Below are 102,316 nucleotides of genomic sequence, written 5' to 3' on the forward strand. Positions count from 1 at the left end.
GAGAAGCGCTTTTAAAACTCAGCCGTGTAGAAGGCGAAAGCAGATTAAGCGAGGTTGATGTATCTTGGAACACTTGCATACTCACCTTATCTCCTTTGCTCAAAGAAAGCTCAACGGTTAAGCCAAGATAAGTATTATTCCCACCTCCGGTGGCATTCTTGGAGTCATTCATCACCTCTACTCCATTCACATTGACCCGCAGCAACCTAGTACCTATTGAATTAGCAGTAAAGTTGGCATTGGCAGTAACCGTGTATCTATTGGTAACAGGAGCAAGGATGTAAGTTGCGCGAACCGGGTCGAATAGGGCACTAGGATCAAAAATTTCCGAGGTAAAAGCAACGTCCGTCAGTATGCCTGGAGTCACTAATTGATTTGCGCTCAAGCCAACGACACAACTGAAGTACTCTTGCTGCGGAATGGCCTCGACATCATCTTGGAAGATATTTCCCTCAGCATGAAAATTGTAGGCGTTCATTTTATCAATGCCAAATTTAATATAAGGACGATTGATTGATGCGGCATACTCCCCATAGCCTTTAAAGCCAGACGAACGCACATTTAACTTTTGCTTACCAGCGACAGATGAGTCGAACGTAGCATAAATATTAGTGATAGTGAGGTAATCCTTACTCACTCGATTGAATGAGCAGGCTTCGATATTATGCACACAATGGTTAGGATTCAAAGTAGCATCAGGCGCATTACTTGCACTAACCCAAACATCAGCAATTCCACTGTTTTGCTCAAAGTAGACGCCGTTAAGGTTGGCGCCTACGCCACCTTGAACACCACAGTCTTGAAATAGAAGACCGAAGGAATTAGCGTCTCCGTTAATTCCGTTGCCTTCAATATCTCCACCATAGAAATTAATACATGAGCCTTTGACAAAGGCGGCACCGTACTTTCTATTGCCCGCAATTTGGCAGCCAATGAAGTCAAGTCCATTAGGCGCTGTGCTATTGATAAGTCTAGGGCTGCGTTGTTCAGCAATGACCCCTATATTGTTCCAGTGAATAATTATTTTCTGGAATGAAGAGAAATCCGCATCCAGAAGCTTCAAACCCACGTCCATTAAGGTAAGTTCAATATCTTGCATCAAAATATGCTGACAAGTATCTTGGTAGAACCCAATAGTCCCAGGCACGTCTTGGCCCGTAATAGCGAAACCAGAAAATACTTGAAACATCTGTGATGGTATAGTTGCTTTGCTTGTTCCACCAGTAACTTTAATGCAAGCATCAGTGCCAGTAAATTTAAATCTGCACGTTTGAATGCCGCCTCCGCGCATATCAATCTTGCGCCTGTCGGAGTAACTAGTAGAATCACTCAAATCAAAGTTTAGCGTTGACGTAATATGGTAGATACCAGAAGGGATACGAATTTCGACCCCTGCGGCTATCGCAGCATTAATGCAGTTTTGAAACGCGACTGTATCATCCGTTACACCGTCCCCAGTGCAACCAAACTGGCGTGGGTTATAGTAAGGAAGGCTAGACGCTTTCCAACGCCCGCCGTCAACTGGATTCACCAGGATTGTTCCACCATTATCAACAGAAACAGTATCGGCAGGATCCAATTGGTAATCTACGCCACCGCCACCCGTGAAGGAGGTTATGCCGTAGTCAAATGTACGAGCATACGGTGCGCCAGTCTTAGGCAATTGGCGAACAGCCGCTGCGCTTTTTCTAGGCAGAATTACATCAAGCGACTCTGGCGTTACAGAGGTATCAAGCGCCTCAAGTCGACCTTGTTGTTCTTTTGGGGCAAGAATAGATGAATCCGTCATAGTAAATCTCCTGTAAAAATGCGATTGCTATAGCTGAGTGAAACACGACTGTTGAATTGAAGTAAAAGTATTGTGCCGTATCACGATAGTCTTTTGCATCACCTAACTCACCACTTCGATCGAACATTTGAAATCGAAGGGCTTGCGCGCGTGCATATTCAGCTGCAAGGCAATGGTTTCCAAATGTTCTTGGCGGTGCACCGACAATTTCGTCCCTCTGGGTACGTGCTGGCGGATCGGCCCGTAGATATTCTTATTACTACTGCGCCGCCAACGGCCACGCGCGGTGCAGAAGTAAATCGCCCCTCGTAACCCCCAACCCCCTACATGCCTGCCGGTGAGCGGCGGGCGAGGACGATTTCGCCTATGAAAAGGCGAGAACTGACACACGCTCGCCTGCTAGAAAAGCTGCATTACAACCCTGAGACAGGCGCTTTCACTCGCACACCACCCAACCACAAGCGGCGAATTGGGCGTTTCGACAAGAACGGCTACATCACAATCGCCGTAGACCGCGTCAAGCACCAGGCGCACCGGCTTGCGTGGCTCTACATGACTGGCAGTCACCCCGCCGCCGACCTACTGATTGACCACATGAACCGAACCAAGGACGACAACAGATGGGAAAACCTCAGAGAGGCTACGCCCTCTCAGAACTGCCGCAACCGGGAGTACGGCGCAAGGAACAGCCAGGGGCGCGGCGCGAGCGGAACACATGGCGTTTATCGGGACGGGCGAAAGAATCGATGGCACGTCCAGATGGTGTGCCGAGGGAAATTCTTCTACGGCGGATACCACGAAATATTGGAGGCGGCACAGGCAGATGCCGAGGTCGTAAGAGCAAGGCTCACTGAATACGCCGCGACTTCTGAAGCGGCAGCATAAACCTAACCCACCTTCTGCCGCACAGCGCGGCAAGGACACCACTATGGAAATTCAAAGCGAAACCCTTGCCGAGGAAGAGATCGCGGCAATCACTGGCTACATGATCCCGTCAGGCCAGATCGCCTGGCTCAATCGAAACGGCTGGAAATATGTGCTGACCCGCTCGCGTCGACCGGTAGTGGGCCGCGTCTACGCCCGCATGAAACTAGCAGGTGTGAAACCGTCAGCAGAAAACGTCGCGGCCGAAGCCTGGGCGCTGGATCTATCAAAAGTAGGATAAAACGATGCGAGCAAAAAAGGCGGCAAACAGGGACCTGCCGCCACGGATGATTCGGCGGGTGCGTACGCTGAAAGGCGGTAAAGAGTGGGTTGGTTACTACTACGACGGAAGGAATGAAGACGGGAAGCGGGTGGAAATCCCGCTCGGGGGTGACTTGGATATCGCCAAGGCTGAATGGGCAAAGCTCGATTGCAAGCCGGTGCCGAAGAAGAATGCCCTTCTGGGCCAGGTGTTCGACCGATACGAGCGAGAGATCATCCCCGGCAAAGCGCCGAAGACGCAAAGCGATAATCTGCTGAGCCTGAAGCAGCTGCGTAAAGCCTTCACCGATGCTCCCATCGACGCGGTGACACCGCAGATCATCGCGCAGTACCGAGACGGCCGCACAGCGAAGGTACGCGCCAACCGGGAAATATCGTTGCTGTCACACATTTACAACATCGCGCGCGAGTGGGGTCTCACCGAAAACAACCCTGCCGCCGGCGTGCGCAAGAACAAAGAAGCGCCTCGCGACTTTTATGCAACCGAAGAAATTTGGAGCGCTGTCTACGCGGTCGCGGCATCGGAGCTACGTGATGCAATGGACCTGGCCTATTTAACCGGCCAGCGCCCAGCGGACGTGCTATCGATGAGAGAGGCTGATGCAGTGAACGAGTTCCTGCAGGTTGCCCAAGGCAAGACATCCAAAAAACTGCGCATACGCCTGACCGCAGCGGGTGTCATGAATGATCTTGGCGCACTGGTCAAACGGCTCATCGAGCAGCGCCGAACACGTAGCGTTCGAAACCCATACCTGATCATCACTGAGGATGGCCGACAGGTTACCAAGCACATGCTTCGCCTTCGATTCGACGACGCGCGCGACAAGGCTATCGCTAAGGCCAGAGAGAAAGGCGACGGGGTATTGGCAGCCAGCATTCGCCAGTTCCAGTTCCGTGATATTCGCCCGAAAGCAGCAAGCGAGATCCTTGATCTGGCGGATGCAAGTCGACTGCTGGGGCACACGGACAAGCGGATAACCGAGACGGTTTACCGCCGTGTCGGGGAGATCGTGAAGCCGACCCGCTGACCCCGCCTTGCAGCGAGTTGCGGAAACCGCCTGAATTGATGCGGAAATGATCAGCTTCTAAGCTTATGGCTATACCAAACCCCAGAAACGCAAAAGCCCCGCATTCGCGGGGCTTTCGTGTAAATCTTGGCGGGAAACCAGGGATTCGAACCCTGGAGACGCTATTAACGTCCGCCGGTTTTCAAGACCGGTGCATTCAACCACTCTGCCAATTTCCCTTTTGCATCACAGGATTATAGTAGCCCATCCCGTGTCAGCGGGCGCCATAATACCCGAATGAAACACACTGTCAAACTCTTGCCATGGCTTGTTACAGAGCGTCTGTTATGATCCTTGCGACTGAATGTTTCAAAACTGAAGGAGTGTCGCCATGCGCGAACAGAATTACGCAGTGAATGGTAACGCGCAGGCTGAGCAGCTTGAAGTCAGCCGCGTGTTGCGCAACACCTACGGCTTGCTCGCCCTTACCCTCGCATTCAGCGGCTTAATGGCGTATGTAGCGCAGCAAATGCACGTTGGCTACCCGAATATCTTTGTCGTGTTGATCGGCTTCTACGGCCTGTTCTTCCTGACCAACAAGCTGCGCGATTCGGCCTGGGGCCTGGTGTCGGCATTTGCCTTGACCGGTTTCATGGGCTTTATCCTCGGCCCGATCCTTAACCGTTACCTCGGCATGGCCGGCGGTGCGGAAGTGGTCAGCTCGGCGTTTGCCATGACAGCCCTGGTGTTTGGTGGCCTGTCGGCCTACGTGCTGATCAGCCGCAAGGACATGAGCTTCCTGGGTGGCTTCATTACTGCAGGCTTCTTCGTGTTGCTGGCAGCAGTGGTCGCCGGGATGTTCTTCCAGATCAGCGGTCTGCAGTTGGCGATCAGCGCCGGTTTCGTGCTGTTCTCCTCCGTGTGCATCCTGTTCCAGACCAGCGCCATCATCCACGGCGGCGAGCGTAACTACATCATGGCGACCGTCAGCCTGTATGTGTCGATCTACAACCTGTTCATCAGCCTGTTGCAGATCTTCGGCATCATGAGCCGTGATGACTGATTGCTAGCGGCATAAAAAAAGGCCCCGCATCGAAAGATGCGGGGCCTTTTTGTTTTTAACGCTTCAGTACCGGTTAGGTTCCATTTCCAGGTCAACCTTGAAGCGTTCAGCAATGTCCTGCTGGATACGCAGCGCCAGGCTGGCAATGTCGTGCCCTGTGGCGGCACCATAGTTGACCAACACCAGCGCCTGCATCTTATGCACGCCCGCATCGCCGTCACGAAAGCCTTTCCAGCCAGCCTTGTCGATCAGCCAGCCGGCAGCGAGCTTCATCTGCCCATCGGCCTGCGGGTACGCCACCAGGTCCGGATACAGCGCCTGCAACTCTGTGGCCAGCGTTTGGGATACCAACGGGTTCTTGAAGAAGCTGCCCGCATTGCCCAGCTCTGCCGGGTCCGGCAGTTTTTCGCGGCGGATGCTGCAGATGGCGCGACTCACGTCACTGGGCGTTGCCTCGGTGATGCCCAGCCCTGCCAGGCGCTGCTGCACCGGGCCGTAGTCGAGTTTCAAGTGGCTGGCACGGCTCAAGGCAAAGCGCACACGCAGGATCAGCCAGCGCCCTGTCTCGTGTTTGAACAGGCTGTCGCGGTAGGCAAAGTTGCACTCTTGCAGGCTGAAATCCCGCAACTCGCCGGTTTGGCGATCCAAAGCGGTCAGGCCGGCAAAAACGTCTTTGATCTCCACTCCGTAGGCGCCGATGTTCTGCATCGGCGCGGCACCGACGGTGCCCGGGATCAGGCTGAGGTTTTCCAGGCCGCAGAAACCGTGTTCCAGGGTCCACAGAACAAACGGATGCCAGGCTTCGCCCGCTTCGGCCTCGACCACCACGTGCACACCATCATCTTGCAGCACGCGAATGCCCTGGCTTGCCATGCGCAGCACCAACGCCGGGATATCCTGGGTCAACAACAAGTTGCTGCCACCACCAATCACCAACAGCGGCAACGCCTGTGCGGCAGCATAGGCCAAGGCTTCACGCACATCGGCGTCGCTGTGGGCCTCGGCGAACAAATGCGCGCGCACGTCAATGCCGAAACTGTTGAATGGCTTGAGCGATACCTGCGCAAGCACTTGCAAGGTCATAACCGCCCCTTCAATTCGATCACCAATAAATCACAGGCTCGCTCGATCAGGTCCAGAACCCGCTCAAAGCCTTGTTCGCCTTCGTAGTAAGGGTCTGGCACTTCGTCCACCTCGGCGTCATACCGGCGCAGGAACAAATCCAGCTCCGCCTTGCCTGGCCCGGGGTGCAGCGCCTTGAGATTGCGCAGGTTGCTGTGGTCCATGGCCAGGATCAGGTCATAGCGCGCAAAGTCAGCGCGGGAAACCTGCTGGGCACGCTGAGCGGACAAGTCGTAGCCCCGCTCCAGTGCCGCGCGCTGGCTACGCTTGTCCGGCGGGTTACCGACATGCCATTCACCCGTTCCGGCCGACGCCACCTCAACCTGGTCTGCCAACCCCGCCTCGCGCAATTTGTGGCGCAGGACGCCCTCAGCGGTGGGCGAACGGCAGATATTGCCCAGGCAGACGAACAAGACCTCCATCAGGCCCCCAGCAGGCGACGAACGCGCTCAAGGTCTTCCGGGGTGTCGACACCGGCAGGTGGCGCTTCGAGGGCGTCTCCCACATGAATGCGCACGCCATGCCACAGGGCACGCAGCTGTTCCAGGGACTCGGTGTTTTCCAGCCAGCACGGGCCCCAGCTGACGAAGTCATGCAGGAAACCGGCGCGATAGGCATAGATGCCGATATGGCGGCGATACGGCACGCCTTCCGGCAATACGTCAGGGTTCCTGGCGAAGGCGTCTCGCGCCCAAGGCAGTATCGAGCGGCTGAACGTCAGCGCAAGGCCGTTGATGTCGCTGACCACCTTCACCACGTTCGGGTTGAACAGGGTGTCAATGTCTTCGATGGGTTCGGCCAGGGTCGCCATGCGCGCCTCGCCATGGGCAGCCAGGTTCGCGGCGACCTGATCGATCACGCTCGGCGGGATCAAGGGCTCGTCACCTTGCACATTGACCACGATCGCATCGGCGGCCAGACCGAGTTGCGTGGCGACTTCGGCCAGACGGTCAGTGCCGGAGTTATGGTCTTCGCGGGTTAATACCGCTTCGGCGCCGAAACCTTTGCAGGCCTCAATGATGCGCGGGTCATCGGTGGCGACCACTACCCGTTCGGCGCTGCTTTTACAGGCCTGTTCCCATACCAGCTGGATCATCGGCTTGTTGCCGATCAATTGCAGGGGTTTGCCCGGCAGGCGCGTCGATGCGTAGCGTGAAGGAATGACGACGGTAAAGGCTGTGGTCATTTATCCAGGCGCTCATCGGTGGTCAGGGTGCGGGCTTCGCTTTCGAGCATTACCGGGATGCCATCACGGATCGGGTAAGCCAGGCCAGCACCCTTGCTGATCAGCTCGGTTTTGTCGGCGCTGAGCTTGAGCGGGCCTTTGCAGATCGGGCAAGCGAGGATGTCGAGCAGTTTGGTGTCCATGAGTATTTCCTGGAAGAAGCGATTTAAGGCAAGAGTCGGGCGGGCAGCAGGCGCATCAATTGCGTGTCGAACCAGGCCACAAACGCAGCTGACGGCACCGCATCCACCGCAAGGTACCACCAGTCGGGCTGGGCGAAGGCGCGGCACTTCACCGCGTCCTTTTCGGTCATGACCAGCGGTAATGACGGCGTAAAATTCAGGACCTCAGCGCTGTAGGGCGCATGGTCGGCAAACGCATGGGGTATCGGCTGCCAGTGTAGCGTTTCGAGGGTATTGAAGAAACGTTGCGGGTTACCAATACCGGCAACCGCATGAACCTGCTGGCCAACCGGAAAATGATCGACCGGGCGGCGCTCGCCGGTGTTCAAATTGATCAACGCCGTCGGTAACAGACGAAAGGCAAAACCATCCTGACGGTCGGAGCCTGCACCGTTGTACAGCAGCGCATCGACGCTGTGCAGACGCTCCACTGGTTCACGCAACGGCCCGGCAGGCAGGCAACGGCGGTTACCCAGGCCACGGGCGGCGTCGATCAGCACCAATTCCAGGTCGCGAGCCAGGCGGTAGTGCTGCAGGCCGTCGTCGGAGAGAATCAGGTCAAGCTGCTCGCTGGCCAGCAGCGCTTTCACCGCGCGACTTCGGTCAGGATCGATCATCAGCGGTACACCGCAGCGCTGCACGATCAGCAGCGGCTCATCGCCGGCCACCGCTGCGCTATGGCTGGCCTCGACCCGCCAGGGCAACTGTGGCGGCTTTGCACCGTAACCGCGACTGACCACGCCTACACGCAAGCCACTGCGCTGACAGTGCTCGATCAGCCACAGGATCAACGGCGTCTTGCCCGTGCCACCTACGGTGATATTACCCACCACTACCACGGGCACCGGTGATTGATAGATCTCACCCTCACCCGCCAGGAAGCGCGCGCGCTTGCGCTGCACCACGCGGCGATACAACGACTCCAGCGGCCGCAGCAGCGTGAGTGCCGGATGCCCTTCGTACCAGGCCTTGAGCAAACGATCGGAAATGGCCATCAGGGTTGGGTCGCCGCCTCGACGGTGGTCATGCGCAGATGGCTGAAACCCAGCTTGCCCGCAGCGTCCATCGCCGTGATAACGGCTTGGTGCTGGGTTTTACCGTCCGCACTGATCGAGAGCGGCATTTTAGTGTCGCCCCCGGACTCTTTCTGCAGGGCGTCCATCAGGCTGGCGAGGTCGTTTTTCTCGAGCAATTGGTTATTCACCGAAAACACGCCGTCGGCACTGATGGCGATGTCCAGTTGCTTGGTTTCCTGGTCTTCGGCCGGGGAGCCGCTCACGGCTTCCGGCAAGTCGACACGCAGCTGGGTTTCCCGGGTGAACGTGGTGGTGACAACAAAAAACAGCAGCAGGATAAAAACGACGTCAATCAGCGACGCCAGGTTGATATCAACATTCTCCCGTTGCTTGCGGCGAAATTTCACGCTCGGCCCTCGACGAAATCGACATCACGATCGCCCTGCACCACTTCGACCAGCTTAATGGCTTCCTGCTCCATACCGACCACCAGCTCATCGATGCGACGTTGCAGGAAACGGTGGAAAAATACCGAAGGAATGCCGACCATCAGGCCCGCAGCCGTGGTAATCAAGGCCTTGGAGATACCGCCCGCCAGCACGGCGGCGTTAGTGGTCATGCCCGACCCCATGAACGAGCTGAAAATATCGATCATGCCCAGCACCGTACCCAACAGGCCGAGCAACGGTGCCATGGCCGCAATGGTGCCAAGCGCATTGATATAGCGCTCCATTTCATGGATGACCCGGGCAGCGGCCTCCTCGATGCACTCTTTCATGATCTCTCGACCATGCTTGGAGTTGGCGAGGCCGGCCGCAAGTATTTCACCTAAAGGCGAGTTGGCCCGTAACTCCTTGAGCTTTTCTTTATCCAGCTGCTTGTTCTTGATCCAGCCCCAGACTTGTCCCAGCAGATGCTCAGGCGTTATTCGGCTGGCGCGCAGGGTCCACAGGCGTTCGGCAACGATGCCAAGTGCGGCGATGGAGCTCATGATAATCGGCAACATCATCCAGCCGCCGGATTTGACCAATTCCCACACAGTGAATGTCCCCTCGAAAAAGTGCGCCACTTTACCATATAGGTTCACCAGCGTGGTTCGCCAGCCAAAGGCCCGCCTTTCGCGGCCCGCGGTATTTGGTAAGCCTGGATTACGGTAATGCCTCGCGCCAGAATCGGCGTTGACTACGAGCAACATCCGGTGGTTGGAAGGTACCCAGTTGCAAACGTACGGCACCTTGTTCCGCGCTGTCGTAGACTCGGCTGCCCAACGCTTGATAACGCTCCATTACCTGTGGGTGGGGATGACCAAATGCGTTGCCACGCCCGCGTGAAATCAGCACTGACCTGGGCGCAAGCCGTTGCAGGAACCGCCAGGATGAGGAGCTGCGACTGCCATGGTGCGGCGCTTGCAGCCAATCCGTCTGCACCGCCAAGGGCGAAGTGAGAAAGGCCTTTTCAGCCGCTTGATCGATATCCCCCGTCAGCAACAGGCGTTCGCCCTGGGCGTGTACACGCAATACGCAGGATTTAGGATTGCTGCTCGTGGCGCCAGGCCATTGCCACAGTTCAAACGACACGCCATCCCACTCCCATTGCTCACCACTGATACATGGCTGCGTATCGAGAAATGCCGGCAGCCCTGCGGACTCTCCGCCGACGACCCGCCCGACCGCAAGCGCACGGGCGACAGCGGTTGCACCGCCGGCATGGTCTGCGTGGGCGTGGCTGATCACCATCAGGTCCAGCGCCCCTACCCCGAGCTTTTGCAGCGAAGGCAAGACCACCCGCGCACCGAGATCCGCCGCCCCCGAGCGCGGCCCTGCGTCGTAGAGCATTGCGTGATTGCGCGTGCGCAGGATCACCGCTTGCCCCTGGCCAACATCCAGTTGCAGCACCTCCACCTGCCCATGTGGCACCAGCGCCCGGGGCGGAAAGATTGCCACCATCAGCAACGGCCAGCCCAGCAGCCGAAACGGTACGCCTTTGGGCAAGAGCAATAACACCGCGCCCACAGCGCTTAATAACCAATACCCCACAGGCACCTCGGCAGGCACCCAGGCCGAGCGCAGCACCGCTAAAAGCGTCAACCCCCTGAAAAGGCCATCAAGCGCTCCACCGGCCAACCACAACAAGCCCTCTCCCACCAACGGCACCGCCAGAAGCAAGGTCCCCAGCAGTGCCAATGGCAACACCACCAGGCTGATCCACGGCACGGCAAAGAGATTGGCAACCGGCGCACTGAGGCTGATGGGCAAACCCAGCACCAGCAATACCGGAAACAAACCGATGGCTATCAACCATTGGGGGCGAGTCCAGGCCTGCCAGATGCGCCACGGGCCCAAGCGCCCGCTGAACGCCAGAACCAGCACCGCCACGGCTGCAAACGACAACCAGAACCCCGGCTGCAAACTGGCCAACGGCTCGAGCACCAGCACGCCATCGAGGGCGAGCAATAACGGCCACCAGACGCCTAAATGCCGAAAACGCAGACGCCAAAGCAATACCAGCCCGACCATCACGCAGGCCCGCTGCACCGGTACACCGAACCCCGCCAGCAGGCCATAACCGAGCGCGGCGGCAAACCCCAGGCTGCACGCCCACGGCAGCCACGGCAAGGCTCGGGGCCAGCAACCGTAGCGTGCCAGACCGGCCACCAGGCCGTAGATCAAACCCGCCAGCAAGCCGATGTGCTGACCGGAAATCACCAGCAGATGCACGGTTCCGGTGTCTTGCAACACCCGCCAATCCTCGGTCGCCAGCCCCGAGCCATCGCCCAGCACCAACGCCGCCAAGCCCGCCTCGCGACCTTGAGCATCGACTGTTTTCAAGCGCTGCCGGACGCTGTCGCGCCAAGCATTGCGGGCCGGCGCCAGGCGCTGGCCATCTTTCACCGAGCCGGTGGCACCAATACGCTGGGCCAGCAACCAGGCCTCATAGTCAAAGCCATGAAAATTAAGCAGCCCCGAGGGCCGCTTCAACGTGAGCGCCAGCCGCCAGCGCTCGCCGCTGTTTACCGGCGGGCCACCCTGCCAGGACACCCGGATGCGCTTGGGTAACCGAGCGCTACGCGACCGGCCGTCGGCCAATTCGAAGCGTACGCCGCTGCTCGTTTGCTGTGGCAACCCAATCACACGGCCCTCTACCCAGCGCGTCTGCCCGTCCAGCGCCGGCTTGAGGCGATCATTCAACGCCCATTGCGCGCTGATGCAGGCCCAGCTCAGGCCCAGCAGGAAGAACGCCAGTGGGTAGGTGCGAAACGGCAACAGCATCAACGCAAGCACCAAAATGGCCAGCAGCCATGCAGTCGGCGGCAGTGCCGGTAGAAATCGCAGCGCAAGTAATCCAAGCCCGAGTGCGAACATGCCTGTTCTCATGAATCATCCTTTTCAAGTGATCCACTCAGTCTTAGTCGGGCGCCCAGCATGGCCTATGATGTTTTGTCACAAAGTCTGAATTTTCTGTTTATAGAATGCGGGCATACTTGCCCCTCGCACTGACCTGGACCCCTTATGCCCCGGCGCTTATTCAAACGGTACATGCCCGACCCCACGAGTATCCGGGAACACAAGTCCTTACGATTTCTCGGCACGTTGCTGCATGACCCCAACCTCTGGCACCTGAACCGGCACTCCGTCGCGCGCGCCATGGCGGTGGGCCTGTTCGCGGCGTTTATCCCGATTCCGCTGCAGATGTTATTGGCGGCGATCCTGGCGATCGCCGTGCGCGGCAATATGCCGATTGCTGTCAGCCTGGTGTGGCTGACCAACCCGATCACCATGCCGGTGGTGTTCTTCTGTACGTACCTGACCGGCGCGTGGCTGATGAACACGCCACCACGCAGCTTGCCCGATGACTTGACCTGGGAATGGATCAGCAGTCAGCTGAGCACCCTGTGGCAACCGTTCCTGTTGGGTTCCGTGGTGTGCGGCCTGGTGCTGGCCGCGCTGGCGTACTGCCTGACGATGGGGTACTGGCGTTGGTGGGTCGCGCACCAGTGGAAGAAGCGCAAGCAGCGTCGCGCTGAAAGCTAACCTGCCCGCAGTCGCAGATGCACGCGCAAGCCTTGCTCGGTATTTTCCGCCCACAAACACCCGCCCTGGCGCCGTAAGGCGTTGCGGGCGATGCTCAAGCCAAGGCCGAAACCGCCATCACCGGGCCGTGAGCCCTCCAATCGGGTAAACGGCGCAAAAATACGTTCCAAGTCCTGCTCAGCAATGCCGCCGCCCTGATCTTCCAGCCAGATATGCCATTCATCATCTTCGCGACACCCGTCCAGCGTCACCACCCCGTGGGCGGGAGAATGCCTGATGGCATTGCGCAGGATGTTTTCCAGGGCCTGGGCCAGCGCATTCAGGTTGCCACGCACCCAGCAATCCGCTGGCAACAGGCAGGGCAAACGCGACGCCGGCCAGTGACTTTCATAACAGGCGTTTTCCCGCAGCATGTCCCACAAGGCCTGAAGCTGGATATCTTCGTTGGGCAGCGGCGCTGTTTCGCTATCCAGCCACGCCAGTTGCAGACTGTCTTCCACCAGGCATTGCATGGCGTCGATTTCCCGGCTCAATCGCTCACGCAACTGCGCCAGATCCTGCTCACTGTCACAGGCCACCCGCAAACGACTTAAAGGGGTGCGCAGTTCGTGGGACATATCCCGCAGCATTTGTTGCTGCAACAGCACGGTGCCCTGCAAACGCTCGGACATGTGGTCGAAGGCACGGCCCAACTCACCCAATTCATCCTGGCGGCTGGTGGCCTCGCTGGACAGACGCGTATTCAATTGATCGGCACGCCACGCATTGGCCTGCTCGCGTAATTGGTTGAGGGGCATGATCAGCAGCCGATAGAGGCCCACGCACAGCAGCAAGGTAAACAGGCCGGGAATCACGCCATTGGTCACCACGCGCCAGAACAATTGGTAACGCCCCGGCTTAAAGCGCTGGGGTAACTCAATCACCAGCGAGCCAACCCCAGCGTCCACAGGGAATGGGATTTTCACCCACGGCAGGCCTTTGACATGCCGACTGACCGGCCACTCCAGCCCGCGCAGAAAGGTCAGGCGCTGGCTCTCTTTGTCACTCAGGGGTGTACTGCTCAGCGACTGCAAGTCGTGGCCGATTACCCCCATCCACGTGGATTCGCGCTTGGCCATCAACTGTAACCAGGCGTCCACGCCTGCGCGGCCCTGTGTACTCCATGCCAATTCCGCCCCCGCCGCATACCCCCGCAGAATTTCGCGCGACTCCTCGGCCACATAGGCACTGCGCTGTTCCATGTACCGGCCCCAGGACCAACTGAGCCAAATCATCAGCAAACAGAAGGCGATCAGCAGGCACGCGAGCTTCCAGAATAACGAATGCTTGCCGGGCAGTTGCTCAAAGCCCTTCATCATGAACGCTCAGCACATAGCCCTTGCCCCACACCGTGCGCACTTCGCGCTCGTTGTAGCCGATTGCCTTGAGCTTGCGGCGAATCTGGCTGATATGCATGTCCAGGCTACGGTCGTGGGGCGCATAACCGCGCTGCAACACATGCTGATAAAGGAACGCTTTGCTGAGCACTTCATCGGCATTGCGGTGCAGGGTTTCCAGCAGGCGAAATTCGCTGCGGGTCAACCCTGCCCAGAGTGTCTGGTAGCAGACGTCATTCCGTTCATCGTCAAAGCGCAGGGGGAAAATATCGTCGCGCGCCGGTAAAAGCGTGGGCGACGGGCGACGGTCCAGGGCCACGCGACGCAGGATGGCCTCAATGCGTACCCGCAATTCGATCATGCTGAACGGCTTGGGCAAGTAGTCGTCCGCACCGAGACGAAAGCCGCTGACGCGATCCGCTTCGGCGCCCAGCGCCGACATAAGGATCACTGGGGTTGTATGGCTCTGGCGCAGATGCGTGAGGATCGATAGGCCGTCCATGCCGGGCAGCAGGATATCCATCAACACCACGTCGAACACCTGGTCACGCGCCATTTGCAGGCCCCGTTCGCCGTTACGGCACAAGGTGACCTGAAAACCGCAGCGGCCCAGGTGTTCATGGACATAGGCGCCCAGCACAGGGTCATCTTCGATTGTCAGGATACTGGGTAGGCCAACCACTGCGGGATTCATTAGCGTCTGCAAGTCATTCTCAATCACTGATTATTCAAGATTAAACTGTCGCAGGCAATCGCCAGCCAGTGCCCAACGGCCCGAAGATTGCGCTATGTCATTAATTTGCGAGATTCCGAACCGCGCAAATGGCTACACTGCGCAAGTCGCGTGGGCCGGATGCCCGCGTGGATAATTGAAAACAATGTGGCAACAGGAGAGTGGCGTGCTTACAAAAATGGGAATAAAAGGCCGCGTACTGTTGCTGACCTTATTACCGACCAGCCTGATGGCCCTGTTGTTGGGGGGCTATTTCACCTGGATGCAGCTGTCGGAATTGCAGTCCCAATTACTGCAACGCGGCGAAATGATCGCTGAGCAATTGGCACCGCTGGTGGCCCCGGCGTTGAGCGCCAAGAACACCGACCTGCTGGAGCGCATCGCCACCCAGTCCCTGGAGCAACCGGACGTACGCGCCGTGTCGTTCCTTGCGCCGGACCGTTCGCCCCTGGCCCACGCTGGCCCGACCATGCTGAACCAGCCGCCCGTCGGCAACAGCTCCCACCTGCTGCAGCGCACCGGCAATGACGCCACGCGCTACCTGCAGCCGGTATTCGGCCGCCATCGCAACCTCGCCGGCGAGTTGATCCCCGACGAAGCCGACCGCCTGCTCGGCTGGGTCGAAGTGGAGTTGTCGCACAATGGCATGTTGCTGCGCGGCTATCGCAGCCTGTTTGCCAGCCTGCTGCTGATCGCCATTGGCCTGATTTGCACCGCCGCCCTGGCCCTGCGGATCAGCCGCACGATCAACTCACCGATCGGCCAGATCAAGCAAGCCGTGGCCCAACTCAAGGACGGCAACCTGGAAACCCGCTTGCCGCCCTTGGGCAGCCAGGAATTGGACCAGTTGGCCTCGGGCATCAACCGCATGGCCGAAACCCTGCAAAATGCCCAGGAAGAACTGCAACACAGCATTGACCAGGCCACCGAAGACGTGCGCCAGAACCTGGAAACCATCGAGATCCAGAACATCGAGCTGGACCTGGCACGCAAGGAGGCCCTGGAAGCCAGCCGTATCAAGTCGGAGTTCCTGGCCAACATGAGCCATGAAATCCGCACGCCACTCAACGGCATCCTCGGCTTTACCCACCTGCTGCAGAAAAGCGAGCTGTCGCCGCGCCAGTTGGATTACCTGGGCACCATCGAGAAATCTGCCGACAATCTGTTGGGCATCATCAACGAAATCCTCGACTTCTCGAAAATTGAAGCGGGCAAGCTGGTGCTCGACAGCGTGCCTTTCAACCTGCGCGACTTGCTGCAAGACACGTTGACCATCCTCGCCCCCGCCGCCCATGCCAAACAGCTGGAACTGGTCAGCCTGGTGTACCGCGATACCCCGCTGGCGCTGGTGGGCGACCCGCTGCGCCTCAAGCAGATCCTCACCAACCTGATCAGTAATGCGATCAAGTTCACCCGCGAGGGCACCATCGTCGCCAGGGCGATGGTCGAGGACGAACAGGAAGACAGCGTCCAACTGCGCATCAGCGTGCAAGACACTGGCATCGGCCTGTCCAACCAGGATGTACGCGCGCTGTTCCAAGCCTTCAGCCAGGCCGACAACTCGCTGTCGCGTCAACCGGGCGGCACCGGCCTGGGCCTGGTGATCTCCAAGCGACTGATCGAGCAGATGGGTGGTGAAATCGGTGTCGACAGCACGCCGGGCGAAGGCTCGGAGTTCTGGATCAGCCTCAACCTGCCCAAAACCCGCGACGACGCCGAAGACCTGCCCTCCCCGCCGCTGCTCGGCCGCCGTGTGGCGGTGCTGGAAAAGGCCCTGCAACATCAACTGGAAGACTGCGGCCTGGAAGTCACGCCGTTCAATACTCTGGAAAGCCTGACCAACGGCATCACCAGCGCCCATCAGACCGAACAGGCGATTGACCTGGCCGTGCTCGGCGTCACCGCCAATGACATTCCGCCAGAACGCCTCAACCAGCATCTATGGGACCTTGAACACCTCGGTTGCAAGGTGCTGGTGCTGTGCCCGACCACCGAACAGATGCTGTTCAACCAGTCGGTGCCCAACCCCAACAGCCAGTTGCAGGCCAAGCCGGCCTGTACACGCAAGCTGCGCCGCGCCCTTGCCGACCTGATCAGCCCGCGCCCGTTGCGCAATGAGCCCGGCGAGCCATTGTCCAGCCGCGCACCCCGTGTGCTTTGCGTGGACGACAACCCGGCAAACCTGCTGTTGGTGCAAACCCTGCTCGAAGACATGGGGGCCAAGGTCCAGGCCGTGGAAAGTGGTTACGCCGCCATCGACGCCGTGAAGCAGGAAACCTTCGACCTGGTGCTGATGGACGTGCAAATGCCCGGCATGGATGGCCGCCAAAGCACCGAGGCAATCCGCCAATGGGAAAGCGAGCGCCACGGCACGCCTTTGCCGGTGGTCGCCCTCACCGCCCACGCGATGGCTAACGAAAAACGCGCCCTGCTGCAAAGCGGCATGGACGACTACCTGACCAAACCCATCAGCGAACGGCAATTGGCCCAAGTGGTGTTGAAATGGACCGGCCTGGCGCTGCGCAATCAAGGGCCGGAACGTACGACTGACAGCTTTGGCCCAGGCGTACAACTGCTGGTACTGGATCATGACGAAGGCCTGCGCCTGGCGGCCAACAAAGCCGACCTCGCGGCCGATATGCTCGCCATGTTGCTGGCCTCCCTAGAAGCTGATCGCCTGGCCATTACCGCTGCCCGCGAAGCCAAAGACAACAATGCCCTGATCGAGCGCGTCCACCGCTTGCATGGCGCCACCCGCTACTGCGGCGTGCCGCAATTGCGCGCCGCCTGCCAACGCGCGGAAACCCTGCTCAAGCAAGACGACGCCAAAGCCATTACCGCACTGGACGAACTGGACATGGCCATTGCACGGCTGGCCAGCGAGGCACGCGTCAGCGCTTGAGACTTCTCTGTGGGGTGATGTATTTTTTCAGCGAGTGCAGGGAGCTTTTTAATGCGCGTGATTCTTTTCAGCAGCCAGACCTACGACCGCGACAGTTTTCTCGGCGAGCCACTGCCAACAGACCTTGAACTGCAATTTCAACCTGCCCGGCTCAACCTCGACACCGTGGCCCTGGCCGAACACCACGAAGTGGTCTGCGCCTTTATCAACGACGACCTCAGCGCCCCGGTGCTGGAGCAGTTGGCCGCAGGCGGTACGCGCCTGATTGCCCTGCGCTCCGCCGGTTACAACCATGTCGACTTGCCCGCCGCCAAGCGCCTGGGCCTGAGCATCGTGCGCGTCCCCGCCTACTCGCCTCACGCGGTGGCCGAGCACGCCGTGGCCCTGATCCTCGCGCTGAACCGCCGCCTGCACCGCGCCTACAACCGCACCCGCGACGGTGATTTCAGCTTGCATGGGCTCACCGGCTTCGACCTGGTAGGCAAGACCGTCGGCGTGGTTGGCACCGGGCAGATCGGTGCCACGTTCGCCAGGATCATGGCCGGGTTCGGCTGCCAATTACTCGCCTACGACCCCTTCCCCAACCCGCAGGTCCAGGCCCTCGGCGCCCATTACGTAAGCCTGCCTGAATTGCTGGCCCAAGCGCAGATCATCAGCCTGCACTGCCCGCTGACCGCCGACAGCAAACACCTGATCAACGCCCGCTCCTTGGCGCAGATGCAACCTGGCGCGATGCTGATCAATACCGGTCGCGGTGGTTTGGTAGACACGCCAGCGCTGATCGAAGCACTCAAGAACGGCCAACTCGGCTACCTGGGGCTGGACGTGTACGAAGAAGAGGCCCAACTGTTTTTTGAGGACCGCTCCGACCTGCCCCTGCAAGACGATGTGCTCGCGCGCCTGCTGACCTTTCCCAACGTGATCATCACCGCACACCAGGCATTTCTTACCCGTGAAGCCCTGGCGGCAATCGCCGGCACCACGTTGGCCAACATTGCCGCCTGGGCCAATGGCCAGCCGCAGAACCTCGTCGAAGGTTGATCAGCGGTCACATACCAGGCTCATGATAGGCCGGCACCCGTGATAGGATGCCGCGCCTATTTGGAGGATCCATGGCCGAACACGATTTCCGCTTCAGCTTGCTGAGCCCGCAACACACCCTGATCGAATGCCGCGCCCTGGTGCCGGGCCGTTACCAAGTCACTGGCAACGGTGGTTCGATCAAGCATGGCGACATTCTGATTGTCACCCTGCGCGGCAGTAAAACCCTGTCGATGCGCCTGAACGTCGAAGGTGACGCGCGCTATTCCATCCGCCCGGCGGGCCAATGGGTCGCCATGGCCCAGGGGCCGAAATTCGGCGAGCTGGAGATTCACACCTGGAAGGTCAATTGCGACAGCTGCGACAGCGTGCTGGAGTTTGAATTCGCGGTGGAAACCAAGCTGACCAAAGAGCCGCTGCAACCGGCCGCCAACGCGCGCATCAAGGAGTTGGGCTGGGCCAGCGAAGGCGACAAGCACCGCTGCCCAAAATGCCAGCAGGCCGCGCAATGAAAGGCGCGCTTGTGCTTGCCGCCATCGGGGCTGGCCTGACGGGCTGCGCCGGGGATGCAGTGAAGCTTGAGCAGGATCACAGCTACGTAGTGGAATGGATTGGTGAGCGCCCGCTGATGGACTACGCGAACCTGACCGTCACCCTCGGTGCCGATGGCCGCGCCTATGGCAATGGCGGCTGCAACCACTGGTTTGCGCCGTACACCGTCGAGGGCGACAAGCTCAGCTTCGGCAAGATCGGCAGCACCCGCAAACTGTGCGCCGAGGCCTTGATGGAGCAGGAACACCGCTTCTTCCAGGCCCTGCAAGGCGTTGAGCGCTGGGACATCTCGCCGATCGAGCAGACGCGCTTCTGGCCTGTCGAAGGCAAGCCCATTCGCCTGTGGCTTGAAGAAGGCTGATAGCCCCCATCCAGATACGGGTGAGGTCTAAATGTGGGAGGGGGCTTGCTCCCGATAGCAGTGGGTCAGTCAACTAATAAGTCGCTGACAGACTGCCATCGGGAGCAAGCCCCCTCCCACATTGGTTTTCTGTTGTTGCTTTAGCCGCGTAAGGCTTTAAGTTTGGCCAGCACCCCTTGCGCCGTCTGCTCACCCATCAACTGCTCACGCACCTTGCCCTTGTCATCAATGATGTAGGTCACTGGCAACGCCTCACTGCGCGGAATATCAAAAATCTCCTCCGGGTTCTGCGCCAGGACGGTGAACTTGATCCCCAGCTTCTCGCTGGCGGCCTTGAGTTCTTCACCCTGTACGTTGTCGAAATTGACCCCGAACACGCCCACGTTCTGCCCTTTCAATTGCTCGGCCAAGGCATTGAGTTCCGGGATTTCCGTGCGACACGGGCCACACCATTCGGCCCAGTAATTGACCACCACCCACTGCTTGTCCAGGCGTTCGGCCGCCACTTTCTTGCCATATTGGTCAACGCCGTAATCGTTACCGCAGCCGCTGAGCAGCAGGGTTGTGATGATCGCCAATGCACCGATCAGTCGCCTAGTCATGGGGTAATCCTTCGCAAAAATGAACGTTGGCTGCGACCTATCGCCTCTTACGGTTTAAGGACGGGCCGCAGCGCAGGTAGAATACCCGCCACCTTACGCAAGATGCGACCCGCACATGACCGATCTGACGCTTTATCACAACCCGCGCTGCTCGAAATCCCGCGGAGCGCTCGAACTGCTGGAAGCTCGCGGCCTGAATCCGAGCGTGGTTCGCTACCTTGAAACCCCGCTGAACGCTGCGCAATTAAAGGCCTTGCTCGGTAAGCTGGGGATCAGCGCGCGCCAACTGCTGCGCACCGGCGAAGAGGAATACAAAACCCTCAACCTGGCCGACGCCAGCCTCAGCGAAACCCAGTTGATCACAGCCATCGCCGAGCACCCGAAGCTGATGGAGCGCCCGATTCTGGAAACCCGCGATAAAGCCGTCATTGGCCGTCCGCCGGAAAACGTGCTGGAGATCCTGCCGTGACTGCGCCGTATGTGCTGGTGTTGTATTACAGCCGCAATGGCTCGGTGAGCGAAATGGCCCGTCAGATTGCCCGGGGCATCGAGCAAGGTGGCCTGGAAGCGCGATTACGCACCGTGCCGGCGATCTCCGCCGAATGCGAAGCCGTGGCGCCGAGTATCCCGGACGAAGGCGCGCTGTATGCAAGCCTCGATGATTTGAAAAACTGCTCGGCCCTGGCCCTCGGCAGCCCGACGCGCTTCGGCAACATGGCCGCACCGCTCAAATACTTTCTTGATGGCACCAGCAACCTGTGGCTCACCGGCGCGCTCGTCGGCAAGCCTGCGGGTGTGTTCACTTCCACCGCCAGCCTGCACGGTGGCCAGGAAACCACGCTGATGTCGATGCTGTTGCCGCTGTTGCACCACGGCATGCTGATCACCGGCCTGCCTTATAGCGAACAGGCGCTGCTCGATACCCAGGGCGGCGGCACGCCGTATGGCGCCAGCCATCACGCCGGGCCCGACGGCAAGCGCATGCTCGATCAACACGAAACCACCCTGTGCCGCGCCTTGGGCTTGCGCCTGGCCAACACCGCGATGCTGCTGGAGAACGGCCGTGGCCAGAAAGCCTAAGGTCCTCCCGCCCCAGGCCTGGCTGGAACCACGGGTCAAGGTCGCACGGGCGCTGAGCCTGCTGGCGTTTTTTGGCCTGGTGGGTTTGCTGTGCGGGTATTACCTGTTCGTCGCCGACCTGCACGGCGCACGCCCATGGGTAATCCTGCTGATCGAGCTGGTGCCATTGGTGTTATTGGCGCCGGGGATGCTGCTCGGCAGCGCGCGCGGGCATTCGTGGATGTGCTTTGTGGTGAACCTGTATTTCATCAAGGGCGCGCTGGCGGCGTATGACCCGAATCGGCAGTGGTTCGGGGTGCTGGAGATGCTCGCGAGCCTGGCGGTGTTTTGTACGGCGCTGTTGTATGTGCGCTGGCGGCACCAACTGAATCGGCGGTTGGCGCTAGCCCAGGGTGCCTGACAGTCAGTCATCGCAGGCAAGCCAGCTCCCACATTTGGAATGCATTTTCCTGCGGGAGCTGGCTTGCCTGCGATAGCCGCACGTCAGTCTCAATGATTAACGGTGTAAGCCAGCATCATCGACAACTGGCACATCGGCCGACCACTCTCGGCATGCCATTGGTTGAACGCGCCCTGCACCGTCGCCAGATCACGCAGGCTGGTCGGGGCCTTGTCGACGATCTTCTGCGCGTTCAAGGCTGCTACCACGTCATCACTCGGCACAAATGTGTCCTTGCCTACCATGCGCAGGAAGCGCGGCGCCGACAGCCCGCCCAACTGATGGCCGTGCTTGCTCAGGTACTTCCATAAACCGACGATGTCGGTGACCGGCCAGTCGGCGATAAACGCGCCGAAACTGCCCTTTTCCTGCTCGATATCCAGAATCATCTGCGCATTGCGCGGCACACTTTTGAGCTTGCCCAGGTGACGGATGATGCGGGTGTCCTGCATCAAGCGCTCCAGGTGCTCAGCGCCCATCAGCACGACTTTTTCCGGGTCGAAACCGAAGAATACCTGCTCGAACGCCGGCCATTTACCGTCCACCACACTGTGCTTGAGCCCGGCGCGAAACACCCGCAACGCGAGGGTCGACAGGTAACGGTCATCACTGATCTTGCGCAATTGCGCCGGGGTCTTGGGTACAGGCAGATGGGCTTCCAACTCGGCCGCCGAACCGAAGCGGTTCAGACAATATTCGTGCAGCCACTTGTAATCGCGCATGCCCTCTCCTGGCAATTGAATTGAAAACGGCGCCCGCAAGCGCCGTCTTTCAGAGCGTTGAAACGTGTCAGAGGTTCACAACATTGACGAAGCGCGAAGCGGCGGTCTCATCAATTTTCAGGCTGGTGAAGTCGAACAGGTTGCGGTCGGCCAATTGCGACGGCTGCACATTCTGCAGGCTGCGGAAGATGCTTTCGGTGCGCCCGGGAGTCTTGCGCTCCCAGTCCATGAGCATTTCCTTGACCACCTGGCGTTGCAGGTTTTCCTGGGAGCCACACAGGTTGCACGGGATGATCGGGAATTGCTTGAAGTCGGAGTAAGCCTGGATGTCCTTCTCGTTGCAATACGCCAGCGGGCGGATCACCACGTTGCGCCCATCATCGGCGCGCAGCTTGGGCGGCATGGCCTTGAGGGAGCCGTTGAAGAACATATTGAGGAAGAATGTCTCGACGATGTCATCGCGGTGATGACCGAGGGCCATCTTGGTCGCGCCGATTTCATCGGCAAAGGTGTAGAGCGTGCCACGGCGCAGGCGCGAGCACAGCGAACAGGTGGTTTTGCCTTCCGGGATCAGTTCCTTGACCACCGAATAGGTGTCTTTCTCGACGATGTGGTACTCGACGCCCAGCGCTTTCAAGTAGGCCGGCAATACGTGTTCGGGGAAGCCCGGCTGTTTCTGGTCCATGTTGACGGCGACGATCTCGAACTTGATCGGTGCGACCTTCTGCAGGTGCAGCAGCACGTCAAGCAGGGTGTAGCTGTCTTTGCCGCCGGAGAGGCAGACCATGACCTTGTCGCCCTCCTCGATCATGTTGAAATCGGCAACCGCTTCACCGGCCAGGCGACGCAGGCGTTTTTGCAGTTTGTTCTGGTTGACCGTAAGAGTGCCCATGGCGCTTGGATCCGCGAGAGGTGTGTGACGAAAAGCGCGGTATTTTAGCGGTAAGGACGCCCAAGATCCATTTCTGATCGAGGGGGTTTGACAGACCTCGCCGCGATTAGGGCTAGTGTTTACAGCGCAATTTACTCTAAAGCCCTACAGTTTTTCCGGTCATGACTTCCTATACTGCGACTTGAGGTCGCACAACTATCCAGGACCTTTGAGGCCATTTGGCCCGTGGGCGCTCCGATGGGGGGCGATGGTAACAACGACAGGAGTGACTGGCATGATCCATCACGTCGTGGGGCTGTTTACCCATCCCGACCAGGAATGGCGGGAAATTCGTGGCGATAAGGAAGAAAGTATCGGCCACATGTACCTCACTCATACCTTGATTCTCGCGGCGATCCCCGCCGTTTCCGCCTTCATCGGCACCACCCGCGTCGGCTGGGTGATTGGCAGCCGGTCCCCGGTCATGCTGACTCAGGAAAGCGCGCTGTGGATGACCATCATGTCGTATGCGGCCATGCTCGGCGGCGTGGCGGTGATGGGCGCGTTCATTCACTGGATGGCCCGTACCTATGACGCCAGCCCCAGCATGGCGCGGTGTGTAGCATTTGCCACGTACACTGCGACACCGCTGTTTATCGGCGGGCTGGCGGCGCTTTACCCGCACATGTGGCTGGGAATGGTCGTGGGTACGGCGGCGATTTGCTACACGGTGTACCTGCTGTATGTCGGGCTGCCGACCTTTATGAGCATCGACCCGGACGAGGGCTTCCTGTTTTCCAGCTCGGTGCTGGCCGTGGGCCTGGTGGTGCTGGTGGCGATCATGGCGTTTACCGTGATCGTCTGGGGCTTGGGCGTGGGCCCGATCTATACCAATTAGGCTGATAAAAACCTGGGCAAGGCCACCGCAAGGTGGCTTTGTGCGTTATGCATGACCATTCGGCGCCTGACAGATTCGGAAACACCTGCTTTTGCGGCATACTGGACGTCTCTGGAGATATGTACAGCATGCCCGAGCAACTCAATACCCGCGTCGAAGATTGTTTCCTGCAAGCCGAATCCTTTTTCAAACGAAGCTTCAAACGCCCCCAGGTCAGCCTCAAGCTGCGGGGCCAGAAAGCCGGTGTCGCGCATTTGCACGAGAACCTGCTGCGCTTCAACCCACAGTTGTACCGCGAAAACAGCCAGCACTTCCTTAAACAGACCGTGGCCCATGAAGTGGCGCACCTGATTGCCCATCAATTGTTTGGCGAGCGCATCCAGCCCCATGGCGAGGAATGGCAATTGATCATGCGCGGGGTTTACGAGCTGCCGCCGGATCGCTGCCACACCTATGCAATCAAGCGTCGACAAGTGACCCGCTATATCTACCGCTGCCCGTGTGCCGACAGCGACTTCCCGTTCTCGGCCCAGCGGCATGGGTTGGTGAATCAGGGGCGGCGTTATTTGTGCCGGCGGTGCCGGCATACCTTGGTGTACACCGGGGAAACGCGGGTGGAGTGAGGGGTGGTGTCAGTGATTGCCCCGTCGCAGGCAAGCCAGCGCCCACACTTTGACCGCGCCGCCTATCAAATGTGGGAGCTGGCTTGCCTGCGATAGCATCCGTGCAGGCACTACCCAACCACCTTGGCCCGCCGCAAGGCGTCTATCCTCTGAGCACTGAAGCCTAACTCGGCGAGCACTTCATCACTGTGCGCCCCCACAGCCGCCCCAATATGCCGAGGCTGCGGCAACCCCTCGGAAAACTTCAACGGACAGGCGATTTGCGCCTGGGTCGAGCCATCACCGCGTGGCACCTGGCTGACCAATTGCCGCGCCTTCAACTGCGGATGCTCCAAGGCCTCGCTCAACGTCAGTACCGGCTCCACACACGCATCCACCCCGGCAAACAGCTCGCACAGCTCGTCAAAGCTGCGTTTCTCAAACTCGACCTGCAATGCCCGCTTCAGTGCTTTTTGCTGTTCCGGCTGGGGAGACAGGCCTTGTGCCGCCAACTCGGGGCGCCCCAATGCCGCGCACAATGCCTGCATAAACGCGGGCTCCAGGCTGCCGACCGACATCCAGCGCCCATCGCGGGACCGGTAATAATCGTAGAAACTGCCGCCGTTCAGCACATGCGTCTCCCAACCCGGCTCCACGCCACAGGCCAGATACCCAGCGCCGGCCATCGCGTTCAAGCTGAACGAGCAATCGGTCATGCTCACATCCAGGTATTGGCCGACACCGCTCTGTTGCCGGGCAATCACCGCTGCGAGTAAACCGACCACCGCATGCAGCGAACCACCGCCCACATCCGCCAATTGCACACCCAGCGGCAGCGGCCCGCTGTCTTGGCGACCGGTGTAACTGGCGACGCCGGCCAGCGCCAGGTAGTTGATATCGTGCCCGGCACGGTCTTTGTAAGGGCCGGTCTGGCCATAGCCGGTGATGGACACATAAATCAGCTTGGGGTTGATCGCCTTCAACGCCTCATAACCCAGGCCCAGACGCTCCATCACCCCAGGCCGGAATTGCTCAAGGACGATGTCGTAGTCTTTGACCAGTTCGCGCACGATCTCCAGCGCCTCGACCTGCTTGAGATCCAGCGCCAGACTGCGCTTATTGCGATTGAGGTAGGCATGGCTCGCCGAGGTGCCGTGGTCATGGGGTGGCAAGACCCGCAACAGGTCCATGCGCGTGGGCGATTCGATGCGCAATACCTCAGCGCCCATGTCCGCCAGCATCAAGGACGCGAACGGGCCCGGCAGCAAGGTGGAAAAATCCAGCACTTTGAGCGATGCCAAGGGACCTGACATGGAGACTCCATTTGGGGTTTCGAATGCCCACAGCGTAGGCAGCCTTGAGCCTGGCGGCAATCGTCAGAACAATCACCGCGAGTGACCGTTTTGATCACGGCGGGCTTTTTCGCGGCGGCGGCTTTATGATTGGCTTACGTTTGCTTGCAGAGTGTTCCATGAAGTTTGCGATTGCTTTGTTTTCCGCCGCCCATGCGCCCTCCTCGCGCCGCGCCTTGCTGTTCGCACAGGCAGCGCTTGCCGGCGGGCACGAAATTGTGCGGCTGTTTTTTTATCAGGATGGGGTGTACAGCGCCTCCACTAACATCGTTGCGCCCCAGGATGAGCAAGATATCGCCCGGCAATGGCGCGAGTTCGTCAGCGCGCACCAGCTCGACGGCGTGGTGTGCATCGCCGCTGCCTTGCGCCGTGGCGTGTTGAATAAGGAAGAAGCCACGCGCTATCAACGCAGCGCAGTGAACCTCGACGCGCCGTGGGTGCTGTCGGGCCTTGGGCAGCTGCATGACGCCGCCCAGGCCGCTGACCGCCTGATCTGCTTTGGAGGGCCATGACATGTCAAAATCCTTATTGGTGATCAGCCGCCAGCCACCGTGGTCGGGGCCGAGCGCGCGCGAAGCCCTGGATATCGTGCTGGCCGGCGGTGCATTTGATCTGCCGATCGGCCTGCTGTTTATGGATGACGGGGTGTTTCAGCTGGCGCCACACCAGGACGCCAAGGCCGTGCAGCAAAAAGACCTCGGCGCCAACTTGCAGGCGTTGGGCCTGTTCGGTATCGATGACGTGTTCGCCTGCAGCCACAGCCTGGCCGAGCGCGGGCTCGCGCCCCCCGCCAGTGCTCAAGCGCTGGGCAGCGAACAGATTTCCCAACTGATTGACCGTTACGACCAGGTGATTACCCTCTGATGTCGACTTTACATGTGGTGTCCCACTCCCCGTTTACCGATAGCCGCCTCGCCAGTTGCCTGCGCGTTTGCGGCCCCGAGGACGCGATCCTGCTGTGCGGCGATGGCGCCTACGGGCTGCACAATCCGGCCCTGCAGACCAAGGGTGTGAAGGTCTTTGTGCTGGCCGAAGACATGCAGGCGCGCAACCTGCCCCTGCCAGACTGGGCCGACAGCGTGGACTATCCAGGTTTCGTGCAGTTGTCGATCGACTACGACAAGGTCAACACCTGGCTATGAACACCCTGACCGTAGGTTCGCGCACCCTCGAACTGGACAAGGACGGCTATCTCGTCGACCTGAATCAATGGTCCACCGACGTGGCCAACGCCCTTGCCGCCGCCGAACCCCTGGAGTTGACCGCGGACCATTGGGAAATCCTCGAACTGCTGCGTGGCTTCTACGCCGAGTTCCAGTTGTCCCCCGCCACGCGCCCGCTGATCAAGTACACCGCCTTGAAGCTGGGCCCGGAAAAGGGCAACAGCCTGCACCTCAACAAACTGTTCAACGGCACTCCCGCCAAACTCGCCGCCAAGCTGGCGGGCCTGCCCAGGCCGACGAATTGCTTATGACCGACTTTGCCCCGCTGACCCTTGAAACCCCTGCCGAACACCCGTTTGCGCAGTTCGTGCGCATCCTGGGCAAAGGCAAGCGCGGCGCGCGCAACCTCACCCGCGAAGAAGCCCGTGAGGCCATGGGCATGCTGCTCGACGAAAAAGTCGAAGACACCCAGCTCGGCGCCTTCCTGATGTTGCTACGGCACAAGGAAGAAAGCCCGGAAGAACTCGCCGGATTCACCGAAGCGGTACGCGAACGCCTGAATGCGCCAGCGCTGAACGTGGATATCGATTGGCCCACCTACGCCGGGAAAAAACGCCACCTGCCGTGGTATTTGCTGGCGGCCAAATGCCTGGCGCAGAACGGCGTGCGCATCCTGATGCACGGCGGCGGCGCTCACACCGCTGGCCGGTTGTACACCGAGCAATTGCTGGAAGGCCTGCACATCCCGTTGTGCCGCAATTGGCAGCAGGTTGAAAGCGCGTTCGAACACGGCAACCTGGCGTTTATCCCACTGGGTGACTGGGCGCCGCAACTGCAACGCATGATTGATCTGCGTAACACCCTGGGCCTGCGCTCGCCGATCCATTCCCTGGCGCGCCTGCTCAACCCGCTGAATGCACGCTGCGGCCTGCAAAGTATTTTCCACCCCGGTTACCAGGGCGTGCACCGTGACGCCAGCGGCCTGCTCGGCGACAACGTGATTGTGGTCAAGGGTGACGGCGGCGAGGTCGAGATCAACCCCGACACCCTGAGCCACCTGTACGGCACCACCGGCGGCGAAAGCTGGGACGAAGAGTGGCCCGCCCTCTCCGCTCAGCGCCACGTCAAACCCGCGACCCTGGAACCCGAGCAGTTGAAAGCGCTGTGGCGCGGCGATGTCGAGGACAGCTATCCGCAACTGGCCCTGATCGCCACCATGGCCCTGGCCTTGCGCGGCCTCGGCCACCCACGGGTGCAAGCCTTCGAACTGGCCCAGCAATACTGGGACGCACGGGATAAATCGATTTAATCGATCATTTGCCCGCAGTCTTTGCGCTTTTAGTTCGAACTCATCCCTTTAGACTGGGCTCCAACGCTTATTAGCCAAGGAGCCAGTCATGGGTTTGCTGATCGAAGGACATTGGAAAGACCAGTGGTACGAAAGTAGTGCAGACGGCGCTTTCCAGCGCGAGCAGGCGCAACAGCGTAACTGGGTAACAGCCGACGGCGAGCCTGGCCCCAGTGGCGAAGGCGGCTTCCAGGCGCAGGCCGGTCGCTATCATCTGTATGTTTCGCTCGCCTGCCCGTGGGCCCACCGCACCTTGATCCTGCGCAAGCTCAAGGGCCTGGAAAGCTTGATCGACGTTTCCGTCGTCAGTTGGCTGATGCTGGAAAACGGCTGGACCTTCGACAAGGCCCATGGCTCCAGCGGCGACAAACTCGATGACTTCCAATTCATGCACCAGCGCTACACCGCTGACACCGCCAACTACACCGGCCGCGTCACCGTACCGGTGCTGTGGGACAAAAAGCTCAAGCGCATCGTGAGCAATGAATCCGCGGAGATCATCCGCATGTTTAACAGCGCCTTCAACGAACTGACCGGCAACACGCTGGACTTCTACCCCAAGGCGCTACGCCCGAGCATCGACGCGCTGAACGAACGCATCTACCCCGCCGTGAACAATGGCGTATACCGCGCAGGCTTCGCCACCTCGCAAAAGGCCTATGAAAGCGCGTTTGATGATGTGTTTGCCGAGCTGGATCACCTGGAGCGGCACTTGGACGCGCACCGTTACCTGGCCGGTGAATACCTGACCGAAGCCGATGTGCGGCTGTTCACCACGCTGATTCGTTTTGATGCGGTGTATTACAGCCACTTCAAATGCAACCTGCGGCGGATTGCCGATTATCCGAACTTGTCGAACTGGCTGAGGGAGATGTATCAGTGGCCAGGCGTGGCCGAGACGGTGGATTTTTCGCACATCAAGGGGCATTACTATGCGAGCCACCGGACGATCAATCCGACGGGGATTGTGCCGAAGGGGCCGTTGCAAACCTTTGATGCCGGGCATGACAGGAAGCGGCTAAGTGGCAAAGGCGTCCAGGGCTGATCCGAATCATTGGCTGTGTTTGAAGGCCTCATCGGGGGCAAGCCCCCTCCCACATTTGGATCTGTGCACACAGGCCAATGTGGGAGGGGGCTTGCCCGCAATGCGGTTAAGGCTCAAACCTGGGATTGCGCCCCTTCAAACCACTTCAGTTTCTCGCGCAACACCACCACTTCACCGACGATGACCAAGGTCGGCGCATGCACTTCATGCTCCGCCACCATGCGCGGCAAGTCCGCCAGGGTGCCGGTAAACACGCGCTGATTGGACGTGGTGCCCTGCTGGATCAACGCCGCCGGGGTATCCGCTGCGCGACCGTGCTTGATCAGTTGTTCGCAGATGATCGGCAAGCCAATCAAACCCATGTAGAACACCAAGGTCTGCGACGGCCCCACCAGATCCCGCCAAGGCAGGTCTGACGTCCCGTTCTTCAAATGCCCGGTGATAAAACGTACCGACTGGGCATAGTCTCGGTGCGTCAGCGGAATCCCGGCATAGGCCGCGCAACCACTGGCGGCAGTGATTCCCGGCACTACCTGGAACGGAATGCCATGGGCCGCCAATTCCTCGATCTCTTCGCCACCACGGCCAAAGATGAACGGATCGCCACCTTTTAGACGCAGCACACGCTTGCCTTGCTTGGCCAGATCCACCAATTGCTGGTTGATCTGGTCTTGCGGCACGGCATGGTCGGCGCGACGCTTGCCGACGTAAATACGCTCGGCATCCCGGCGGCACAGCTCAAGAATCGCCGGAGCAACCAAACGGTCATACAGCACCACGTCGGCTTGCTGCATCAAGCGCAGCGCGCGGAAGGTCAGCAGGTCCGGATCACCCGGGCCTGCGCCCACCAAATAGACTTCACCTGGCGCGTACGGTGGCGCGCCGTTAACCTTCTCGATCAACAAGCGCTCAGCTTCAGCGCCCTGCCCGGCCAACTGACGGTCGGCGATCGGGCCTTGGAAAACCTCTTCCCAAAACGCACGACGCTGCTGAACGTCCGGGTACAAGCCTTTGACCTGGGCACGAAAACGCGCCGCCAACCCGGCCAACTGGCCGTAAGTGGAAGGAATCCAGGTTTCCAGCTTGGCCCGGATCAAGCGCGCCAGCACCGGCGCATCGCCGCCGCTGGACACGGCAATCACCAGGGGCGAACGGTCGACAATTGCCGGGAAGATCACGCTGCACAAGGCTGGCGCGTCCACCACATTGACCGGCACGCAGCGACGCTTGGCATCACTGGACACTTGCGCGTTCAGCGGCTCGTCGTCGGTCGCGGCGATAATCAGGGTGCAACCCTCAAGGTCGGGCTCCTGATAACCGCGTAAAATCAGTTCCCCGCCACTGCCCAGTACCAGTTCACGCAACTGGTCTTCGATCTGGGGAGCAACCACCCGCAGCAACGCACCGGCGTCGGCCAGCAGCCGGGATTTGCGCAACGCAATCTCCCCGCCACCGACGACCAACACACGACTGCCGCGCAGGTTATGAAACAGCGGCAGAAATTCCATTTAGCCGATGACCTCAACGCCTGCCATGTAAGGCTTGAGCACCTCAGGTACACGGATCGAACCGTCAGCCTGCTGGTAGTTTTCCAGCACGGCTACCAGCGTGCGGCCTACCGCCAGGCCCGAACCGTTGAGGGTGTGCACCAGTTCCGGCTTGCCGGTTTCCGGGTTACGGAAACGCGCTTGCATGCGACGGGCCTGGAAATCACCGCAGTTGGAGCACGACGAAATTTCGCGGTATTTGTCCTGGCTCGGCACCCACACTTCGAGATCGTAGGTCTTCACGGCGCTGAAGCCCATGTCGCCGGTGCACAGCGCCAACACGCGGTAAGGCAGCTCAAGCAGTTGCAGGACGCGCTCGGCGTTGGCGGTCAGGCCTTCCAGGGCTTCCATGGAGGTCGATGGCTCAACCACTTGCACCATCTCGACCTTGTCGAACTGATGCTGGCGGATCATGCCGCGGGTGTCGCGCCCCGACGCGCCGGCTTCACTGCGGAAGCATGGGCTGTGAGCAACAAACTTGATCGGCAGCTGCTTGGCGTCGAGGATCTCGCCGGCCACGATGTTGGTCAGCGACACTTCGGCCGTCGGGATCAGGTACAGATCGGCTTCGCCATCACGGCTGATCTTGAAAAGGTCTTCTTCGAATTTCGGCAACTGGCTGGTGCCCATCAGGGCCGGAGCCTGCACCAGGTACGGGGTGTAGGCTTCTTCGTAGCCGTGTTCGCCGGTGTGCAGGTTGATCATGAACTGCGCCAGGGCACGGTGCATGCGTGCAATCGGACCGCGCAGCAAGGCAAAGCGCGCGCCGGACATCTTGGCGGCGGTTTCGAAATCCAGGCCACCGGTCAATTCGCCCAGGGCGACGTGATCCTTGATCTCGAAATCAAACGTTTTTGGCGTGCCCCAGCGGCGCACTTCGACGTTGCCGTCTTCGTCTTCGCCAACCGGTACCGACTCGTGCGGCAGGTTGGGAATGCCCAGCAGGATCGAGTCCAGCTCGCTCTGAATGCCTTCCAGCTCGACTTTGCCGTCGGACAGCTCGGTGCCCATGCGCTCGACGTCCGCCATCAACGGCGCGATGTCTTCGCCGCGCTGCTTGGCCTGACCGATGGATTTGGAACGCGCATTACGCTCAGCCTGCAGTGCTTCGGTGCGGGTCTGGACGGTCTTGCGCTGTTCTTCCAGCGCTTCGATGCGCGCAACATCCAAGGCAAAGCCACGGGATGCCAGGCGGTCCGCTACGTCCTGAAGGTTGCTACGTAACAGTTTGGAATCGAGCATGTCGGTCTCTCGTTTATCAAAGTTTGGTCAAGGACAGGCCAGCCCAGGTGGCGAGCAGCCCGCCGAACACGCTGATGCCCAGGTAACCGAAGGCTACCAGGGCCTGCCCGCTTTCCAGCAGGCGCAGCGTATCCAGTGAAAAGGATGAAAAGGTCGTCAGACCGCCTACAAAGCCGACAATCAAGCCGGCCCGAATTTCAATCGGCACTTCCGGGCGCAACAGGAACCACCCGTACAACAGCCCGATGATCAAGCAGCCCACCAGGTTGACCGCCAGGGTCGCCGCATAAAAATGCTTCGGCCAGTTGGCGTTGACCCAAGTACCGGTGGCGAAACGCAATAATGTACCAGCGATGCCGGCTACGGACACGGCAAGAATCGTCTTGAGCACTACTTTCTCCGCTGTTTGGGGCTGAGGCGATCGAGTTGGGCGAGGTGATTGAGCTTTTCACCGATCTTCAGCTCCAGGCCACGAGGCACCGGCTGGTAGAACGGCTGCGGCTCAAGCTCATCGGGGAAGTAATCTTCGCCGGCGGCATAGGCGTCCGGCTCATCATGGGCATAACGGTATTCGTCGCCGTAGCCCAGCTGTTTCATCAGTTTGGTCGGGGCGTTGCGCAGGTGCAGCGGTACTTCGAGCGAGCCGTGTTCGGCGGCAGCGCGCAGGGCTGATTTGAAGCCCATGTACACCGCGTTGCTTTTTGGCGCGCAGGCCAGATACGTAATGGCCTGTGCAACGGCCAACTCGCCTTCCGGGCTGCCAAGGCGCTCCTGCACCTCCCAGGCCGCCAGGCACAGGCTCAGCGCGCGCGGGTCGGCGTTGCCAATGTCTTCGCTGGCCATGCGCACCACGCGGCGCGCCAGGTACAGCGGATCGCAGCCACCGTCGATCATCCGCGCAAACCAGTACAGCGCGCCGTCGGGGTTGGAACCGCGCACAGACTTGTGCAGCGCCGAGATCTGATCGTAAAAGGCTTCGCCGCCCTTGTCGAAGCGGCGGCGAGTATCGCCGAGCAAACTTTGCAGAAGATCGACGCCGATCTCGCTGCCGTCCTCGGCCAGGTCGGAGGCATTCTCCAACAGGTTCAGAAAACGGCGGCCGTCGCCATCGGCGGCGCTCAGCAGAATCTTGAAGCCTTCGTCACTGAGACTGAGCTGGCGCTTGCCCAAGCCCTTGTCTTCGGCCAAGGCGCGGTGCAACAGCTTTTGCATCGCCGCTTCGTCCAGGCTCTTGAGCACATAGACGCGCGCCCGTGAGAGCAAGGCGTTATTGAGTTCAAACGAAGGGTTTTCGGTGGTCGCGCCAATAAAGATCAGCGTGCCGTCTTCGACATACGGCAAAAACGCATCCTGCTGGGACTTGTTGAAGCGGTGCACTTCATCAACGAACAGGATGGTGCGCTTGCCATATTGCCCGGCCTGCTGCTTGGCGACTTCCACCGCCTGGCGGATCTCCTTGACCCCGGCCAGTACCGCGGAAACCGTTTCGAAGTGTGCGTCCGAGACTTTCGCCAGCAGCCGTGCCAGGGTGGTTTTACCCACACCCGGCGGCCCCCAGAAAATCATCGAGTGCAGCGCCCCCTGCTCCAGGGCTTCGCGCAAAGGCTTGCCGCGAGCGAGCAGGTGTTCTTGCCCGACGTACTCATCCAGGTTGGTCGAACGCAAGCGTGCGGCCAGGGGCTGAGCAATCGGGTCACTTCGAAACAGGTCCATGGGCAGCGTTTGAAACCTCTGGGCAGGTTATTCCTGGATCACATCGGCACCCTTGGGGATGTCGAACTTGAACTTGGATGCCGGCACCGGCTGGTTGGCCTTGACCCCGGAGAACAGGATATCGGTGCGTTGGCCGACACTGTCGATCAGGCGCATGTTGTTGATCACGCCGTTGCCGAACGACAGGTTCAGGCTGTCAAACAGCGTGTCCTTGGATTTCGGCTTGAGGGTGAACTCGATAACGTTGCTGGTTTGCTTGGAGGTGATCTCGAAGCTGTCGTTGATTTTCGACACGTCGCCCGAGAGCAGCAACGCCGGGGTCTGGTTCAGGCGCGGGTCCAGCTTCTTGATGGTCGCCTGCTCCAGGTCCGGGTCCCACAGCGTGACTTTCTGGCCGTCGGAAACGATGGTCTGCTCGGACTTCCCTTCGGTATGCCAATAGAACAGCCCTGGGCGCTGCACGGCCATTTCACCTTCGGTTTGCTGCAGCTGGGTGCCACCGGCATCCAGGGTCAACTGAGAGAAGCGCGCGGTGAGGGTTTGGGATTTGTCCAACAGGTTCTTCAGGCTGGCCACGGAGGCCGGATCGGCGTGGGCCGAAACAGCAGTCAGGGCCAGTGCCGGCAACAACAGCATGCGGATAAGACGCATGGGAGTCCTCATTGAGTCGTTAGGGCGAGCCGCGTGCTGCCACGCGGCATGTGATCAGTCGCGCATCTGCCCTGGGGCGATGACTTCACGCGAGCCGTTGGTGTTCATAGCAGTCACGACGCCGGCATTTTCCATGGATTCGATCATGCGGGCGGCGCGGTTGTAGCCGATTTTCAGTTTGCGCTGCACTGCGGAGATAGAAGCACGACGACTTTCGAGCACGAACGCCACGGCTTCGTCGTACAGCGCGTCGGTTTCGGCATCATCGTCGCCACCGCTGCCGCCGTCGAAGCCGCTGCCAGCTTCTTCAACGCCCGCGAGGATCTCGTCGTTGTATTCCGGTGCGCCGCGCAGCTTCCAGGCTTCCACCACGCGGTGCACTTCGTCATCGGACACAAAGGCGCCATGGACACGAATCGGCAGGCTGGTGCCCGGCGGCATGTAAAGCATGTCACCGTGACCGAGCAATTGCTCGGCGCCGCCCTGGTCGATGATGGTACGCGAGTCGATCTTGCTGGAGACCTGGAACGCCATCCGCGTCGGGATGTTGGCCTTGATCAGACCCGTGATGACATCCACCGACGGACGCTGGGTAGCGAGAATCAAGTGAATACCGGCGGCGCGCGCCTTCTGGGCGATACGTGCAATCAGTTCTTCAACCTTCTTGCCGACGATCATCATCATGTCGGCAAACTCATCGACCACCACCACGATGGTTGGCAGCTTGGTCAGCAGCGGCGCTTCGTCGTGAATGCTTTCGCGCTTGTACAAAGGGTCAGTCAGCGGTGTGCCGGCGTCCTGGGCTTCCTTGACCTTGGCGTTGAAGCCCGACAGGTTACGCACGCCCATCTTCGCCATGAGCTTGTAGCGGCGCTCCATCTCGGCGACGCTCCAGCGCAGTGCGTTGGCGGCGTCCTTCATGTCGGTCACGACCGGGCACAACAGGTGCGGAATGCCTTCGTAGATCGACAATTCCAACATCTTCGGGTCGATCATGATCAGCTTGGCGTCATCGGGGCCGGACTTGAACAGGATCGACAGGATCATCGCGTTCACACCCACCGACTTACCGGAACCCGTCGTACCGGCAACCAGCAAGTGCGGCATTTTCGCCAGGTCAGTAATCACCGGCTTGCCGCCGATGTCATGGCCCAGGGCCAAGGTGACCGGCGATTTGAAGTTGTCGTATTCCGGAGTCGACAGCACCTCGGAGAAGCGCACGATCTGGCGGTCTTCGTTGGGAATCTCGATACCGACGGTGGTCTTGCCGGGAATCACTTCCACCACCCGCACACTGGTTACGGCCAGGGAGCGCGCCAAGTCTTTCGCCAGGTTGGAAATACGGCTGACCTTGACGCCAGCGGCCGGCTGGATCTCGTAACGGGTAATGACCGGGCCTGGGTGGATCGAATCCACGGTGACTTCGACGCCGAATTCCTTGAGTTTGATTTCCAGCAGGTGGCCTACGGCCGCCAGCGACTCCGGGGAATAGTTGAGCTGTTTCTTTTCGGCCGGGTCGAGAATCGAGATCGGCGGCAAGGTGCCTTCGACGGCGCTGTCGACAAACAACGGCGCCTGCTTCTCTTTCTGCACGCGTGCACTGGGCTCGGGCGCCTTGGCCGGCGCTGGCGTAATCACTGGCGGCACCTGCTTTTCGCGGTCCGACATGTGCTTGCTCAGGGCCTGTTCGCGTTCGATCAGGCGCTCCTTGACCTTGGCTTGCTCACGTCGGTCCGGTGTGCTCGGGGCCACCACTTCGTTGACACGGGTATCGACCTCGCGCAGTTGCGCAACCATGCGTTTGCGATCAACCCGGGCCGACCACCAGCGGTTGGCGGCGCCCTGAAACAGCTCGAGCAGGTCGAGCGTGATCTTGCCGGTCACGTCCATCACCTTGAACCACGACAAGTCGGTGAACACGGTAAGACCAAACAGGAACAGCGCGATAAACATCAAGGTGCTGCCCTGGATATTCAGGGTCTTGCGCGCCAGGTCGCCAAGGCTTTCGCCCAGCGCCCCGCCCGCGCCCGCCGGCAGGCCGGTGGGTGCGTGGAAATGAATATGCGCCAGCGCCGCGCCGGAGAGCACCAGGAACACCAGGCCGATCAGGCGCCAGGAGAACAGCCAGCCGCTCCACTGCCACGGCTCGTGACGCTGGCGGAAGATCTGCCAGGTCTTGATCGCCAGCAGCAGCGGGAAGATGTAGGCAAAGTAGCCCAGCACCATAAACAGAATATCGGCGCTGTAGGAACCGGCGGGGCCGCCGAAGTTCTGCACGTCTTCGATCTTGCTGTTGTGGCTCCAGCCCGGATCGTCCTTGCCATAGGTGAGCAAGGCCATCATCAGGAACAGGCACAGGGCGCCAATGGCGATCAGCGCACCTTCCTTGAGTCGGTAGTGCAGGTGCTGACGCCAGGCCGGCACGACTGCTGCTTTAGGTGTTGCGGCGGATTTCTTCAAAACGGGTCTTTTCCTGCGCCTTTAGCGCGTCCATCTGTTGAATGACTGCAAATACTGCCCAATCCGAGCAGCTGAAAAATGAACGAGCGTCGTTGAATCTACTTTTTAACACCGGATGATGGATCGATGAAATGACGATCACGCCATAATGGCCACATTGTACGGGTTTGCGTCGGCGATGCCACGTACTTGCCCTTCACCCGGCAGCCTAGACAATTGAAGCGTCACAGCCTGTTCAATTTGAGCATGCATTGCCTTTGCTGACAAAGGCTTATGAGCTGTATTTAGCAAACCAGGCAAGCTTGGCCATTGGCCTCCACGGCACAGACCCGATTACGACCGCGCCTCAGGCGTAGAGTTGCAGAAACACCCGCTCACGCTAATCCCGTTCAATGCCCTATTCGGGCTGGCCCCACAGCGCTGTGTCGACAATAATCAGCACTCTTGCGGCAGGCGACTCACCTGCCACTCCCCTCCCCTTCCGTAAGCCTGGATGCCATGCTGACCTGGTTGCAACGCGACTCCCTGACTTTTCCGCCACTGGCCAAGGCCATGCGCGAACCCAATGGCTTACTGGCCGCCGGTGGCGACCTGTCGGCCGAACGACTGGTCCAGGCCTATCGCCATGGCTGCTTTCCGTGGTTCTCTGAAGGCCAGCCCATTCTCTGGTGGTCTCCAGACCCGCGCACGGTGATATTCCCCGACGAATTGCATGTTTCACGCAGCCTCGGCAAATTATTGCGCCAGCAGCGGTATACCGTGACATTCGACCAGGACTTCGCCGCCGTCATCCAGGCGTGCGCCGCGCCGCGCAGCTATGCGGACGGCACGTGGATCACCGAGGGCATCCAGAACGCCTACCTGGAGCTGCACCAGCGCGGCTACGCGCACTCGGTGGAAGTTTGGGATGAAGGGCAGTTGGTCGGCGGTCTTTACGGCCTGGCGATGGGCCAATTATTTTTTGGCGAATCCATGTTCAGCCGCGCCGCCAATGCCTCCAAGTTCGGCTTTGCCACACTGACCCGTCAGCTACAGGCCTGGGGCTTTGTGCTGATCGACTGCCAAATGCCCAATGATCACCTGCACAGCCTTGGCGCCCGCGCCATACCGCGCAGTGATTTCGCCGAGTTCCTGCGCAACCATTTGGACCAAAGCAGCTCTGGACCGTGGGTTTCCTAGGCGACTTCCTTGCACCTGGCTTACACTTATTTCAAAGCTTATCCCGAGGGTTGATCATGACCGAGCTGGCGCGCTTGAAGTTTTATGCCACTCAAGCCCACTCCTGCAGCTATCTGCCCGACGAGCAGGCCACGACGCTGTTCCTCGACCCCAGCCAGCCCATGGATGTGCATGTGTATGCCGACCTTTCAGAGATGGGTTTTCGGCGCAGCGGTGATCACCTGTACCGTCCGCATTGCCAGAACTGCAATGCCTGCGTGCCGGCACGCATCCCGGTCGCGCAGTTTTTGCCGGACCGCAACCAGAAACGCATCCTCAAGCGCAATGCCGACCTGACAGTCACCGCCACCAAACCGCACTTCAGCGAAGAATATTTCGATCTTTACCAACGCTACATCGAGCAGCGTCATGCCGACGGCGACATGTTTCCGCCCAGCCGCGATCAGTTTTCGACATTTCTGGTGCGCGACTTGCCCTTCTGCCGCTTCTACGAGTTCCGCCTGGACGGGCGCCTGCTGGCGGTCGCCGTAACCGACCTGCTGCCCAACGGCCTGTCGGCGGTGTACACCTTCTATGAACCCATGGAAGAACGTCGCAGTCTCGGGCGTTTCGCCATTCTCTGGCAAGTCGGTGAAGCCCTGCGTCTGGAACTGGAAGCGGTGTACCTCGGATACTGGATCAAGAACTGCAAAAAGATGAACTACAAGACCCAATATCGGCCCATTGAGCTACTGATTAATCAAAGATGGGTAACGCTTAACTAGAACCCCTTGGCTTGAACACCCTTTTTCGGGCACAATGCACGCCGCTTTTGCCTGGCGCAGTTGCACCGGGCCATTCACTGGATACCGAGGGCTTTACTGCATGTCGAAAGAAGACAGCTTCGAAATGGAAGGCACTGTCGTCGACACCCTGCCCAACACCATGTTTCGTGTGGAGTTGGAAAATGGGCACGTCGTAACCGCGCATATCTCCGGCAAGATGCGCAAGAATTACATTCGTATTCTTACCGGTGACAAAGTGCGCGTCGAGCTGACGCCCTATGACTTGAGCAAAGGGCGCATCACTTACCGCGCTCGTTAATCAAGTCAATACAAGACGCCCGGTTATGCCGGGCGTTTTTGTGTGTGAGCTATTTGCCTGACACTGCAAAACCTGTGGGAAGGGAGACTTGCTCCCGATAGCGGCGGGCCAGTCAATATATTCAGCGACTGACACACCGTCATCGGGAGCAAGCCCCCTCCCGCATTTGATCTTCAGTGTTTAGGAGACAGCAAAAAGGCGCCTTTCGGCGCCTTTTTGCTGTGTTGCAGTCAGCTATCAGGCCATTTCGGCCGTGGTTTCGAACTCGAAGGTCAACTCGCCATCCTTCAAGTCGATGTGTACCACACCGCCATGATCGGAAAGCTCGCCAAACAGGATCTCTTCGGCCAGTGGCCGCTTGATCTTGTCCTGGATCAGACGCGCCATTGGGCGAGCGCCCATTGCCGAATCGTAGCCACCCTGTGCCAGCCAATTGCGCGCCGCGTCCGTCACGTCCAGCTGCACGCGCTTGTCTTCCAACTGCGCTTGAAGCTCGGTAAGGAACTTGTCCACCACGCTTTTGATGACCTCATGGCTGAGGCGACCAAACTGGATAATGGTATCCAGACGGTTGCGGAACTCCGGCGTGAAGCTCTTCTTGATCACTTCCATCGCATCAGAGGAGTGATCCTGATGCGTAAAGCCGATAGAGGCTCGCGCAGCGGTTTCAGCACCCGCGTTGGTGGTCATGATCACGATGACATTGCGGAAGTCCGCCTTGCGCCCGTTGTTGTCGGTCAGGGTTCCGTGGTCCATGACCTGCAGCAGCAGGTTGAAGACTTCCGGGTGGGCCTTCTCGATTTCATCGAGCAGCAATACACAATGCGGCTGCTTGGTGATCGCCTCGGTCAACAGACCGCCCTGATCGAACCCCACATAGCCTGGAGGCGCACCGATCAGGCGCGACACCGTGTGGCGCTCCATGTATTCGGACATGTCGAAGCGCACCAGTTCGATACCCATGGCCTTGGCCAACTGCCGCGCCGCTTCGGTCTTGCCGACGCCGGTAGGGCCTGCAAACAGGAACGAACCGACCGGTTTGTCCGGCGACTTGAGGCCCGCACGCGACAACTTGATCGCTGTGGACAGCGCGTCGATGGCCGCATCCTGACCGAACACGGTCAGCTTGAGGTCGCGCTCCAGATTACGCAGCAGCTCTTTGTCGGAACTGTTGACGTGTTTTGGCGGAATCCGCGCGATCTTCGCCACGATGTCCTCGACCTGAGGCACGTCGATGCGTTTCACGCGTTTCTCGACCGGCTGCAGACGCTGGTACGCCCCTGCTTCGTCGATCACGTCGATCGCCTTGTCCGGCATGTGGCGATCATTGATGTAGCGCGACGCCAGCTCAGCAGCCGCTCGCAACGCCTCATCGGTGTACTCGATGCCATGGTGCGCTTCAAAACGCCCCTTGAGCCCGCGCAGGATGCTGATGGTGTCTTCAACCGAAGGCTCGGACACGTCGACCTTCTGGAAGCGACGCGCCAGGGCGCGGTCTTTTTCGAAGATCCCGCGAAATTCCTGGAACGTGGTCGAGCCAATGCAGCGGATATCACCCGACGACAACAATGGCTTGAGCAGGTTGGAGGCGTCCATCACCCCGCCGGATGCCGCACCGGCACCAATGATGGTGTGGATCTCATCGATAAACAGGATCGCTTGCGGGCGTTTTTTCAGCTCGCCGAGCAGCGCCTTGAAGCGCTTCTCGAAATCGCCACGGTACTTGGTCCCGGCGAGCAACGCGCCGAGATCAAGGGAGTAGACGACGCTGTTGGCCAGCAAGTCAGGCACCTGGTTATCAACAATGCGCTTGGCCAGGCCTTCGGCGATCGCGGTTTTACCCACGCCCGCCTCACCCACCAGCAACGGATTGTTCTTGCGACGACGCGCGAGGATCTGCGCTACACGCTCAACCTCAAGCTCACGCCCCACCAGCGGATCGATCCGCCCCTGGCGCGCCAGTTCATTGAGGTTACTGGCATAGGCATCCAGTGGATTGCCCGAAGAAGAAGACTCACCGCCCTCGTCGTCCTGCATATCCTGCTCACCCTCGGAATGATCGCCGTGCCCAGGCACCTTGGAGATACCGTGGGCGATGTAGTTGACGACATCAATACGGGCAACGCTCTGCTGTTTCAGCAGGAACACTGCCTGGCTTTCCTGTTCGCTGAAAATCGCCACAAGCACGTTGGCGCCTGTGACTTCACGCTTACCGGAGCTCTGTACGTGGAACACAGCACGCTGCAATACCCGCTGAAAGCCCAGCGTCGGCTGGGTCTCACGGTCCTCGTCATGCACGGGGATCAGTGGCGTGGTGGAGTCGATAAACTCCTGCAGGTCATGCTTGAGTTTGTCGAGGTTGGCGCCGCACGCACGCAGAACGGTGGCGGCAGCTTCGTTATCCAAAAGTGCCAGCAGCAGGTGTTCGACGGTCATGAATTCATGACGCTTCGAACGAGCCTCCTTGAAGGCAAGATTGAGAGTGACTTCGAGCTCGCGGTTTAACATAGCTTCACCTCATACCCAAGTGGTCGGCGTTAACCGTCCTTCTCGATTTCACAGAGTAGCGGATGCTGGCTTTCCCTGGCGTACTGGTTGACCTGCATGGCCTTTGTCTCGGCGATGTCGCGGGTAAACACTCCACATACTGCCCGTCCTTCTGTGTGAACGGCCAGCATTACCTTGGTCGCCAACTCGCGGTTCAGGTTAAAAAACACCTCGAGCACTTCGACCACGAAATCCATCGGTGTGTAGTCATCATTGAACAAAACCACCTTGTACATCGGCGGCGCCTGTAGAGCAGGCTTAGCCTCCTGAACAGCAATGCCTGCAGAACCGTCGTCATCGTGTTCCTGATCCGGGCGATCCTGATTGAATGTTAGTCGAATCTGGCTGATTGCATGCATGGAAAGAAAGGTTCGTCAGTGGTTCAAATACGGTGATGGGGGCGACCTGCCGGAATTTCAACTCTGACTATACGGTCGCCTTGACTATCGGCGAATCGGTGTTACAACCAATAGAACCCACAGTGGGTAAAAAAGGTCCGCGCAGTCAACCTTATTTATTCGGGTTAGGACGGATAAACTGGATGATACTCCAGTGATGGAGTCTGGTGCAGAGGGATATGGTATGTCTGGCGTCAAGATCAATGGCAAGGTCAAATGGTTCAATAATGCCAAAGGGTTCGGGTTCGTTAACGCGGAAGGAAAACCCGAAGAAGATCTTTTTGCGCATTACTCGGCAATTACCATGGACGGCTACAAGACACTGAAAGCAGGTCAAGCGGTGAGCTTTGAAACCATTCAGGGACCGAAAGGACTGCACGCAGTGAAGATCGAGGCAGTAAAAACCGAAGTACACGAAAACCCCGCAATCCCAGCGGCTCACAAAGAAAAGACAGTAATGGCCTGATCCGCCACTGAGCCTGCAGGTTGCAATAAAAAAACCGGCCACCTCATTCCACTTGAGACGGCCGGTTTTTTCTTGCCTGCTGTTTACATGTGCGAAATCAGCGCATCACCAAAGCCCGAAGACGACACCAGCTTGGCGCCCTCCATCAGGCGCTCGAAGTCATAGGTCACGGTCTTGGCCGAAATAGCACCATTGGTGCCCTTGATGATCAAGTCAGCCGCCTCCGTCCACCCCATGTGCCGCAGCATCATTTCTGCCGACAGAATCAATGAACCGGGGTTTACCTGGTCTTTGCCTGCGTATTTCGGTGCGGTGCCATGGGTGGCTTCGAACATTGCCACGGTATCCGACAGGTTGGCCCCCGGGGCAATACCGATACCGCCCACTTCCGCCGCCAAGGCATCGGAGAGGTAGTCACCGTTCAGGTTGAGGGTCGCGATTACATCGTATTCGGCCGGACGCAACAGGATCTGCTGGAGCATCGCATCGGCAATAGCGTCCTTGACCACCACATTCTTGCCGGTTTTCGGATTTTTGAACTGCATCCACGGGCCACCGTCGAGCAGTGTCGCACCGAACTCTTCAGCCGCCACTTCGTAGGCCCACTCCTTGAAGGCACCTTCGGTGAACTTCATGATGTTGCCTTTGTGCACGATCGTCAGCGAGTCGCGGTCGTTATCCACGACATACTGCAGGGCTTTGCGCACCAGGCGCTTGGTGCCTTCCAGGGACACTGGCTTGATGCCGATGCCGCAGTCCTGATCGAAGCGAATCTTGGTGACGCCCATCTCTTCTTTCAGGAACTTGATCACCTTGATCGCTTCCGGCGAACCGGCCTTCCACTCGATACCGGCGTAAATATCCTCGGAGTTCTCGCGAAAGATGGTCATATCGACATCGCCAGGCTTCTTGACCGGGCTGGGTACACCTTCGAACCAACGCACCGGGCGCAGACACACATACAGGTCGAGCTGTTGACGCAGGGCCACGTTCAACGAACGAATGCCGCCGCCAACCGGCGTGGTCAGCGGGCCCTTGATGGAAACCACGTAATCCTTGACCGCATCCAGGGTTTCCTGGGGGAGCCAGGTGTCCTGGTCGTAAACTTGAGTCGCCTTCTCGCCCGCATAAACCTCCATCCACGAGATTTTGCGCTTGCCGCCGTAAGCCTTTTCAACAGCTGCATCGACCACCTTGATCATCACAGGGCTGATGTCGACGCCAATACCGTCGCCTTCTATATAGGGGATGATCGGTTGGTCAGGAACATTGAGAGAATGGTCTGCATTGACGGTGATTTTGTCGCCGACTGCCGGAACCTGAATCTTCTTGTATCCCATGCTGAACTCCATCTATGGATTGAACATCTGGCTGCGTTCGAGCCTACTCCAGATAAATGGCGACCGAAACCTCGCGCCAGGCTCATTTGCATCGAAAACAGCATATTTGGTCGTCTACAAGCTTGAAAGCAAAGGCAAAATCGCCAATCTTGAGCACATCGTGCGACTTTGGTCGCAGTCCGGGCCCTGCGACCTTTAGACCAATGGACGACTCACCTTTTGTATGAAGGCTCGGCGTAAGCATAGCGACCTATGTATAATGCCGCCGCTGACCCAAGAGTCACGACAGCTGACCGCTCTAGACAGTAGCCTTCAGCCAGAAAGCAGGACTATTACAATAGTCCACCCGCTTGACGCTCGACTGATGCAACCCAACATCACCGCGAAGAAACCTCGACATTTCGCTCATGGATGACTTTGAACGAACGCGCTCCACCCGGCGCATCTCGAGTTTCTGCGCACGCTTTCAGCAAAGAAGAGAGTTAATCCGAATATGCCCACCCGCTCGAAGATCATCTACACCTTCACCGACGAAGCACCAGCCCTCGCCACCTATTCACTGCTGCCTATCGTAGAGGCCTTCACCGCTTCCGCTGATATTGCCGTGGAAACCCGCGACATCTCCCTGGCCGCGCGCATCCTCGCAAGCTTCCCCGAGCAACTGGGTACCCAGGCTGTCCCGGACCACCTCGCCGAACTGGGCGACCTGGCCGTTACACCTGAAGCCAACATCATCAAGCTGCCTAACATCAGCGCCTCGACCCCGCAGCTGCAAGCTGCGATCAAGGAACTGCAGGCCCAGGGCTACGCCCTGCCGGACTACCCGGAAACCGTAACCACCGACGCGGAAAAAGAAACCCGTGCACGTTACGACAAGGTCAAGGGCAGCGCCGTGAACCCGGTCCTTCGCGAAGGCAACTCCGACCGCCGCGCACCGCTGTCGGTCAAGAACTACGCCCGCAAGCACCCGCACAAAATGGGCGCCTGGGCTGCGGACTCCAAATCGCACATCGCTCACATGAGCAACGGCGACTTCTACGGCAGCGAAAAAGCCGTACAGATCGAAGCCGCTGACGCTGTGAAGATCGAGCTGATCGCCAAAGACGGCACCGCGACCGTACTGAAAGAAAAGACCTCGGTACAAGCCGGCGAGATCATCGACACCGCCGTGCTGAGCAAGAAAGCCCTGCGCAGCTTCATCGCCGCTGAAATCGAAGACGCCAAGAAACAAGGCGTGCTGCTGTCGGTCCACCTGAAAGCCACCATGATGAAGGTCTCCGACCCGATCATGTTCGGCCAGATCGTTGCCGAGTTCTATAAAGATGCCCTGGCCAAGCACGCTGTCGTGCTGGAGCAGATCGGCTTTAACCTGAACAACGGCATCGGCGACCTGTACGCTCGCATCAAGGCACTGCCTGCCGACCAGCAAGCACAGATCGAAGCTGACATTCAGGCGGTCTACGCCGCTCGCCCTTCCCTGGCGATGGTCAACTCCGACAAAGGCATCACCAACCTGCACGTGCCGAGCGACGTGATCGTCGACGCCTCGATGCCGGCAATGATCCGTGACTCCGGCAAAATGTGGGGCACCGACGGCCAGTTGCACGACACCAAGGCGGTGATCCCGGATCGCTGCTACGCCACCATCTACCAAGCCGTCATTGAAGACTGCAAGGCGCATGGCGCTTTCGACCCAACCACCATGGGCAGCGTGCCAAACGTTGGCCTGATGGCGAAGAAAGCCGAAGAGTACGGCTCCCACGACAAGACCTTCCAGATCAAGGCTGACGGCGTCGTGCGCGTCACCGACAGCAAGGGCACCCTGCTGATGGAACAGGCTGTTGAAGCCGGCGACATCTTCCGCATGTGCCAGACCAAAGACGCACCGATCCAGGACTGGGTCAAACTGGCCGTCAACCGTGCCCGCGCCAGCAACACCCCAGCGATTTTCTGGCTGGACCCACAGCGCGCTCACGACGGCGTCGTGGTTGAGAAAGTTCAGGCTTACCTGAAAGACCACAACACCGAAGGCCTGGACATCCGCATCATGTCGCCGGTCGACGCGATGAAGTTCACCCTGGAGCGTACCCGCAAGGGCCAGGACACCATCTCGGTGACCGGCAACGTACTGCGCGACTACCTGACCGACCTGTTCCCGATCATGGAACTGGGCACCAGCGCCAAGATGCTGTCGATCGTACCGCTGATGAACGGCGGTGGCCTGTTCGAAACCGGCGCCGGCGGTTCGGCTCCCAAGCACGTGCAACAGCTGGTTGAAGAGAACTTCCTGCGCTGGGATTCCCTGGGCGAGTTCCTGGCCCTGGCCGCTTCCCTTGAGCATTTGGGTGTGACTTACAACAACCCGAAAGCCCTGGTGCTGTCCAAGACCCTGGACCAGGCCACCGGCCAGTTCCTCGACAACAACAAGTCGCCATCGCGCAAAGTCGGCAACATCGACAACCGCGGCAGCCACTTCTACCTGGCGCTGTACTGGGCTCAAGCCCTGGCCGCCCAGACCGAAGACACGGCACTGCAAGCGCAGTTCGGCGAGCTGGCTAAAACCCTGAGCGAACACGAGGCGACCATCGTTGCCGAGCTGAACGCCGTACAGGGCAAGCCAGTGGACATCGGTGGCTACTACGCGCCGAACCCGGAGCTGACCAGCAAAGCCATGCGCCCAAGCAACACCCTCAACGCGGCCATTGCCAAGTTGAAGTAAGGTTGTAAGGATGCAAAGAAGCCCCGGCCCCGTGCCGGGGTTTCTGTTTGTGCCCACTGCGCTTTTCGCTGAAGAAACCGGATTAAAATGTAGGAGCGGGCTTGCTCGCGAATGCGGCGTGCCAGTCGCCCGATGCATATCTGATGCATTGCATTCGCGAGCAAGCCCGCTCCCACACTGACTGCAATCCTGCCCAAAGACCGCCCCGCACCATGAATCGAGGTTTTGAATGACCTGGCAACCCCACATCACCGTCGCCACCCTCGTCGAAGACAACGGCCGCTTCCTGATGGTCGAAGAACTCAAGGGCGGCCGCGCCGTGCTCAACCAGCCCGCCGGCCACCTCGACCCGAACGAAACCCTGACCGAAGCCGCCGTGCGCGAGACCCTCGAAGAAACCGGCTGGGACGTCGAAGCCACCGGCATTGTCGGGATTTACCTGTACACCGCCCCCAGCAACGGCGTGACCTACCAGCGCGTGTGCTTCACCGCCAAGGCCCTCAAACACCATCCGGAGTATCAACTGGACGACGGCATCATCCGCGCCCGCTGGCTCACCCGTGACGAGCTGATGGCCGTGCGCGACGACTGGCGCAGCGAACTGATCATCCGCTGTATCGATGATTATTTGGCCGGCCAGCGCCACAGTCTCGAATTGATCCGCCCTTCTCTTTAGCCTTGAGGGCTTGGGCCTGATAGAATCGCGTCCTTTTTCAAGACACCCGTTGAAACCCTATGCGTGATCCAGCCCCTTCTGACACACAAAAGAAGCGCGTCATCGTCGGCATGTCCGGCGGCGTGGATTCTTCCGTTTCCGCCGTTCTGCTCATGGAGCAGGGTTATGAGGTGGAAGGCCTGTTCATGAAGAACTGGGAAGAAGACGATGGAACGGAATATTGCACCGCCATGGACGACCTGGCGGACGCCCAGGCCGTGTGCGACAAGATCGGCATCAAGCTGCACACCGCCAACTTTGCCGCGGAGTACTGGGACAACGTGTTCGAGCACTTCCTGGCCGAATACAAGGCAGGCCGCACGCCGAACCCGGACATCCTGTGTAACCGCGAAATCAAGTTCAAGGCGTTCCTCGACTACGCCATGATCCTCGGCGCCGACCTGATCGCCACTGGCCACTACGTGCGCCGTCGCGACATCGAGGGTCACACCGAACTGCTTAAAGGCCTGGACCCGAACAAGGACCAGAGCTACTTCCTGCATGCCGTCGGCGGCGAACAGATCGCCAAGACCCTGTTCCCGGTAGGCGAGCTGGAAAAGCCCGAGGTGCGCAAGATTGCCGAGAAACACGGCCTGGCCACCGCCAAGAAAAAGGATTCCACCGGGATCTGCTTTATCGGTGAGCGCCGTTTCAGCGACTTTCTCAAGCAGTACCTGCCGGCGCAACCGGGCGAGATCAAAACCACCGAAGGTGAAGTCATCGGCCGTCACCATGGCCTGATGTACCACACCATCGGCCAGCGCCAGGGCCTGGGTATCGGCGGTTTGAAAGACGCCGGCGAAGAGCCGTGGTACGTGCTGATCAAGGATCTGGAGCACAACGTACTGATCGTCGGCCAGGGCAATGACCACCCACTGCTGTTCTCCGGCGCCCTGCTCGCTTCGGAGATCTACTGGGTCAACCCTGTCGACTTGAGCACTCCGCGCCGCCTGACCGCCAAAGTGCGCTATCGCCAGAGTGATCAGCCCTGCACCCTGGAAAAAACCGCCACCGGCTATCGCGCCACCTTTGATGACCCGCAACGCGCGGTCACTCCTGGCCAGTCCGTGGTGTTCTATGACGGCGAAATTTGCCTGGGCGGTGGCGTGATTGAAGTCGCCGAGCCCTGGAGCAACCCGGCATGAGCCCGACCCAGGAGCAATTGACGGCACTCGGCGGGGTTTTCCTCGCTGCCGTACTGGTCGACAAGATCGCCAAGACCGGCCAGGTCACCGAAGCCGGCCTGACCTGCATGCTCGGCAGCTTGCTGATCCGCGACCCCAAGGACACTCTGGAAGTCTATGGCGGTGACGATTTGGCGCTGCGCGAAGGTTATCGCGCGCTGATCGGCGCCCTGGAGCGTGACCCGAGCACCTTGCAGCGCGAGCCATTGCGCTATGCGCTGTCCATGCTCGGCCTTGAGCGCCAACTGGCCAAACGCGAGGACATGCTCGAAACCATCGGCAAACGCCTGCCGCAGATTCAGTCCCAGGTGGAACACTTCGGCCCGGCCCACGAAAACGTGATCGCCGCCTGCGGCGCGCTGTACCAGGACACCTTGAGCACCTTGCGCCAGCGAATCCAGGTCCATGGCGACATGCGCAACCTGCAGCAACCCAATAACGCCTCGAAAATCCGCGCCCTGCTCCTGGCCGGTATTCGCTCGGCACGGTTGTGGCGGCAATTGGGCGGCCATCGTTGGCAACTGGTGATCAGTCGTCGCAAATTGCTCAAAGAGCTTTACCCGTTGATGCGCAACGAATAAGTCGCACCGACAGGCCATTTTCAAGCCGTTACGCGTAATACGCCGGTCAGTTGGCAACGGACCGGCGGATTTTTTCATGTATGATACGCGCCCCATTTCGTTGCCCGACTGTCCGAGAACACCCCATGCAGCTCTCTTCGCTCACTGCGGTTTCCCCTGTTGACGGCCGCTACGCCGGCAAAACCCAGGCCCTGCGCCCTATTTTCAGCGAATACGGCTTGATCCGTGCTCGTGTCCTGGTTGAAGTGCGCTGGCTCCAGCGCCTGGCCGCTCACCCCGCCATCAGCGAAGTGCCGGCGTTTTCCGCCGAAGCCAACGCTGTACTGAACACCCTGGCGGAAAACTTCTCCCTGGAGCACGCCGAGCGTGTGAAAGAGATCGAGCGCACCACCAACCACGACGTCAAAGCCATTGAGTACCTGCTCAAAGAGCAAGCGGCCAAGCTGCCGGAACTGGCCCAGGTCAGCGAGTTCATCCACTTTGCCTGCACCAGCGAGGACATCAACAACCTGTCCCACGCCCTGATGCTGCGCGAAGGCCGTGATGACGTAATGCTGCCGCTGATGCGCCAGACCGCCAACGCTATCCGCGAACTGGCCATCCGTTTCGCCGACGTGCCAATGCTGTCGCGCACCCACGGTCAGCCGGCGTCGCCGACCACCCTGGGTAAAGAGCTGGCGAACGTGGTGTACCGCCTGGAGCGCCAGATCGCCCAAGTCGCCGCCGTGCCGCTGCTGGGCAAGATCAACGGTGCCGTAGGTAACTACAACGCGCACCTGTCGGCCTACCCCGAAATCGACTGGGAAGAAAACGCCCGCGCCTTCATCGAAGATGAGCTGGGCCTGGGTTTCAACCCGTACACCACTCAGATCGAACCGCACGACTACATCGCCGAGCTGTTCGACGCCATTGCGCGCTTCAACACCATCCTGATCGACTTCGATCGCGATATCTGGGGCTACATTTCCCTGGGCTATTTCAAGCAGCGCACCATTGCCGGTGAAATCGGTTCCTCGACCATGCCGCACAAGGTCAACCCGATCGACTTCGAAAACTCCGAAGGCAACCTCGGTATCGCCAACGCACTGTTCCAGCACTTGGCCAGCAAGTTGCCGATTTCCCGCTGGCAGCGCGACCTGACCGACTCCACCGTACTGCGCAACCTCGGCGTAGGCTTCGCCCACAGCGTGATCGCGTACGAAGCCAGCCTCAAAGGCATCAGCAAACTGGAACTCAACGCGCAGAAAATCGCCGCCGACCTGGATGCGTGCTGGGAAGTATTGGCCGAGCCGATCCAGACCGTGATGCGCCGCTACAACATCGAAAACCCTTACGAAAAGCTGAAAGAATTGACGCGCGGCAAGGGCATCACCTCCGACGCGCTGCAAACTTTCATCGACGGCCTGGATATGCCTGCCGCCGCCAAGGCCGAGCTGAAATTGCTCACCCCGGCCAACTACATCGGCAACGCGGTGGCGCAAGCCAAGCGCATCTGATTTAGCGCAAGCCCTCTTGAGACGCCCGGCCGCGCCGGGCGTTTTTATTCCTGTCTTAAAAGTGCTTTTTTTCAATAGGTTACACATGAATCCTGATATTCCTCTTCAACTTCTGGGCGGCATCACGGCACGCGAATTCCTGCGCGACTACTGGCAGAAAAAACCGTTGCTGATTCGTCAGGCCATCCCTGATTTCGAAAGCCCGATCGATGCCGACGAACTGGCCGGCCTGGCCCTGGAAGAAGAAGTCGAATCGCGCCTGGTGATCGAGCACGGCGAGCGCCCATGGGAACTGCGTCGCGGCCCCTTCGCCGAAGACGCCTTCAGCACCCTGCCTGAGCGTGAGTGGACGCTGCTGGTGCAGGCTGTCGACCAGTTTGTGCCGGAAGTGGCCGAGCTGCTGGAGCACTTCCGCTTCCTGCCAAGCTGGCGCATCGACGACGTGATGATCAGCTTTGCCGCACCTGGCGGCAGCGTCGGCCCGCACTTCGATAACTACGACGTGTTCCTGTTGCAGGCCCAAGGCAAGCGCAACTGGAAAATCGGCCAGATGTGCAACTCCGAGAGCCCGTTGCTGCAGCACGCCGACCTGCGCATCCTCGCCGAATTCGAGCAAAGTGAAGAATGGGTGCTGGAACCCGGCGACATGCTCTACCTGCCGCCGCGCCTCGCGCACTTCGGCATCGCTGAAGATGACTGCATGACCTACTCGGTCGGCTTCCGCGCACCGAGCGCCGCTGAAGTATTGACCCACTTCACCGACTTCCTCAGCCAATACCTCACGGACGAAGAGCGTTACACCGACGCCGACGCCCAACCGGTCAGCGACCCGCACCAGATTCAAGGCGATGCCCTTGACCGCCTGAAAGGCTTGCTGGCCGAGCACATGAGTGACGAGCGCATGCTGCTGACCTGGTTCGGCCAGTTCATGACCGAGCCGCGCTACCCGGAAATGGTGGCAGGCGAAGAGTTGGTCGAAGAAGACTTTATCAGCAGCCTGGAAGACGGCGCGATTTTGGTCCGCAACCCAAGCGCCCGCATGGCGTGGTCGGAAGTGGACGACGACGTGTTGCTGTTCGCCAGCGGCCAGAGCCGTTACCTGCCCGGCAAACTGCGCGAGCTGTTGAAACTGATTTGCTCGGCCGACGCCCTGCACAGCGAAAATCTCGGCACATGGCTCGCAGACGAAGACGGTCGCGACCTGCTGTGCGAATTGGTCAAGCAAGGAAGCCTGGGATTTGCCGATGAATAAGATTCACGTAAGTGTCGCGGACTGGCAAAAGGATATCGCTGAGATTCGGCGCATTCGTGAAGCGGTATTTATCGCTGAACAATCGGTTCCACCCGAGCTCGAGTGGGACGCAGACGACGCTGACGCCGTGCATTTTCTCGCGTTTGAAGGTGACTTTCCGATTGGCACCGCGCGCCTGCTGCCCAGCGGCGAAATCGGCCGCGTATCGGTGCTTAAGGACTGGCGCGGACTGAAAGTCGGCGACAAGCTGATGGAAGCCGTGATTGGCATGGCCGAGCAACGTGGCCAGACCAAGCAGTTTCTCAGTGCGCAGGTATATGCGGCGCCGTTTTATGAGCGACTGGGCTTCAAGATTGTCAGCGATGAATTCCTTGAAGTCGGAATTCCACATGTCGATATGGTGCGCGAGGGCTAATTCGAGACCGAGTCGCCCTTATCGCAGGCAAGCCAGCTCCCACAGGGAAATGCATTCCAAATGTGGGAGCTGGCTTGCCTGCGATAGCGCCATCAGCAACACCCAAAAATGCCCTGCCATGCCAGGGCATTTTGCCGTCTACGATTCAACTTGCGACCCACCAGGCCGACAAACTGGCACTATCAAGCCTAAATGACTCGCAGAGATAACGGACATGTCCCTACGCACCCTGCTCACCGCCCTCCTCCTGACCGCCAGCGTCTCAGCAATGGCTGACACCGAAGTCGTCAACCTGAGCAATCGCACCAGCGCTGATTTACTGCCGGTGGCGCAGAATTTCATCGGCAAGGACGGCACCGTCAGCGCCTACGGCAACCAGCTGATTGTCAAAGCCGACCCTGGCAAGATCCAGGACCTGCGTGCATTGCTTGCCCAACTGGACACTCCCGCCAAGCGCCTGCTGATCACCGTCGACACCAACGAATACAATCAGCAGAACACCGGCGACAGCCAGACGCGCATCATCAGCTACGGCACCGCCAGCCGCGACGGTGGCATCCAGCAGATCCAGGCCAGCGAAGGGGTGCCCGCACTGATCCAGGTGGGCCAAAGCGTGCCACTGACGACCACCCAGCCAGACGCCTATGGGCGCCCGCAAAACCAGACCCAGTATCGCAACGTCACCCAAGGCTTTTACGTCACTGCCAGCGTAACCGGCGAGACCGTACACCTGGCAATCAGTACCAACCGTGACCGCATGAGCCAGGAACGTCCCGATGTAGTGAACGTACAGAGTAACGACACAAGTGTCAGCGGGCGCCTGGGTGAATGGATCTCGCTGGCAGGCATCAATCGCGAGACTCAGGCCGACAAATCTTCTACAACCCGCAGCTACTCTACTCAGGGGCGTGATGACCTGACTTTGCGGGTCAAGGTCGACACCCTGAACTGAAGCACCAAAAACTGACTGGCAAGTCGTATTAGACTAAAGATGTAGTGCTATAAAAAAAGCACTACAAAACGTTTGACGATCCAAAAAAGCATGGGCATGATGGCCTCGCTCCCGCTAATCAGGGGCCCTGGCAAGGGCCTTCGGATCGTCGCTCTAAGCTACCCATCTGAGCCGATTCGTGTCTGTACCGCCCACAAGGTGTGTTTGACGAGGTTGCGACTGGAACGAAGTTGTCCCGAGGGACGGAAGCTAACCAGGTAACCCGGCTACACACTGATGGATCGTACCAAGGCCCACGACGCCCGAAGACCGTTCGCAGTTCGCCCTTACCTGCTCAACTCCCCTCTCGCTACTCGTTCATCCCGTCGCCTTCCCCGCCGAACCTGACTTGACCGCCTAAGCTTCTGGTCAGCGAGCGCCACGCCTGTGCATTGAATGCAGGGCTGTAAAACGGATTTTTCCACACTGTTTTTCCACACGAAGACGCGACGAGGTTTTTCCCATGGCACTGACACGCGAACAGCAAATTGCAGCCCTTGAAAAAGACTGGGCTGAAAACCCACGCTGGAAAGGCGTGACCCGCGCTTATTCCGCTGCTGACGTCGTCCGCCTGCGTGGCTCGGTTCAACCTGAGCACACCTTTGCAAAACTCGGCGCCGAGAAGCTGTGGAACCTGGTAACCCAAGGTGCCAAGCCTTCCTTCCGTCCTGACAAAGATTTCGTCAACTGCATGGGCGCCCTGACCGGCGGCCAGGCAGTCCAGCAGGTGAAAGCCGGTATCCAGGCGATCTACCTGTCCGGCTGGCAAGTGGCAGCGGACAACAACTCCGCTGAATCCATGTACCCCGACCAGTCGCTGTACCCGGTGGACTCGGTGCCAACCGTGGTCAAGCGCATCAACAACTCGTTCCGTCGTGCCGACCAGATCCAGTGGAAAGCCGGTAAAGGCCCGGGCGACGAAGGCTACATCGACTACTTCGCACCGATCGTGGCGGATGCTGAAGCCGGTTTCGGCGGCGTGCTGAACGCCTACGAGCTGATGAAAAGCATGATCGAGGCTGGCGCCGCCGGCGTTCACTTCGAAGACCAACTGGCTTCGGTGAAGAAATGCGGGCACATGGGCGGCAAGGTACTGGTGCCTACCCAGGAAGCCGTACAGAAGCTGACCGCTGCGCGCCTGGCCGCTGACGTGGCTGGCACTCCGACCATCATCCTGGCACGTACCGACGCGAACGCTGCTGACCTGCTGACTTCCGATTGCGACCCGTACGACAAGCCATTCGTAACCGGCGAGCGTACTCAGGAAGGCTTCTATAAAGTACGCGCCGGCCTCGACCAGGCCATCGCTCGCGGCCTGGCCTACGCGCCGTACGCCGACCTGATCTGGTGCGAAACCGCCAAGCCGGACCTGGACGAAGCGCGTCGCTTCGCCGAAGCGATCAAGAAGGAATACCCGGACCAACTGCTGTCCTACAACTGCTCGCCTTCTTTCAACTGGAAGAAGAACCTGGACGACGCGACCATCGCCAAATTCCAGCGCGAACTGTCCGCCATGGGCTACAAGCACCAGTTCATCACCCTGGCCGGCATTCACAACATGTGGCACAGCATGTTCAACCTGGCGCACGACTACGCCCGCAACGACATGACGGCCTACGTGAAGCTGCAAGAGCAGGAGTTCGCTGACGCCTCCAAAGGCTACACCTTTGTGGCGCACCAGCAGGAAGTGGGCACCGGCTACTTCGACGACATGACCACCGTGATCCAGGGCGGCAGTTCGTCCGTGACCGCGCTGACCGGTTCGACCGAAGAAGAACAGTTCCACTGATCAACTGAGTACACGGCCATTGCGGCATCACGGAAGACCTAACCGCAATGCCGCACGACAATCACGCCCCGACTGGTTCGGGGCGTTTTTTTTGGTCCAGGGAAAAGCCCTCTGGCAGCACACGCATCAAATGTGGGAGCTGGCTTGCCTGCGATAGCGGTCAGTCAGCACCCTTTCAATGGCTGACACACCGCTATCGCGGGCAAGCCCGGCTCCCACAGGAAATGGGCTGAACCTGTAGGTTTTGCGCAAAACATTGATCCAGAGCGGTATTTGCCTGGATAAAATCGGTTAAAAAATCCACGCCAGCAACTAGCGGCAATCTAGCAAGTAACAGCAACTTCCCCCGCTGCATCACACGCACCCACTTAAAACCCACCCAAACAATAGTCATTATCATTTAGCGCATGAAAACTTCTTTACAGCTTAAACAAAACATATTTGATAAAAAGCCCGCTAATGCCCGCCCCGCAAGGGCTGCAGCCCCACAAAGGTGCACTATGTGCTTATTCCATCGAATAATTTCGCTATCGGAATTTTACTTGCCCGGTGTTTAGCCATAAAATCACCGCGATTGATTGCAGTGCGACATATCGTCACTGCATCGTTACTTTTTCGAGCTCAGAGACCTTTGCTCTCTGTTAAGGATTTCCAGCATGACCGAAGCGACAGGACTCATGGCCCACAACTGGGGCTTTGCCATTTTCCTCCTCGGTGTTGTCGGCCTTTGTGCCTTCATGCTTGGTGTCTCCAGCCTCCTCGGGTCAAAAGCCTGGGGCCGCAGCAAAAACGAACCGTTCGAGTCCGGCATGCTACCTACAGGTGGCGCCCGCTTGCGGCTCTCAGCCAAATTCTATCTGGTCGCGATGCTGTTCGTGATCTTCGATATCGAAGCCCTCTTTCTCTTTGCCTGGTCTGTGTCCGTCCGCGAAAGCGGCTGGACCGGATTCGTCGAAGCCCTCGTTTTCATAGCAATTCTGTTGGCAGGCCTTGTCTACCTATTTCGAGTGGGCGCCCTTGACTGGGCTCCGGAAGCTCGTCGTAAGCGGCAAGCGAAGCTGAAACAATGAGGCTTTGGCGATGCAATACAATCTCACCAGGATCGACCCGGATGCTCCTAACGATCAGTACCCAATCGGCGAACGGGAAACCGTTTCCGATCCGTTAGAAGATCAAGTCCACAAAAACATCTACATGGGCAAGCTGGAAGACGTGCTGAGTGGCGCGGTCAACTGGGGACGTAAGAACTCCCTGTGGCCGTACAACTTCGGTCTGTCCTGCTGCTACGTGGAAATGACCACCGCCTTCACGGCGCCCCACGACATCGCGCGCTTTGGCGCCGAAGTTATCCGGGCATCACCGCGTCAGGCGGATTTCATGGTTATCGCCGGAACCTGCTTTATCAAGATGGCGCCGATCATTCAGCGTCTCTACGAGCAAATGCTCGAGCCAAAGTGGGTTATCTCCATGGGTTCGTGCGCCAACTCCGGTGGCATGTACGACATCTACTCCGTCGTTCAAGGGGTGGACAAGTTCCTGCCCGTGGACGTCTACGTGCCTGGCTGCCCGCCCCGACCTGAAGCATTTCTGCAAGGCTTGATGCTGTTGCAGGAATCGATTGGCAAGGAGCGTCGTCCACTTTCCTGGGTTGTCGGCGATCAAGGCGTTTACCGCGCCGAGATGCCTTCGCAAAAGGAACAGCGCCGCGAACAGCGAATCGCAGTCACCAACCTGCGCAGCCCCGACGAAGTCTGATCCAGCACCGCTTCTTTTATAGAACGAAAACCTGGCTTCATTCTTTACGTTGACCGAAAGCGATAAAAAACCATGACTACAGGCAGTGCTCTGTACATCCCGCCTTATAAGGCAGACGACCAGGATGTGGTCGTCGAACTCAATAACCGTTTTGGCCCTGACGCCTTCACCGCCCAGGCCACACGTACCGGTATGCCGGTGCTGTGGGTGGCGCGTGCCAAGCTCGTCGAAGTCCTGACGTTCCTGCGCAACCTGCCCAAGCCGTACGTCATGCTTTATGACCTGCATGGCGTGGACGAGCGGCTGCGCACCAAGCGCCAGGGGCTGCCGAGCGGCGCCGATTTCACCGTGTTCTATCACCTGCTGTCGATCGAGCGTAACAGCGACGTGATGATCAAGGTCGCGCTGTCCGAGAGCGACCTGAGCGTGCCGACCGTGACCGGTATCTGGCCGAACGCCAGCTGGTACGAGCGTGAAGTCTGGGACATGTTCGGTATCGACTTCCCCGGCCACCCGCACCTGACGCGCATCATGATGCCGCCAACCTGGGAAGGTCACCCGCTGCGCAAGGACTACCCTGCGCGCGCCACCGAATTCGATCCGTTCAGCCTGACGCTCGCCAAGCAACAGCTTGAAGAAGAGGCTGCACGCTTCCGTCCGGAAGACTGGGGCATGAAGCGCTCCGGCACCAACGAGGACTACATGTTCCTCAACCTGGGCCCGAACCACCCTTCGGCTCACGGTGCCTTCCGCATCATCCTGCAACTGGACGGCGAAGAAATCGTCGACTGCGTGCCTGACGTCGGCTACCACCACCGTGGTGCCGAGAAGATGGCCGAGCGCCAGTCCTGGCACAGTTTCATCCCGTACACCGACCGTATCGACTACCTCGGCGGCGTGATGAACAACCTGCCGTACGTGCTCTCGGTCGAGAAGCTGGCCGGTATCAAGGTACCGGACCGCGTCGACACCATCCGCATCATGATGGCCGAGTTCTTCCGGATCACCAGCCACCTGCTGTTCCTGGGGACTTACATCCAGGACGTCGGTGCCATGACCCCGGTGTTCTTCACATTCACCGACCGTCAGCGCGCCTACAAGGTCATCGAAGCCATCACCGGTTTCCGTCTGCACCCGGCCTGGTACCGCATCGGCGGTGTCGCGCACGACCTGCCAAATGGCTGGGAACGCCTGGTAAAAGAGTTCATCGACTGGATGCCCAAGCGTCTAGACGAATACCAGAAAGCCGCCCTGGACAACAGCATCCTCAAGGGCCGGACCATCGGCGTCGCGGCGTACAACACCAAAGAAGCCCTGGAATGGGGCGTCACCGGTGCTGGCCTGCGTTCCACCGGTTGCGATTTCGACCTGCGTAAAGCGCGCCCGTACTCCGGCTACGAGAACTTCGAATTCGAAGTGCCGTTGGCGGCCAATGGCGATGCCTACGACCGTTGCATCGTGCGCGTCGAAGAAATGCGCCAGAGCCTGAAGATCATCGAGCAGTGCATGCGCAACATGCCGGCCGGCCCGTACAAGGCGGATCACCCGCTGACCACGCCGCCGCCGAAAGAGCGCACGCTGCAACACATCGAAACCCTGATCACGCACTTCCTGCAGGTTTCGTGGGGCCCGGTCATGCCGGCCAACGAATCCTTCCAGATGATCGAAGCGACCAAGGGTATCAACAGTTATTACCTGACGAGCGATGGCGGCACCATGAGCTACCGCACCCGGATTCGTACTCCAAGCTTCCCGCACCTGCAGCAGATCCCTTCGGTGATCAAAGGTGAAATGGTCGCGGACTTGATTGCGTACCTGGGTAGTATCGATTTCGTTATGGCCGACGTGGACCGCTAAGCATGAATAGCACGCTTATCCAGACAGACCGTTTCACCTTGAGTGAAACCGAGCGCTCGGCCATCGAGCACGAGCTGCATCACTACGAAGACCCGCGTGCGGCGTCTATCGAAGCCTTGAAGATCGTCCAGAAGGAACGTGGCTGGGTGCCGGACGGCGCCCTCTACGCCATCGGCGAAATCCTCGGCATCCCTGCCAGCGACGTTGAAGGCGTGGCCACGTTCTACAGCCAGATCTTCCGCCAGCCGGTAGGTCGCCACATCATTCGCGTGTGCGACAGCATGGTCTGCTACATCGGTGGCCACGAGTCCGTGGTCAGTGAGATTCAGAACAAGCTGGGCATCGGCCTGGGTCAGACCACGCCGGACGGCCGCTTTACGCTGCTGCCGGTGTGCTGCCTGGGTAACTGCGACAAGGCGCCGGCGTTGATGATCGACGACGACACATTCGGTGACGTGCAGCCTGCTGGCGTCACCCAATTGCTCGAGGGCTACCCATGACCCTGACTTCTTTCGGCCCGGCCAACCTGATCAAGCGTTCGGCCGAGACTCACCCGCTGACCTGGCGCCTGCGTGACGACGGCGAGGCGGTATGGCTCGACGAGTACCAGGCCAAGAACGGTTACGCGGCTGCGCGCAAAGCCTTCGCCGACATGGCCCAGGACGATATCGTCCAGACCGTGAAAGACGCCGGCCTTAAAGGTCGCGGCGGTGCAGGCTTCCCCACGGGTGTTAAGTGGGGCCTGATGCCCAAAGACGAATCCATCAACATCCGCTACCTGCTGTGCAACGCGGATGAAATGGAGCCGAACACCTGGAAAGACCGCATGTTGATGGAGCAACTGCCCCATCTGCTGATCGAAGGCATGCTGATCAGTGCCCGCGCGCTGAAAACCTACCGTGGCTACATCTTCCTGCGTGGCGAATACACCACCGCCGCCAAGCACCTCACCCGTGCAGTGGAAGAAGCCAAGGCAGCCGGCCTGCTGGGCAAGAACATCCTCGGTTCGGGCTTTGACTTCGAACTGTTCGTGCACACCGGCGCCGGGCGTTACATCTGCGGTGAAGAAACCGCACTGATCAACTCCCTCGAAGGCCGCCGCGCCAACCCGCGCTCCAAACCGCCCTTCCCTGCCGCCGTGGGCGTGTGGGGCAAGCCGACATGCGTGAACAACGTCGAGACCCTGTGCAACGTGCCGGCAATCATCGGCGACGGCGTGGAGTGGTACAAATCGTTGGCCCGCGAAGGCAGCGAAGACATGGGCACCAAGCTCATGGGCTTCTCCGGCAAGGTCAAGAACCCTGGCCTGTGGGAACTGCCATTTGGCGTAACTGCACGCGAGCTGTTCGAGGACTACGCCGGCGGCATGCGCGATGGCTACACCCTCAAGGCCTGGCAGCCAGGCGGCGCCGGCACCGGCTTCCTGCTGCCCGAGCACCTCGACGCGCAAATGTATGCCGGCGGCATCGGCAAGGTCGGCACCCGTATGGGTACTGGCTTGGCGATGGCCGTGGACAACACCGTGAACATGGTGTCGTTGCTGCGCAACATGGAGCAGTTCTTCTCCCGCGAATCCTGCGGTTTCTGCACCCCGTGCCGTGACGGTTTGCCTTGGAGCGTGAAGCTCTTGATGGCCATCGAGAAAGGCGAAGGCCAGCCAGGCGACATCGAGACGCTGCTGGGTCTGGTCGGTTTCCTCGGCCCAGGCAAGACCTTCTGTGCTCACGCACCGGGCGCCGTGGAGCCATTGGGCAGCGCAATCAAATACTTCCGCTCGGAGTTCGAAGCCGGCATCGCGCCTACCAGCGCCGCCGTCCCGCCTCTGGCGAGGCCGATCGTAGTCGGCGCGTAACGCTTAACCAGGCGAAGGGTCCGTGCCCTTCAACTGCTCATGTGCTGACGCCTTTATGGCTGTGTAGATGCACATGAATAACAAGATTCCATTAGCCACGCCCGCTGACAACGGGCCAACGAAGAACTTTGAACCATGGCCACTATCCACGTAGACGGCAAAGCGCTCGAAGTCGATGGGGCAGACAACCTGTTACAGGCATGTCTCTCACTAGGCCTCGACATCCCTTATTTCTGCTGGCACCCAGCCCTTGGTAGCGTCGGTGCCTGTCGCCAGTGTGCGGTCAAGCAGTACACCGACGAGAACGACACCCGTGGTCGTATCGTCATGTCCTGCATGACACCCGCCACCGACAACACCTGGATCTCCATCGAAGATGAAGAATCCAAGGCGTTCCGCGCCAGCGTTGTCGAATGGCTGATGACCAACCACCCCCACGACTGCCCGGTCTGTGAGGAAGGCGGTCACTGCCACCTGCAAGACATGACGGTGATGACCGGCCACAACGAGCGCCGTTATCGCTTCACCAAGCGTACCCACCAGAACCAGGACCTCGGCCCGTTCATTTCCCACGAAATGAACCGCTGCATCGCCTGCTACCGTTGCGTGCGTTTCTATAAAGACTACGCCGGCGGCACCGACCTGGGCGTATTTGGCGCCCACGACAACGTGTACTTCGGTCGCGTTGAAGACGGCGTGCTCGAAAGCGAGTTCTCCGGCAACCTCACCGAGGTCTGCCCGACCGGTGTGTTCACCGACAAGACGCACTCCGAGCGCTACAACCGTAAGTGGGACATGCAGTTCGCGCCGAGCATCTGCCATGGCTGCTCCAGCGGTTGCAATATTTCCCCGGGCGAGCGCTACGGCGAATTGCGTCGGATCGAAAACCGCTTCAACGGTTCGGTCAACCAGTACTTCCTGTGCGACCGTGGCCGTTTCGGCTATGGCTACGTCAACCGCGAAGACCGCCCACGCCAGCCGCTGTTGGCAGGTGGCGCCAAGCTGAACACCGACGAAGCACTGGATAAAGCCGCCGATCTGTTGCGCGGCCGCAATATCGTTGGTATCGGTTCGCCACGCGCCAGCCTCGAAAGCAACTTCGCGTTGCGCGAACTGGTCGGCGCCGAGCACTTCTACTCCGGTATCGAAGCCGCTGAGCTGGAGCGCATTCGCCTGGTCCTGCAGGTGCTGAACGACAGCCCGCTGCCGGTACCGAACATGCGCGACATCGAAGACCACGACGCGATCTTTGTCCTCGGTGAAGACCTGACCCAGACCGCCGCGCGTATCGCGTTGTCCCTGCGCCAGTCGGTCAAAGGCAAAGCCGAAGACATGGCCGAGGCTATGCGCGTACAGCCCTGGCTCGACGCCGCCGTGAAAAACATCGGCCAGCACGCGCTGAACCCGCTGTTTATCGCAAGCCTGGCTGAGACCAAGCTCGACGACATCGCCGAAGAGTGCGTCCACGCAGCGCCTGACGACCTGGCGCGCATCGGTTTCGCCGTGGCCCACGCCCTGGACGCCAGCGCACCTGCCGTCGAAGGCCTGGACACTGAAGCCGTTGAACTGGCCCAGCGCATCGCCGACGCCCTGCTGGCGGCCAAGCGCCCGCTGATCATTGCTGGCACCTCGTTGGGTTCCAAAGCGCTGATCGAAGCTGCTGCCAACATCGCTAAAGCCCTGAAGCTGCGCGACAAGAACGGTTCCATCAGCCTGGTCGTGCCGGAAGCCAACAGCCTTGGCCTGGCCATGCTCGGTGGCGAGTCACTGGACGCCGCGCTGCAAGCCGTCACTGACGGCAAAGCCGACGCCATCGTGGTACTGGAGAACGACCTGTACACCCGCACGGATTCGGCCAAGGTCGACGCCGCGCTGGACGCCGCCAAAGTGCTGATCGTTGCCGACCACCAGAAGACCGCCACCAGCGAGCGTGCCGACCTGGTGCTGCCAGCCGCCACCTTCGCCGAGGGCGACGGTACCCTGGTCAGCCAGGAAGGCCGCGCCCAGCGCTTCTTCCAGGTGTTCGATCCGAAGTACATGGACGCCAGCATCCTGGTTCACGAAGGCTGGCGCTGGCTGCATGCCCTGCGCTCGACCCTGCTGAACCAGCCGCTCGACTGGACCCAGCTCGACCACGTCACCGCAGCCGCCGCCGCAAGTGCCCCGCAACTGGCGCGCATTGTCGACGCTGCACCGTCCGCCGCGTTCCGCATCAAGGGCATGAAACTGGCCCGTGAACCGCTGCGTTACTCCGGCCGTACCGCCATGCGTGCTGATATCAGCGTGCACGAACCGCGTACGCCGCAGGACAACGACACCGCGTTCGCCTTCTCCATGGAAGGTTACTCGGGTTCGGTCGAGCCGCGTCAACAGGTGCCATTTGCCTGGTCGCCGGGCTGGAACTCGCCGCAGGCCTGGAACAAGTTCCAGGACGAAGTCGGTGGTCATATCCGCGCTGGCGACCCGGGCACCCGCCTGATCGAAAGCACCGGTGATTCGCTGAACTGGTTCGCCGCCGTACCGCGCCCGTTCAACCCGGCCCAGGGCACCTGGCAGGTTGTGCCGTTCTTCCACCTGTTCGGCAGCGAAGAAACCTCTTCCAAAGCCGCGCCGGTACAAGAGCGCATTCCGGCCGCCTACGTGTCCGTAGCCAAGTCCGAAGCCGACCGCCTGGGCGTCAACGACGGTGCCCTGCTCAGCTTGAACGTCGGTGGCAAGACCCTGCGTCTGCCGCTGCGCATCAACGACGAGTTGGGTGCCGGCCTGGTTGCACTGCCGAAAGGCCTCGCCGGTATCCCGCCTGCGATCTTTGGCCAAACCGTTGACGGTCTGCAGGAGGCAGCGCAATGACCTGGTTCACCCCTGAAGTGATCGACGTGATCATCTCGGTCGTCAAGGCCATCGTGATCCTGTTGGCCGTGGTCGTCGCGGGCGCCCTGCTCAGCTTCGTCGAACGTCGCCTGCTGGGCTGGTGGCAGGACCGTTACGGTCCGAACCGCGTTGGCCCGTTCGGTATGTTCCAGATCGCCGCCGACATGCTGAAAATGTTCTTCAAGGAAGACTGGACCCCGCCGTTTGCCGACAAGGTGATCTTCACCCTGGCACCGGTCGTGGCCATGAGCGCCTTGCTGATTGCCTTCGCCGTCATCCCGATCACCCCGACCTGGGGCGTGGCGGACCTGAACATCGGCTTGCTGTTCTTCTTCGCCATGGCCGGTCTGTCGGTCTACGCGGTGCTGTTCGCGGGTTGGTCGAGTAACAACAAGTTCGCCCTGCTGGGCAGCTTGCGGGCTTCGGCCCAGACCGTGTCCTACGAAGTGTTCATGGGCCTCGCGCTGATGGGCATCGTGGTGCAGGTCGGCTCGTTCAACATGCGCGACATCGTCGAGTACCAGGCGCAGAACCTGTGGTTCATCATTCCGCAGTTCTTCGGCTTCTGCACCTTCTTCATCGCTGGCGTCGCCGTGACTCACCGTCACCCGTTCGACCAGCCGGAAGCGGAACAGGAACTGGCCGACGGTTACCACATTGAATACGCCGGCATGAAATGGGGCATGTTCTTCGTTGGTGAATACATCGGCATCATCTTGATCTCGGCCCTGCTGGTCACGCTGTTCTTCGGCGGCTGGCACGGTCCGTTCAACATCCTGCCGCAACTGGCGTTCTTCTGGTTTTTCTTGAAGACGGCGTTCTTCATCATGCTGTTCATCCTGCTGCGCGCTTCTATCCCGCGCCCACGCTATGACCAGGTGATGGATTTCAGCTGGAGATTCTGCCTGCCGCTGACCCTGATCAATTTGCTGGTGACGGCTGCTGTTGTGTTGTTGAACACGCCAGCCGGCGCGGTTCAGTGAGGATTTGACCCATGTTCAAATATATTGGCGACATCGTTAAGGGTACTGGTACCCAGTTGCGAAGCCTGGTGATGGTGTTCGGTCACGGCTTCCGCAAACGCGACACCCTGCAATACCCGGAAGAAGCGGTGTACCTGCCGCCGCGCTATCGCGGCCGTATCGTGCTGACCCGCGACCCCGATGGCGAAGAGCGTTGTGTAGCCTGCAACCTGTGCGCCGTGGCGTGCCCGGTGGGTTGCATCTCCCTGCAGAAAGCTGAAACCGAAGACGGTCGCTGGTACCCGGACTTCTTCCGCATCAACTTCTCGCGCTGCATTTTCTGCGGCCTCTGCGAGGAAGCTTGCCCGACCACCGCGATCCAGCTGACACCGGATTTCGAGATGGCCGAGTTCAAACGTCAGGACCTGGTGTACGAGAAAGAAGATCTGTTGATCTCTGGTCCCGGTAAAAACCCTGATTACAACTTCTATCGTGTTGCAGGTATGGCCGTTGCCGGTAAGCCGAAAGGCGCCGCACAAAACGAAGCCGAGCCGATCAACGTGAAGAGCTTGCTGCCTTAAGGAAGAAAGATGGAATTCGCTTTCTATTTCGCGTCGGGTATTGCAGTGGTGTCCACGCTTCGCGTGATCACCAACACCAACCCCGTGCACGCCCTGCTCTACCTGATCATTTCGCTGATCGCCGTGGCCATGACCTTCTTCAGCCTCGGCGCACCGTTCGCCGGTGTCCTGGAAGTGATTGCCTACGCCGGCGCCATCATGGTGCTGTTCGTGTTTGTGGTGATGATGCTCAACCTGGGGCCGGCTTCGGTCGCCCAGGAACGTGTCTGGCTCAAACCCGGCATCTGGCTTGGCCCGGTTGTCCTGGCAGCCCTGCTGCTGGGTGAACTGCTGTATGTGCTGTTCGCTCACCAGAGCGGCCAGGCCATCGGCCACACCACCGTAGACGCGAAGGCCGTGGGCATCAGCCTGTTCGGCCCGTACCTGCTGGTGGTTGAACTGGCTTCGATGCTGCTGCTCGCGGCAGCCATCACCGCCTTCCACTTGGGCCGCAACGAAGCCAAGGAGCAATGACGATGCCTGCTATCCCTTTGGAGCATGGTCTGGCGGTCGCCGGCATCCTGTTCTGCCTTGGCCTGGTCGGCCTGATGGTCCGCCGTAACATTCTGTTCGTGTTGATGAGCCTGGAAATCATGATGAACGCCGCAGCACTGGCGTTCATCGTTGCGGGTGCACGTTGGGGCCAGCCGGATGGACAAGTCATGTTCATCCTGGTGATCAGCCTGGCTGCCGCCGAGGCCAGTATTGGCCTGGCGATCCTGCTGCAACTGTATCGTCGCTTCCACACGCTTGATATCGACGCTGCCAGTGAGATGCGCGGATGAACATGATCTTTCTGACTTTCGTATTTCCCCTGATCGGTTTCCTGCTGCTGTCGTTCTCCCGTGGACGCTGGTCGGAAAACCTTTCTGCCCTGGTGGGTGTGGGTTCCATTGGCCTGTCGGCGATTGTTGCCGCCTATGTCATCTGGCAATTCAACGTGGCGCCGCCGGAAGGCGGTCACTACACCCTGGTGCTGTGGCAGTGGATGTCGGTGGAGGGCTTCAAGCCCAACTTCGCCCTCTACGTCGACGGCCTGTCGATCACCATGCTCGGCGTGGTCGTGGGTGTAGGCTTCCTGATCCACCTGTTCGCGTCCTGGTACATGCGCGGTGAAGCCGGTTACTCGCGCTTCTTCGCCTACACCAACCTGTTTATCGCCAGCATGCTGTTCCTGGTGCTGGGCGATAACCTGTTGTTCCTGTACTTCGGCTGGGAAGGCGTGGGCCTGTGCTCGTACCTGTTGATCGGTTTCTACTACAGCAACCGCAACAACGGTAACGCGGCACTCAAGGCCTTTATCGTCACCCGCATCGGCGACGTGTTCATGGCTATCGGCCTGTTCATCCTGTTCCAACAAGTGGGCACGTTGAACATCCAGGAACTGCTGGTGCTGGCACCGCAGAAGTTCCAGGTCGGTGACTTCTGGATCACCCTGGCGACCCTGATGCTGCTGGGTGGCGCTGTCGGTAAATCCGCACAGTTGCCGCTGCAAACCTGGCTGGCGGATGCGATGGCCGGTCCGACTCCGGTTTCGGCACTGATCCACGCCGCCACCATGGTGACCGCCGGTGTCTACCTGATCGCCCGTACCCACGGCCTGTTCACCCTGGCGCCGGAAATCCTGCACCTGGTGGGCCTGGTTGGCGGCGTGACCCTGGTACTGGCCGGCTTCGCCGCGCTGGTGCAGACCGACATCAAGCGTATCCTCGCCTACTCGACCATGAGCCAGATCGGCTACATGTTCCTGGCCCTGGGCGTCGGCGCCTGGGACGCGGCGATCTTCCACCTGATGACCCACGCCTTCTTCAAGGCCCTGCTGTTCCTTGCTTCGGGTGCAGTCATCGTTGCCTGCCACCACGAGCAGAACATCTTCAAGATGGGCGGCCTGTGGAAGAAACTGCCGTTGGCCTACGCCAGCTTCATCGTCGGGGGTGCCGCGCTGGCCGCCCTGCCGTTGGTGACCGCCGGTTTCTACTCCAAAGACGAAATCCTCTGGGAAGCCTTTGCCAGCGGTAACCAGAACCTGCTGTACGCAGGCCTGGTGGGTGCGTTCATGACCTCGCTGTACACCTTCCGCCTGATCTTCATCACCTTCCACGGTGAAGCCAAGACCGAAGCACACGCAGGCCACGGCATCTCCCACTGGCTGCCACTGTCGGTGCTGATCATCCTGTCGACCTTCATCGGCGCCATGATCACCCCGCCACTGGCCGGTGTATTGCCTGAAAGCGCTGGCCATGCCGGCGGCGCTGCCAAGCACAGCCTGGAGATCGCCTCCGGCGCCATCGCCATCGCCGGTATCCTGCTGGCGGCCCTGCTGTTCCTCGGCAAGCGTCGCTTCGTCACCGCCGTCGCCAACAGTGGCATCGGCCGCTTCCTTTCGGCCTGGTGGTTCGCCGCCTGGGGCTTCGACTGGATCTACGACAAACTGTTCGTCAAGCCTTACCTTGCGATCAGCCATGTACTGCGCAGAGACCCGCTCGACCAGACCATCGGTTTGATCCCGCGTGCCGCCAAGGCCGGTCACACCGCCCTGAGCCGCAGCGAGACTGGCCAATTGCGTTGGTATGCAGCTTCCATGGCCGTGGGTGCCGTGCTGGTGATCGGCGCCATCGTGGTGGTGGCGGTATGACTATGAACTTTGCGAACTTGCGAAAGGAAACGAGCCCGTCATGATTCTGCCCTGGCTAATCCTGATCCCCTTTATCGGCGGCCTGCTCTGCTGGATGGGTGAACGCTTCGGCGCCACCCTCCCCCGCTGGATTGCGTTGCTGACCATGTCCCTGGAACTCGCGCTCGGCCTCTGGCTGTGGGCCCATGGCGACTATTCATTTGCTCCGGCACCGGGTGCCGATCCCACCTTCGCGCTTGAATTCAAGCACGTGTGGATCCAGCGCTTCGGCATCAACGTGCACCTGGCCCTCGACGGCCTGTCGCTGTTGATGATCCTGCTGACCGGCCTGCTGGGTATCCTCTCGGTACTCTGCTCCTGGAAAGAGATTCAGCGTCACGTGGGCTTCTTCCACCTGAACCTGATGTGGATTTTGGGCGGCGTTGTCGGCGTGTTCCTCGCCCTCGACCTGTTCATGTTCTTCTTCTTCTGGGAAATGATGCTGGTGCCGATGTACTTCCTCATCGCGCTCTGGGGTCACAGTTCTTCGGATGGCAAGAAAACCCGGATCTACGCGGCGACCAAGTTCTTCATCTTCACCCAGGCTTCCGGCCTGATCATGTTGGTGGCGATCCTGGGTCTGGTACTGGTCAACTTCAACAGCACGGGCGTGATCACGTTCAACTACGCCGACCTGTTGAAAACCAAGATGTCCCTGACCACCGAGTACATCCTGATGCTGGGCTTCTTCATCGCGTTCGCGGTGAAGCTGCCGGTGGTGCCTTTCCACTCCTGGCTGCCGGATGCTCACGCCCAGGCGCCGACCGCAGGTTCTGTGGACCTGGCCGGTATACTGCTGAAAACTGCGGCCTACGGCCTGCTGCGTTTCGCCCTGCCGCTGTTCCCGAATGCCTCGGCCGAGTTTGCGCCGATTGCCATGACCCTGGGTCTGATCGGGATCTTCTACGGCGCGTTCCTGGCCTTCGCCCAAACCGACATCAAGCGTCTGATTGCCTTCTCGTCCGTTTCCCACATGGGTTTCGTACTGATCGGCATCTACTCCGGCAGCCAGCTGGCGTTGCAAGGCGCAGTGATCCAGATGTTGGCCCACGGTGTTTCGGCCGCCGCGCTGTTTATCCTCAGTGGCCAGTTGTACGAGCGTCTGCACACCCGCGACATGCGTGAAATGGGTGGCGTGTGGTCGCGCATCGCTTACCTGCCGGCGATCAGCCTGTTCTTCGCCGCCGCATCGCTGGGCTTGCCGGGCACCGGCAACTTCATCGGCGAGTTCCTGATCCTGATGGGTTCGTTCGTGCACACACCGTGGATCAGCGCCATTGCTACTTCCGGCCTGGTGTTCGGTTCGGTTTACTCGCTGATCATGATCCACCGCGCCTATTTCGGCCCGGCCAAGTCCGACACCGTCCTGCAAGGGATGGATGCTCGCGAACTGATCATGGTGCTCGGCCTTGCGGTGCTGCTGATCTACATCGGCGTGTACCCGCAACCGTTCCTGGACACTTCTGCCGCGACGATGCATGGCGTGCAGCAGTGGTTCAGCACCGCCTTCACTCAACTCGCTTCGGCACGGTAAGAGCGCTATGGAATTCACGATCCAACACTTTATCGCGCTTGCGCCGCTGCTGATCACCAGCCTCACCATTGTGGTGGTGATGCTGGCGATTGCCTGGCGCCGCAATCACTCGCAAACGTTCCTGCTGTCCTGCGCCGGTTTGAACCTGGCCCTGCTGTCGATCATCCCGGCCCTTAAAGTCGCGCCACTGGCCGTGACCCCGCTGATGATGATCGATGACTTCGCGCTGCTGTATATCGCGTTGATCCTCGTCGCTACCCTGGCCTGCGTGACCCTCGCGCATGCCTATCTCGGCGAAGGCGGCACCGGCTACCCGGGCAACAAGGAAGAGCTGTACCTGCTGATCCTGCTGGCTGCGGCCGGTGGCATCGTGCTGGTCAGCGCGCAGCACCTGGCGGGCTTGTTCATCGGCCTGGAACTGCTGTCGATCCCGACTTACGGCCTGGTGGCCTACGCCTTCTTCAACAAGCGCTCCCTGGAAGCCGGCATCAAGTACATGGTGCTGTCGGCCGCCGGTTCCGCGTTCCTGTTGTTCGGTATGGCCCTGCTCTACGCAGAAGCCGGCAGCCTGAGCTTCACCGGTATCGGCCACGCCCTGGCGACTACCAGCATGCCTGCGCCAATCGCCCAGTTGGGCCTGGCCATGATGCTGATCGGCCTGGCGTTCAAGCTGTCCCTGGTGCCATTCCACCTGTGGACCCCGGACGTGTACGAAGGCGCACCGGCGCCAGTGGCTGCGTTCCTGGCCACGGCGTCGAAGGTTGCAGTGTTTGCGGTGATGGTGCGTCTGTTCCAGATCTCCCCTGCCGCCAACACCGGTGTGCTGAGCAACGTGCTGACCGTGATCGCGATTGCGTCGATCCTGTTCGGTAACCTGCTGGCCCTGACCCAGAACAACCTCAAGCGTCTGCTCGGTTACTCCTCCATCGCCCACTTCGGCTACCTGCTGATCGCCCTCGTGGCGAGCAAAGGCCTGGCCGTGGAAGCGATTGGCGTGTACCTGGTCACCTACGTCATCACCAGCCTCGGCGCATTCGGCGTCATCACGCTGATGTCCTCGCCGTACAAAGGCCGTGACGCCGACGCCCTGTACGAATACCGCGGCCTGTTCTGGCGCCGTCCGTACCTGACCGCCGTACTCACCGTGATGATGCTGTCCCTGGCCGGCATCCCGCTGACCGCGGGCTTTATCGGCAAGTTCTACATCGTCGCTACCGGCGTTGAAGCGCACGAGTGGTGGTTGGTTGCCTCCCTGGTACTGGGCAGCGCCATCGGCGTGTTCTACTACCTGCGCGTGATGGTCACCCTGTACCTGATCGAGCCAAACCTGCGCCGTGTGGACGCCGAGCTGCACTGGGAACAGAAAGCCGGTGGCGTGATGCTGCTGGCAATCGCCCTGCTCGCGTTCTTCCTGGGTGTGTACCCACAACCGTTGCTCACCCTGGTGCAGCACGCGGTGCTGGGCGTTTGATCGCCTAGCGGGACGTTAGTCAACAAAACGGCGCCTTCGGGCGCCGTTTTGCATTCTGCAACACCGTATTGAGTCAGCGAGCCGATTGCGTTGCTGCCAGCCGGGCCAGCGGTGAGCAACTATCCTGTGTTTCAACCTGCTGGGGGACGGTTGACGTGACACCCCGGACCGCAACAACTGACCACTGCCGAAAGAGGGCCATGCATGTTTGATGATCTGGATTACAGCCAACCCTACGGGTCCGCGCGCTCGCCCGTGATGGGCAACAACATGGTCGCCTGTTCCCAGCCCCTGGCCGCTCAGGCGGGCCTGGAGATGCTGCGCAAAGGCGGCAATGCCATCGACGCAGCCATCGCCGCCGCCATGGTGCTGACCGTGGTTGAACCCACCGGTTGCGGCATTGGCAGCGACGCGTTCGCCATCGTCTGGGACGGGCAACAGCTGCAGGGCCTGAACGCCTCCGGCCGCTCGCCGGCAGGCTGGACACCCGAGCATTTCGCTGGCCACGCCGAAATGCCGCAGCGCGGCTGGGGCTCGGTGACCGTACCGGGTGCGGTGTCAGCCTGGGTCGCGTTGTCCGAACGCTACGGTAAATTGCCCTTTGCCACCCTGGCCGAACCGGCGATTGCCTATGCGCAGGACGGTTATCAGGTCACACCCATCATCAGCGAATTGTGGCGCCTGGGTGCCGAGCAACTGAAGGACCAGCCGGGTTTTGCCGAGTGCTTTTTACCCGGCGGCAAAGTACCTGCAGCTGGTGAGAAAGTCCGGCTCAAGGATCATGCAAACACCCTGAAGAGCATCGCCGACACCCAGGGCGAATCGTTTTACCGTGGTGAACTGGCCCACACCATCATTGCCCATGCCCGCGCCAACGGCAGCGTCATGAGCCTGGAGGATCTGGCGACTCACCGCGTCGAATGGGTTGAGACCCTGTCGGTGCCTTACGCCGGCGCAGTGGTGCATGAATTGCCGCCCAACGGACAAGGCATCGCCACCTTGGCGGGGCTGACCCTGCTTGAAGCGCTGGGTGTCGGCGAGCATCCGGTGGACAGCGTCGAGACGTTGCACCCGGTGTTGGAGGCAATGAAATTGGCGTTGGCCGATCTCCAGCATTACGTCACCGACAGCGTGCATATGCAGGCCAAGCCTGCGCAATTACTCGACCCGACCTATTTGGCGGAACGTGCATCGCGAGTCAGCGAACACGCCGCCAACCCCGGCCACGGCTCACCCAAAGCGGGCGGTACGGTGTGTTTATCGACAGCAGACGAAAACGGCATGATGGTGTCGTTCATACAGTCCAACTACATGGGCTTCGGCTCGGGCGTTGTGGTGCCAGGCACCGGTATCAGCCTGCAGAACCGCGGCGCAGCCTTCACCCTTGAGCCAGGCCATGTGAATGCCGTTGCACCGGGCAAGCGGCCGTTTCACACGATCATCCCTGGCTTCGTCATGAATGCCGATGGCACGCCGCTGATGGCGTTTGGCTTGATGGGTGGGCCGATGCAGGCACAAGGGCACTTGCAAATGATGCTGCGCATCCTGCGCTACAAACAGAACCCGCAAGCCGCCGCCAATGCACCCCGCTGGAGGATCGAAGCCGGCCTGCAGGTATCCGTGGAGCGTGAGTTCGATCAACTGCTGGCGCAGGCCCTGCGTGCCAAAGGCCACCTCATCGACTTCGAAGACCCCAGCGGCGTGTTCGCATTTGGCGGCGCTCAGATCATCCAGCGCACCCGGCATGGCTATGTGGGGGGCACCGATCCGCGCAAAGATGGATTGATTGCGGCGTATTAGATCGCTTCACCGCTGTGCAAACCTGAGCGCTGTCAAAAAACAGCGCTCAGGTCACTGGGTTGTGTGCATCGACCTGGAGGTAAAACGGTTCAGCGAAGGTTCTATCTCAAGACGCCTGTGAGTTTGCGAGCACCAAGCCATCAAGCGTCTCGCGAAGCTGCGGATGGGCCGGCAGGCGAATGCCGAAGGTTTCATGCAGCAATGTCATCAGCTCCTCGGCACTCTCGATGGCGCGCTTCTCGCTCGGCTGGTCGAGACTGTGGAGCGCATAGTTGGCATTGTTCAACGTATGCCGTTTGCCCGGTGCCAGGCGCGCGGCCTTCAACTGCCCGACAAAGACTGATGCCGGGTGCGTCGACACGTACCAGTTGCCGATGAGGTAGTCCATATCCGCCTGCACTTGCAGGTCGAACACATACAAACCACGCCACTCCTCGCCCACTTGGGTCCACAGGGTGTAGTCGGCGCCGTTGAACGTCAGGCGATAAGGTTCATGAGCAGTGGCCTGGACCGCTTCAGTGTCCAACTGCAACGGGCTGCTCGGCACCATGCCGCCAAAGCCCACATCGGTCACGTAACGCACGCCATCCAGTGTCACCAGGCTCAGGCGATGGGTACGCCCGGTGCGCGCCTCAGGCGGCCCGCCCATCACGACCCAGCCGGTCAGGCCTCGCGCGTCAAAGCCCAAGTCCTGCAGCAGCGCCAGAAACAGGTGGTTCAGCTCGAAGCAATACCCGCCGCGCCCCTCCAGCAGCACTTTTTGCTCGATGCTGGGCAAATCAATCGGCACCGGGGAGCGCAGCAACGTCGACAGGCTCTCGAACGCGAAGGTGCACACATGGCGCAATTGCAGCGCCTGCAAGGTTTGCAGTGTGGGCGGTGGCGGCGAGTCATAGCCCAGGCGTTGCAGATAGAGCTGGCTGTGAGTCAGACGGGGCATGGCGCGATCCTTTAGCGCAGGGCGAAGCCGTCACTATGCCGCGACAGTGTGCGACTTGTCATTTTGAGTGAACCTTTTTGAACGCTTGCCTATCCATCTATAACAAGACAGGGAGGCAACATGAGTACCGCAAAAATCTACACCATCCAGTATCAGCTGCACGGTCAACCGAAGTCCTTTGTAGTGCGCGCCGAGGTAATGAATAACGCCGAGGCCTGGCATTGGGCGGCGGTCGACGCCGACATCGCGCATGTCAGCCGCATTGGGCGCGTGGGTCACGAACAGGTGAAAAAAACCACCCGCCCCTGGGCGGAGAAGTTCGGCATTACCGACGTCATCTGGGTTGCACCCAAGTAAATACGTCCACGCAAGCACCCGCCCCGCAACAGCGGGGCTGGCTTTACTTCTTCAAGTCGCCCAACGGATCGTAGGGCGGCTTTTTTTCGGCCGGTTCTTTCTTGCCCTTGTCCAAGGGCGCGATAGCCGGGCCAATCGGGTCAACCTGAGGGTCGGCCACGTCGGGGGAATCCGGGTCGAAGCCCAGTTCATCCTTGCCGCTGGCGTGCTCGCTGGATCGCGGGCCTTTTGGGGGATTAGTCACGACAACCTCCTTAGTTAAAGCGGGCGCGCTTTGTCATGCAGGTTTTCCAAGTCTTGCTCAACCTGCTCCTCATCATCGTCCTGACGCTCCGCCGGGTCGTTGGGGCGCAACGCATCGTTGTCGCGCTCCTCCTCGCCGGGTGTGCGGTCAGGGTTGGGCGTGCCAGGTGGTGGTTGTTTGTAGTCGGGCATGGTGGTTCACCTCACGGGGGTTGGTGGCCTACCTGGAATTAGAGAAAGCGCCAGGCGCCATCGTTCAACTTGTTTGCCCAAAGCATGCGAAGATGCCACCCCGCTTCTTCTTGAGACCTGACCCGGATGTTCGAGCTCAAACCCTGCGACCCTGTTACCTACCGCCAACAAACGCGACGCAGCACGATTATCGTGGCCGTGCTGTTCATCGCCCTGGCGATGCTGTTGTCGAGCCTGGCAGTGATGCTGTTCGGCGAACCCGGCGGTGATAACTTTCGCTTCAATGTCGGCGGCGTGTTTGCCGGGGTATTGATCACACTCGCGCTGGTCCGCGGCCCGTTCTGGACCCAGCCCTGGCTTGCACCCGCGGTATATGGCTGGCGGCTCAAACGCAGCCTGATGAGCGTGACCAATGTGATGCACAAGGTCACTGAACGCGTGCAAGCCAACGATCCGACGGCGATCAAGGTGCTGCGGTTCTACCACTTGGGGCTGACACAGATGCATGAGCTGGATGCCAATTCCAGCGCCCAGGCGCAACTGGTCGGTGAAATCGACGCACACAAGGCAAAGATGCAGGCGCTGGGGATCGACACCGAGCAAACCCGCTTCGACTCGGCATGGATGGACCGTTTTAAAAGCGCTTGAGCGCGCATGCCTCAGTCAGGCGCTGACCTTTGCCCGCCAGCAGAACACCGCGCTCACCGCAATCGCTGCACCCGCCAGGCCAAACACCCAGGGCGCCGACGTCACCGGCAGCAACAGGCCCGCCATCAGCGGCCCGAGGCCAGCGCCGACATCGCGCCACACCGCGTTGGACGCCAGGGCCGAAACGCGCATCGAGCCCGGGTTGCGCTCGGCCACCAAGGTGGTGACCAGCGGCAGTTGCAACGCGCGTAACACCAGCACTGCCGCCGCGCCGACGATCACCCAATAACTGCCGAACGCGGTCAGGGCCAAGGCACTCAAAAACGAGAACAGCAGCAGCATCGAGGTGGCGCCAAAGCGTTGCGCCGCCCGGCCACCCAGTGGGCTCAGGAGCATTTCCGAGGTATAGCGCAGGGCCATCAAGCCACCAGCGATCAGCACCGCGTCGCCGCCGAGCATCTTCTGGGCCTGGATCGACAGGCCAAAGATAAACAGCCCGTCCAGCGCCACGCCTTCGATAAATGACCAGGTCGCTACGCTGTCCGGCCACTTGAAGCGGCGCCCCGTGCTGTGCAAATCATGCCCGCTGGTGGGCAAACCGCGCGCCGCCCACACGCCCACCAGGCAACAGCCTGCGAGAATCAGGAAGATCGGACGCGGCCCGGCCCATAAGGTCAACCAGCCGCCCAGCGGCAGCGCCAGCATCGGCCCCAGGGCAATCACCGCCCTTGAGCGCCCTGCCCTGCGCGCTGCACCTGCAGGCTCCGAAGTCGCCAACACTTGCGTCGACAGGTTCAACGCGGCGAAACACAGGCCCCAGATCAGCCGCAACCCCAACAATGCGGCAAAACCCGACAACATCGAGTTGCCCAAGGCGCACACCGTCGCCGCGCCGGCGGCGATCATGCAGGTCAGGCGATCGCCGTTACGCGCATAGAAATTCAAGACATGTCGGTAGCCGAAAATCCGCACCAGGCGGTTGGCCGCCAGCAACACCCCGGCCTGGGCCAACGTGATGCCAAAGGCCTGGGACTCCATGGGCAGCAGCAGGTACAGCAACACGTCACTGGGCAGGCATAACGCAAGGGTCAGTGCGGCGCGTCGGGACGTGCTATCAGCAGTGCGTTGGGCCAGGCTGGACATAAATCTGAAATATCCCGAAACATTCAGGCCGCCACGTTAGCGTTGCCGACGCTGCTTTTACAACGACCTGTTACGCTTTTTTCCCATAGGGCAGCAAACGCAGACCGCTGGCGACACTGCCCACCAGCGCAAACACGCAACCCAGCCATAACGCATATTTCGGGCCGCTGGTCAGTGACAGATGGAAACAAAACGCCACTAACGACGCACCCAGCGTTTGCCCCAACAGGCGTGAAATCGCCACGATGCCACTGGCCCCGCCGCTGCGCGCGAGCGGTGCGCTGGTCATCAACGCCTTGAGGTTGGGCGATTGGAAGAAGCCGAAACCGGCGCCGCACAGGGCCATGCGCCAGCCGATGTCAAAGGCTGACGCCTCATTACCCAAAGTCGCCAGCGCCGCCATGCCCACGCTGAGCATCAACAGGCCGATACCGCACAACACGCCCAAAGACACCCGATCCGCCAGCCGCCCCGCCACCAATGCCATGACCGCAACCACGGCGGGCCAGGGCGTCATCAGAAAACCGGTTTCCACCTGGCTATGGCCAAGGACTGCCTGCAACAGGAACGGTAACGACACAAACGCCAGGCCCTGGGCGCTGAACGCACAGATGGCCGTGAGGGAAGACAGCGCAAACACCGGCCGCTTGAACAGGTCCAGGGCCAGCATCGGCGCCGGGTGTCCAGCCTGCCGACGCAACAACCAGGCGCCGCATACCAGCGCCACGGCGATCAGGCCGAGGGTCAACGCGCCTTGGGCACCGTGCACTGCCGTACCCAGCCCGAGCACCAACAGGGCAAACAACCCGGCACACAGCAACGCGGCGAGGCGGTCGAATGCATGCCCGGTCATAGGCAGCGTCGGCAATGAACGCAGACCCAGGCCCAACGCCAACAAACCCAATGGCACGTTGATCAGGTACAACCAGTGCCAGGTCGCCACCGACAGAATCGCCGACGCGGCAGTGGGCCCGAGGGTGAACGCCAACCCCACGACCAACGAGTTATAGCCCAAGCCGCGCCCGAGCATTTTTGAGGGGTAGATATGCCGCAGCAACGCCGTGTTCACGCTCATGACCGCCGCCGCGCCAAGCCCTTGCGCCACCCGCGCGGCCGTCAGGGTCAACAGCGACCCGGCCAGCCCGCAAAACAGCGACGAGACAATAAACAGCAGCAACCCGCCGAGATACACGCGGCGGTGCCCCAGCACATCACTCAACGACGCGAACGGGAGCACCGTGGCAATAATCGCCAACTGATAGGCGTTGACCACCCAGATCACTGAGGCCGAGTCGGTGCCGATGCCTTCGGCCAAGGTCGGCAACGCCGTGTTGACGATGGCCGTATCGAGGGTCGCCATGCCGATCCCCAGGGAGATGGCGATCACGGCGGGCAGGCGTTTGTTGAGGGGCAACCCATCGGCAACAGAGGACATGAACAATCCGCACAGGTGACAAAGGCCCCTAGATTACGGGCAGCGGGGATTTTTTTCAGTGGCCAATTGCCTGGCTGTCGGAATTTTCATGTTCAACGAGAGTGTTCACTGACCCTCAACTCAACAATCAATGCCGGTCAATTACCGCCAAACCAACACCGTTTTAGTCGGCATCCCGAACGACACAATTAGAAATATTCGTGTTTCCGAACGAAGCCATCGCAACGTTGCCGACGACCCTAAAAATCACCATAAATTTCATGCGGTTGTTGTCATCTTTGTTACATGCCAACTGGCATACATTCTGCTTTATGCCTATTTCCGGTAATAAAATGTTTCAGGTTTGAGACAGTCTCATCCTCTGAAACAGGACGCGTGACACCCCCATAACAACGACCACGCCCCAAAGGAGGGCGGCCTTTCCGACTTTTTGATCGACATCAACTTTCCAAGACTGCTGCTGCACATCTGTACCCCAAAGAGGGCGAATGGCCTGATCGCCAATCACAAGCCCGACTATAAAAAGGACGAATTGATGAGCTCGAGCAAGAACCACGCAGTGTCCTGTACGGACGCAGACCACCCGACCCTGGCACCCGCCGAGAGTGTCCTCGGCTTTGGCCCCTTTCTGTTACTGGCAAGGCAGCACGTGTTGCTGCGCAACGGCGAACCCGTGACGCTGGGTAGCCGCGCGCTGTACCTGTTGATTGCGCTGGTGACCCGCGCCGGCGAATTACTGGAAAAAGCCGAACTGATCGCCTTCGCGTGGCCCAAGGTGGTCGTAGAGGAATGCAACCTGCGCGCGCAGATCGTCGCCCTGCGCCGGGCACTGGGCGACGACGGCAACTTCAGCTATATCGTCACCGTGCCGGGCCGAGGCTATCGCTTTGTGGCGCCAGTTACCGTGCAAACCTGCAGTGAAGAAACCCTGCCGGTACCCTATGCCCGGGCAGAGGAATCCACGCTGCCGCGGCCGCCCTGCGAAGTGATAGGCCGCGACACGTTGATCGCCAGCCTTGCCGACCAGGTGCTCAGCCAGCGTTTCGTCACCCTCACCGGCCCCGGCGGCATCGGCAAGACCACCGTCGCCATGGCGGTGGCCCACCAGTTGGCCAGTGCGTTCAAGCTGGACACCTGCTTCGTCGACCTGGCGCCCGCCACCAGCGGGCAATGGGTGGCCGGCATGCTCGCCAGCGCCCTGGGCATCCAGACGATCAGCGATGACCCGCTGCACAGCATCACCGCAACCCTGGCCGAACGCCGCTTGCTGCTGGTGTTGGATAACTGCGAACACGTGTTGCCGGCCACCGCCGACGCCGTGGAAACCTTGCTGCGCAGTGCCCCGCAATGCTACGTGCTGACCACCAGCCGCGAACCGTTGCGCGCCGAGGGCGAACGGGTGCACGACCTGGCGCCGCTGCAAGTGCCCGACGAACAGGCCAACCTGTCCGCCAGCGAAGCCTTGGCCTGGTCCGGCGTGCGCCTGTTTGTAGAACGCGTGCGCGCCCTCGACCCCGACTTTGAGTTCAACGACGCCGATGTGTCGGCGGTCAGCGCCATCTGTCGCAAACTCGACAGCAATGCGCTGGCGATCGAGATCGCCGCCGCACGGGTACGCACCTTTGGTATTCAGGATCTGGTCGGCCTGCTCGACGGCAGCTTTCGGCTGCAAATGACCGGCCGGCGCACCGCCCTCGCCCGTCACCGGTCCCTCAGCGCCACACTGGACTGGACCTACTCGATGCTCACTGGCGACGAGCAGGCGATGTTGCGCCAACTGGCCGTATTTACAGGCTCCTTCACGCTGGATGCGGTCAAGCCCATGACGACCAGCAGCAGCCTGGACCCACGCAACGCCCTGCCGTTGCTCGAAAGCCTGATGGACAAGTCATTGCTGATCACCGGTGAAGCGCAGTTGCTCAAGCGCTATCGCCTGCTGGAAACCACCCGCGCCTATGCCCTGGAAAAACTGGCCGAACATGGCGAAGTCAATGCCACCAGCTTGCGTCACGCGCGGTATGCCCTCGGCATGTTGCAGGAAGCCGGGCAGACCCTGGATGGCCTGTCGCCGGAAACCTGGGTTGCCCTCTACGGCCCCGAGAACAGCACCATCCGCTCGGCCCTGGACTGGGCCTATTCACCCAGCGGCGACCTGCCCCTCGCGATCGAACTGACCCTGGTCAGCGTGCCGCTGTGGCTGCGCCTGTCGCTGGTCAGCGAATGCCGCACCTGGGTCGCCAAAGGCCTGGCGAGCAACGCCATCTCCCCCTTGCCGCTGCGCCAGCGCATGCTGCTGCACACTGCCCTGGCCAGTGTGCTGATGCTGACTTACGGCACCGGTGGGGAGATGCGCGAAGCCTGGCGCCAAGTTTGTGAAGACGCCCGCGACCTCGGCGATGCCGAACACAAAATGCGCGCCTTGTGGGGCCTGTGGACCGACCGCTGTGGTTGCAACCAATATGCCGAAGCCCTGGAACTGGCCGAGCGTTATATTGCCTTGAACAGCAGCGGCAACCAGCAATTGCTCGGCAAACGCATGCGCGCCGTGGCGCTGTTTCATATGGGCGATCTGCAGGGCGCGCGACAGAATATCGACGAAGCGCTCGGCTCACCGTCGGCGCCGCGCTCGCACATCATCGACGTGCATTTTGACCAGCGCATCGCCGCCCGTTGCCTCAAGGCCAAGGTGCAATTGCTGGAAGGCGATGTCGACCCGGCACTGCGCCTGATCGGCGCCTGCGTCGACGAAGCGGTCTCACTCGACCACCCGGCAACCCTTTGGTACACCCTGTGCCTGGGCGCAATTCCACTGGCACTGCTCACCTCCAACCTGCCAAAAATGCACTACTACCTTGGCCTGCTGCAAGACAGCACCACCCGCCAGGACCTGCATATCTGGCGGCAATTTCGACGGTGCTTCGAAAGCATCCTGCTGATCCGCCAAGGCTCGCCGGAAGAAGGCGTGCCGCAACTGGGCGAGGCACTGCACCATTTGCAAGGCCAGGGCGACACCCAGCTCTACAGCCTGCTGCGTTGTGAATACGCCCTGGGCCTGGCGCGGCTGGGCCTGGAGAAACTCGCCCTGGAAGTGCTGGAAGACACCCTGCAATTGGCTGTCGGCCGCCATGAGCGTTGGTTTGTGCCGCAGATGCTGCGGATCAAGGCGCAACTGATCCTGCGCCAGGGCGACTACGGTTCAGAGGACAAGGCCAAGGTCATGCTGCGCCAGGCCTGGGTGGATGCACAGTTGGCGGGTGCGCACTTCTGGCGCGCGCAGATTGCAACCGACCTGGCACGCCTGCAGGAGCCCAAATTGCGCGTGGCCTCGCTGCCCCGCTTCCAGCACCGCTAGGTATCTGAACTTGGACTGACTGGAATGAGCGGGGCAAGCCCGCTCACCACAACAGCCCTTCCACAGGTTGATTTAGGTTGGGTCAGATCAGGCGCGCAGCCACAAGCCAATCGGCCACGGCCTGGAACGACGCATCCGGCACGGGGTCGCCGGGCACGGTTTTTTTGGCGATAGCCGCCGCCAGGGATTTGTCCGGCGCATGGGGAATCCCCAGATCGTACGCTTCCTGCAACATCAACAAGGCCTCTTCCGGTGACGCGCGACACACAATCACCGGCACCGGCGTTTCCCCGCGTACATAGCGCACGCCAATCACCCAACCATCGGTGGTGCCAATCATCATCGACGCCCGGCCCAGGCCCAGCTTGGTGGCCAGCGCCTGCATCTCATTGCGCTGGCGGCGCCGTTCGCTCTTGATCAGCGGGTCGCCGTCGATGTCTTTACGCTCGCGCTTGGTTTCGCTGCGGGTCATCTTCATGTCGCGCCCGAACAACCAGCGCTGCATCAGCACGTCCACGGCGCCCACCGTGAGAAACGCGCACAGCACCGTGAACACCAGCGGTTTGAGCACCAGGAAAAACGTCGATTCCATGCACTCGGCACCACAGCGTGACGACTCCATCAGCGCCTGTAACGCGTGCTTGCCGACCACGTAAAACGCGACCGCCAATACATGCACCTTGACCAGCCCCTTGATGAACTCCACCAGGTTGCGCAGGGCGAAGATCTTCTTCATGCCCTCCGCCGGGTTGATGCGCTTGAACTCGGGCTTGATCGGGTCCACCGAGAACACAAAGCCGCGCATGGTGATGAGGTTGGTCAGGATCACTACACCGGTGGTCACCGCCATCACCGGCAGCGTGATCCCGATGATCAATTGTTCGGCATGGTCGAGCACCCGGGGCCACACGGTGGCGAACGGTTCGATATAGATGCGCGCGGTCAGGTCAATCAGCGCCGTGACCTGCGCCATGGCCCGGGGCGCGAGGATGGAGATGCACAAGGTGCAGAACAGAATGACCATGCCCGACACCAGATCCTGGCTCTTGGCGACCTGGCCTTTCTTGCGGGCGTCGTTGAGCTTTTTGTCCGTGGCCGGCTGGGATTTCTCTTCGCTGGTATCGGCCATGGGCTACTCCATGCCTGCCAGGGTTTTGAGCAGTTCAACGGTGCCGCGAAACTCCGCCAACTGGTCGAGCATCAAGGGGATCAGGAAGCCGATATAGATCACCATCAGGATCGAGAAAAACAGGTTCTTCACCGGCAGCGACAAATCGAAAATGTGCAGGTTCGGCGCCATCCGCGACAGGTAGGCGAGCATCAAGTCGGTAATCAGCAGCGAGATCAGCAACGGGGAAACCATCAGCACGCCGACGCGCATGATCTGGTCGAGGATCGACAGCACCGCCAGCAGCGCCGAGCTGGCAAATACCGGGGTAAACGCCGTCACCGGCCACAACTGATAGCTGTGGTAATAACCGTCGACCATCAGGATAAAACCGCCGGACATGAAAAACAGCGTGATCAGCATCACCGTCAACAAGGTCGACATCACACTCGATTCCCCGGTTGAAAGCGGGTCCACCAATTGCGCCATGGTCGAGCCGCGCTGCAGGTCGATCAACTCCCCCGCCACCTCTGCCGCCCAGAACGGAATGCCGAACAACAGGCCGATCAGAATGCCGATCAAAAACTCCTTGATCAGCAACCCGGCGATGAACACGCTGCCATGTTCGGGCATGGCGGTCAGTGCTTCGAACACCGGGAAGAACATCGGGATGGAAATGGCCACGGCCACACAGCCACGAATCATCCCGGTGAGGCCCAGGCGATTGAATGCCGGGGTGATCACCACCACGCCCATGGCCCGGCAGGCGGCGAGCGAGGCGGCGCTGATCACCGGGTAGGCGACTTCCAGGAACTGCGCGGTAAGGCTGGCATCCATGAGCGGTCAGCGCGTCCACAGCGGGAAGTTGTCGAGCACCTGGCTCCCCAACTCCGCCACTTGCCCGGCCAGGACCGGGCCGAGGAACACGATGGTCAAAAGGACCGCCACCAGCTTCACCACCTGCGGCAATGTCTGGTCCTGGATCTGCGTCAGCGCCTGGAACAGCCCCACGCTCAACCCCACGATAATCGCCACCCCCAGCGCCGGTGCCGAGAGCATCAGCACGGTCATCAGCGCCTGTTTCATCAATGACAGGAAAACATCCTGGCCCATGGGTCGCGCCTCAGCCGTAACTCAAAATCAAACCGTGCATCAAGCGCGACCAGCCACTCAGCGACACGAATAAAAAAATCTTCAACGGGATCGAAATCAAATTCGGCGAGACCATCGACATGCCCATGGCCATCAGCACGTTGGACACCAGCAAGTCGACCACCAAAAACGGGATGTACAGCAAAAAACCGATCTCGAAGGCGCGCGTGAGTTCCGAACTGACAAACGCCGGGATCAGCACCACCAGGTCGTCATCGCGCAGGTCGGCACGGGCCTCGGGCGACCAGATGGTTTCCGTAGCCTGCACAAAAAAGCCACGCTCGGACTCATTCGCGAAGCGCTTCAGGTGCGCCTGCAACGGCGGGCGCAGCGCATCGCCCAAGTCCTTGAGTTGCTCCACATGTTCGATGTTGAGATCGCGCCCCTCCACCTGCCGGTACATATCGCCGATCAAGGGCGTGGTCACGTACACCGACAGAATCAGCGCAATGCCGTACAACACCAGGTTTGGCGGGGTCTGCTGTACCCCGAGGGCGTTGCGGATCAGGAACAACACCACCGAGATCTTCATGAAACCGGTGAGCGTCACCACCGCCAACGGGATCAACCCGATCGTCGCAACGACCAGGATAATCTCGATCAGATTCGGCTGATAACCGGTCATGGAGTGGCAAAACTCAGCAGCCGCACACCCAGGCCGTCACCGATTTTCACCAGCTGCCCCTGGCCGACGCGGCGCCCGTTAACCATCAGGTCGACGCTGTCGACGTCGGGCGTATTGAGCTGCAACAGGCTGCCCGCCCCCAGCTCACGCAATTGCGCCAGGGTCAGTTCCAGGCTGCCGACCTGGCACACCAGCTTGAGCGGAAGGTCATCCAGGGCCACAGCAGCATCAACCTCAGTCATCGTGTTCTCCATGTCCAAAAGGGGGGCTTTCAATTCTTCCTGCACACGCAAGGCTTCACCCTGGTATTGGCAGCGGGCCTGCAGGCGCCCGTCCAGGTCGAGCAACAAGCCCGAGCCTTGTTCAAGCATCAACACATCGCCGGGGCGCAAACTGCGCAGTTCACCCAGGGTCAGCGACTGCCGCCCGGCGACCAGCGCCAGGGTCTGGCGCAGGGCGGGCAACGGGTCCGGTTCAAGCTGGCCATAGTGGTCGAGCAACTGTGCGATGAGCACGGCGGCGCCTTCGCTCAGATCGAGGTGCGCGCTCATGGCCGGCTGATTGCCAAAGGTCAGCTCAAGCGAAAGGTGCACGGCGTAATCTCGCGGCACGTCGGTGGCCTCCAGCAGCTGCACCGAATGACCGAGCAACGGCTCGAGGCGCTCGATCAAGTCGAGCACCGCCAATTCCAGTAACAACGCGCGCGGCAACGAGGGCAGCAACTGCACATCGAACTGCAGCGCCAACGGCACCAGCACCTGCTCCAATGCAGCGGCCGAAAGCCGCAGGCGCACCGGGGCGCGGCCAAGCAAGAGCGGCACCTCGCACGGGCTATTGAACGTGGCTGCGGCTGCGGCCCAGCTCACCCGCAGGTCTTGCCCGGCGCATCGGCCCTGCCAGGCCCGACGGCGCCGGTGCAGTTGGTTATGCAGTGCGAGCAAGGCCGGGTCGTAGTGCGTCAGCCACGGCGTCAATGGAACGGCAAGGGCTGCAATCATGGGCCAACGCCTTCGTCACGCAGCTCGCCGATACGGCGTTCATCGCTTTCACGGCCGTCGAGCAGGCTTTGCCAGGCGTCGGATTGGCGCTGGCGGCTCAGGCGTTCCTGGCGAAACAGGTCACGCTCGCGCTCCTGGCTTTGCAAGGTAGTGGACACGTGGGTCACGTCGTTTTCCAGCTGCTGCTGGTCATCCGACAGACCGCGCAAACGATCCTGGGCCGCCTGCCAACTGGCTACCGACAAGCCTTCGGTGAGGGACGCATACACCTGGCGGGCTTCCTCGGCGATTGCTTCACGGTGCCGGCGCAATTGCTCCTTGGCGTCGGTCAATACGCCATGGGTGTGCTCGCAGCGCTGCTGCTGGGCAGCCAACTGGCTGGCGGCCCGTTGTTCACGCAGTACCCGCAAGGTTTGCAGGGTGCGCAGTTGGTCGGTTTTCATGGGGTTCGCTCCTGTGTCATGCCAATACCTGGCGCATGCGGATCAAGGTGTGTTCCAGGTTGCTGGGTTCATCCGCGTTCTGGCGCAAGAAGGCTTCGATAGCGGCGTGGCGAGCGATGGCTTCGTCGGCCAACGGGTCGCTGCCGGCGGCGTACTCGCCCACGCGAATCAACATTTCGATCTCGCCGTAGCGCGCCATCAGCTCACGAATGCGCAGGGCCAGGCGCTTGTGTTCCTCACCGGCGACTTGCTCCATCAAGCGACTACGGCTGCGCAATACGTCGACTGCCGGGAAGTAGTTACGCTGGGCCAGTTCGGCACTGAGGGCGATGTGCCCGTCGAGGATCGAGCGGGCTTCCTCGGCCACCGGATCACTCGCGGCGTCACCTTCGGTGAGCACGGTGTACAACGCGGTGATGCTGCCGGTGGGGCCGGGGCCGGCGCGTTCCAGCAGACGCGGCAAGATCGAGAAAAACGACGGCGGGTACCCGCGACGGGTCGGTGGTTCGCCCACGGCCAAGCCAATTTCGCGCTGGGCGCGGGCAAAACGCGTCAGGCTGTCCATCAACAGCAACACGTTGCGGCCCTGGTCGCGGTGATATTCAGCCAGGGCGGTAGCGACAAACGCAGCCCGCACGCGCTCGGCCGCCGGGCGATCAGAGGTGGCAACCACCGCTACCGTGCGCGCACGCGCCGGGGCATCCAGTTGCACGTCGAGCAGTTCGCGCACTTCCCTGCCCCGTTCGCCGATCAAGCCAATCACGATCACATCGGCTTCGCTGTTGCGGATGATGCTGGCGAGCAACGACGACTTGCCCACGCCTGGCTCACCGAAGATGCCCATGCGCTGGCCTTGGGCCAGAGTCAGCAAGCCGTCGATGGAACGAATGCCCAGGGCCATGGAGCGCACGATCAATTGCCGGGAAAACGGTGCCGGTGGTTCAGCGTGCAACGGGTAATGTTGCAAGGCCAGGGTCGGCGGTAGGCCGTCGCCGTCGAGGAAGTCGCCCATGGGGCTGATCACTCGACCGAGCTGCGCATCACCGACGGCCACACCCAGGGTCTCGCCGGTGGCGGTGATTTGTGTGCGGGTGGACAGGCCCTCCATGGAACCGATGGGCGAAAGAATCGCCTCGTCACCCTCAAAGCCGATCACCTCGGCACTCAAGCTGCGGCCACTGACCGGGTCGCGCAATTGGCACAATTCACCGATGCTCGCCCCGGCGACACTGGCGCGCAACAGCACACCACGAATGCTCAACACGGTGCCATGCATCGGCCGCAGGCGTGTCTGGGTGAGGCGCTCAGTCAGGCGTGGCAGCAGCAGCTCCAGGTTCATGTCACACCTTCTTCGGCAAAGGGCAGCAGGCTGCGGCGCAGGGTTTGCAATTGGGCTTCCACGCCCAGTTCAACCGAGCCGGCCGGGCTGCTGAGGCGGGCCTGGCCGGCACTCAGCTGTTCATCCCCGGCCACGGCAATCGCCAGGCCTTCGAGCGTGAGGCGTTGGCGCAGGGCGTCGACCTCGGCCGGCGGCACCCAGAGGGTCAAGGCCTGGTCCTGGCGAAACGCGCTTAAGGCCTGACGCGTACACCGCGCCACACGATCGGCGCTGTCCAGGTCGCCCAGCACTTCGCGCACGATGCCCAACGCCAGGTCGGCCAGCGACGCCTCCAGGCTGCTCAAGTACTGCTGCACCTGAGACTGGGTGTGCACCAGCAATTGCGCGACGTGTTCGGCGCCCTCTTGCCGCGCGCTTTCAAAGCCTTCGGCGCGGGCGGCTTGCAGCCACTGGTCACTGTCGGCCTTGATTTGCTCGGCCTGCGCTTTGGCTGCCTGCAGAAAAGCAAAACCATCGCTCCACAGGGCGGCGTCTTCAGCGCGCAAAATGCGCGCCGTGGGGCGGCTCGGTAATTCACTCATGGGGTGATGTCCTCGGCCAGCAGGCACGCGGCGGCGGCCTGTACGATCTCCAGGTCACGCGGCAGCCGCGCGCTGTAGCCCTTGGGGAAGTCGAAACGCAAACGCAGCCAACCCCGCCAATCGGCGTGCTGGGCGTGCAGCCACGCGGCAACACAGCCGTGGCCGTCACGGTCGATCGCCTCGATCAGTTCGGCAGGCTCACGCAGCAAATCCGCCGCGCCGCCGAGTTGGCGCAAGGCCAGGGCCTGAACGAAGACCTCCGCGCCCAGGCCTTTACGCAACGCCTGGACCACGTCGCGTCGGATCTCCCGGCTCAAGGTCGCGCCGTGCCAGATGGCGCCGCACAACCTCGGCAAGCGAGCAAATTGCGCAGATGACAGCAGCAATACCGGCAGATCAGCCACCTGTGGGGTGGCCAACTGCGCGAGGGGCGCCAATTGGTAATGACTGACCAGCAACTGCTCCAGGCGTTGACGAAAACGCGGCTGGCCCTGCAGGGCGTGCAGCACGTCATCCGGCAAATCAGCCGCGAAGCACGCGCCCAGGCTGGGGCCTCGCACAAACTGCAAAGGCTCGGCGATCAACCCTTGCCAGCGCTCCAACACGCTCATTCACCCTCCTTGAGCACATACAACGCCTGGGACTGGCGCCGCGCCCAGTGCTGGCGGGCGAGTACCCCGAGAGCGCCAAGGGCGACCAGCAGCAGGCTGCCAAACATAAAGCGTGCCTGGGGCAGGTTGTCTTCCAACAGCCACAAGCCCATAAAGCGGGCCAGCCGCGGTTGCGCCGGGTTCTGACTGATGGCGACGGCGGCTTTGATCGCGGTTACCGAGACGCCTTCGTAGCTCAGGCCGGAAATACCGTTGGCGACCAGCGTCTTGATCTGCGGGATCAGCGTGTTGATGTCGGTGCCCGGGTCGTAGCGCACCAGCACCGAGGCCGAAGACGGTGAAATCACGCGCTTGAGCAAGTCGTTGTCCGGCAGCACCACGTGCACACGGGCGGCGACGATGCCGTCGATCTGCGACACCGAGTGCGACAGTTCTTCGCTCAGGGCGTAAATCATCTGGGCCCGCTCCTGCACCGGCGAGGACACCAGGCCATTGCCCTTGAACACCTCGCCCATATTGGAAAAGCTCTGTTGCGGCAGACCGGCGTTGTCGAGCAGCGTCATGGCTTCGGCGAAGCGCTCCTCGTCGACCACCACTTTGAGCTGGCCGTTGTCCTGGGTCTTGCGCTCCGCCGGGATCCCACCGCGCAGCAGCACCGCGACCATGGCGTTGGCATCGCGTTCGCTGAGGTTGGTATAGAGGTCGGTGTTGCACGCTTGCAGCAGGCTGGCGAGCAGGCCGATCAGCAACAGACGCAGTGCGCGGTTTGGGCTTGGCATGGTGTTATTGACCCTTGAGCAACGTGTTGGCGGAACCGGAAATCTGCGTCGCACCGCGCACTACCATCTGGGTTTCGATGGAGTAGTCGAACATCTTGCCCAGGGAATGGACGATCTGATCGACCTGTTGCTCGCCGACCTTTTTCCCAGGCTCAGCGGACGGTGAAGCACTCGCGGTGCGGATCTCAGCCGAGGCCGGCGGCGGTGCCGACGGGTTGTTGGTGAGCAGGTCGGCACGCTCGGAAAAGGCCCGCGTACGGTCGATGAAACTGTTCATGCGCTCCATCAGGCCCGAGCCGATCTGGTGCGGGCTCGCGCCCTCGGGCATGCCCTTGGCGGTGTTGGCCATGTGCTCGAACAGGTTCTGCGAGGCCCCGGTGGGCCCCGCACCGGCGGACGGCGGCAAGGCCGTGGCGCCAGCGGCGAGACTGATAGTCATAGGGGCTTCCTACTCTTCGTCGTCATCGGACATGGCGTCGTTCAGCAGTTCCTGCATCTTCGGCATGATGATGAACTGGCCGCCGATGGTGACGGCCTGGGTGATCAACGCATCGTTGAACTTGGCGTCGTCCGCGTCCGTGGTATCTGCCGGTTTATCCGCCGACTTGGCGTTATCCACTGCGGCGTTGAACTTGGCTTCAGGGCTGACGCCACCGGGGGCGAGGTTAGTGTCTACGGCCGTTACGGACATGGTGCTGCTCCTTTACTGGGTTGGGGTTTCGGTACTGACTTGCGCGCCGCGGAACACTCGCACACCGCGCTCGCGCGCCACCGGGGCGGCCACGGCCGTGGGTTGCAGGTGATCCACATGCTGTTGCACCAGCGCCAAGTACGGCGGCGGGCCGGTCACGAATACTTCATCGCCCTCGGGGCCGCTGCGCATCGACAGTTGCTGGCCGAATACATCGAGGGTATTGAGATAGCCCTGCAACTGGTCGAGGTTCAGCGCACTGGCCTTGAACAATTTGGTGCTGATCTCATCGCTGCTGTTGAGGTACAGAAGGTTGCCGTCGAAGTACCAGGTGAGGCCGTTGGTGCTGCACAGGGTTTGCAGAAACTCACCGGCGGTGGCGGCGCGAATAGTGCTGCGGGCCTTGCCGCGCACCTTCTCCGAGAGCACCAGGGGCACGTCGAGGTTATGGCCGAATTCTTCCAGCGCACTGCGCACATCCTGATCGACCAGCACATAGGCGTAGGGTTTGGAAAACCATTCGGGCTCTTCGCCAGCGTGGGCAAAACCAGCGCTGAACAGACATAGGAGCGCCAGCAAAAATATGCTTACATGGCCTGCGCCTTCGCCCGACGAGTTGTGACGATGACCAAGAATTTCCTGCTTGCCAGTACCCTGCTGCTGGCTGCCTGTTCCAGCAAACCTGCGACCGATTCCGACAAGTCCCTGCAACTGGCCAACGACCTGAGCAAGCGCGGCGACTACGCCAGCGCGGCTGCGTTGTACGAGCGCGCCACCCAGCAACCGGGGGCCGGCATCGAGTTGTGGCTCAAGCTCGGCCAGGCCAGGCTCGATGCCAAGGACGCGCTGGGCGCAGAGCGCGCCTACCAGCAAGCGCTGGGCCTGGACGCCCACAACGCCGACGCCCTGCTCGGTCTCGGCACTGCGCAGTTGCAGTTGGGCAAAACCCAACGCGCCGTGACTGCCTTGGGCCAGGCTGCCGACATCAGCCACCTGCCCGTCGCCTACACCCGCCTGGGCATCGCCCAAGTCCTGAACGGCCAGGCCACTGCGGCACAAACCGCCTTCGCCAAAAGCCTCAGCCTGCAACCCGACGACCTCGACAGCCGCTGCAACCTGGCCCTGGCCTATGCCCTCGGCGGGCAGTCGCAACAGGCGCTGGACACCATTGCCCCCGTCACCCAATCGCCCCGCGCCCTGCCCCGGCATCAGCGTAATGAGCTGCTGGTGATGGTGCTGGCGGGCTATGAGCAAAAGGTTGCCGGATTGCCGTTGGACGATATTCCCGCCGCCGAGCGCGCGCGATTGGTGATCGAAGCCAAGCGCATCAAGGCAATCAGTGATCCGATGGCGCAGGCCAAGGAACTGGGGCTGGTTGATCCGCGTTGATACAGGATTAGCCCGCTTTTGATCTGCTTTTGATTTTGATCTCGGGCGCCCCGTTAAGCCTGCGTGAGGGCACACCGAGCCCTGGCGAGTTGCCGAGTGGTGGGGCGAAGACCTTTTGGTTACTTTTGGCGGGGCCGGCTTCCGGGCTTTCCAAAAGTGACCCGCTGTAAGGACGGAGCCGCAGGCGGCCGTTACCGCAGCAATGGATATGTACGCCGACCAAAGATCCCCGGCGCCCGACACATCGCTTTCGCGAGCAAGCCCGCTCCCACAGTTGGATCGCGGTGCATCAGTTGGAGAGTGATCGGCGATGAGGCCGCTATCGCAGGCAAGCCAGCTCCCACAGTTGGATCGCGGTGCATCAGTTGGAGAGTGATCGGCGATGGGGCCGCCATCGCAGGTAAGCCAGCTCCCACAGTTGGATCGCGGTGCATCAGTTGGAGAGTGATCGGCGATGAGGCCGCTATCGCAGGCAAGCCCGCTCCCACAGTTGGATCGCGGTGCATCAGTTGGAGAGTGATCGACGATGGGGCCGCTATCGCAGGCAAGCCAGCTCCCACAGTTGGATCGCGGTGCATCAGTTGGAGAGTGATCGGCGATGAGGCCGCTATCGCAGGCAAGCCAGCTCCCACAGTTGGATCGCGGTGCATCAGTTGGAGAGTGATCGGCGATGGGGCCGCCATCGCAGGCAAGCCAGCTCCCACAGTTGGATCGCGGTGCATCAGTTGGAGAGTGATCGACGATGGGGCCGTTTTCGGGAGCAAGCCAGCTCCCACAGGACATCGGCGTACGCGCGATCATTGCTGACCTCCGGTAGCGCCGGCCTTGGCTTCCTGCTGATCCTTGCGCCGCTGCAACTGCTCACGATCAAACCCTTCGATGTACACCTGCGCCGCACGCCCCACCGGCGCGGCCATGGCAGGTCCGGTGGCGCGGCCCTGGTTCAGGTCCTGCTTGCGCTCGACCATCTGCATCAAATTCAAATTGTTCGCACAGCCCAACGGCAAGGTCGGCTTGAAATCCTCATCCAGCCCGATCGCGTCCTTGGCCGCCGGTTGCTGGCACTGACTCGGCAAACCATCCGCCCGGTATTCCGGTGAGTAATACACCGGCGCCAAGTGGGTCTGGCAACCCATCAGAGCCAGGGGCAACAGCATCAACATACGCAAAGCAGTCATGGCAGGCCCCTTATCAATTCATGTAGAAACCGAACGCCCCGCCGCTGCGCGGTCCGGTGGCCGCTGCGGTAGCCGGTTGTGCGTCCAGGGGCGTGGCGAGCGTGCGGCTGCGCACCGGCTCCACCAGGTACGGGGTAATCAGGATCACCAACTCGGTTTCATTGCGCTGAAAGCGCTTGGAGCGGAACAGGTTGCCGAGGATCGGCAAGTCACCCAACAGCGGCAGTTTCTCGATGTCCTGGCTGCTTTGACGCTGGAACAGCCCAGCAATGGCAAAGGTCTGCCCGCTGCCGACTTCCACACGCGTATCGGCACGGCGCACGCTGAAGGACGGCACATGGAAGTTGCCGAAATCCACGGTGCCGCCGCTGACCACACTGCTGACTTCCGGGCGCACTTGCAGGGCGATGCGGCCGTTGGGCAGCAAGGTCGGGTTGAACAGCAGCGACACGCCGAATGACTTGTACTCGATGCCCACCAGGTCCCGGTTGACCGGCACCGGAATCGCCACTTCGCCACCGGCGAGGAAGCTGGCGGTCTGGCCGGTCATGGCGGTGATGTTCGGTTCGGCGAGGATCTGCAAAATGCCGTTGGCCTGCAGCGCGTCGAGCATGCCGTCGATATTCACATTGCCCGAGCCGGTGCCTGCAGTCGCCAAACCACCTGCCGTCGCCGCCGCCAACGGCCCCCCGGTGATCAGGCCAAAGGAAAACGTGCCGTTATTGAACATAGCGTTCCAGTTCACGCCGTAGTGCAGCAACTCGGAACGGGACACTTCGGCAAAGCGCACCCGTAAGTTCACTTGGGCTGCGCCGGCGTATTCGGTGGTGTTGATCGCGCTCTGAAAGCCTTGGCCCTGAGGGTTAAGCAGCGCGTTAAGGTCAGTCGCTTCGGCCACCGAACCGACGGTGCCTTTGGCGATCAGGCGGTTGCCGGCGCCGGTAATCTGCGCGCCGTTACCGGGGTGCAGTTCCTGCATCGGCGTGGTCACCGCCTGGGCGCCGCTGCTGACGGACAAGGTCAGGCTGGCCAATTGTTTGCCGTCGTTGCCGAGGGCGATCAGGCTGGTATTGCCCGGCGCCTTGCCGAAGATATAGAGCGTACCGGGCGACACTACCTGCAGGTCGGCCACATTCGGCTCAGCCACCAATACCGAATCCACCGGCGCGGCAAAATGCAAAATCCGCCCCTCACCGGACGCCAGGTTGATCGAGCCCCCGGCCCCATTGGCAATCTCCTGGGCCTGGCTGGCACACGAAATCAAAGCGAGCAACAACACACAAAAACGCATCATGAGGCAGACGCCAGGGAAGTGACGGAGGCCGTGGCAGGCGCACGGCGGTTCGAAATATCAGTAAGGCTGATGGTCACCAACGCTTGCAGGTTGTATTCGGTGGCCAGCTCGCGGAACGACAGCACCGCCAGCTCCAATTCGCCGCGCAGCACCAGCCGACGCAGGCTGCGGCGCAGCTCCGGGTGCACCAGCAACACCGCACTGTTGACCTCACGCGTGTTCTCGCAGGCCTGGCGCAGCTGGGCGAGCAAGGCACGGCTGACGTCTTCGGGGATCAATTCGCGCTGGGCCTCCTGGCGGCGCAGGGATGCGCGCAACTGGTCTTCCAGACCCGGCGCCAGTACCAGCGCGCCGATCACGCGATTGCGGTCTGCGTAGTGATGGCTGATCTGGCGCGCCAATGCCGCACGCAAGTGTTCGGCCAGGCGCCCGGCGTCGGTTTCGCGCGCCCCCCACTCCACCATGGCCTCGAGCAAGGCGCGCTGGTTGCGGATCGACACGCCTTCACCGACCAACAGCCGCAAGGTTTCGGCAACCCGCTGCAACGGCACCAGGCGCAACGCTTCTTTCACCAGTTCGCCGTAAGTGGCTTCGGTGCGCTCCAGCAACAGACGGGTTTCCTGGATGCCGAGGAAGTCGGCGGCATACCGGCGCAGGCTGCGTTCCAGCACACCGCGCAACACTTCATCGGGCAGCAGGAAACCAATGCCGGCGTTGCGCAAGGTCTCTTCGTGCTGGCGCTCAATCCAATGGGCGCTGCGACCGTTAAGCGGCGAATCGGCTTGCACGGTGGCGATGTCCAGCAGTTGCACATGCACCGGATCGTCCTGCAACAGCAGGCAGTTAATCGGCAGTTCACCTTCGCTCACCGGCACACCTTCCAGGGATACGCGGTAACTGCCGGGCGTGGCCTTGGCCTCCATGTAGATGCCCGGCACCGGCACGTCCACGCCGAGGTCGGTGCGCAGGTCGTGGCACAGCGCTTCGACACGCTGGCGCAGCAACTGGCGGGGCGCGCTCTGGGACACGCCACTGCCGAGGGTCAGCAGCACGCGGGTCTCGGGGAGCAGGTTGTCGTCCAGTTCGGCCTGGGCTTCGACCAGCGGTTCCGGCGTCTCGACCAACGTTTCCAACTCGCCTTGAGGCTGGCGGGTGTGCCGGCGATACATCACGAACGCCGCACCGCCAAAGGCTGCAGACAACCCGAGAAACACCCAAGTGGGAAAGCCCGGCAACAGGCTGACGCCAATCATGATCAACGCGGTCAGGCCCAGTGCACGGTAGCTGGCGCCCAGCTGTTTGATGATTTCACTGCCCAGGTCACCGGCTTCACCGTCGCTGTTGACGCGGGTGACCACGGTGCCTGCCGCCACGGAAATCAACAGCGCCGGAATCTGTGCGATCAGGCCGTCACCCACCGTCAGCAGCGAATAAGTGTGCACCGCCACGCCGAACGGCATGTCGCGTTCGATCATGCCGATCAGCATGCCACCCAGCAGGTTGACCGCAAGAATCACCAGGCCGGCGATGGCATCGCCTTTGACGAACTTCATGGCGCCGTCCATCGCGCCGAACATCTGGCTTTCACGCTCCAGGCGCGAGCGCCGGCGACGGGCTTCGGCCTGGTCGATATCGCCATTGCGCAGGTCGTTGTCGATGCTCATCTGTTTGCCGGGCATGGCGTCCAGGGTGAAACGCGCGGCCACTTCCGCCACACGCTCGGCGCCCTTGGTGATGACCACGAACTGCGCCACGGTGATGATCAGGAACACCACCATACCGACCACCACCTGGCCTGCGATCACAAAGTCACCGAAGGCCTTGACGATATGCCCGGCGTCGCCGTGCAGCAGGATCAAGCGGGTGGTGGTGATGGACAACGACAAGCGAAACAGTGTGCTGAGCAGGATCAACGGCGGCAGCGCGGAGAACTCCACGGAGTGGCCGATGTAGAACGCGACGATGAGAATCAGGATGCTCAGGGCAATATTGAGGCCGATCAGCATGTCCACCAGGTAGGTGGGCAGCGGGATGATCATCATCACAATCGCCATCAGCATGAACGCGACGATGATCACGTCTGTGCGCTGGGCCGCCATGCGCGCCAGGGTGTTCAGGCGGTTAAGTGCACTCATGCGCCGGCCCTGCGTGCGGCCAGGTAGCGTTTGAAACACTGACGCGCTTCGTCCTTGCGCTCGCCGTACCACAGCGCGCGAGCGCGCAGCAGCAACAGGCTGGCAGACTCACCTTCCAGCGCCACCAGGCGGTCGAGCGCACCCAGCGCGCGGGTGGCGTCGCCGCTGTCGGTAAACGCCAGCACCAGCGAACGCAGCAACACGCCGTCATGGGGCGCGACACTGACCGCAATCAGCAACATCACCAACGCACGTTGGGACTGGCCATTGCGCCGGTACAGCTCGCCAATGCCCTTGAGCAGTTGCACGGCGTCGTGGTTATCGCGGGCCATCAGGCATGGACCTCCGAGCGTTGCTGTTCGAGGTTGCGGCGCATATCGATCTCTTCGCGGATCAGGTCGTGGGCCAGCGCTTTAATTGCAGGCTCCGCGTCCAGCGTCGGCAGCAGGTGTTCCATTACGTGTTCCAGCAACTCCAGGGAACGGGCGCTGCCGAACAGCAACGAATCAACACCGGCGGCGCTGGTGAGTGCTTCGAGGTCACCGCGCAGGGAGCGCCGGGTCTGGGTTTTGCGAGTCTTGAGCACCGCTTCGAAGGCGGTGGCCTGGCGTGAATTGACCGCGCGAACGGCCTCGACCGGCGCGCTGCGCACATCACTGGGAATCAACGGGCGGGGTTCGACTTTCATGCGTGGGCCTGTGTCAGGAATGGGGCATCGTCAAGGGTGGGGATGTCGGTCGGCCAACCCGCACCCAGGCGCGCTGTACCGACGCCATCGCAGGCAAGCCAGCGCCCACAGTTGGAGTGCGTGCATTCCATAGATCGACTCATAAGGTGAAGGTAAAGCGCTCCTCGCCACGGGCGAGAATCACTTGGTTGTTCTCGATGCGCTCCAGCACCCAGTTGTCCGCGAGCGCTGCGCCGGGGTACAGGCGTTTGCCGCTGTCATTGATCACATAGGGATTAGTGCCGAACCATACGGCCTGGAACCGCACCCGCGGCCGCGCAGCATCGGCACGCACTGCGACGCGGGGGTTGAGGACGATCTGCTGGCCATAACGCTGGTCGAAGGCTTGTTGCAGCGCCAGCCATTGCGGTTTTTGTGACTGTTCGAAACTGCCGACGGCACTCAGTTGGCCATTACTGCTGCTGACCTTCACCGCATCCAGATGCGCCGCTTGCAGTTGCTGCTCCAGCCAGGCCTTGGCCTGTTCGTGAGACGGTGCTTGCACCACCGGAACGTCGACGAATGCTGCCGGGGGCGCCGGCGGCGAGTCATTGCGAAACGCCAGCGCTGCGGCACAGAGAAACAGCAAGGCGGTTGCGACAATCCAGGGCGCAAATGTGCGGGGCGCGTGCGCAGGTTTTTCAGCCCCCTCAGGCAGTGCCAGGCTCACGCCTACAGTGCCGATACGCAGGTGCAAAGGCAGTCGCGCGCGATGGCCGCTGCCCTGGGGAATGCGCACATTCGCGCCGAGCATCACGTCGCCACCCAACGCTTCAATCGCGACCTGGCCGCCTTCAAAACGCAGGCGCAGGTGCAGGCCGGCAATTGCGGGGTCGCTGAGTACCAGGTCGGCCGCGAGGTCCGCGCCGAGGGTGTAGACAGGCTGGTCGAGCACCAGGGAACTGCCCTGGTGCAAACCGCTGGTCACCGTCAGGGTCGGTACGCCAATACCGGCGACCGGGCCCATGGAAATCAAGGCTGTCATTTTCGGGTTTGCCCCCTTGAGCATGTGCAACGGGGTCAAGAATCAGGATAAATACGGGCCAGAAGTAAACGGGCAGCGCCGGCGCCGCCCGTTTGGCGAATCAGTTCTGCGGACGCTGTTTGGTGGCGTCGAGTTCCGCTTTTTTGGCGGTGCTGATTTCAGTGATTTTTGCCGACTTTTCGATAGCCATGTTGAAGGTCGCTTCCATCTTCGCGATAGCGTCGTCGGCGCCGCCTGCTTTTACTGGTGGGACATCAGCCATGTTCATCTCCTTGCAGTGATAGGGAAGTTATTCAGTTGCGCATCAGCACGCTGAAAGTATGCAAACCGGATGAACGCCCAAAACCTCAGACAGTGAGCTTTCGAACCGTCGTTGGTTTGCATGGGGGCCATACTACTCACGATCAAAACGCCTTCGCTGTGAAAGCTTGTGAAACGTTTCAGATACCGGGTGTGAACGGTTCGGCTCAACCTGGCGTTGAGAAAAACTCATCCCCGTTTCGCCGTGGAACTTTTAACGAAAAGCCAAAACACCGCCAATACCCAGTGTTTACAGGGGGTTGCGCACCTGAACTCGAATATGGCTGAACACTAAGCCGCTCTTTCCCACCCTATAAACGAGCGGTTCATCACGGCATCTGCATTTTTTTCGTATCGACTTCACATTTTTCACTACTAGCCTTTTGCCCAACTTCGCAGATATTTCCATTTGTAACAAAAGCGACTTGCTCATCGCGTTTGATAGCTCGGCGTGAGCGACCTTCAATGCCCGCGAACAACTAGTGATGTGCGCGTAATTAGTACAGTTGCACTAATAGCCGAAAGCCTTAGTGCGCGGGCTTTAATATATGAAACAACTTCCAGGTGTTCTATGACTGCGATTCCGAGTGGCCTTGATCCGGCCGAAAGCAAGGGCACGGACGGCCCCCAGAAAAAATTCGAAACCGCGCTGTTCACGGCCGTCAACCAACCTGCCTTCGACCCTTCCAAAATCCGTGGCCCGTCGATTCCCCTGCCCTATCAGAATGTGCAGGCACCGGCGAACAACAGCATCACCTACACACCGCTGGGCAGCGACAAGCCGGTCACCCTCAAGCAAAGCGATAACCCGCGTCTCTACCAGACGCTGGTTGACCAGTACAACGCCCAGCAGAGCGATGCGAACCTGGAAAAGAACCTCGCCGCGAGCAAAGCGGCCGGCTACATCGAGGCCGACGCCAGCACCGTGGCGCCAGGCCTGGGCAACTACAAGGCGATCGGCAGCACGACGGAACTGGGCCCCGGGCTGATCCGCTACGAAACCACTTCCGGCGACAGGGTTGTGGTCAGCCAGAAAGAAACCCCGGGGCTGTTCGCCCAGGTCAGCGGCGACTCGGCCAAGTTGTTTGCAATCAATGCCAGCCAGGCTGAAGGCTACCGTTTGGCCAGCCCCGACGAGACCCTGGACCCGGCCGCCAACGTCGGCCCTCCCGAAGAAGTCGGGCCCGGCCTGATTCGCTATAACACCGCCTCCGGCGACAAGGTGATCGTGTCCCAGGACATTACTCCCGCGCTCTATGACCAAATGGCCAAGTTGTACGCCGGGACCACCGGCGCGGCGGGTGCTGCAGACACCTCGTGGATCGACAACTCGTCGTTCGGTGTGTCCGGCGCCAGGGACTGGGACACCCTCACCGGCAACACCAGCGGCACGCCCACCAAAGAAGAACTGGACCTGAACCGCCCCCGCGCCGCCGCGCAATTGCTCTCGCAGAATTGGGACGCGTGGGGCCTGCACGGTGCGCCCATCGACTTCGCCAACCCGCCCACCACCTTGCCACCCGAAGCCCAGGCGGTACTCAAGTACGTAGCCAGCAGCCCAAACCTGATGGCGGCGCTGGACAGCGGCGGTCGCGGTAAAGCCGACAATGTCATCACCCACGCCGACGTCGACCACTTCATCAGCAACACCAAGAGCGACATCGGTGCCGCGTCGAAAGCCTATGGCACATTCATGGGCAGCCATCCAGGCGACCTGGCCAAAGCCAACGCCAAGTCCGCCGCCATCGTGATGGCTAACGAAAGCCTGGTGGCCAGCTCCGGCACCGCCATGCGCCCGGGCGATCAACAGCGCAGCAACGACGGCATGATTCGCCCCGACAACCTCGAGGCACTGGGCAGCGATTCGGCCCTGAGCAACGAGCTGACGGGTGCCGCCGCCATGTGGTCGAAACCCGGCATGTTCCACGCCCTCGAAACCGGCGGCGACAACCCGGCCACCGGCAAATCAGACGCCGTTGGCACCCGCGACAATATCGGTGCCTGGCTGGAAAAACAGGCGCCGAAAACCGACAGCGACACCCTGACCTTCCTTGACAGCGCCGCCACCCGCGATGCCGTCGCCGGTGTGGACACCTCCACGCTGACCGCCGACATCCTGGCCAACCCGCAAAACTACACGGGCGCACAGAAAGCCGCGGTGCTGGTGCAACTGAGCGATGCGCAGACGCGCCTGTTGGTCAGCGACTATGTGCCCAACGCAGGCTTGATGGACAAGTACACCTCGCCTCACTACGGCCTGAACCCCAACGAAGACAAGATCAAGGCGCAGCTGCAAAGCGGCATTGAGACCCTGTCGGCGGACCCGGACGTCCAGGCGTTCCTGCAGAACAACCGTGGCCCTGCGCTGAGCGATATCGTCGGCAGCGATCCGACCCTGAAAGTCGCCATGCAAAATTACTTTGCCGATGGCATTGAGTCAGGCAAAAACCTCAACGATAACCTCAACGCCAAGGACCAGAACGGCAAGCAGATCGACATGGGCATTGGCCTGCAAAACGCTGCCAACGACGCGACCATCGCCAACCTGGCGCTGGGCGGCAATGGCCATGTCGACTTGACCAAAGTCGCCGCCAACGCCGGGCAAAGCGACGCGATCCAAAGCTACTACAAGAACGAACTGGTGACCGGCAAAGCCTTCACCGACGCCGTGGCCGCCGGCATGGACCCGACCGTCGCAGCCAGCAGTTTCGCCGCAAGCACCGCGTCGGCCCAGGCGTTCCTCGGTGACAAGGCGACGGCGGATGAGGCGGCGACCTTGCAGGTCAACTTCAACGAAAACCTCAGCGATGCGCTGCTCGGTGGCGCCACCACCGATACGCTTAACGTCACGCTCGGCGATGGCAACGGCAACTTTGACGAAGCCAAAGTCACCGCCGCGATCAACGATGCCCAGCAAAAAGATCCGCAGATGTTCGTGACCTCCGACGGCGGCAAGATTGACCCGGCGCAAGTGGTCTCGATGCTGCGTTCGGTATGGGACATCGGCCGCCAGGGCAACAAGATCGCCGACGCCTTGCCGAAAGCCATCGAAGGCATGAAGTTCGGCGATGTCAGCCCGGCATTCAAACAGGGCCTGCTGCACATCGGCAGTGCGGTGTTGATGAGCGGCGTGCTGATGGCGCGTTCGGCCAGCGGCAGCACCACCCCGGTGGCGGATGCCAACCGCGTGTCGGCCGGCTTGCAATTTGCCGGGCTGTTGCTCGAAGGCGGTACCAAATACGCCAAGGAAGCCGGCTATGGCATCACGTGGGTCAACCGCCCGGACGGCGGCACCCTCGGCGATTTCCCCGGCAAGGTGCCGGTGGGCAAGGGCCCGCTGTCACCGCAGCAGATCGCCAATATCGGCGCGGCGGGCAAGATCATCGGGTCGGCGGGCGGCATCATCGGCGGCGTAATCGGGATTATCGGCGGTGTCGACTCGCTGAAAAAAGGTGATTACCTCACCGGCAGTTTTTCGGTCGCCACCGGTGTACTCGGCACGGGCGCAGCCGTGGCGGGCCTGGTGGAAGCCGGTGCCGGTTTGTATGGCGCCACGGAAATCGGCGCGGTGGCGGGCACCCTCAGCGGCATTCTCGGCGGCGCCACGGCGATTCTCGGCGGTATCGGCAGTGCGTTTTTGCCGTTCGCGCTGGCCGATGCCCACGGCAAGGCGCAAGACGCATTTTACGGGCAGCTGGCCCCGGTGCTGCAGCAATACGGCTTGACCGGCGGCCCGACCATGGAGGGCGATTACCCGGCAGACCCGATCCCTGCCATCAACACCTGACCCTTCCCGGCAGCTCGGGGTGAAAAGGAGCCACGCCGAGCTGTGATTCCCACGCATAAAGGTAAAAGACATGACGTATTCGACTCGCAGCCACCTCACCGATGACGCCTCGTTCGAGATCCACTTCGGCCCGTTCCAACTGCTGCCCCAACGTCATCTGCTGCTCAAGCACGGGCAACCCGTGGCGCTGGGCAGCCGCGCCCTGACCCTGCTGATCGCCCTCGCTTCACGGCCCGGAGAACTGCTGGAAAAAAACCGATTGCTCGGTATCGCCTGGCCGAAAACGGTGGTGGAGGAATGCAACCTGCGCACACAGATCAAGACCCTGCGCCGCGCCCTCGGCGGCGACGAGTCTGTCTACATCGCCACGGCGCCCGGCCAGGGTTACCGCTTTGTCGCCCCCACCTGGGTCCAACGTGCGCACGTCGACGTGGCGAAGGAGCCCGTCGTACTTGGAGTCTATGGCTGCCGACACTGCCGAGGTGCCGGGATGATGCCGCAGTTTGCTCAGATAAGCCTGCAAAACAGCTGATCGGGCCGGCTCATGCCGTGGGAAAAACAGGCCGTTGATGATTCACGCCGGTGGTGACAACCCAAGCCTTTGGGAGCTGGCGGTGAGCGACGGGTGTGTGACGTGATCTGACCTCAATCAATCAGCCACCCAGGTCAACTGTGGGAGCTGGCTTGCCTGCGATGGCGGTGGGTCAGTCAGTCTCGCTGTTACAGATACACCGCCATCGCGGGCAAGCCCGGCTCCCACATTTGGACTGCGGCGGGCGCAGAATTCAGGTCAGACACAAATAAGTGTGGGAGCTGGCTTGCCTGCGATGGCGGTGGGTCAGTCAGTCTCGCTGTTACTGATACACCGCCATCGCGGGCAAGCCCGGCTCCCACATTTGGACTGCGGCGGGCGCAGAATTCAGGTCAGACACAAATAAGTGTGGGAGCTGGCTTGCCTGCGATGGCGGTGGGTCAGTCAGTCTCGCTGTTAC

The 102,316-nt window shown here is 60.6% G+C and carries 102 protein-coding genes and 1 tRNA gene (1 of these 103 running past the window's edge); 53 read left to right on the forward strand and 50 right to left on the reverse strand.

Going from position 1 to position 102,316, the window contains the following annotated elements; translation table 11 throughout:
• A protein-coding gene (locus tag ACDZ94_RS20340) for a glycosyl hydrolase family 28-related protein (protein WP_432750717.1) crosses the window boundary here: on the reverse strand, positions 1-1,789 show its 5' portion. Its footprint begins 8 nt before the window's first position; 1,789 of the gene's 1,797 nt are visible here — the first part of the coding sequence; its start codon is at positions 1,787-1,789; its stop codon lies beyond the left edge, outside the window.
• Positions 1,790-2,155: 366 nt separating this feature from the next.
• Between ACDZ94_RS20340 and ACDZ94_RS20345 the strand changes: the two genes are divergently transcribed.
• The 3 genes from ACDZ94_RS20345 to ACDZ94_RS20355 are packed head-to-tail and all read left to right on the forward strand — an operon-like array spanning position 2,156 to position 4,023.
• Positions 2,156-2,674, forward strand: coding sequence for an HNH endonuclease signature motif containing protein (locus tag ACDZ94_RS20345; RefSeq protein WP_432750718.1), 519 nt, complete (start codon positions 2,156-2,158; stop codon positions 2,672-2,674).
• Positions 2,675-2,717: 43 nt separating this feature from the next.
• Positions 2,718-2,954 carry a DUF4224 domain-containing protein gene (locus ACDZ94_RS20350; protein ID WP_432750719.1) on the forward strand — a complete coding sequence of 79 codons (237 nt, stop codon included), beginning with the start codon at positions 2,718-2,720 and terminating at the stop codon, positions 2,952-2,954.
• A 4-nt stretch (positions 2,955-2,958) separates the two neighbouring features.
• Entirely contained in the window at positions 2,959-4,023 is a 1,065-nt protein-coding gene (locus tag ACDZ94_RS20355; protein ID WP_432750720.1) for a tyrosine-type recombinase/integrase, read from the forward strand.
• 127 nt (positions 4,024-4,150) lie between these two features.
• On the opposite strand, the gene ACDZ94_RS20360 is transcribed toward ACDZ94_RS20355, so the two are convergent.
• Positions 4,151-4,241: transfer RNA gene (locus ACDZ94_RS20360), tRNA-Ser, on the reverse strand.
• Between the two features lie 152 nt (positions 4,242-4,393).
• Here ACDZ94_RS20360 and ACDZ94_RS20365 point away from each other — a divergent pair.
• A complete protein-coding gene (locus ACDZ94_RS20365) occupies positions 4,394-5,065 on the forward strand; it encodes a Bax inhibitor-1/YccA family protein (RefSeq protein WP_064452861.1) in 672 nt (223 codons plus the stop codon).
• A gap of 63 nt (positions 5,066-5,128) precedes the next feature.
• Here ACDZ94_RS20365 and murB read toward each other — a convergent pair whose 3' ends face one another.
• The 8 genes from murB to ACDZ94_RS20405 all read right to left on the reverse strand — a co-directional run bounded on the left by murB (position 5,129) and on the right by ACDZ94_RS20405 (position 11,984).
• Positions 5,129-6,148: a UDP-N-acetylmuramate dehydrogenase gene (gene murB / locus ACDZ94_RS20370; RefSeq protein ID WP_432750721.1), complete on the reverse strand. Its 1,020-nt coding sequence runs from the start codon at positions 6,146-6,148 to the stop codon at positions 5,129-5,131.
• On the reverse strand, positions 6,145-6,609 hold the full coding sequence (locus ACDZ94_RS20375) for a low molecular weight protein-tyrosine-phosphatase (RefSeq protein WP_064452863.1): 465 nt from the start codon (positions 6,607-6,609) through the stop codon (positions 6,145-6,147). The genes murB and ACDZ94_RS20375 overlap by 4 nt, the downstream gene beginning before the upstream one ends.
• The gene (gene kdsB / locus ACDZ94_RS20380; protein ID WP_064452864.1) at positions 6,609-7,373 is read right to left on the reverse strand and encodes a 3-deoxy-manno-octulosonate cytidylyltransferase; all 765 of its coding nucleotides are present in this window, start codon (positions 7,371-7,373) and stop codon (positions 6,609-6,611) included. Before kdsB ends, ACDZ94_RS20375 begins: the two co-directional genes overlap by 1 nt.
• Positions 7,370-7,555 carry a Trm112 family protein gene (locus ACDZ94_RS20385; protein ID WP_003174668.1) on the reverse strand — a complete coding sequence of 62 codons (186 nt, stop codon included), beginning with the start codon at positions 7,553-7,555 and terminating at the stop codon, positions 7,370-7,372. The genes kdsB and ACDZ94_RS20385 overlap by 4 nt, the downstream gene beginning before the upstream one ends.
• Positions 7,556-7,578: 23 nt before the next feature.
• Complete coding sequence (gene lpxK / locus ACDZ94_RS20390; RefSeq protein WP_432750722.1) at positions 7,579-8,589, reverse strand: tetraacyldisaccharide 4'-kinase; 1,011 nt, start codon at positions 8,587-8,589, stop codon at positions 7,579-7,581.
• On the reverse strand, positions 8,589-9,017 hold the full coding sequence (locus tag ACDZ94_RS20395) for an ExbD/TolR family protein (RefSeq protein ID WP_064452866.1): 429 nt from the start codon (positions 9,015-9,017) through the stop codon (positions 8,589-8,591). Before ACDZ94_RS20395 ends, lpxK begins: the two co-directional genes overlap by 1 nt.
• Complete coding sequence (locus tag ACDZ94_RS20400) at positions 9,014-9,649, reverse strand: MotA/TolQ/ExbB proton channel family protein (RefSeq protein WP_064452867.1); 636 nt, start codon at positions 9,647-9,649, stop codon at positions 9,014-9,016. The genes ACDZ94_RS20395 and ACDZ94_RS20400 overlap by 4 nt, the downstream gene beginning before the upstream one ends.
• Positions 9,650-9,758: 109 nt before the next feature.
• On the reverse strand, positions 9,759-11,984 hold the full coding sequence (locus tag ACDZ94_RS20405; protein WP_432750723.1) for a DNA internalization-related competence protein ComEC/Rec2: 2,226 nt from the start codon (positions 11,982-11,984) through the stop codon (positions 9,759-9,761).
• 135 nt (positions 11,985-12,119) lie between these two features.
• On the opposite strand from ACDZ94_RS20405, the gene ACDZ94_RS20410 reads away from it, so the two are divergent.
• Entirely contained in the window at positions 12,120-12,641 is a 522-nt protein-coding gene (locus ACDZ94_RS20410; protein ID WP_053256801.1) for a DUF2062 domain-containing protein, read from the forward strand.
• Here ACDZ94_RS20410 and ACDZ94_RS20415 read toward each other — a convergent pair.
• Complete coding sequence (locus tag ACDZ94_RS20415) at positions 12,638-13,996, reverse strand: histidine kinase sensor domain-containing protein (protein WP_432751527.1); 1,359 nt, start codon at positions 13,994-13,996, stop codon at positions 12,638-12,640. The two genes, ACDZ94_RS20410 and ACDZ94_RS20415, sit on opposite strands and share 4 nt — an antisense overlap.
• Positions 13,983-14,711 carry a response regulator transcription factor gene (locus ACDZ94_RS20420; protein WP_128588139.1) on the reverse strand — a complete coding sequence of 243 codons (729 nt, stop codon included), beginning with the start codon at positions 14,709-14,711 and terminating at the stop codon, positions 13,983-13,985. The genes ACDZ94_RS20415 and ACDZ94_RS20420 overlap by 14 nt, the downstream gene beginning before the upstream one ends.
• Positions 14,712-14,916: 205 nt before the next feature.
• Between ACDZ94_RS20420 and ACDZ94_RS20425 the strand changes: the two genes are divergently transcribed.
• The 4 genes from ACDZ94_RS20425 to ACDZ94_RS20440 all read left to right on the forward strand — a co-directional run bounded on the left by ACDZ94_RS20425 (position 14,917) and on the right by ACDZ94_RS20440 (position 19,606).
• Complete coding sequence (locus tag ACDZ94_RS20425; protein ID WP_432750724.1) at positions 14,917-17,652, forward strand: response regulator; 2,736 nt, start codon at positions 14,917-14,919, stop codon at positions 17,650-17,652.
• 51 nt (positions 17,653-17,703) lie between these two features.
• Positions 17,704-18,693 (forward strand): 2-hydroxyacid dehydrogenase, encoded by a 990-nt coding sequence (locus tag ACDZ94_RS20430; protein WP_064452871.1) that lies wholly within the window; start codon positions 17,704-17,706, stop codon positions 18,691-18,693.
• Positions 18,694-18,764: 71 nt separating this feature from the next.
• Entirely contained in the window at positions 18,765-19,205 is a 441-nt protein-coding gene (locus ACDZ94_RS20435) for a hypothetical protein (RefSeq protein ID WP_064452872.1), read from the forward strand.
• On the forward strand, positions 19,202-19,606 hold the full coding sequence (locus ACDZ94_RS20440; protein WP_221295047.1) for an META domain-containing protein: 405 nt from the start codon (positions 19,202-19,204) through the stop codon (positions 19,604-19,606). Before ACDZ94_RS20435 ends, ACDZ94_RS20440 begins: the two co-directional genes overlap by 4 nt.
• A 140-nt stretch (positions 19,607-19,746) precedes the next feature.
• Here ACDZ94_RS20440 and ACDZ94_RS20445 read toward each other — a convergent pair whose 3' ends face one another.
• A complete protein-coding gene (locus ACDZ94_RS20445) occupies positions 19,747-20,208 on the reverse strand; it encodes a TlpA disulfide reductase family protein (RefSeq protein WP_053256807.1) in 462 nt (153 codons plus the stop codon).
• Between the two features lie 115 nt (positions 20,209-20,323).
• On the opposite strand from ACDZ94_RS20445, the gene arsC reads away from it, so the two are divergent.
• From arsC to ACDZ94_RS20460, 3 genes are read left to right on the forward strand one after another with little or no spacing between them, the layout of a single operon-like run.
• Complete coding sequence (arsC, locus tag ACDZ94_RS20450; RefSeq protein ID WP_262665138.1) at positions 20,324-20,677, forward strand: arsenate reductase (glutaredoxin); 354 nt, start codon at positions 20,324-20,326, stop codon at positions 20,675-20,677.
• Positions 20,674-21,288 carry an NAD(P)H:quinone oxidoreductase gene (gene wrbA, locus ACDZ94_RS20455; RefSeq protein ID WP_064452875.1) on the forward strand — a complete coding sequence of 205 codons (615 nt, stop codon included), beginning with the start codon at positions 20,674-20,676 and terminating at the stop codon, positions 21,286-21,288. The genes arsC and wrbA overlap by 4 nt, the downstream gene beginning before the upstream one ends.
• On the forward strand, positions 21,272-21,688 hold the full coding sequence (locus tag ACDZ94_RS20460) for a DUF2069 domain-containing protein (RefSeq protein ID WP_064452876.1): 417 nt from the start codon (positions 21,272-21,274) through the stop codon (positions 21,686-21,688). Before wrbA ends, ACDZ94_RS20460 begins: the two co-directional genes overlap by 17 nt.
• A gap of 89 nt (positions 21,689-21,777) precedes the next feature.
• On the opposite strand, the gene ACDZ94_RS20465 is transcribed toward ACDZ94_RS20460, so the two are convergent.
• Positions 21,778-22,449 (reverse strand): DNA-3-methyladenine glycosylase I, encoded by a 672-nt coding sequence (locus ACDZ94_RS20465; RefSeq protein ID WP_064452877.1) that lies wholly within the window; start codon positions 22,447-22,449, stop codon positions 21,778-21,780.
• A 67-nt stretch (positions 22,450-22,516) separates the two neighbouring features.
• On the reverse strand, positions 22,517-23,341 hold the full coding sequence (ttcA, locus tag ACDZ94_RS20470) for a tRNA 2-thiocytidine(32) synthetase TtcA (RefSeq protein ID WP_064452878.1): 825 nt from the start codon (positions 23,339-23,341) through the stop codon (positions 22,517-22,519).
• A gap of 274 nt (positions 23,342-23,615) precedes the next feature.
• On the opposite strand from ttcA, the gene ACDZ94_RS20475 reads away from it, so the two are divergent.
• On the forward strand, positions 23,616-24,218 hold the full coding sequence (locus tag ACDZ94_RS20475) for a Yip1 family protein (RefSeq protein WP_064452879.1): 603 nt from the start codon (positions 23,616-23,618) through the stop codon (positions 24,216-24,218).
• A gap of 128 nt (positions 24,219-24,346) precedes the next feature.
• The gene (locus tag ACDZ94_RS20480) at positions 24,347-24,841 is read left to right on the forward strand and encodes a SprT family zinc-dependent metalloprotease (RefSeq protein WP_064454959.1); all 495 of its coding nucleotides are present in this window, start codon (positions 24,347-24,349) and stop codon (positions 24,839-24,841) included.
• Positions 24,842-24,951: 110 nt separating this feature from the next.
• Here the strand turns inward: ACDZ94_RS20480 and ACDZ94_RS20485 are convergent, their stop codons facing one another.
• Positions 24,952-26,133 carry a CaiB/BaiF CoA transferase family protein gene (locus tag ACDZ94_RS20485; protein ID WP_432750725.1) on the reverse strand — a complete coding sequence of 394 codons (1,182 nt, stop codon included), beginning with the start codon at positions 26,131-26,133 and terminating at the stop codon, positions 24,952-24,954.
• 158 nt (positions 26,134-26,291) lie between these two features.
• Between ACDZ94_RS20485 and tusD the strand changes: the two genes are divergently transcribed.
• The 6 genes from tusD (at position 26,292) to ACDZ94_RS20515 (ending at position 29,728) form a co-directional block, all read left to right on the forward strand.
• Positions 26,292-26,684, forward strand: a complete 393-nt coding sequence (gene tusD / locus ACDZ94_RS20490) for a sulfurtransferase complex subunit TusD (RefSeq protein WP_221295068.1) — start codon at positions 26,292-26,294, stop codon at positions 26,682-26,684.
• Position 26,685: 1 nt separating this feature from the next.
• Positions 26,686-27,036: a sulfurtransferase complex subunit TusC gene (gene tusC / locus ACDZ94_RS20495; RefSeq protein WP_432750726.1), complete on the forward strand. Its 351-nt coding sequence runs from the start codon at positions 26,686-26,688 to the stop codon at positions 27,034-27,036.
• Positions 27,036-27,314 carry a sulfurtransferase complex subunit TusB gene (tusB, locus tag ACDZ94_RS20500; protein WP_064452882.1) on the forward strand — a complete coding sequence of 93 codons (279 nt, stop codon included), beginning with the start codon at positions 27,036-27,038 and terminating at the stop codon, positions 27,312-27,314. Before tusC ends, tusB begins: the two co-directional genes overlap by 1 nt.
• Positions 27,311-27,646 carry a TusE/DsrC/DsvC family sulfur relay protein gene (locus tag ACDZ94_RS20505; RefSeq protein WP_262665149.1) on the forward strand — a complete coding sequence of 112 codons (336 nt, stop codon included), beginning with the start codon at positions 27,311-27,313 and terminating at the stop codon, positions 27,644-27,646. Before tusB ends, ACDZ94_RS20505 begins: the two co-directional genes overlap by 4 nt.
• The gene (locus tag ACDZ94_RS20510) at positions 27,643-28,644 is read left to right on the forward strand and encodes a glycosyl transferase family protein (RefSeq protein ID WP_432750727.1); all 1,002 of its coding nucleotides are present in this window, start codon (positions 27,643-27,645) and stop codon (positions 28,642-28,644) included. The genes ACDZ94_RS20505 and ACDZ94_RS20510 overlap by 4 nt, the downstream gene beginning before the upstream one ends.
• A gap of 88 nt (positions 28,645-28,732) precedes the next feature.
• Positions 28,733-29,728 (forward strand): glutathione S-transferase family protein, encoded by a 996-nt coding sequence (locus ACDZ94_RS20515; protein ID WP_432750728.1) that lies wholly within the window; start codon positions 28,733-28,735, stop codon positions 29,726-29,728.
• A 113-nt stretch (positions 29,729-29,841) separates the two neighbouring features.
• On the opposite strand, the gene cysG is transcribed toward ACDZ94_RS20515, so the two are convergent.
• From cysG to ACDZ94_RS20545, 6 genes are read right to left on the reverse strand one after another with little or no spacing between them, the layout of a single operon-like run.
• Complete coding sequence (cysG, locus tag ACDZ94_RS20520) at positions 29,842-31,236, reverse strand: siroheme synthase CysG (RefSeq protein ID WP_064452886.1); 1,395 nt, start codon at positions 31,234-31,236, stop codon at positions 29,842-29,844.
• Positions 31,237-32,517: a serine--tRNA ligase gene (serS, locus tag ACDZ94_RS20525; RefSeq protein WP_064452887.1), complete on the reverse strand. Its 1,281-nt coding sequence runs from the start codon at positions 32,515-32,517 to the stop codon at positions 31,237-31,239. It abuts the gene before it with no gap.
• Between the two features lie 16 nt (positions 32,518-32,533).
• A complete protein-coding gene (crcB, locus tag ACDZ94_RS20530; protein WP_024076158.1) occupies positions 32,534-32,908 on the reverse strand; it encodes a fluoride efflux transporter CrcB in 375 nt (124 codons plus the stop codon).
• Positions 32,908-34,230 (reverse strand): replication-associated recombination protein A, encoded by a 1,323-nt coding sequence (locus tag ACDZ94_RS20535; RefSeq protein ID WP_064452888.1) that lies wholly within the window; start codon positions 34,228-34,230, stop codon positions 32,908-32,910. The genes crcB and ACDZ94_RS20535 overlap by 1 nt, the downstream gene beginning before the upstream one ends.
• A gap of 27 nt (positions 34,231-34,257) precedes the next feature.
• Positions 34,258-34,881 carry an outer membrane lipoprotein chaperone LolA gene (gene lolA / locus ACDZ94_RS20540; RefSeq protein WP_064452889.1) on the reverse strand — a complete coding sequence of 208 codons (624 nt, stop codon included), beginning with the start codon at positions 34,879-34,881 and terminating at the stop codon, positions 34,258-34,260.
• 54 nt (positions 34,882-34,935) lie between these two features.
• Positions 34,936-37,341, reverse strand: coding sequence for a DNA translocase FtsK (locus tag ACDZ94_RS20545; protein ID WP_221295071.1), 2,406 nt, complete (start codon positions 37,339-37,341; stop codon positions 34,936-34,938).
• Positions 37,342-37,839: 498 nt separating this feature from the next.
• Between ACDZ94_RS20545 and aat the strand changes: the two genes are divergently transcribed.
• The 3 genes from aat to infA all read left to right on the forward strand — a co-directional run bounded on the left by aat (position 37,840) and on the right by infA (position 39,603).
• Positions 37,840-38,520 carry a leucyl/phenylalanyl-tRNA--protein transferase gene (gene aat, locus ACDZ94_RS20550; RefSeq protein WP_432750729.1) on the forward strand — a complete coding sequence of 227 codons (681 nt, stop codon included), beginning with the start codon at positions 37,840-37,842 and terminating at the stop codon, positions 38,518-38,520.
• Between the two features lie 56 nt (positions 38,521-38,576).
• Positions 38,577-39,284 carry an arginyltransferase gene (locus ACDZ94_RS20555; RefSeq protein ID WP_221295072.1) on the forward strand — a complete coding sequence of 236 codons (708 nt, stop codon included), beginning with the start codon at positions 38,577-38,579 and terminating at the stop codon, positions 39,282-39,284.
• Between the two features lie 100 nt (positions 39,285-39,384).
• Entirely contained in the window at positions 39,385-39,603 is a 219-nt protein-coding gene (infA, locus tag ACDZ94_RS20560) for a translation initiation factor IF-1 (protein ID WP_002553999.1), read from the forward strand.
• Between the two features lie 237 nt (positions 39,604-39,840).
• On the opposite strand, the gene clpA is transcribed toward infA, so the two are convergent.
• Both clpA and clpS read right to left on the reverse strand, forming a co-directional pair.
• Positions 39,841-42,111: an ATP-dependent Clp protease ATP-binding subunit ClpA gene (gene clpA / locus ACDZ94_RS20565; RefSeq protein WP_064452892.1), complete on the reverse strand. Its 2,271-nt coding sequence runs from the start codon at positions 42,109-42,111 to the stop codon at positions 39,841-39,843.
• A gap of 29 nt (positions 42,112-42,140) precedes the next feature.
• The gene (clpS, locus tag ACDZ94_RS20570) at positions 42,141-42,509 is read right to left on the reverse strand and encodes an ATP-dependent Clp protease adapter ClpS (RefSeq protein ID WP_053256829.1); all 369 of its coding nucleotides are present in this window, start codon (positions 42,507-42,509) and stop codon (positions 42,141-42,143) included.
• 223 nt (positions 42,510-42,732) lie between these two features.
• On the opposite strand from clpS, the gene cspD reads away from it, so the two are divergent.
• Positions 42,733-43,014, forward strand: coding sequence for a cold shock domain-containing protein CspD (gene cspD, locus ACDZ94_RS20575; protein WP_064452893.1), 282 nt, complete (start codon positions 42,733-42,735; stop codon positions 43,012-43,014).
• An 83-nt stretch (positions 43,015-43,097) separates the two neighbouring features.
• Here cspD and icd read toward each other — a convergent pair whose 3' ends face one another.
• Positions 43,098-44,354: an NADP-dependent isocitrate dehydrogenase gene (gene icd, locus ACDZ94_RS20580; RefSeq protein WP_064452894.1), complete on the reverse strand. Its 1,257-nt coding sequence runs from the start codon at positions 44,352-44,354 to the stop codon at positions 43,098-43,100.
• Between the two features lie 493 nt (positions 44,355-44,847).
• Here icd and ACDZ94_RS20585 point away from each other — a divergent pair, with 493 nt between their 5' ends.
• From ACDZ94_RS20585 to ACDZ94_RS20695, 23 genes are all read left to right on the forward strand, one after another.
• Positions 44,848-47,073, forward strand: coding sequence for an NADP-dependent isocitrate dehydrogenase (locus tag ACDZ94_RS20585; protein WP_221295074.1), 2,226 nt, complete (start codon positions 44,848-44,850; stop codon positions 47,071-47,073).
• Between the two features lie 229 nt (positions 47,074-47,302).
• Positions 47,303-47,749 (forward strand): NUDIX hydrolase, encoded by a 447-nt coding sequence (locus tag ACDZ94_RS20590; protein WP_053256833.1) that lies wholly within the window; start codon positions 47,303-47,305, stop codon positions 47,747-47,749.
• A 59-nt stretch (positions 47,750-47,808) separates the two neighbouring features.
• Positions 47,809-48,933 carry a tRNA 2-thiouridine(34) synthase MnmA gene (gene mnmA, locus ACDZ94_RS20595; protein ID WP_432750730.1) on the forward strand — a complete coding sequence of 375 codons (1,125 nt, stop codon included), beginning with the start codon at positions 47,809-47,811 and terminating at the stop codon, positions 48,931-48,933.
• Positions 48,930-49,553, forward strand: coding sequence for a high frequency lysogenization protein HflD (hflD, locus tag ACDZ94_RS20600; protein ID WP_016969254.1), 624 nt, complete (start codon positions 48,930-48,932; stop codon positions 49,551-49,553). The genes mnmA and hflD overlap by 4 nt, the downstream gene beginning before the upstream one ends.
• 125 nt (positions 49,554-49,678) lie before the next feature.
• A complete protein-coding gene (gene purB / locus ACDZ94_RS20605; protein ID WP_064452898.1) occupies positions 49,679-51,049 on the forward strand; it encodes an adenylosuccinate lyase in 1,371 nt (456 codons plus the stop codon).
• An 85-nt stretch (positions 51,050-51,134) separates the two neighbouring features.
• Positions 51,135-52,301 carry a cupin domain-containing protein gene (locus ACDZ94_RS20610; RefSeq protein WP_064452899.1) on the forward strand — a complete coding sequence of 389 codons (1,167 nt, stop codon included), beginning with the start codon at positions 51,135-51,137 and terminating at the stop codon, positions 52,299-52,301.
• Positions 52,294-52,716, forward strand: a complete 423-nt coding sequence (locus ACDZ94_RS20615; RefSeq protein WP_053256837.1) for a GNAT family N-acetyltransferase — start codon at positions 52,294-52,296, stop codon at positions 52,714-52,716. The genes ACDZ94_RS20610 and ACDZ94_RS20615 overlap by 8 nt, the downstream gene beginning before the upstream one ends.
• 214 nt (positions 52,717-52,930) lie before the next feature.
• A complete protein-coding gene (locus tag ACDZ94_RS20620; RefSeq protein ID WP_432750731.1) occupies positions 52,931-53,668 on the forward strand; it encodes a secretin N-terminal domain-containing protein in 738 nt (245 codons plus the stop codon).
• Between the two features lie 502 nt (positions 53,669-54,170).
• Entirely contained in the window at positions 54,171-55,496 is a 1,326-nt protein-coding gene (gene aceA, locus ACDZ94_RS20625; RefSeq protein ID WP_064452901.1) for an isocitrate lyase, read from the forward strand.
• A gap of 656 nt (positions 55,497-56,152) precedes the next feature.
• A complete protein-coding gene (locus ACDZ94_RS20630) occupies positions 56,153-56,566 on the forward strand; it encodes an NADH-quinone oxidoreductase subunit A (protein ID WP_003219575.1) in 414 nt (137 codons plus the stop codon).
• 10 nt (positions 56,567-56,576) lie between these two features.
• Positions 56,577-57,251 carry a NuoB/complex I 20 kDa subunit family protein gene (locus ACDZ94_RS20635; RefSeq protein WP_012724951.1) on the forward strand — a complete coding sequence of 225 codons (675 nt, stop codon included), beginning with the start codon at positions 56,577-56,579 and terminating at the stop codon, positions 57,249-57,251.
• Positions 57,252-57,323: 72 nt separating this feature from the next.
• Complete coding sequence (gene nuoC / locus ACDZ94_RS20640; RefSeq protein ID WP_064452902.1) at positions 57,324-59,108, forward strand: NADH-quinone oxidoreductase subunit C/D; 1,785 nt, start codon at positions 57,324-57,326, stop codon at positions 59,106-59,108.
• Positions 59,109-59,110: 2 nt separating this feature from the next.
• Positions 59,111-59,608 carry an NADH-quinone oxidoreductase subunit NuoE gene (gene nuoE / locus ACDZ94_RS20645; protein WP_003174721.1) on the forward strand — a complete coding sequence of 166 codons (498 nt, stop codon included), beginning with the start codon at positions 59,111-59,113 and terminating at the stop codon, positions 59,606-59,608.
• On the forward strand, positions 59,605-60,960 hold the full coding sequence (gene nuoF, locus ACDZ94_RS20650; protein ID WP_064452903.1) for an NADH-quinone oxidoreductase subunit NuoF: 1,356 nt from the start codon (positions 59,605-59,607) through the stop codon (positions 60,958-60,960). Before nuoE ends, nuoF begins: the two co-directional genes overlap by 4 nt.
• A 135-nt stretch (positions 60,961-61,095) precedes the next feature.
• Positions 61,096-63,810, forward strand: coding sequence for an NADH-quinone oxidoreductase subunit NuoG (gene nuoG / locus ACDZ94_RS20655; RefSeq protein WP_221295077.1), 2,715 nt, complete (start codon positions 61,096-61,098; stop codon positions 63,808-63,810).
• The gene (gene nuoH / locus ACDZ94_RS20660; protein WP_053256843.1) at positions 63,807-64,814 is read left to right on the forward strand and encodes an NADH-quinone oxidoreductase subunit NuoH; all 1,008 of its coding nucleotides are present in this window, start codon (positions 63,807-63,809) and stop codon (positions 64,812-64,814) included. Before nuoG ends, nuoH begins: the two co-directional genes overlap by 4 nt.
• Positions 64,815-64,825: 11 nt before the next feature.
• Positions 64,826-65,374, forward strand: a complete 549-nt coding sequence (nuoI, locus tag ACDZ94_RS20665) for an NADH-quinone oxidoreductase subunit NuoI (RefSeq protein WP_003174725.1) — start codon at positions 64,826-64,828, stop codon at positions 65,372-65,374.
• Positions 65,375-65,383: 9 nt separating this feature from the next.
• Complete coding sequence (gene nuoJ / locus ACDZ94_RS20670; protein ID WP_003174726.1) at positions 65,384-65,887, forward strand: NADH-quinone oxidoreductase subunit J; 504 nt, start codon at positions 65,384-65,386, stop codon at positions 65,885-65,887.
• 2 nt (positions 65,888-65,889) lie between these two features.
• On the forward strand, positions 65,890-66,198 hold the full coding sequence (nuoK, locus tag ACDZ94_RS20675; protein WP_003174727.1) for an NADH-quinone oxidoreductase subunit NuoK: 309 nt from the start codon (positions 65,890-65,892) through the stop codon (positions 66,196-66,198).
• On the forward strand, positions 66,195-68,048 hold the full coding sequence (nuoL, locus tag ACDZ94_RS20680; RefSeq protein ID WP_064452905.1) for an NADH-quinone oxidoreductase subunit L: 1,854 nt from the start codon (positions 66,195-66,197) through the stop codon (positions 68,046-68,048). The genes nuoK and nuoL overlap by 4 nt, the downstream gene beginning before the upstream one ends.
• A 40-nt stretch (positions 68,049-68,088) precedes the next feature.
• Entirely contained in the window at positions 68,089-69,621 is a 1,533-nt protein-coding gene (gene nuoM / locus ACDZ94_RS20685; protein WP_064452906.1) for an NADH-quinone oxidoreductase subunit M, read from the forward strand.
• 7 nt (positions 69,622-69,628) lie between these two features.
• A complete protein-coding gene (gene nuoN, locus ACDZ94_RS20690) occupies positions 69,629-71,092 on the forward strand; it encodes an NADH-quinone oxidoreductase subunit NuoN (RefSeq protein WP_053256846.1) in 1,464 nt (487 codons plus the stop codon).
• Between the two features lie 204 nt (positions 71,093-71,296).
• Positions 71,297-72,892, forward strand: a complete 1,596-nt coding sequence (locus ACDZ94_RS20695) for a gamma-glutamyltransferase family protein (protein ID WP_432750732.1) — start codon at positions 71,297-71,299, stop codon at positions 72,890-72,892.
• Between the two features lie 106 nt (positions 72,893-72,998).
• Here the strand turns inward: ACDZ94_RS20695 and ACDZ94_RS20700 are convergent, their stop codons facing one another.
• Positions 72,999-73,832: an arylamine N-acetyltransferase family protein gene (locus ACDZ94_RS20700; RefSeq protein WP_262665232.1), complete on the reverse strand. Its 834-nt coding sequence runs from the start codon at positions 73,830-73,832 to the stop codon at positions 72,999-73,001.
• Between the two features lie 120 nt (positions 73,833-73,952).
• On the opposite strand from ACDZ94_RS20700, the gene ACDZ94_RS20705 reads away from it, so the two are divergent.
• Positions 73,953-74,189, forward strand: coding sequence for a DUF6555 family protein (locus ACDZ94_RS20705; protein WP_064452909.1), 237 nt, complete (start codon positions 73,953-73,955; stop codon positions 74,187-74,189).
• Positions 74,190-74,232: 43 nt separating this feature from the next.
• Here ACDZ94_RS20705 and ACDZ94_RS20710 read toward each other — a convergent pair whose 3' ends face one another.
• Together ACDZ94_RS20710 and ACDZ94_RS20715 are read right to left on the reverse strand one after the other, a co-directional pair.
• Positions 74,233-74,433, reverse strand: a complete 201-nt coding sequence (locus ACDZ94_RS20710) for a DUF6021 family protein (RefSeq protein ID WP_128587971.1) — start codon at positions 74,431-74,433, stop codon at positions 74,233-74,235.
• Between the two features lie 14 nt (positions 74,434-74,447).
• Positions 74,448-74,624 carry a hypothetical protein gene (locus ACDZ94_RS20715; RefSeq protein WP_167353705.1) on the reverse strand — a complete coding sequence of 59 codons (177 nt, stop codon included), beginning with the start codon at positions 74,622-74,624 and terminating at the stop codon, positions 74,448-74,450.
• A 126-nt stretch (positions 74,625-74,750) separates the two neighbouring features.
• Here ACDZ94_RS20715 and ACDZ94_RS20720 point away from each other — a divergent pair, with 126 nt between their 5' ends.
• On the forward strand, positions 74,751-75,272 hold the full coding sequence (locus ACDZ94_RS20720) for a DUF3087 domain-containing protein (protein WP_221295079.1): 522 nt from the start codon (positions 74,751-74,753) through the stop codon (positions 75,270-75,272).
• A 15-nt stretch (positions 75,273-75,287) separates the two neighbouring features.
• Here the strand turns inward: ACDZ94_RS20720 and ACDZ94_RS20725 are convergent, their stop codons facing one another.
• A complete protein-coding gene (locus ACDZ94_RS20725; RefSeq protein WP_221295080.1) occupies positions 75,288-76,415 on the reverse strand; it encodes an MFS transporter in 1,128 nt (375 codons plus the stop codon).
• 70 nt (positions 76,416-76,485) lie between these two features.
• Entirely contained in the window at positions 76,486-77,850 is a 1,365-nt protein-coding gene (locus ACDZ94_RS20730; RefSeq protein WP_064452913.1) for an MFS transporter, read from the reverse strand.
• Positions 77,851-78,385: 535 nt separating this feature from the next.
• Between ACDZ94_RS20730 and ACDZ94_RS20735 the strand changes: the two genes are divergently transcribed.
• Entirely contained in the window at positions 78,386-81,202 is a 2,817-nt protein-coding gene (locus ACDZ94_RS20735; protein WP_432750733.1) for an ATP-binding protein, read from the forward strand.
• A gap of 82 nt (positions 81,203-81,284) precedes the next feature.
• Here ACDZ94_RS20735 and ACDZ94_RS20740 read toward each other — a convergent pair whose 3' ends face one another.
• From ACDZ94_RS20740 to ACDZ94_RS20800, 13 genes are read right to left on the reverse strand one after another with little or no spacing between them, the layout of a single operon-like run.
• Positions 81,285-82,331 (reverse strand): EscU/YscU/HrcU family type III secretion system export apparatus switch protein, encoded by a 1,047-nt coding sequence (locus ACDZ94_RS20740; RefSeq protein WP_432750734.1) that lies wholly within the window; start codon positions 82,329-82,331, stop codon positions 81,285-81,287.
• A 3-nt stretch (positions 82,332-82,334) separates the two neighbouring features.
• The gene (gene sctT, locus ACDZ94_RS20745) at positions 82,335-83,147 is read right to left on the reverse strand and encodes a type III secretion system export apparatus subunit SctT (RefSeq protein WP_064452915.1); all 813 of its coding nucleotides are present in this window, start codon (positions 83,145-83,147) and stop codon (positions 82,335-82,337) included.
• A gap of 6 nt (positions 83,148-83,153) precedes the next feature.
• A complete protein-coding gene (gene sctS, locus ACDZ94_RS20750; RefSeq protein WP_003208314.1) occupies positions 83,154-83,423 on the reverse strand; it encodes a type III secretion system export apparatus subunit SctS in 270 nt (89 codons plus the stop codon).
• A gap of 10 nt (positions 83,424-83,433) precedes the next feature.
• Positions 83,434-84,087 (reverse strand): type III secretion system export apparatus subunit SctR, encoded by a 654-nt coding sequence (gene sctR / locus ACDZ94_RS20755; RefSeq protein WP_017137580.1) that lies wholly within the window; start codon positions 84,085-84,087, stop codon positions 83,434-83,436.
• Positions 84,084-85,085: a type III secretion system cytoplasmic ring protein SctQ gene (sctQ, locus tag ACDZ94_RS20760; RefSeq protein WP_432750735.1), complete on the reverse strand. Its 1,002-nt coding sequence runs from the start codon at positions 85,083-85,085 to the stop codon at positions 84,084-84,086. Before sctQ ends, sctR begins: the two co-directional genes overlap by 4 nt.
• Positions 85,082-85,528: a hypothetical protein gene (locus tag ACDZ94_RS20765; RefSeq protein ID WP_432750736.1), complete on the reverse strand. Its 447-nt coding sequence runs from the start codon at positions 85,526-85,528 to the stop codon at positions 85,082-85,084. The genes sctQ and ACDZ94_RS20765 overlap by 4 nt, the downstream gene beginning before the upstream one ends.
• Positions 85,529-85,544: 16 nt before the next feature.
• Positions 85,545-86,867 (reverse strand): FliI/YscN family ATPase, encoded by a 1,323-nt coding sequence (locus ACDZ94_RS20770; protein ID WP_064452918.1) that lies wholly within the window; start codon positions 86,865-86,867, stop codon positions 85,545-85,547.
• Positions 86,864-87,448: a type III secretion system stator protein SctL gene (gene sctL / locus ACDZ94_RS20775; protein ID WP_221295086.1), complete on the reverse strand. Its 585-nt coding sequence runs from the start codon at positions 87,446-87,448 to the stop codon at positions 86,864-86,866. The genes ACDZ94_RS20770 and sctL overlap by 4 nt, the downstream gene beginning before the upstream one ends.
• On the reverse strand, positions 87,445-88,059 hold the full coding sequence (locus tag ACDZ94_RS20780) for a type III secretion protein (protein ID WP_432750737.1): 615 nt from the start codon (positions 88,057-88,059) through the stop codon (positions 87,445-87,447). The genes sctL and ACDZ94_RS20780 overlap by 4 nt, the downstream gene beginning before the upstream one ends.
• Positions 88,056-88,838, reverse strand: coding sequence for a type III secretion system inner membrane ring lipoprotein SctJ (sctJ, locus tag ACDZ94_RS20785; RefSeq protein ID WP_259762370.1), 783 nt, complete (start codon positions 88,836-88,838; stop codon positions 88,056-88,058). The genes ACDZ94_RS20780 and sctJ overlap by 4 nt, the downstream gene beginning before the upstream one ends.
• Positions 88,839-88,842: 4 nt before the next feature.
• Positions 88,843-89,277, reverse strand: coding sequence for a hypothetical protein (locus ACDZ94_RS20790; protein WP_432750738.1), 435 nt, complete (start codon positions 89,275-89,277; stop codon positions 88,843-88,845).
• 9 nt (positions 89,278-89,286) lie between these two features.
• On the reverse strand, positions 89,287-89,529 hold the full coding sequence (locus ACDZ94_RS20795; RefSeq protein WP_064452923.1) for a hypothetical protein: 243 nt from the start codon (positions 89,527-89,529) through the stop codon (positions 89,287-89,289).
• 12 nt (positions 89,530-89,541) lie between these two features.
• On the reverse strand, positions 89,542-90,105 hold the full coding sequence (locus ACDZ94_RS20800; RefSeq protein WP_221296109.1) for a type III secretion protein: 564 nt from the start codon (positions 90,103-90,105) through the stop codon (positions 89,542-89,544).
• Positions 90,106-90,153: 48 nt separating this feature from the next.
• Here ACDZ94_RS20800 and ACDZ94_RS20805 point away from each other — a divergent pair, with 48 nt between their 5' ends.
• Positions 90,154-90,918: a tetratricopeptide repeat protein gene (locus tag ACDZ94_RS20805; protein WP_064452924.1), complete on the forward strand. Its 765-nt coding sequence runs from the start codon at positions 90,154-90,156 to the stop codon at positions 90,916-90,918.
• Positions 90,919-91,715: 797 nt separating this feature from the next.
• Here ACDZ94_RS20805 and ACDZ94_RS20810 read toward each other — a convergent pair.
• The 7 genes from ACDZ94_RS20810 to ACDZ94_RS20840 all read right to left on the reverse strand — a co-directional run bounded on the left by ACDZ94_RS20810 (position 91,716) and on the right by ACDZ94_RS20840 (position 97,499).
• Positions 91,716-92,096, reverse strand: coding sequence for a hypothetical protein (locus tag ACDZ94_RS20810; protein WP_064452925.1), 381 nt, complete (start codon positions 92,094-92,096; stop codon positions 91,716-91,718).
• Positions 92,097-92,109: 13 nt separating this feature from the next.
• The gene (locus tag ACDZ94_RS20815; protein WP_064452926.1) at positions 92,110-93,390 is read right to left on the reverse strand and encodes a type II and III secretion system protein family protein; all 1,281 of its coding nucleotides are present in this window, start codon (positions 93,388-93,390) and stop codon (positions 92,110-92,112) included.
• Positions 93,387-95,525, reverse strand: coding sequence for a type III secretion system export apparatus subunit SctV (gene sctV, locus ACDZ94_RS20820; protein WP_064452927.1), 2,139 nt, complete (start codon positions 95,523-95,525; stop codon positions 93,387-93,389). The genes ACDZ94_RS20815 and sctV overlap by 4 nt, the downstream gene beginning before the upstream one ends.
• A complete protein-coding gene (locus ACDZ94_RS20825; RefSeq protein WP_064452928.1) occupies positions 95,522-95,857 on the reverse strand; it encodes a tetratricopeptide repeat protein in 336 nt (111 codons plus the stop codon). The genes sctV and ACDZ94_RS20825 overlap by 4 nt, the downstream gene beginning before the upstream one ends.
• Positions 95,857-96,213: a hypothetical protein gene (locus ACDZ94_RS20830; RefSeq protein WP_064452929.1), complete on the reverse strand. Its 357-nt coding sequence runs from the start codon at positions 96,211-96,213 to the stop codon at positions 95,857-95,859. Before ACDZ94_RS20830 ends, ACDZ94_RS20825 begins: the two co-directional genes overlap by 1 nt.
• A 139-nt stretch (positions 96,214-96,352) precedes the next feature.
• Positions 96,353-97,237 (reverse strand): SctD/MshK family protein, encoded by an 885-nt coding sequence (locus ACDZ94_RS20835; RefSeq protein ID WP_432750739.1) that lies wholly within the window; start codon positions 97,235-97,237, stop codon positions 96,353-96,355.
• Between the two features lie 100 nt (positions 97,238-97,337).
• Positions 97,338-97,499 carry a hypothetical protein gene (locus tag ACDZ94_RS20840; RefSeq protein ID WP_016969018.1) on the reverse strand — a complete coding sequence of 54 codons (162 nt, stop codon included), beginning with the start codon at positions 97,497-97,499 and terminating at the stop codon, positions 97,338-97,340.
• Between the two features lie 609 nt (positions 97,500-98,108).
• Between ACDZ94_RS20840 and ACDZ94_RS20845 the strand changes: the two genes are divergently transcribed.
• Positions 98,109-101,324: a type III effector HrpK domain-containing protein gene (locus ACDZ94_RS20845; RefSeq protein WP_259762368.1), complete on the forward strand. Its 3,216-nt coding sequence runs from the start codon at positions 98,109-98,111 to the stop codon at positions 101,322-101,324.
• Positions 101,325-101,394: 70 nt separating this feature from the next.
• Positions 101,395-101,856, forward strand: a complete 462-nt coding sequence (locus ACDZ94_RS20850; RefSeq protein ID WP_221295092.1) for a winged helix-turn-helix domain-containing protein — start codon at positions 101,395-101,397, stop codon at positions 101,854-101,856.
• Positions 101,857-102,316: the final 460 nt, after the last annotated feature.

It is taken from the genome of Pseudomonas sp. UBT (genome assembly GCF_050915955.1).
In the GTDB taxonomy this organism is placed as follows: Bacteria; Pseudomonadota; Gammaproteobacteria; order Pseudomonadales; family Pseudomonadaceae; genus Aquipseudomonas; species Aquipseudomonas antarctica_A.

Coding starts and splice junctions, on each gene's coding strand:
- ACDZ94_RS20345 (WP_432750718.1), top strand. CDS start 2,156: ATGAAAAGGCGAGAACTGACACACGCTCGCCTGCTAGAAAAGCTGCAT.
- ACDZ94_RS20350 (WP_432750719.1), top strand. CDS start 2,718: ATGGAAATTCAAAGCGAAACCCTTGCCGAGGAAGAGATCGCGGCAATC.
- ACDZ94_RS20355 (WP_432750720.1), top strand. CDS start 2,959: ATGCGAGCAAAAAAGGCGGCAAACAGGGACCTGCCGCCACGGATGATT.
- ACDZ94_RS20365 (WP_064452861.1), top strand. CDS start 4,394: ATGCGCGAACAGAATTACGCAGTGAATGGTAACGCGCAGGCTGAGCAG.
- murB (WP_432750721.1), bottom strand. CDS start 6,148: ATGACCTTGCAAGTGCTTGCGCAGGTATCGCTCAAGCCATTCAACAGT.
- ACDZ94_RS20375 (WP_064452863.1), bottom strand. CDS start 6,609: ATGGAGGTCTTGTTCGTCTGCCTGGGCAATATCTGCCGTTCGCCCACC.
- kdsB (WP_064452864.1), bottom strand. CDS start 7,373: ATGACCACAGCCTTTACCGTCGTCATTCCTTCACGCTACGCATCGACG.
- ACDZ94_RS20385 (WP_003174668.1), bottom strand. CDS start 7,555: ATGGACACCAAACTGCTCGACATCCTCGCTTGCCCGATCTGCAAAGGC.
- lpxK (WP_432750722.1), bottom strand. CDS start 8,589: ATGGCCATTTCCGATCGTTTGCTCAAGGCCTGGTACGAAGGGCATCCG.
- ACDZ94_RS20405 (WP_432750723.1), bottom strand. CDS start 11,984: ATGAGAACAGGCATGTTCGCACTCGGGCTTGGATTACTTGCGCTGCGA.
- ACDZ94_RS20410 (WP_053256801.1), top strand. CDS start 12,120: ATGCCCCGGCGCTTATTCAAACGGTACATGCCCGACCCCACGAGTATC.
- ACDZ94_RS20415 (WP_432751527.1), bottom strand. CDS start 13,996: ATGAAGGGCTTTGAGCAACTGCCCGGCAAGCATTCGTTATTCTGGAAG.
- ACDZ94_RS20420 (WP_128588139.1), bottom strand. CDS start 14,711: ATGAATCCCGCAGTGGTTGGCCTACCCAGTATCCTGACAATCGAAGAT.
- ACDZ94_RS20430 (WP_064452871.1), top strand. CDS start 17,704: ATGCGCGTGATTCTTTTCAGCAGCCAGACCTACGACCGCGACAGTTTT.
- ACDZ94_RS20435 (WP_064452872.1), top strand. CDS start 18,765: ATGGCCGAACACGATTTCCGCTTCAGCTTGCTGAGCCCGCAACACACC.
- ACDZ94_RS20440 (WP_221295047.1), top strand. CDS start 19,202: ATGAAAGGCGCGCTTGTGCTTGCCGCCATCGGGGCTGGCCTGACGGGC.
- ACDZ94_RS20445 (WP_053256807.1), bottom strand. CDS start 20,208: ATGACTAGGCGACTGATCGGTGCATTGGCGATCATCACAACCCTGCTG.
- arsC (WP_262665138.1), top strand. CDS start 20,324: ATGACCGATCTGACGCTTTATCACAACCCGCGCTGCTCGAAATCCCGC.
- ACDZ94_RS20465 (WP_064452877.1), bottom strand. CDS start 22,449: ATGCGCGATTACAAGTGGCTGCACGAATATTGTCTGAACCGCTTCGGT.
- ttcA (WP_064452878.1), bottom strand. CDS start 23,341: ATGGGCACTCTTACGGTCAACCAGAACAAACTGCAAAAACGCCTGCGT.
- ACDZ94_RS20475 (WP_064452879.1), top strand. CDS start 23,616: ATGATCCATCACGTCGTGGGGCTGTTTACCCATCCCGACCAGGAATGG.
- ACDZ94_RS20480 (WP_064454959.1), top strand. CDS start 24,347: ATGCCCGAGCAACTCAATACCCGCGTCGAAGATTGTTTCCTGCAAGCC.
- ACDZ94_RS20485 (WP_432750725.1), bottom strand. CDS start 26,133: ATGTCAGGTCCCTTGGCATCGCTCAAAGTGCTGGATTTTTCCACCTTG.
- tusD (WP_221295068.1), top strand. CDS start 26,292: ATGAAGTTTGCGATTGCTTTGTTTTCCGCCGCCCATGCGCCCTCCTCG.
- tusC (WP_432750726.1), top strand. CDS start 26,686: ATGTCAAAATCCTTATTGGTGATCAGCCGCCAGCCACCGTGGTCGGGG.
- tusB (WP_064452882.1), top strand. CDS start 27,036: ATGTCGACTTTACATGTGGTGTCCCACTCCCCGTTTACCGATAGCCGC.
- ACDZ94_RS20505 (WP_262665149.1), top strand. CDS start 27,311: ATGAACACCCTGACCGTAGGTTCGCGCACCCTCGAACTGGACAAGGAC.
- ACDZ94_RS20510 (WP_432750727.1), top strand. CDS start 27,643: ATGACCGACTTTGCCCCGCTGACCCTTGAAACCCCTGCCGAACACCCG.
- ACDZ94_RS20515 (WP_432750728.1), top strand. CDS start 28,733: ATGGGTTTGCTGATCGAAGGACATTGGAAAGACCAGTGGTACGAAAGT.
- cysG (WP_064452886.1), bottom strand. CDS start 31,236: ATGGAATTTCTGCCGCTGTTTCATAACCTGCGCGGCAGTCGTGTGTTG.
- serS (WP_064452887.1), bottom strand. CDS start 32,517: ATGCTCGATTCCAAACTGTTACGTAGCAACCTTCAGGACGTAGCGGAC.
- ACDZ94_RS20535 (WP_064452888.1), bottom strand. CDS start 34,230: ATGGACCTGTTTCGAAGTGACCCGATTGCTCAGCCCCTGGCCGCACGC.
- lolA (WP_064452889.1), bottom strand. CDS start 34,881: ATGCGTCTTATCCGCATGCTGTTGTTGCCGGCACTGGCCCTGACTGCT.
- aat (WP_432750729.1), top strand. CDS start 37,840: ATGCTGACCTGGTTGCAACGCGACTCCCTGACTTTTCCGCCACTGGCC.
- ACDZ94_RS20555 (WP_221295072.1), top strand. CDS start 38,577: ATGACCGAGCTGGCGCGCTTGAAGTTTTATGCCACTCAAGCCCACTCC.
- infA (WP_002553999.1), top strand. CDS start 39,385: ATGTCGAAAGAAGACAGCTTCGAAATGGAAGGCACTGTCGTCGACACC.
- clpA (WP_064452892.1), bottom strand. CDS start 42,111: ATGTTAAACCGCGAGCTCGAAGTCACTCTCAATCTTGCCTTCAAGGAG.
- clpS (WP_053256829.1), bottom strand. CDS start 42,509: ATGCATGCAATCAGCCAGATTCGACTAACATTCAATCAGGATCGCCCG.
- cspD (WP_064452893.1), top strand. CDS start 42,733: ATGTCTGGCGTCAAGATCAATGGCAAGGTCAAATGGTTCAATAATGCC.
- icd (WP_064452894.1), bottom strand. CDS start 44,354: ATGGGATACAAGAAGATTCAGGTTCCGGCAGTCGGCGACAAAATCACC.
- ACDZ94_RS20585 (WP_221295074.1), top strand. CDS start 44,848: ATGCCCACCCGCTCGAAGATCATCTACACCTTCACCGACGAAGCACCA.
- ACDZ94_RS20590 (WP_053256833.1), top strand. CDS start 47,303: ATGACCTGGCAACCCCACATCACCGTCGCCACCCTCGTCGAAGACAAC.
- mnmA (WP_432750730.1), top strand. CDS start 47,809: ATGCGTGATCCAGCCCCTTCTGACACACAAAAGAAGCGCGTCATCGTC.
- hflD (WP_016969254.1), top strand. CDS start 48,930: ATGAGCCCGACCCAGGAGCAATTGACGGCACTCGGCGGGGTTTTCCTC.
- purB (WP_064452898.1), top strand. CDS start 49,679: ATGCAGCTCTCTTCGCTCACTGCGGTTTCCCCTGTTGACGGCCGCTAC.
- ACDZ94_RS20610 (WP_064452899.1), top strand. CDS start 51,135: ATGAATCCTGATATTCCTCTTCAACTTCTGGGCGGCATCACGGCACGC.
- ACDZ94_RS20615 (WP_053256837.1), top strand. CDS start 52,294: ATGAATAAGATTCACGTAAGTGTCGCGGACTGGCAAAAGGATATCGCT.
- ACDZ94_RS20620 (WP_432750731.1), top strand. CDS start 52,931: ATGTCCCTACGCACCCTGCTCACCGCCCTCCTCCTGACCGCCAGCGTC.
- aceA (WP_064452901.1), top strand. CDS start 54,171: ATGGCACTGACACGCGAACAGCAAATTGCAGCCCTTGAAAAAGACTGG.
- ACDZ94_RS20630 (WP_003219575.1), top strand. CDS start 56,153: ATGACCGAAGCGACAGGACTCATGGCCCACAACTGGGGCTTTGCCATT.
- ACDZ94_RS20635 (WP_012724951.1), top strand. CDS start 56,577: ATGCAATACAATCTCACCAGGATCGACCCGGATGCTCCTAACGATCAG.
- nuoC (WP_064452902.1), top strand. CDS start 57,324: ATGACTACAGGCAGTGCTCTGTACATCCCGCCTTATAAGGCAGACGAC.
- nuoE (WP_003174721.1), top strand. CDS start 59,111: ATGAATAGCACGCTTATCCAGACAGACCGTTTCACCTTGAGTGAAACC.
- nuoF (WP_064452903.1), top strand. CDS start 59,605: ATGACCCTGACTTCTTTCGGCCCGGCCAACCTGATCAAGCGTTCGGCC.
- nuoG (WP_221295077.1), top strand. CDS start 61,096: ATGGCCACTATCCACGTAGACGGCAAAGCGCTCGAAGTCGATGGGGCA.
- nuoH (WP_053256843.1), top strand. CDS start 63,807: ATGACCTGGTTCACCCCTGAAGTGATCGACGTGATCATCTCGGTCGTC.
- nuoI (WP_003174725.1), top strand. CDS start 64,826: ATGTTCAAATATATTGGCGACATCGTTAAGGGTACTGGTACCCAGTTG.
- nuoJ (WP_003174726.1), top strand. CDS start 65,384: ATGGAATTCGCTTTCTATTTCGCGTCGGGTATTGCAGTGGTGTCCACG.
- nuoK (WP_003174727.1), top strand. CDS start 65,890: ATGCCTGCTATCCCTTTGGAGCATGGTCTGGCGGTCGCCGGCATCCTG.
- nuoL (WP_064452905.1), top strand. CDS start 66,195: ATGAACATGATCTTTCTGACTTTCGTATTTCCCCTGATCGGTTTCCTG.
- nuoM (WP_064452906.1), top strand. CDS start 68,089: ATGATTCTGCCCTGGCTAATCCTGATCCCCTTTATCGGCGGCCTGCTC.
- nuoN (WP_053256846.1), top strand. CDS start 69,629: ATGGAATTCACGATCCAACACTTTATCGCGCTTGCGCCGCTGCTGATC.
- ACDZ94_RS20695 (WP_432750732.1), top strand. CDS start 71,297: ATGTTTGATGATCTGGATTACAGCCAACCCTACGGGTCCGCGCGCTCG.
- ACDZ94_RS20700 (WP_262665232.1), bottom strand. CDS start 73,832: ATGCCCCGTCTGACTCACAGCCAGCTCTATCTGCAACGCCTGGGCTAT.
- ACDZ94_RS20705 (WP_064452909.1), top strand. CDS start 73,953: ATGAGTACCGCAAAAATCTACACCATCCAGTATCAGCTGCACGGTCAA.
- ACDZ94_RS20715 (WP_167353705.1), bottom strand. CDS start 74,624: ATGCCCGACTACAAACAACCACCACCTGGCACGCCCAACCCTGACCGC.
- ACDZ94_RS20720 (WP_221295079.1), top strand. CDS start 74,751: ATGTTCGAGCTCAAACCCTGCGACCCTGTTACCTACCGCCAACAAACG.
- ACDZ94_RS20725 (WP_221295080.1), bottom strand. CDS start 76,415: ATGTCCAGCCTGGCCCAACGCACTGCTGATAGCACGTCCCGACGCGCC.
- ACDZ94_RS20730 (WP_064452913.1), bottom strand. CDS start 77,850: ATGTCCTCTGTTGCCGATGGGTTGCCCCTCAACAAACGCCTGCCCGCC.
- ACDZ94_RS20735 (WP_432750733.1), top strand. CDS start 78,386: ATGAGCTCGAGCAAGAACCACGCAGTGTCCTGTACGGACGCAGACCAC.
- ACDZ94_RS20740 (WP_432750734.1), bottom strand. CDS start 82,331: ATGGCCGATACCAGCGAAGAGAAATCCCAGCCGGCCACGGACAAAAAG.
- sctT (WP_064452915.1), bottom strand. CDS start 83,147: ATGGATGCCAGCCTTACCGCGCAGTTCCTGGAAGTCGCCTACCCGGTG.
- sctS (WP_003208314.1), bottom strand. CDS start 83,423: ATGGGCCAGGATGTTTTCCTGTCATTGATGAAACAGGCGCTGATGACC.
- sctR (WP_017137580.1), bottom strand. CDS start 84,087: ATGACCGGTTATCAGCCGAATCTGATCGAGATTATCCTGGTCGTTGCG.
- sctQ (WP_432750735.1), bottom strand. CDS start 85,085: ATGATTGCAGCCCTTGCCGTTCCATTGACGCCGTGGCTGACGCACTAC.
- ACDZ94_RS20765 (WP_432750736.1), bottom strand. CDS start 85,528: ATGAAAACCGACCAACTGCGCACCCTGCAAACCTTGCGGGTACTGCGT.
- ACDZ94_RS20770 (WP_064452918.1), bottom strand. CDS start 86,867: ATGAACCTGGAGCTGCTGCTGCCACGCCTGACTGAGCGCCTCACCCAG.
- sctL (WP_221295086.1), bottom strand. CDS start 87,448: ATGAGTGAATTACCGAGCCGCCCCACGGCGCGCATTTTGCGCGCTGAA.
- ACDZ94_RS20780 (WP_432750737.1), bottom strand. CDS start 88,059: ATGAGCGTGTTGGAGCGCTGGCAAGGGTTGATCGCCGAGCCTTTGCAG.
- sctJ (WP_259762370.1), bottom strand. CDS start 88,838: ATGCCAAGCCCAAACCGCGCACTGCGTCTGTTGCTGATCGGCCTGCTC.
- ACDZ94_RS20790 (WP_432750738.1), bottom strand. CDS start 89,277: ATGACTATCAGTCTCGCCGCTGGCGCCACGGCCTTGCCGCCGTCCGCC.
- ACDZ94_RS20795 (WP_064452923.1), bottom strand. CDS start 89,529: ATGTCCGTAACGGCCGTAGACACTAACCTCGCCCCCGGTGGCGTCAGC.
- ACDZ94_RS20805 (WP_064452924.1), top strand. CDS start 90,154: ATGACCAAGAATTTCCTGCTTGCCAGTACCCTGCTGCTGGCTGCCTGT.
- ACDZ94_RS20810 (WP_064452925.1), bottom strand. CDS start 92,096: ATGACTGCTTTGCGTATGTTGATGCTGTTGCCCCTGGCTCTGATGGGT.
- ACDZ94_RS20815 (WP_064452926.1), bottom strand. CDS start 93,390: ATGATGCGTTTTTGTGTGTTGTTGCTCGCTTTGATTTCGTGTGCCAGC.
- sctV (WP_064452927.1), bottom strand. CDS start 95,525: ATGAGTGCACTTAACCGCCTGAACACCCTGGCGCGCATGGCGGCCCAG.
- ACDZ94_RS20825 (WP_064452928.1), bottom strand. CDS start 95,857: ATGGCCCGCGATAACCACGACGCCGTGCAACTGCTCAAGGGCATTGGC.
- ACDZ94_RS20830 (WP_064452929.1), bottom strand. CDS start 96,213: ATGAAAGTCGAACCCCGCCCGTTGATTCCCAGTGATGTGCGCAGCGCG.
- ACDZ94_RS20835 (WP_432750739.1), bottom strand. CDS start 97,237: ATGACAGCCTTGATTTCCATGGGCCCGGTCGCCGGTATTGGCGTACCG.
- ACDZ94_RS20840 (WP_016969018.1), bottom strand. CDS start 97,499: ATGGCTGATGTCCCACCAGTAAAAGCAGGCGGCGCCGACGACGCTATC.
- ACDZ94_RS20845 (WP_259762368.1), top strand. CDS start 98,109: ATGACTGCGATTCCGAGTGGCCTTGATCCGGCCGAAAGCAAGGGCACG.
- ACDZ94_RS20850 (WP_221295092.1), top strand. CDS start 101,395: ATGACGTATTCGACTCGCAGCCACCTCACCGATGACGCCTCGTTCGAG.